Raw genomic sequence first — 82,415 nt, 5'->3', positions numbered from 1 at the left:
TTCCTCGCGGCTATAGCCCATCTGCGCCGTGCGCGAGCGGTGGCCGAACGAGCGCAGGTCATTCACTCCGTACCAGCGGTGGCTGCGCAATTCTTCGGGGGTCTTTCTCTTGGTGCTCACTTCGCATTACTCCGGAAAACCCAGTCGGTATGGCATTCGCAGCGGCGGGACATGTGCGACAAACTCTTGACCGACGGCATCCGCGTGACATACGCAGCAAATGCATCGCTGCCGGCTGCCGTGGGATGGGTATGTGGACGGCCCGCGGTCCGCATCGTCTTGATGTTGCCGTGCAGAAACGGCGCCAGCGCCTGGGTGTACTTGATATTGGAGAGCAGACTCGCGCATCGCGAACTGGAGGCGAAGCTGCTTTCCTGTGTGAAGCAGTGATTGCTCGGGACGTTGTTCGTATTGCGGAGCGCGGGCTGCGCCGCATCCGTATCGGCGGTCGCGTCGACGCCGGATGCAACTGATGCACCCGCAAATTTGACTGACAACCACTCCAAATCGAACATCCCGTCTCCTCACAATCTTGTTATTTGGACAATCCGCAAGACAAACGCCGCGTCAGATTCCCGCGTGAGGCGGCCCCGATGAGCGAACATACAGAACAGCCGATAATGATGTCAAGCAACTACAAAAGCTGATTTGATCGTAGTTGCTGAGTCACAACACCATAAACCACTGTTTTTATTGCGCTTATCGGCGTGGGTCAGGAAAACCCGAATGTATCACTGCTGCCGACGCTTAACGAACATGACACTAGTAAGACAAATGTGGCCCGTCGGCCGGCCCAGCGGTCGCTGCATGAAACGGGCGTGCCACACGGCGGACGCGCCCCAATCCAATTGGCTTACGCCTGCGCGTTAGCCGCAAGACTCCGTTCGAACACCAGCAGCGCCCGGGCCGCGGCATCCACCGCTGCGTGATGTTCCCGTGGCGTGCTGCTCAGCAGCGGCAGCATATGCCCCATGTCGGCAATGCCCGAGAATGTGACGGCATCGTGCAGCACGCGGATCAGCGAGATGTCGTCGCGTAAGGTTTCGAGCGGCATGAAGGCGTCATAGATACGCTGCGCCTCATCCATGTTGCCCGCCTTGGTGGCGTGCAGCATGGCCGTCACCGCATGCGACGCAATGCAACCCGAGCCGGTCGTCCACGCCGCCAGGCCAAACTCGCGCAGATGCACCAGCGCCGGCCGCTCGCCCATGCCCGACACCACCTTCGCGGCCGGCACGCTTTGCAGCAGGCGGCGCAGATAGGCGTCGTCCGCGGGATTCTCGCGCACGATCGCGTACTTGACCGCGATCAGCGTGCCGCGCTCCACCAGCCGCGCCAGCGTGTCCACGTCCACATAGTTTTCGCTCTTGATGTACAACGTGAGCGGCATGCCGGCCGCGTCGACGATGCGCGTGAGGCCTGCCTCGACGCCTTCGGAGGTCGTAAAGCCGGCCAGCGGCAGCACCATCGCCGTGCGGTACGAGGTCTGCGCGAGGATGCGGGCCTGATCGAGCATCTTGCCGTAGTCCGCACCGATGGCCGGGATCACGCGCGTGTCCGGACCGGCGCTTTCAGCAAGCAGATCGAGCAGCTCGCGGTATTCGCTCACGGCCACGTGGTAGAGGTTTGCGTTGCCGCCGTACAGCAGCGTGCGCAAGCCGCCTGCTTCGATGTGCCGGATCAGCTTCTGGTTTTCCGCCACGTCGAGCGACAGATCGGCGCGGCGCGCCAGCGGCGGCACGGCCATGACGGTCGAGGCAAACTCGCTCTCGTGAATGGGGGACACGTTCATGAGGGCTCTTGTCGGAATGGAGTGGATAACGGACAGGCCGAACGGTAGCACCGCCCTCGCCACGTTGTCAAACAACATAACAAATCGACAAAAACCCCATCTGTAGCGGGACTGAGCGACAGTCGATCCGACATACCCATCAAATGAGAATCATTTGCATTTAGACCAAGCTTGTCTCATCATAAGCGTCATCCCAACATTTCGATGCCGCCTCCGATGAACTCGCCTCTCGCTCTTGAACTGCTCGAACGCACGGCCGCTGTAGATCCGCAAGAGCGCGCGGATGCGGAAATCGCGCTGCAAGCACTGCTGTCGCGTCAGTCGCACTGGCCGCTGATGAGCCCTGGCCCCGACGACCAGGACCTCACCGCGATCTTCGACGCCGCGCTGCGGGCGCCGGATCATGGCCATCTGCGCCCGTGGCGCTTCGTGGTCGTGCGCGGCGCGGCGCGCGCCGCCCTGGGCGAGGTGCTGGTGGACATCGCCTGTGCCCGTTCGCCAGGCACCCCGCGTTCGGCGCATGCGCATCGCGCCCAGAAAGCCCAGGCGGCACCCGTGATCATCGCACTCGGTGCGGCGATCGATAGCGATTCGTCGGTGCCCGAAGTCGAGCAGTTGCTGGCGGTCGGCGCGGCGGCAATGAACATGCTCAACGCCATCCACGTGCTCGGTTATGGCGGCTTCTGGGCCACCGGCGCGGACAGCTACGATCCAGCGATGCAAACGGCGCTCGGATTCGAGCCATCGGAGCGGCTGCTCGGCTTCCTGTTCGTCGGCACGCCGCAACCGAATCAACGCCCCGCCACACGGCCCGCGCACACCGCGTTCGTACGCGAGTGGACCGGTCCGGCGTAGAAGCTGACGGCGGCCGTTTGAGCGCTTGCGCGGCGTCCCGGCTCGACAACCCGCACACTGAGCGACACCCTCCGCGGGCACTGCGCGCCACGACATCCGGCGGCATGCCCCATACGGGAGCAACATCTCTTCCAGTTCAGCTTGGAGGTCCTATGTATTTCCTCATTCCATCTGCACAGCCGTATACGCTGCTCGACGAATCGCTAGCGCAACATCCCGACGTTGCCGAGCAAACGGTGCTGACGGCGCTTCGAACCTGGATGCGCCCACGCTGCGATTCGGTGCGCAAAAACGAGAGCTGGCGTGCCGTGCTGTCCGACGCCGGTCTTTGCGCCGACAGCCTGCTCTGTTTCGATGTGCTGATGAATTCGCTCACCGACGAGTCGTGCCGGCCACTCGATACGCGCTGCCGCTGCGCGAGCGATCTCGCCAAGGATGAGGCCACCCTGCTGCAAACCCTAGCTCTGCTGCAACGCATGCGCAACGACGAGGCGATTGCCTTGCTCGACGACCGGTTGCCGCGACCGGCATCGGGCGTCGCGCTAAAAGTGGCTCGCTGGTTCGCGTTCTGGCTGCTCGATGCGGGACTCGAGATCCGCGTGCGCGAGCGGCGCGTCACCTATGTGCATTGAGGGCGTCTCCGGCATGAAGAGCGCCCGCCGCCGCACGCACAACACTTATTGCGCGCCGAGCTTCTTGATCAGCACGTCCAGTTGCGCCATTTCCTCGGGGGTGAGGTCGGTGAGCGGAGCGCGCACCGGGCCGGCATCGTGGCCCACCAGCTTCGCGCCGGCCTTGACGATGCTCACCGCGTAACCCTGGCGGCGATTGCGGATCGCCAGATACGGCAGGAAGAACTCGTCGAGCAGCTTGCCCACCGTGGCATGATCGTCGGCGGCAATCGCCCGGTAGAACGCCATCGCCGTCTTCGGAATGAAGTTGAACACCGCCGACGAGTACACCGGCACACCCAGCGCCTTATACGCCGCAGCATAAACTTCCGCCGTCGGCAGGCCGCCCAGGTAAGAGAAACGGTCGCCGAGGCGGCGGCGAATCGTCACCATCGCTTCGATCTCGCCCACGCCGTCCTTGAAGCCGATCAGATTCGGGCAGCTATCGGCCAGACGTTCGAGCATGTCCGCGTTGAGCTTCGAATTGGCGCGGTTATAGACGATCACGCCCATGTTCTTGACCGACTTGCAGACCTGCTCGACGTGCGCGGCGATGCCTTCCTGCGACGCTTCGGTCAGATAGTGCGGCATCAGCAGCACACCCTTCGCGCCGAGGCGCTCGGCTTCCTGCGCATATTCGATCGCCACGCGCGTCGGGCCGCCGGCGCCGGCCAGAATCGGCACCTTGCCCTTGCAGGTTTCCGTGGCAGTGCGAATCACATTCGTGTAGTCGCTCCTGGTCAGCGAGAAGAACTCACCGGTGCCGCCCGCCGCGAACAGCGCCGTCGCGCCATACGGTGCGAGCCATTCGAGACGTGCCGCGTAGGTGTCGGCGCGGAAGTCGCCGTTCGCATCGAAGTCGGTTACGGGGAAGGACAGCAGGCCTTCGGAAACAATCGCTTTGAGTTCTTGAGGGGTCGTCATGATCGGATCAGGTTCAAGTTTGGGTCAAGGTGAACAGCCGGTGAACGGCCGCGCGGGCCGTTGCCGGTTGCCGGGTCCAGGTTCGAATCAGCGCACGAGGCACGAACGCTTGTTGTCGAACTTCCAGTTCGGAATCAGGTACTGCATGGCGACGCCGTCATCGCGTGCGCCCAGGCCGTGCTGCTGATACAGCGCATGCGCCCGCTCCAGCGCGTCGGTGTCGAGCTCGATGCCAAGGCCCGGCGCTTGCGGCACCTTGACCTTGCCGCCGACGATCTGCAGCGGATTGCGCGTCAGGTGCTGGCCGTCCTGCCAGATCCAGTGCGTGTCGATGGCGGTAATCTTGCCGGGCGCTGCCGCTGCGACGTGCGTGAACATCGCAAGAGAAATGTCGAAGTGATTGTTCGAGTGCGAACCCCACGTCAGGCCCCAGTCGTTGCACATCTGCGCGACGCGCACCGACCCCTGCATGGTCCAGAAGTGCGGATCGGCAAGCGGAATATCTACGGACTGCAGTTGAATCGCGTGCCCCATCTGACGCCAGTCGGTCGCGATCATGTTGGTCGCGGTCGGCAAGCCGGTCGCGCGGCGAAATTCAGCCATCACCTCGCGTCCCGAGTAGCCGTTCTCCGCGCCGCACGGGTCTTCCGCATAGGCCAGCACGTCGTGCTGGTCGCGGCACAGACGCACGGCTTCCGCCAGAGACCACGCGCCGTTCGGGTCGAGCGTCACGCGTGCAGCCGGAAAGCGTTCCGCCAGGGCCGTCACCGCTTCGATCTCGGCGTCGCCAGCCAGCACGCCCCCTTTGAGCTTGAAGTCGTTAAAGCCGTAGCGCGCCTGCGCGGCCTCGGCGAGCCGCACCACCGCCTCCGGCGTCATCGCTTCTTCGGTGCGCAAGCGCTCCCAGGCGTCGCGCCCCTCGGCGCCGTTCGCATACGGCAGATCGGTCTTGTTGCGGTCGCCGATGTAAAACAGGTAGCCGAGCATCTCGACTTCGTCGCGCTGCTGGCCTTCGCCAAGCAAGGCGGCAACCGGTACGTCCAGATGCTGCCCAAGCAGATCGAGCAGGGCCGCTTCGAGCGCGGTCACGGCGTGAATCGTGGTGCGCAGGTCGAAGGTTTGCAAGCCGCGTCCACCCGCGTCGCGATCGGCGAACTGCGTGCGGGCCCGGTTCAGGACCGCTTGCAGGTTGCCGATCGACTGACCGACGACAAGCGGCCGCGCGTCGTCGATGGTCTTGCGGATGCTTTCGCCGCCAGGCACTTCACCTACCCCGGTGTGACCGGCGCTGTCGCGCAAAATCACGACGTTGCGGGTGAAGAACGGCCCGTGCGCACCGCTCAGGTTCAGCAGCATGCTGTCACGGCCGGCGACCGGCACGACGCGCAACTCGGTGACGACCGGCGTGGCGTTCGACTGGATGGGTTTCGTAGACATTAAGGTAGGACCTTTGAGGTAATAGAGCCGACTGGCAGAGTTCGTTGAATGGCGGTTCGCATGCTTAGTGGGCTTCGCGATGCAGCGGTCGCACCAACCCGTCGCGAGGCACGCGACGATTGCGGGTCAGGAACGCGGCCGCGGCGGCGATCAGCGACGCCACGCCAAGGCCATACAGGCCGCCGCTAATCGAGCCGGTATGCTGCTGCAGATAACCAAACGTGGCAGGCGCAAAGAAGCCGCCCAGATTGCCGACCGAGTTGATCAGCGCAATCACCGCAGCGGCCACCCGCGTGTCCAGATACCCTTGCGGGATCGGCCAGAACAGCGACGAAGCGGCCTTAAAGCCGATTGCCGAAAAACAGATTGCAACAAACGAGAACACCGGATTGCCGGAGGTCGAAGCGAACAGCCCACACGCCGCAATCACCAGTGCGCCGGCCAGCCATGCTTGCTGGAAGCGCCACCTGGCGGACAACACGGCGAAGCAGTACATGGCGACCATCGCGATGAGCCAAGGGATCGCGTTGTACAGGCCCACCTGGAAATCCGAGAGTCCGCCCATCTTGCGAATGATGGTCGGCAACCAGAAGGTGGCCGCGTAAATCGTCAATTGAATCGCGAAGTACAGAAAGCAGAACAGCAGGATTTGCGGATCTTTCAGCAACTTCATGGGCGGCAGATGCGCGCCGCCGAGCGCCTCGCGCTCGGCCTGCTCTTTGGCGATCGACGCGTGCAGAACCTGCTGCTCTTCGACGGTGAGCCAGGCGGCGTCGCGAATGCGCGATTTCAGCAGCACCCAGCTTACGCCGCACAGCACGATCGAAAAACCGCCTTCGATCAGGAACATCCATTGCCAGCCTTGCAGACCGAGTCCGCGCACGGACAGCAGGCTGCCGGTAATCGGACCGGACAGCACCGACGCAAACGCCGAACCGGAGAGAAACACCGCCACCGCTTTGCCGCGCTCTTTCTGCGGCAGCCATTGCGTGAAATAAAACACCACGCCTGGGAAAAAACCCGCCTCGGCCACGCCGAGCAGAAAACGCAGCACGTAGAACGAGGTGTCGTTCCACACGAACGCCATCGCCGCCGCCACCAGACCCCACGTCCCCATGATGCGCGTGAGCCATGCGCGCGCGCCGTACTTTTGCATCAGGACATTCGACGGTACTTCGAACAGCGCGTAGCCGACGAAGAACAGGCCGCTACCGAGACCGTAGGCAGCCGCACCGATCCCCAGGTCCGACTGCATATGCGAATTGACGAAACCGATATTCACGCGGTCGATGTAGTTCGCAATGAACATGATCAGGAAGAGCGGCAGCACATGCCGCTTCACCTTCGAGACCGCGGACTCGAGCGGATCGATCGCCGAGGTGGAAGCAGAGGCCAAGGTTGTCTCCTTGCAAGAAGGAGTATGCGGTCAAGCTCGCCTGCTCCCTCGATATACGTTGTCTGACGACAGTCTACTCTTTTTCATCTCGCGCTTCCAACCAAGTGTTTACCCTGAACTTCCCGCATGAACGATTGATGAAGAAAGGCTTTTCGAACGTAGTTCAAGCCATATAAGTCTTGTAGCCCGCCAGCCAGCCTCTATCAGGGCAGCTAAATTGCTCGTTCATCACGGCTCGTTATACGATGACCGATATCAAATCCGTCCTTATAGGAGACCTCGTGTAGATTTGCGGCGCAGACGGGATGGGCAGATCGTGCGCGGCTGAGGGTAGCGACGCACACCGCGGTAGCCTTTGGCGCACGCAGCATGAAAAAAGCGGCCTTGCGGCCGCTTTTTTCTGGCGTAACTCATAGCGCTTCAGACCGCGCGTTCCACACCCTGTTCCGCCGGAGCGCTCAAACGGCGCAGCCGTTCCCGGCTGCTCGAAAGATGCATGCGCATGGCCGCCCGCGCGCCTTCGGGATCGCGCCGCACGATGGCGTCGAGAATGCCTTCGTGTTCGATATTGACACGCGCCATATACGCGACGGGATCGCTCTGGGCGAGGCTCGGCGAGTCGACGCGATGGCGCGGAATCAGCGCCGTGCCCATCTGCGTGAGAATGTCCACGAAATAACGGTTGCCTGTGGCGCTCGCCACCGCGACGTGAAAACGCAAATCCGCGGCGGCGCTATCGCCACCGGCGCGGCTGGTCGCCTCGATGGCGTCCAGCGCCGCGCGAATATTGGCGATGTCGCGCTCGCTCGCGCGCTGCGCGGCGAGCCCTGCGCACTCGGTTTCCAAGCTGATGCGCAGTTCCATTACCGACAGCAGATCGGCCAGCGTGGTAGCCGGCACCATTTCGAGGCCGAGCGGTTCGCGGCGCGGCTCGAGCACGAAACTGCCGATGCCATGGCGCGTTTCGATCACGGCGTTCGCCTGCAGACGCGAGATGGCCTCGCGCACCACGGTGCGGCTGACACCGAGTAGCGACATCAACGTGGTCTCGGTGGGCAGCTTGTCGCCTGGCTTGAGCGCGTGCGAAGCAACCTGTTCGTTGATGTAGTTCACCACCCGGTCAGCAAGACTTCCGCGCGCGCGCTGCGGCGGCGTGGTGAGAGCGGGGGAAGCGGTCATCGAAGACCTCCTGGTTGTATGCTGACGCGTCCATTATACGTTGTCCTACAACGCAAAACGGCGCATTTGCGCACCAACCAAGGCGGTTCCCAAGTATCTAGCACCGTTGACGAACGGCGCGCCGGCGCCAAACACCGTGCGTTTTGCAAGCGCGCCGCAGACGATGTCAGATGACCCGTGAGGACATTCGAAGGCGCGTTGTCCGCGCCGCTTCTTGCCTGGACTTCAACCGCCCAAGCCTGAGGCCGCAGACCTCAAGCCTCGGGCCGATCGGCACGCGTGGCCCAGAAAGCCTTTTGCACGCGCATGATTTCATCCTCCACTTCCGCGACCGGCCCGATCAGCTCGACCGGTTTCTGGCAATGATCGAAGACATAGCGCGACGACACGCTCATGGTGGGATTTTCCGCGTGATTGCCGGTGGCCTGCAGCAACTGCTGCTCCGTCATGCCGAACACCACGCGGCCGATGTTCGCCCAGTACGCCGTGCCCGCGCACATGCAGCAAGGCTCCACCGAGGTGTAGAGCGTGCAGCTCCACAAGTACTGCGGCGTGAAGTTCAGCGCGGCGACGCGGGCCAGCACGGACTCGGCATGGTTGACCGTGTCGACATTGCCCTGCTCCATCAAGACGGTTTCCTGGTCGGGACCGACCAGGATCGCGCCGAACGGATGATGGCCGAGCAAGGTCGCACGTTCCGCAATCGCGCTCGAATGCCGGAGATGGCGCACGATCTGTTCTTGCGTCGGCGGCAAACCTTGCGGCGGGTAAACGGATGCGTCGCCGGCGGCAGCGGACCCGGGCACGATGGTGAGGCTCACTTGGGCACGGTGCCGTCGACGCCCTGCACGAACCAGTTCAGACGCGACAGGTCCACATCGCTCAGCGTCTGGCCCGCCGCCACCTTGACGGCCCCGCCCTGATCCTTGAGCGGGCCGGCGAACGGATCGAACTTGCCGTCGATGATCTCCTGGCGCTTCTGCGCCAGCGCCTTTTGCGCAGCCGGGGAAACGGCGTCGGTGTTGATGTCGGCAAGATCGATGGCTTTCTCCTTGAGCCCCCACCAGACCGGCGCGTTAGTCCAGTTGCCCGCTTGCACCTGCTGGATCAGATGGGTGTAGTAGACGCCCCAATAGCTCACGCATGCGCCCAGTTGAGCGTTCGGACCGAACTTCTTCATGTCCGAATCCCAGCCGAACGCATGCACTTTCTTCTGCTCGGCGGTCTGCATGGTGGCCGTGGAGTCGGTGTTCTGGATCAGCACATCCGCGCCTTCGCCGATGAGGGTCTCGGCCGCCTGCTTTTCGCGGCCCGGATCGAACCAGCTATTGATCCAGATGACCTTGACCTTCGCATTCGGATTGACCGAGCGCGCCCCGAGCGTGAATGCATTGATATTGCGCACCACCTCCGGCACCGGCACCGAGCCGACGAAGCCAAGCGTATTGGTCTTGGACGTATAGCCGCCGACGACGCCCGCAAGGTAAGCGCTCTGATACGTGCGCACATCGTAGGTGCCGAAATTTGCGGCCTTCTTGTAGCCGGTCGCATGCTCGAACACACTGTCGGGGAAGTCCTTCGCGACCTTCAGCTCGAAGTCCTGGTAGCCGAAGCTGCTGCCCACGACGATCTTGTTGCCCTTCGCCGCGAGGTCGCGGAAGACGCGTTCGGAATCGGCCGATTCGGGGACGTTCTCGACCCGGGTTACCTTGATCTTGTTGCCGAATTGCGCTTCGATCGCCTTGACGCCCTGCTCGTGCGCATAGGTCCAACCCGCATCGCCGGGGTTGCCAAGATAGACGAAGGCGACGCCGAGCGGCTGGGCCGTATCGGCGTAGGCGCTAAGCCCGAGGCCGAGGCTGGCTACCGCGAGGACGGTAGCCGTCATGCGGAATAGATGGCGAAGCGCGCGGGGCATCTCTGCTTTCATAAACGTTTCCATGGCGGGTTGGGCGGCGCCTCGAGCAGGCGCCGGTTTAGGGGAACATCAGCAGGGGCATATTCAAAGGCCAATTTGCCGATAAATATTTGCTGACGTTATCCCCGCCATAACGGAATCGATATTTGGCGTGCGATAGCCGCGTTGTCACTGTCAGTCGTGCGTACTCGCCTTTTCTTTCACGGGCACCCAGACTTCCACCGTGCCCGTGCCCTCGATGGGATTGAAGTCCTCGCTATAGCGCTCGAACTCGGGTGCTTCCGCGGCCCCCAGACCCGACGCCGGCAACCAGTGATTGAAGATGTTGTAGAAGGTCTGATGCAGGGTCGAGACATGGCCCTTGTGCTCGAACACGGCGTAACGCTGCGGATCGAGCTTGATCGATCGAAACGACGCTGGAATGCCCTGCGCCGTGCGCACTTCCACGCCGGCTATGTAATCAAAACTGCAGTCCGCACCGGGGTTGCAGCACACGCCATAGGTGGCGCCGCCCACCTGGCCGGGGACATGACCGATATGCGGACTGAAGGACTGCCACAGCACGGGGATGCCTTCATTGGTTTCGAACGTAAAGCGCCCGCCGAAGCCGGCGATCACGAACGCGCCGCGGGTCTCGAAACGCGGCGCAGGAAGATCGACATTTTTCAGCTCTTTCATACGTATAGGCTCCACAAGTCGAAGGTCGGTCAGCACGCGGCGGCTTCGCACTTCGTCCGGCGTGATGCCGAACAGATCGTGGAAGGCACGCGTGAACGCCTCGTGAGAACCATAGCCGTTGTCGAGCGCCACGCTGAGGATATCCGGCGCGCCCTGGACGAGCATCCGCGCCGCCCGGGTAAGGCGGCGCGCCCGCACATAGCGCATCACCGGCCAGCCCGTGCCGATGGCAAACATGCGCGAGAGCCCAAAGCGTGAGAGCTCGCAGGTGGCGGCAATCCGATCAAGCGTCAGTTCGTTGCACAACTCGATCTCGATGAACCAGAGCGCTTTCCCGATTGGATCCATGGTGTTCCTGAAGACGTCATGCCGCCAATATATGACATCGACGAGGCGGTCATTTGATCGTTCTTGCGCGGCTGCGCCGAAGGCTGCGAGGCGGTCGGAACCGGCGAGGCTGAGCGCCTCGCCTCATGGACATTCGCCCCGAGGACGCCTTTGCTCGCGCGCAGACGCCCTCGGGATTTGCGTCAGCCTCTCGTCAAACTTCGCGGTTCGCGTCGATCACCGTCAATGCCGCCATATTGATGATCCGGCGCACCGTGGAGCTCGACGTCAGAACGTGAACCGGTGCATTGGCGCCCAACAGGAACGGCCCCACCGCCACGTTGCTGCCCGCCGCGGTCTTCAGCAGATTGTAGGCAATGTTGCCCGAGTCGACATTCGGGCACACCAGCAGGTTCGCCGCCCCCTTTAGACGCGACATCGGCAGGATGCGCGAGCGCAGCGCCTCGTCGAGCGCGCAATCGCCGTGCATTTCGCCATCCACTTCCAGCGTGGGCGCCTGCTGCGTGACCAGCTCGAGCGCACGCCGCATCTTCGCGCCGGACGCCGAGCTGCCCGAGCCGAAGTTCGAACGCGACAACAGCGCCACCTTCGGCACCAGGTTCAAGCCCTTCATGCTGTGCGCCGCGGCAATCGTGAATTCGGCAATCTGCTCGGCAGTCGGATCGTCGTTCACGTGAGTGTCCACCAGCGCGATGGTGCGGTCGTCGAGCAGCAGGATGTTCATGGCCGCATACGTTTGTGCGCCAGCCTTCTTGCCGATCACCTGATCGACGAAGCGCAGGTGATCGTGATACGCACCCACGGTGCCGCACACCATGCCGTCGGCGTCGCCGAGCTTCACCATCATCGCGCCGATCAGCGTGAGGCGGCGGCGCATCTCGACGCGCGCCATCTCCTTCGTGATGCCGTCACGGCACATCAATTCCCAGTAAGTCGTCCAGTATTGATGGAATCGTTCGTCATACTCAGGATTCGTCACTTCGACATCTTGGCCGAGGCGCAAACGCAGGCCGTACTTTTCGATCCGCGCCATCAGCACTTCGGGACGGCCAACCAGAATCGGACGCGCGAGCTTTTCATCGACGATCACCTGGACCGCTCGCAGCACACGTTCTTCCTCGCCTTCGGTAAACACGATGCGCGACTTGCCGCCCTCGCGGACAATCTGCCGTGCCGCGGCGAACAGCGGCTTCATGAAAGCGCCGGAGCGGTAGACGAACTGCTGCAGTTGTTCGGTGTAGGCCTCAAGGTCCTGCAGCGGGCGCGTGGCGACGCCGCTTTCCATCGCGGCCTTGGCCACGGCCGGCGCGATGCGCACAATCAGACGCGGATCGAACGGCTTCGGGATGATGTAGTCGGGGCCGAAAGAGACGCCATATGCGCCGTATGCCGCGGCGACCACTTCGTTCTGCTCTTCCTCGGCCAGCGCGGCAATCGCGTAGACCGCCGCCTTTTCCATTGCGGGCGTAATGGTGGTTGCGCCCACATCCAGTGCGCCGCGGAAAATATACGGGAAGCACAGGACGTTGTTGACCTGGTTCGGATAGTCGGAGCGGCCCGTCGCAATCACGGCGTCGTCACGCACGGCCTGCACCTCGGCCGGCGAGATTTCCGGCGTGGGGTTGGCCAGCGCGAGGATCAATGGGCGCGCCGCCATGCGCTTCACCATCTCCGGCTTCAGCACGCCGCCCGCGGACAGGCCGAGGAACACGTCGGCATCCTCGATCACCTCGGCCAGCGTACGCGCCGACGTGTTCTTTGCGAAGCGCGCCTTTTGCGGATCCATCAGCGTGGTGCGGCCTTCGTACACCACGCCTTCGATGTCCGTCGCCCAGATATTCTCGATCGGCAAGCCGAGTTCCACCATCAGTTCGAGACAGGCCAGCGCCGCTGCGCCGGCTCCCGAAGTGACGACCTTGACCTCCTTGATGCTCTTGCCCACCACCTTCAGACCGTTGATGAAAGCGGCGCTCACGGTGATCGCCGTGCCGTGCTGGTCGTCGTGGAAGACCGGAATCTTCATCCGCTCGCGCAGCTTGCGCTCGACCGTGAAGCATTCCGGCGCCTTGATGTCTTCCAGGTTGATGCCGCCGAAGGTCGCTTCAAGACCCGCGATGATGTCGACCAGCTTGTCAGGATCGGTCTCGTTGATCTCGATGTCGAACACGTCGATGCCGGCGAACTTCTTGAACAGCACCGCCTTGCCTTCCATCACCGGCTTGGACGCCAGCGCGCCGATGTTGCCCAGTCCCAGCACCGCGGTGCCGTTCGTGATGACGCCCACCAGATTGCCGCGCCCGGTAAAGCGAAACGCGTTGATCGGATCAGCGGCAATTTCCTCGCAAGCCGCCGCGACGCCGGGGGTATAGGCGAGCGCGAGGTCTCGCTGCGTCACCAGCGGCTTGGTGGCGGTAACCGCCGTTTTTCCCGGAACAGGGAATTCGTGGTAGTCGAGTGCGGCCTGGCGATCCGTCGTATTCATGTTCTGAGCTCTATGGTTAGGCGCGTTGTCGGCGCGAATCAGGTGTCAGGCCATTCTATGCACGAGTCATAAGAACAATATTTGGAGTTAATATGCCCCCATCATGTTTTCCTAATGGCTCGGCACCTTCATGGCGGCTTTCGATCCCAACGCGGTGGTCCGCAAGCTGGCCTCGCGGCTGAAAATGCGGCACCTCACGTTGCTGCTGCAGATTCAGCAACATGGCTCGCTCACGCGTGCCGCCGAACATCTGGCGAGCAGTCAGCCCGCCGTCACCAATGCACTGGCGGAACTGGAGGACATGTTCGGAGCGCCGCTGTTCGACCGCTCGGCCCGCGGCATGGCGCCAACGGCGCTGGGCCAGGTGGTGCTGGCGAGAGCGCGGGCGATGACCGAAGATCTCGACCATCTGGTGCGGGAAATGGAGGCCGTGGCCTCCGGACACGCCGCGCACCTCCATATCGGCGTGATCCCGTTCATTCCCGGCCAGATGGTGTCGACGGCGATCCAGCGCACTCGCCCGGAAGGCGATCGCCGCTTGACCGTCACGATTCATGAGGGCACCAGCGAGCAGTTGCTCATGCAATTGCGCGACCATACGGTGGATATCGTGATCGGTCGCGCCTCATCGTCTCTGGATCTGCAGCAGGTCAGGGTCGAGGTGTTGTACCGCCAGCAACCCCGGCTGATCGCCAGCCGCCGCCTCGCGGCCCGCCTTGCACGCGGCCGGCTGGACTGGCAAAAGCTCGTGGAGCTCGACTGGATCCTCGGCGCACCGAACACGCCCATGCGCGAGCAGGTCGCCGATATTTTTCTCGGCGCCGGTTTGACGCCGCCGACGCCGATTGTCGAGAGCTATTCCTCCAAGCTGATCGGCGAGATGATCGTCGCGGGCGAGCAATCGGTGTCCATCGTTCCGGCGGATATCGCCGAGGAACTGGTACGCATCGCGGGCGTCGCGATCGTGCCTTACTCGTTCGAATGGACCTTGTCGCCGATCGCGCTATTCACACGCCTGAACGAAGCTCAGCGGATGTCCGGCCGATTGTTCGCTGCTTCGCTTCGTCAGGTATGCCAGGAGATTTATTCACGACCTGCGACGTCCTGAGCGCGAAGGCAAGACGCGAACACTGCTGTGTGAAACAATCCATACCCGATATCTGACCGGCGTTACCCGGAAGCGGAACGTGCGGGGTGCTTCGCTCAGTTCGCCTGCTTGCTGACGATCACCAACCCGCGCGAAAGACCACTGACGCTATCGACCGCTTGCGAGCCTGCATACAACTGCGCGATGGGCACCCACACCGCCGGGTACTTGTACCTTGCGACATCAAGTACAAGCGCGCTGTCGCTGGCCGCGTCGTAGGCCGCGAGCGGCGACCAGTGTCCTCCGCCTGTCTCGCCGATCTCCACACGTCTAAAGTTCAGCAACGCGAAGCGGTCGTCGTGCCCGGTCGTTTCGCGGATCAGATCGCGAAACTGTGCGAGCGTCAGGTCGCCGGAATGGAATTTCTTGACCGCGACCGGGAATTTGCTCAGGACCGCACTGAGCTGATCGAGCGTCATGCCCTCTCGCGAGACGCGGGCCGCATCGGCAATCTGCGGGTCAACGCCGCGGAAAAAGTCCTGTTGAGAAAAGTACGGGAAATCGGGGTATTGGGTCGACTCGGGACGTTTGATACCTAATGCATTTAATGCCATAACCGAGCTCGCCACCGAACAGTACGCCTCGTTTTTCTGCGTTTCGAAGTATTCGGACAGCGGCCAATATGATTGATTGTCGCGGCTGGAGATGAGGCGCTTCTGTCCTTCGGGTTGCATCAACGCTACGAGGTTCGGCGGGACAGGTAACGGGCCGTCTGCGGAACGGATCGCCGTTGACAAAGCCGCGTGACTCTCGGTGGCCGGCGGCGACGCGCAGCCGGACAATGCGACCAGCAATACAGCGGCAACCCAGACGAGCGGACGCTTGAAGCGGGCAGAGCGGAGCAATGAGTGGTGGGACATCTTGGCCTTCTCTCGCGGATGATTTCGAACGACTGCTTGCCTGGACGCTGCACCAACGCCCAACCGGTGCGCCTCGATTTTTAACACGAAACCGGTCCGCGCGTGAGGGACGCCCAAGCGCGCCGCGCAGGCGGCCGCGCACAACTGCACAGCGTTATCATCGCAGGATCACCTGATCCCGGCGCGGCCTGGCCGCGCAATTGACATAGCGACGAGTCCCTTAATGACAACGATCTGCGAGGCGCAATTCCCCCAACACCTCGAAGCCGTTCGCGCCATCTTCCGTGAGTACGCGGCAAGCCTGGGCATAGACCTGAGCTTCCAGGATTTCGAAGCCGAACTCGCGGACCTGCCCGGAAAATATGCGCCACCGCAAGGCCGTGTCCTGCTCGCCTGGCGCGATGCAACGGTGATCGGCAGCGTGGCGCTGCGTCCGCTGGACGAGGCGATTTGCGAAATGAAGCGTCTCTACGTCCGCCCCGCCGGACGAGGTGAACAGCTCGGCAAGCGATTGGCCGAACACCTCCTGCGCGTCGCAAAGGAGACCGGCTACAGGAAAATCCGCCTCGATACGCTCCCGGACATGCAGGCGGCGCAGCATCTCTATGCGTCGCTCGGGTTCGTCGATATACCGGCCTACGTTTTCAATCCCGTCGCAGGCACGCGGTTTCTCGAACTGGACCTGACAGTCACGCAAGAGGCCCGGCACCCGTAACGCCGAAGGCGAATTTCCCGCTTCGCATCGCGCGACGGCCGTTCGTATCGACAGCGCTGTCGTTTCACACCAGGTCGTAACCTCCGTCAAGGTCCAAATGGCTCCTCCATTGTGAAGGCAGTCCACGCGACCGTCCCAAACTTCATCTCGCGAGGAGGTAACGATGAACACCATATCGTCGTCTTATTTGAGTCCCACTACGCAAAGTACTCCGTCCACGTCTACGCAAGGCAGCGCGGACCAGGCGGTCGAGCAGTTGCTGCAGGACATCGAGACGCTGCTCGAGGACGCGAGCGGCAACGGTTCGGGCTCGAGCTCGGGCAGCGGCGGTTCGGGTCTCGGCGGCGGCTCGAGCGGCCTGCCGCAAAGCAGCAGCACTCTGCCCTCTACGGGTGGACTGCCCTCCACGGGCGGATTGCCGGGCGGTAGCGGCACCACGGGCGCACAAGGCGGCGCGGGCGCAACGGGCGCCGGTGCAGCGGGCCAGAACCTGCATGACGTGAAAATCAATTCCACGGCGGGCGGCGAAGCGTTGCATCTGCAGGAAGACAGCCAGGGCAATCTGTACAACGGCAGCGGCGACTCCGTGGGCCGTGTCAACTCGGACGGTTCGGTGTCGCTGAACTCGGGCGCGACGAAGGAAATCCAGCGCCTCGAAACTGGCGGCAACCCGTTCTCCGTGCTCAACGGTTCGGCGGCCAAGCCGGAGAAGGGCGATGGCGGCGACGCTGTGTTCTCGTCATCGGAAGTCACGGTGGAAGCAGGCGACCTGAATCAGACCAACGACTTCTGATAAAGCTGTATCCAGGACGCCGCTGGTCACGCACATCGGAGGACCGCGATGCCGGCAAACAACGTCGCGGCGTACCTGTCATGCCGTGACGATGTAATCGGACTGCTGTTGAAGATCTTCACGCTCGGTTTGAAGGATGCCCCGCGTGAGGATCTCGAAGACATGCTTCTGGCGTTGCGAGTCTTGCGCCGCGACGCGCTGCCGATCGATCTCGGCGAAGTTCGCCTCCATATCCGCGACGCGGACTGGATCGGCGCCGTGCGTCTGCTCAAGCGCCTCGAATGGGCCGAGCGCACCAATACAGCATCGATTGCCTTGCTGGCCGGCTGCCTGTTCAAGCTCAACGACAGCGAATGGCGTCGCTACGCCGCCAAAGTGCTCCGGGATGGCGGCAACCCTGCTGCTCTCGCGCTGGTCGGAAAATTCATGCAGATCGGCGAAACCTCGCGGCCCGTGCACGAGGTCGCGGGCGGCGACGAGTTGCGCACCCGCATTGCAGACGTATTGCATCGTGGCGGGCCGTCGGCGTTTTAGCTGGCTCGTCACTTTCAGCAGGCCCTTCATCCAGGTGGCTGGGACAACCGATCTGAGCCACCCATTCTGATAGCGTAGACTTGCCGGACAGCGGCACGGTCAGCGGATTGGCAATGCCGCTTGACCTGATCTGCCTCACGCGCTCAGCGATGCGCAACTCGAACCCTATGCAAAGGAAACGGCATGCTGACCGTCCACCACCTTGGGAAATCTCAGTCCGAGCGAATCGTATGGCTCTGCGAAGAGCTTGGCATTCCGTACGAACTCAAGCTTTACGCCCGCGACCCCGTCACCCGGCTCGGGCCGCCTGAATACAAGGCGTTGCATCCACTAGGCACGGCGCCGATCATCTCCGACGGCAATGTCGTGCTGGCCGAATCCACGGCAATCATGGAATACATCATGACGAAGTACGGCAACGGCGGCCTCGTTCCGGCCGCAACCGACCCCACCTTCGCCGACTATCTATACTGGTTCCACTTCGCGAACGGCTCGTTGCAGCCCAACCTCGGGCGCAGCATGATTCTCAGCCGGGTGGATCTGCCGGTGGACAACCCGACGCTGAAGTGGGTTACGAGCCGCCTCGATCTCGTGATGGGTCTCGTCGAAAAGCGCCTGGGTGAGAAAGACTATTTGGCGGGCGATGCGTTTACCGCAGCGGATATCGTCACGGTGTTTTCGCTTACGACGATGCGGCTGTTCCTGCCGATGGACCTATCGCTATACCCGAATATTCTCGCTTATTTGCAGCGCATCGGCGCCCGCGATGCGTATCGCCGCGCGATTAAAAAAGGGGACCCTGACCTGGTACCAATGCTGACCTGAGTGCGTCTAAGGCTGGAGAACGGGCAACGGTCTTTTAATCCGTTTGTCACAGGTTCGAGTCCCGTACGGCCTGCCAAGAAAATCAAAGGGTTACAGCCTTTCGCCTGTAACCCTTTGTCCGTTTACGGCTTCATGTAGGCATTGTGCGTAACGTGGCGCGCTTTTGGCACTGTTTTGGACGTGTTGTCACATCGCGACTGCGCCACCTTCGATCACGAAGTGTGCGGCGTCGACGCCCGGCGCAAAGAATCTCCAATCTTCATCTCCGGGCGCCCCATCCGGCGTAATAACGAGGCGCAGCCCTTTGGACAGTGAGATGTACGCTCCACCAGACTCGTTCGCAATCACGCTTTCAACAACCGCCGGACCGGACGTAACAAACAGATTATGGATTTTCTCGGTTGTTCGGTTTATTTCGTCATCCGATGCAACAAGATCAGCGTGCGTAGCAAATATGCTGCCCACTTGTTCAATTTTCCAACCGCACTGGATATGCAGTGCCCACAGTCCGCCTTCTAGCACGGTGCCTCTGCGGGTCGTGTATTGCTTAAGCGGGCCGAAGTGCAATGTAAGCATATCTGCCGCATGGCTAACTGCACTGGCGTTCAAGCCAACGAGAACCGATAGGCAGCTTTGAATTTCTTTCTTGGTGTCCGTCATTCGCCGCCTCCAAACATGTCTTGTGCGCGTTGCATGATTTCGTGATAGCCAAGCCCCTGTTTGCTGATCTCTTGATGCAGTTCTTGGATCTGACCTCGGTTTAGGCCCAACGCTTTAACAACATCCCTGAATTGCTTGTTTTGCGCCTGATTATTGCTCAATCAGCCTGATAAAGCTTGATCACCGCCGAAAAGTCCAGCCGACCCGCACCTTTGGTGCTCATCGCCTGATACAACTGCTGCGCGAGCGCACCGAGATAGACCGGCTGGCGGACCTGTTTCGCCGCGTCCGTAGCAAGACCAAGATCCTTCAGCATCAGATCCGTACCAAAGCCGCCCGTATAACCGCGCGACGACGGCGCCGTTTCGATCACGCCCGGGAACGGGTTGTAGGTATCCGAACTCCAACAGCGCCCCGTGGACGTGTTTATGATCCCGCCCAGCACCTTCGGATCGATACCGAGCGCCGCGCCCAGCGACATGGCTTCCGCGACACCAGCCATCGTGATGCCGAGCACGAGGTTGTTGCAAATCTTGGCCACCTGCCCCGTGCCAGTATCGCCGCAATGGACGATGTTCTTGCCCATTGCCGAGAGTACCGGCTTGACCTGCTCGTACACCGGCTGGCTGCCGCCCACCATGAACGTCAGCGTGCCGGCTGCCGCACCGCCCGTACCGCCCGACACCGGTGCATCGACGAACGCGTTGCCGTGCTGCGCCGCCAGTTCAGCGAACGCCTTGACGCTCGCCGGATCGATCGTGCTCGAATCGATGATCGTCACGCCTCTGGCGATGCCCGCCAGCACGCCGTCGTCCGCAGTAAGCACGCTGCGCACGTGCGCCGCTGCCGGCAGCATCGTGATGACGCATTCGACATCCGTCACCGCAGCCTTCGGTGAACTCGCCGCTTTGGCGCCCGCTGCGACCAGCGCCTGCACCGCCTGCTCGTTCAGGTCGAAGACGTTCACCGCATGGCCGGCTTTCAGCAGGTTGTGCGCCATCGGCGCGCCCATGTTGCCGAGTCCGATAAAACCGATCTTCATGATTGCGTCTCCGCTTCTTGTTCCAGGATGCTTCGCGCGCAGGGCCTAGCGCAGGCTGATGGTCGTATTGACGCCGTCGTTGACGGTGGCGTCGTCGAACCAGCGTGCGGTGACCGTCTTGGTCTGCGTGTAGAACTGCACGACCTGCTTGCCGTACGGACCGAGATCGCCGAGCTTCGAACCGCGCGAACCGGTGAAGCTGAAGAACGGCACCGGCACCGGAATCGGAATGTTGATGCCCACCTGGCCGACGTCGATATCGCTCTGGAACTTGCGCGCCGCGGCGCCGCTCTGCGTGAAGAGACCGACGCCGTTACCCATCGGATTGCGGTTGACGAGTGCAATCGCGTCATCGAGCGTCGGCACGCTCAGGACCACCAGCACCGGTCCGAAAATTTCGGTGCGGTAGATTTCCATTTCGGTCGTGACGTTCGTGAAGATCGTCGGGCCGATGAAGTTGCCGTCCTCATAGCCCGGCACCTTGATATTCCGGCCATCGAGCGCAAGCGTCGCGCCCTCCTTCACACCGGCATCGATCAGGCCGAGAATGCGCTGCTTCGCGGCGTGCGAGACCACCGGACCGATATCCGTGCCCGCTTCATTGCCTGCGTTGACCTTGAGCGTCTTCGCTTTCTCGATCAGGTCCGGTAGCCATTGCTGCGACGCACCCACCAGCACCACCACCGAAGTCGCCATGCAACGCTGGCCGGCTGCGCCGAACCCGGCGCCTGCGAGCGCATTCAGCGTCTGCTCGCGGTTGGCATCCGGCAGCACCACAGCATGGTTCTTCGCGCCCATCATCGACTGCACGCGCTTGCCGTGTTCACTGCCGAGGCGGTACACGTGCGTACCAACCGCGGTCGAGCCGACGAACGAGATCGCTTTCACCAGCTCGTGCGTGCACAGCGCATCCACCACGTCCTTGCCGCCATGCACCACGTTCAGCACGCCCTTCGGCACACCCGCTTCGAGCGCCAGTTCGACCAGTTGCATGGTCGACAGCGGGTCCTGCTCCGAGGGTTTCAGCACGAAGGTGTTGCCGCAAACGATCGCCATCGGGAACATCCACAGCGGGATCATGGCGGGGAAGTTGAACGGCGTAATGCCGGCGCATACGCCGATCGGCTGACGCAGCGTGTACGTATCGACGCTGCCCGCGACGTTCTCGGCGAACTCGCCCTGCTGCAGCGTGCCGATCGAGCACGCGTGCTCGACCACTTCGAGGCCGCGGAAAATATCGCCTTCGGCATCGGGAATCGTCTTGCCCTGCTCTGCCGAGAGCGTCTTCGCAATGCGTGGCATATGCTCACGGATCAGCGCCTGGTACTTCAGCATGATGCGCATGCGAGTACCGATCGGCGTGTTCTTCCACGTGGCAAACGCGGCGTGCGCGGCACGGATCGCCTCGTCCACTTCGGCGGCGGTTGCGAACGGCACGCGCGCCAGCACTTGCTGGGTCGCCGGGTTCACGATGTCGCGCCATTCGCGCGTGCCCGATTCGACGAACTCGCCGTTAATCAGCAGCTTGACTGTGACGACGTTCGCGTTGGACGCCTGGGTAACAGCATTCATGATCGATTCTCCTAGTTGGATTCGAATAGATAAGTAAGGTCAGTGGGCTATCGGCGAACTAGTCGTCTGCGCGGGGGCGCATCAGGAGCGTGCAGATCAACGCGACGACACCTAGCGCCACCATATAGGCGACCACGTAATGCGGACGGCCGGCGCCTGCGGCAAGCAGCGCGGTGGCGATCATCGGTGCGATGCCGCCGCCCAGCACACCGGCGATCTGCACTGACAACGAGATGCCGCTATAGCGAATCTCGGCAGGAAACTGCGACGCGAACAGTTGCGACTCGGGTGCATAAAGAATCGGGAACACGACACCCACGCCCAGCACCATCGCCCACCAGACGGTGAGCGGATCGCGGGTGCCGAGCATGGCAAAAAACGGCGCTGCAAACAGGCACATGATGACGAGGCCGATCAGGAACAGACGCCGCTGGCCGACGCGATCGCTCAGATAACCGCAAAACGGCATCGTGAACAGCGACAGCACGGCGCCCGCCGTGATCACATGCAGGATGCTCGCCTTGGGAATCTTCAACTGATTGGCGGCATACGCCAGCGCGAACGCGACGACCAGATAGAACCAGGTGTTCTCCGCTGCCCGTGCGCCGACGATGATGAGTAGCTCGCGCGGATGCCGGCGCATGGCGTCGAGAATCGGCGCCTTGACCGGCTTGCCGAGTGCTTTCACCCGCTCGAAGTCCGGCGATTCCGGCACGCGCACGCGAATCACCCAGCCGATCACGACCAGCGCGATGCTGGCAAGAAACGGAATGCGCCAGCCCCACGCCAGCAGATCCGCCTCCGGCAGTGCGGTAACAGCCGCCATGGCAAGAGACGACAAGATCAGCCCGAAGCCCACACCAGTTTGCGGCAGGCTGCCGAAAAAGCCCTTGCGTCCGGGCGGTGCATGCTCCACCGCCATCAGCACGGCGCCACCCCACTCGCCGCCGACGGCCATCCCTTGCAGGAAGCGCATCGCCACCAGCAATGCAGCGGCCCAGTAACCGATGCTCTGATAGGACGGAATCAGGCCGATCACCATGCTCGGAATACCCATTAGCAGCAGCGTGACCAGCAGCATCGACTTGCGGCCGACGCGGTCGCCGAAATGGCCGAACACGATGCCGCCCATCGGACGGCCGATGAAGCCCACGCCATAGGTTGCAAACGCGGCCAAGGTGCCGAGGATCGGATCGAGCGTGGGAAAGAAGATCTTGTTGAATACGAGCGCGGCGGCCGTGCCATACAGGAAGAAGTCATACCATTCGATCGTGGTGCCGGCCATGCTGGCCCACCCTGCGATCAGGTAATCCCTGGCGCGCCTGGGAAGCGGTGCGGCAACTGCCGCCCGGTCGGGGGTCGATTGCATCTGCATCCTGTTGTCTCCGATATTTTTTGCAGGCTTGCCGGTCACGCGGCTTGCGCGAGGCGCCTGTGCCGCGGTTGTCCCAGCGGCGTGCATCCGAGTATAGTTATTCGAATATCCACGGTATAGAGATGAAAAAGCCCATCCGATATGCAAAAAAGCACAATGCAAAGTGTGAACTGGGATGACTTGCGCTACTTTCTCGAGGTGGCGCGAACCCAACGGGCAAGCGGCGCGGCCAAACGTCTGGGCGTGGACCACACCACCGTGGCGCGCCGCGTGCGGGAACTGGAGGCGGCGCTCGGCACCGTGCTGTTCGACAAGTCGCGGGCCGACGGCTTCGTACTGACCGCCGATGGACAGCGCCTGCTGGCGTACGCCGACGCCGTGGAAACCACGGTCCAATCGGCTGCGGAGCAGTTCACGGGCGGCGCTCACTCGTTGTCGGGGCATGTGCGGATCGGCTCGACCGAGGGCTTCGGCTGTTTCTTTCTGTCGCCGCAACTGGCGCGCTTTACCGGCCAGCACCCGGACATTTCGATAGACCTGCTACCCGTTCCGCATTTCGTGAGCCTGTCCAAGCGCGAGGCGGATCTCGCCATCATGCTGGAGCGACCCGAGCGCGGCCAGTACGTCTACACCAAACTGTGCGACTACCGTCTCAAGCTGTACGGCACGCGCGACTATCTGGCACGCCACCCAGCCGTCAAGACGATTGCGGATCTGCGCGATCATGCCTTTATCAGCTACGTCGCCGATCTCGCCTTTAGCCGCGAACTGCTCTATCTGGACCGAACCATCCCGAACACCACCGCCAATCTGTGCAGCACCAGCGTGATCGCTCAATATCATGCGGCACTGCAAGGCAATGCGCTGGCCATATTGCCCTGCTTCATGGCCGAACCGAATCCGTTACTCGAGCCGATCTTGCCCGATGAAATCACGGTGACGCGGCATTTCTGGATCTGCTGCCGCGAGGATCTGCGCAAGCTACGACGCATCACGTCCTTGTGGGACTACCTGCGCACCGCTGCAGATGTAAACCGGGCACTGTTAATGGGAGAATCGCCGCATATGCAATACGTCGAGGCATAAATGCCCAAGCGGTTGGACATCGGCGCGGCAATCAGCGCTGACGATCCACGAATTCAATCTGACCATCACCTCAGCCACCCTGCCGATGACCAGCACTGTTGATGTCACTTCTCAAGTAGTCCGGGAGTTCTGGCGGCTTATGGCCGCCAACGATTTTCATGCCGCGACCTCCGTCATGGCCGACGGTTTCGTCCTCGAATGGCCGCAGTCCAACGAGCGGATCAGAGGCGCGAGGAATTTCGCGCTGCTCAATACGTCCTACCCGGCGCACGGCCTGTGGACGTTTGCGATCAACCGGCTGGTCTGCGGCGAGCAAGACGCGGTGTCGGACGTGTCGATCACCGACGGAGTACAGGTTGCGCGGGCGATCTCCTTCTTCACCGTGACGGACGGCAAGATCACGCGGATGGTCGAATTCTGGCCCGAACCTTACGAAGCGCCGTTCGAGCGCCGGCAATTCGTCGAACCGCTGGTCTAGGCGCACAGAGCGAGGCGTGCCCCACGAAGTGATGTCCATTGCGGGGCGGCAAGGCGTGGCAAAAAAATGGGGCTTAAGGTTTTGGCCGAGAGGCCGTTATTGCATCTGCCAACCTTTCACGACCCGCTCATGGCCAAGACAATTCCGTTTTCCGGCAACACCCAGGCCGCCCGCGCACGCGCTGCCAAGGCCATGCTGCTGCCGCTTCCGAGGGGTACCGCGGACGGGCTCGCCCTTCAGGTCCACCTCGCGCTCGATGCCTTGCGGCGCGGCAAAGGCGACGTCAGCGCCGCCCAGACGCTGACGCAGGCGATGCTGCTGGTCGCCTTTATCGCCGAAGCGGGTTACGGAACGCTGACCTCCGAGGCGCTGCGCACGGCGGACATGTGCAGCGCGGCGTGCTTCGAGCGTGGCCGCGTTTCGGGAGAATGGGTGTTAGATCGGACCGGCTACGAGGTATTCGCAGCGATTGTGACGGTCTACGACTATCAATTGCAGAAGGCTCCGCTGTGGGCCGTTACCGAAGCCAGCGACCGTCTGGACCGGTTCACTGCCGGCGAGCCGTATCACGCGATCAACCGCAAGCGGGCCTGACCGGGAACATTCCGCTGGCTAACGACCAGGCCGCACCCTTCTCATGCGATGCGCAGCGCCTGCAATATAGGCAGATGAACCTCAGCAAAGCGGTGGGCCTTCTCGGTCAGTTCGGCGAGCGAAGGCTCGGCCGTTGCTGAGATCCCGGCTGCTGTGGTTGTCGTCGAAGTTGTCTCGGGCACCCCACGCAGCGCGTTGGCCGCGAATTCGGCCCATTGTGCAGGTTGCTGCAGGCCATGCAGCCTCGCTAACAGAAACAGTTGAGCGAGACGCGGCATAAACACGCCCGAACCCGAAACCGGGCTCACCAGAAACTGCACATCGTCACGATGACGCGCCCGTTCGCAGATCGCCGCATTCAGCTTCGCTGCCGAAGGTTGAGCTGCAGCGGCTTGCGTATCCTGCTGGGCGTTGAGCAACGCGCCCATGCTGATTAGCAGCATCACACCCTCGACAATCTGCGCGAAGGTGATGTCGTGCCCGCGAACGCGGTTCTCGATCTCGGACAGAGTGGCAGGCAGATGGTCGGACAGCGCATCGAGAATCGGGCCGTACAGCGCGTCCGGCAACGCTGTCTCGCCGAGCGCACCGCGCACCTTGAGCACAACCGCCGCTCTCGGCAAGGCGAGTATCACCCGATGCGCGCGCAGCGCAGCCTCACGTTCATGGTCACTGAGGGCGCGTGGGTTCTTGATCCAGTAGTCGCGCCGCAACGAGCGGTTCACGCAGAAATCGCGCGTCGTCTCACGCAAACCGGTATCTGCAATGTCTGTCAGCAACGCGCGCTGTGCCGCAGTGAGGTTGATCTCGTCGACGTGCTCGCGATAGTCGGCGGAGCCTCCATAGGTCAGCCCCGCAGCCGTCAGCGATGACGCCGCCTGCAAGTAGGACATGGGATGCCAGTCACGATTGAAGTACTCGTGCGCGAGGTAGGTTGTGCTCTCGCGCGACAACGCCTCTACGCGTTCAGCCAGCAAGGGGTTGATCACCGCATAGCCGGGTTGCGTCGCGAATACGGCCTGAGCGAAACCGACGGCGGAGTTAATGCGTGCCTGTATGTGCTCTTCGGCCGGCACACCGTTCTGCGATTCGGAGCGCGCCGCGAGCTGGTAATGCTGGTGCATCAATTCGCGCACGGGGAGCATTGCCGTCCACCCTGGCTGGGTGTTGTAACTCAGATAAAGCACGCCGCCAGCTTTGAGCTTGCGCTGGATGAAGTCGGCGAGCAGCGCACGGTTTTCGCCGGAAACCCAGCTCCAGATGCCATGCATGCCGATGAAATCGAAATCCGGCAAATCGTCCCGCGCACAAAACTCCGAAAAGCGTTCACCGAACAATTGCGCCTGCGACGCGGCACTGTCCGCGAGTTGCTGCGCGAAGTGCGCATGAGGCACGTGAAAGTCCGTGCCATACCATCGCGTGGTCGAGCCCGCTGCGTGAATGTTGACGCTCACGCCATGGCCGAAGCCCAGTTCGCACGCAGCATGCACGGTCGGCGCGGCCAGTCCGGCATGCGCCAAGGGAAGATTCAGCCGTAAAGGATTGAGTTCGTCGCAATAGCCGAACGTGTACGCAATTTCATCGACATAACCTGTGTCCCACTCGTCCACGTCTTGGCTCTCATTCGTTGCGCGGTGCCAGTATTGGCTCCGCAGGCTCGTCGCGTCAAGCCGGTTGCTGGTTGCTGGTTGCTCACGCCGTTGGATACTGTCACTTTACCGAGCTTAGCGCCTGGGCGCAGTACGCCGGCGAATCCACTCGGCGAAAGCTTCATCTTCAATACGGTAGTCGCCGAGCGCAAGACGCGTCACCACATTTTCCGACTGCAGCCGTCGCAGCGCATGGCCAGCGGTGTTTCTCGTCACGGGTTTGCCGAGCATTACAGACAGCTTCGCCATGCCTTCCCTGGCGTGCAGGTCGGACTGCCCCCGGGAAAGCATTGTGATCACGGCCTGGTCGGCTGGATTCATTTCGGCCCACTGCTTCAGGAAGTGCTCGTCCGAAAACACCGAAGCTTTCGTGTGGGCCAGCGCCGCATCCTCGCCCTGCGGCTGGTAAAGCATGTACCGCTCGACAAACCGCTTGAAAAACTCAGGCGTGCGATGCAACTCATCGAATGCGCGCTTGCCTTGTGCCAGCGTGAGCCTGTTCTTGGCCATGCTGTTCATCAGTTTGATGGTGAAGGCGACGAACTCGTCGCCAAGCAACGGGAAAGCCTCGAGCGCTGCCCAGTTATAGAACGGCTCCGACGCGCGTGCAAACATCTCGCGCAGCGTGGTTTCGGAGCTGCCTGCAAAAATGACCTTGATGCTTTCCTTGCGAATATCGAGCGCGGCGCGCAGCGCATGCGCGAAATCGCTGTGTTGCGCACGAGCGAGCACCTGTGCCTCGTCGATAACCAGCAACAGAGGCTTTTTTTGCCGGTCGAGCTGCTTGAGAACTTCGCGTAAAGCCTCCGATTTGTCGACGCCCGGCTGAGCCAGTTCAGCCTCGAGCGCGCCCTCCACCCCACCGGGAATCTTCGCACTGGCCCTGAGTTTCTTCACCGGCTGGCCGAGCCTGGCAAGCACCGACTTCACGCCCTGGGGCTCCAGCGCATCGGTCAGGGCAGCCACCAGCGCAAAGTCGGGCGCGGAACGGTTGTCCCAAAGGTTCGTGTAGGCTATGAGATAGCCTGCCGAGACAGCCGCCGGCAGAAGGTCGCGGCGCAGGAATTCGGTCTTGCCCATGCGTCGGCGCGCGAACAGGCCGCGGGCCGACGAGAGCTTCAGATGGAAAGCCTTCAGATAGGTCTCTGCCAGCTCTGGCCGGGGAAAATGCCACGGGTCCGGCTCGATTGTTTCAGGCTTTCTCATAGGTTTTGAGAATTCTCAGAATTGATGAGAAAACATGATACAACTCGTCATACTCGAAGTAAACGGACTGCAGATGCAAGAAAAACCTCCAGCGGTCAGGCTGGAGGAGACCTTGCTCATCATTTCACTAACGCGAGAATCGCATGGCCACTTACGCTTTCCGCCTGATCAATGTGTTTGCCGAGTCTACCTTCGGTGGCAATGGGCTCTGCGTGTTCGAAGATGCACGCGGGATGGACGACTCAACCATGCAGGCACTCACCATTCAGTTCAACCTCTCGGAGACAACGTTTGTCTTGCCATCGGAATGCGCTCAGGCGCGGGTACGCATTTTCACGCCAGGCTACGAGATGCCCTTTGCCGGGCACCCCACGCTCGGCACCGCGCAGGTAGTACGCGACCTCTTCAAGACGGGAGACGACCTCACACTCGAGTTCAAGGCCGGGGTTGTGCCCGTACACGCAGACGACGACGTGTGGACATTCGCCGCACCGCACGCGGGCCAACCCAAGACCGCCGCCTGTGGATTGGGCGACGCTGAAACCGCAGCACTGCTCGGCCTGTGTGAAGACGACCTGCTCACCTCACCGGTATGGATCGACACCGGTGCGCATCACCTGCTCGTCGCACTCAACAGCATCGACGCCGTGCGCCGGGCGCGTCCAGATGGCACGCGCCTAGATAGCTGGCCGCAAAGCAATCTCGGCCGCAAGAGCGCCTACGTGTTTGCGTTCGACCCGGACCATCCGGACAAGGTGATATCCCGCTACTTCTTCGTGAAGCAAGGCGCAGTCCTTGAGGACCCAGGTACCGGGTCGGCCTGTGCGAACCTGGGCGGCTGGCTACTCGCCAACCGGCACGCGTTGCCAGCCGTTTTTCAGGTGGAGCAAGGAGAAGCAATCGGCCGGCCCTCGTTGCTGCGACTCTCGGTCAGCAGTAGCGGCGAAATACGGGTTGGTGGGCGTGTGATCGAGCTCGGGCGCGGCGTTGTCACGGTGTAGAGGCATACGCATCTACGCCAGCGTTTCCTGAAGAAACTCGATAAAGCTCGCGAGCCTGGGCGCATGTTTCTTCCCCACGCTCCAGTTCACATTTAAAGGCAATGCGGAAGGTCTGATCGACCGTGCCACCGCGCCGCTGGAGCCGGCGGTTGCGGATATCTGCTTTCGGCGCGGAAGCAATAGCGCGCTCCCCGCTTGACGCGACAGAAAGTGCGGACCGTCGACAGATAAGGCTCACACTTTCCAACCCCTCAAGCTGAGGCAAATTCGATGCTCGGCTCGCAGACAATCGGGAAATTAACGGAGTTCGCGATATAGCATTTCTCGTGTGCCGTATGGTGCAGACGCTCTGCCAGCTCGCGGTCATCCCCAGGTCGGATCGTAACATGCGGGTGCAGCACAATCCTCGTAAACTGTCCGTGTTGTGCGCCGTCGACCATTGTGCCTTCCGCGCGATCATGGTAATCAAGCACCGCGATGCCTGCATCCGAGCACAGATGCAGATACCAAAGCTTGTGACACGCCGATGCAGAGGCGACCAGCAGATCTTCGGGATTCCAGCGTGTGGCGTCGCCGAGAAAGGCGGGATCCGACGAACCCGGAATGTCTGGCTTGCTGCCGGCGCTAATCGTGTGGTCGCGCCCATAGTCGCGATAACCCGACGTGCCACTGCCACGGTTACCGGTCCATTGCACCGAGACCTGGTACTTATGCTCGCCATGCGCCATGCCAATCTCCTTGAGGTTACACACACCATGCCGTACGTCATGAATGAAGTGCACGGCAAAAGATCGAGCGCCTTCGCCGCGCTCTGCTAATACTCGTCCCACCGTGGACTATCGCCGAAAGCTTCGGCGAGGTACTCGATGAAGCGCCGCACTTTCGACGGCACATAGCGCGCGGTCGGATAAACCGCGTGCACCGTCAATTCGGTTGCCTTATAGCCAGGCAACAGTTCGACCAGTTCTTTAGCGCGCAGATGTGGTCCGAAAACGAAGGTTGGGCCATAGGAAATTCCGACACCAGCTAGCGTAGCCGAAAGTAACATCCGCATGTTGTTGGCTTGCATGCGATACGGTCCGTCGATCATGTGCTCGCTCCCCGCCTGATCCGTCAGTTTCCACCCAGGAATCGCGCTAAACGCAGCGCGGGGCATCTCAAGTCGGCCCGGCAGGCAACGCCGGGCGCATCAATACCGGTCCTCAGAACCGGTGCCGCATCCCCACTCCCACCACAACCTGCTGATCCGTCGAAGACATCGTCTGCCCGCTAACATCAGCCGTCAGCCCCGAACCATCGCTAACGATATGCTGATAGCTCGCCTGAACATACAGATCGGTGCGTTTGGACAGGAAGTAATCGGTTTGCACCGACACCTCATGCCACTTCGGATGATGCTCGCCACTTGCCGTGGAAAGCGCCGCGTCCGTGTACGTGTATTCGCCGCTCAGCCGGAGCGTCGGACTTAGCGCATAACTCGCGTTCACTTCATAGTTATTGAAACTGGCCCCCTGGCCGTTTTGCGTCAGACCAAGACTGTTCGCCCCGTTGATCGTATCGAGCCCGCCCAGTTGCGTGCGCGTCCAGACGAAGCCAAACCTGGCCGCGCCAAGCATGTAGCTCGCGCCTGCGCCATAGGTGCGCTGTTGCGCGGCGATGAACGTGCGATCGGTCAAGGTCAGCGCACCGTCCGTGTTGCTGCCGCCACCGTTGTTCGCCTGCAGGTAACCCGCCCCCAGGCTCAGCGGACCCGCGTCGTACGCGGCCCCAAAGCTGTACAGCCGATTGTCGTCGAAACCACCTGCTTCGTTCGAGAAGCCGTACAGCGCCCCGAAGCGCAGTCCTTCGTACGAGTTACTGGCGAACTTCACCGCGTTGTTGACCCGGAACGAGTTATTCAGGTTGTCATTGTCGAACGGATGCGCGGACAGATTGTTGCCGCCCGGATGAACACCAGTGAAGCTAAGCGGTGCAACATAGTCCACCACGGAGTCGTACTGGCGCCCTAGCGTCACCGTACCGAAGCGATTGTTCGACAGCCCCGCGTAAGCCTGATAGCCGAACTCGCGGCCGCCCTGGCGGGCCGTCCCGTTCATCACGCTAAAGCCGTTTTCGAGCTGGAAAATCGCCTTCGTGCCGCCGCCGAGATCCTCGTGTCCGACGAGGCCCCAGTGGCTGCCGGTCACATTGCCGCTGCCCGCCTGCCACGCAGCGTGGCCCTTCTGATTGCTGGTATATGAAAGACCAGCGTCGATCACGCCGTAGAGCGTGACACTCGACTGTGCCTGCGCCGCGCAGGCGTACCCCGCCGCACACACGGCAATAACAAGAGTCTTCTTCATTTGTGTCCTGAAGTTTGAATGGCGCCGCTCGTGCACGCGAGCACGCGACGCCCCCTCGCGAGGACACCGTGCGATGCATGTCAGAAGCTGCTTGAAAAAGGGCTGGCTGGGCCGTGTGGCGAATGCGACTGTATGGCTAACGGCTGGCGATGCCCGTCTGAACGGCGAGACCGTCGATCAGAACCTGATGGTGGCCGCGCGAGCATGGCTCGATACGCGCGGCGACACCGAATACCTTGCTGAGCGTCGCAGGCGTGACGACTTCGGTCGATGGCCCGAAGCGCACGATGCGCCCCTCGTGCAGCAACATCGCGCGTTCACACTCTCGCATTGCTGCGTTGATGTCATGCAGCACCACCACTGTGACGATGCGGCTTTCGCGCGTGACCTCGCGCAACACCTGCATCACATGGAACTGGTGATTCAGATCGAGCGCCGAGAGCGGTTCGTCGAGCAGCAACACTTGCGGATCGCGCACCAACGCCTGGGCAATACCGACGAGTTGCCGCTGTCCACCCGACAACTCGTCGAGCGAGCGTGAAGCAAGACTCTCGATGCCGAGCCGGCGCAGAATCGCGTGGGCGTGCGCGAGATCGTCCGCGTGTGCAAAGCGCGAGAGCGACCCGCCATACCCACGCGTCGCGCGGCACGCCACCAGCACCGACTCCAGCACTTGCAGGCGCACACCGGCAGGCAGCGCCTGCGGCAGGTACACGACGCTATGCGAACGGGCGCTTGCCGCCGACAATGCGAGCGTTTCGCCGTCGAGCGACAGTGATCCGGCGTGAACCCGCGTGAGACCTGCCAACGCTCGCAGCAAGGTGGACTTGCCGCTGCCGTTCGGCCCGAGCAACGCGGTGATCTGACCACGCGGCAGCGGACCGGCTTCGAGCGAAGTGAGCACCTGGCGTTTGTCGTAGCGCACGCTCAAGTCATGAATGCAAAGGCCGCTCATCCCAGTTGCCCCTGCGAACGAACCACAATGCCGAGAAATAGCGGAATGCCCACCAGTGCGGTAACGATGCCGACTGGGATCAGCACACCCGGAATGATCAGCTTCGACGCGATGGATGCGAGCGACAGCGTCAGCGCGCCGATCAACATGCTGCCGGGCAGATAGAAACGATGGTCCTCGCCGAATACGGTGCGCGCGATATGCGGTGCGATCAGCCCGACGAAACCGATCGTGCCCACGAACGACACCGCAAGCGCGGACAGCACGGACACCCGTAGCAGCGTCGCAAGCCGCAGGCGCCGCACGTCGATGCCGAAACTGGCCGCACGGTCTTCGCCGAGGCGCAGCGCGGTCAGCGTCCAGGCGTTGCGCATCGACAGCGGCAAGGCCAATGCCAGCGCAACCGCCAGCATCGCAATTTTGGGCCAGTCGGCACGAGCAAGCGAGCCGAGTGTCCAGAACACCAGACCCTGAAGCGCGTCGGCTGATGCGATGAACTGCATCAACGAAACGAGCGCATGAAAGGCGAACACCAGAGCGATGCCGAGCAGCACGACGCCTGCCGTATTCATGCCGCGCCAGCGTGCAACCGAATCGAGCAGCAACGCGGAAAGCAGCGCGAAAACGAACGCATTCGCGGAGACGATCCAGGTCTGCGACACGCCGGGAATCGCTATGTCCAACACGATGGCGAGCGAGGCACCGAACGCAGCCGCGGCGGATACCCCGAGCGTATAAGGACTCGCCAGCGGATTGTTGAGAATGGTCTGCATCTCCGCACCGGACAACCCCAGCGATGCCCCGACCAGCAACGCCATCACCGCGTACGGCAAACGAATCTGCCAGACGATCACGCTGGTTGCTGGATCAGCCGAGGCGCGGTCGAACACCGTATGCAGCAGTGCCATCAACGGCAAGCCGGACGGCCCGGTGCGCAGATCGAACAGCAGCGAACCAACGATCAGCGCCATAACGGCGCAGAGCCACAAAACGCGTTGCTGGGTGAGACGCCGGTAGCGCCGTACGCTCGAATCGAGCGGTGCGGCCTGATGCTGAAGAGTCGACATGAACCGCCCGTTCAGTGCGACGCCAGCGGCGTGGCCCGACCCGGCCCATCCACCCAATACGCTCCATCGGGCGGTACGGCAAGGAAACGGCGATACAGTTCGTCCTGCGTATCATTGACATCTAGATTCTTGAACTGCTGCGGATAGAACCACTTCGCGAACGCCTCGATCGCCACGATGTTGTACGGCGAGTCGTAGTAGTTGTGCGAGATGCCGTGCACGCGGCCGTCATGAATCGCCTTGATGGTATCGAAGCCTGGCCGCGAGACCAGCGTTGCGAGACTGGCTTGCGCGTCCTGCTCGCTGGTCAAGGCGCCGACGCGCAGCGACGCGAGGCCCGGCTTGCTCCGGCTGCCGGTGGCGATATACACGTCGGGCTGTGCCGCGATGATCTGCTCCATGCTGATGTCGCCAAGTACGCCGGGCACGAGGCCAGCGGCAATGTTGCGCCCGCCTGCGGCCTGAATGAACTCGCCGAAATTGCCGTTGCCCGCGGTGTGGCAACAACCCGCGTCCCATACACCGGCCAGCAGGTCGATAAAGACCTTGGGCCGCTGCTGGAGCGGAATCTGGCCGACCACCGCCTGGACGCGCGCCAGATGCTGTTGATAGAACTGCGCGTACGCATTAGCCTCTTGCTCGCGGTGCATCACCTTGCCGAGCAGTTCGATACTGGGCAGCGTGTTTTGCATCGGGTGCAGCCGGAAGTCGACGAATACGACGGTCGTGCCGGTGGCCTCGAGCTGTTTGACGAGCGCGTTATAGCGGCTCGGACCATGACCCGCGAGGCTGAAAATGGCAAGGTCGGGCTTGAGGCTCAGCGCCTTCTCGTCGCTGATGCTGTCTTCCGTGGCCTTGCCGATCAACGGAATCTGTTTGATGCCCGGGAATTTTTCCGCGTACGCGTCGAAGGTCTGCGGATCCATGGTCGGCAGATCGCCTTGCCAGCCGACGATGCGCGCGAGCGGTTGTTTGCCCTCCAGCAACGCCACCGCCATCAGCAAGCGGCTTTCGCCGAGCAGGATGCGATGCGGCTCCGCTGGAATGCGGATCGTGCGGCCGGCCAGATCCGTGACGGTCTGTGCGGGCGCGGTGGCCACATCAGGCGTTGTCGCGGCAAATGCCGCCTCACTCGCGCCGAGCGTCAGCGAACTGAGGACAGCGCAGGCGGCCAAGGCACGCATCGCCGCACCGAACGGGCGAACGAACGGCTGAAACCGGAAAATCGACATGGTATAGTTCGTAAATGAGAATGATTGCCATTTGCGGGCTCCACTTTAGCGGCGCAATGTAATGGCGATGTGTTGAAACAAGGCCGTTTTGTAATGGAATGTGTTGGCGCGGACGCGATCGCAAGAATCGCGCTGCGCATGGCAGGCGAGCCGCAAACAAGAACCCCACGATGGACCACATACTCGTTGTCGACGACGACCCGAACATCCGCCAGCTACTGCAGGACTACCTGCGCAGCATGGGTTACGGGGCCACCGCCGTCGAAAGCGGCCTGCGGATGAAGCAGGTCATCAACACGTCGCCAGTCGATCTCGTCGTGCTCGATCTGATGCTCGAGGGCGAGGACGGTCTGGATATCACACGCGAGCTGCGGCGCGAACGCGACGTGCCGATCATTATCCTGAGCGCACGAGGCGGCCTGCTCGACCGCATCCTCGGCCTGGAAATGGGTGCCGACGATTATTTGCCCAAGCCCTTCGATCCGCGCGAACTGGTCGCCAAGATCAAGGTGGTGCTGCGTCGTACCCGTAGCGTGCCAGGCGAGCGACTCGCGGATTCGTCCGCGTTCGTGAGCTTCGCCGGCTGGAAACTCGACACGCGCATGAAGCAGATGCTTTCGCCCGATGGTGTGATCGTGTCGCTCGGTGGCTCCGACTATCGCGCGCTGCGCACGCTGCTCGATCATCCGAACCGGCCGCTTTCGCGCGAATTCTTGCTGGACCGCGTGTTCGGCAAGGAACGCACCCCGCTCGACCGCTCGATCGACGTATGCATCAGCCGTCTGCGCCAGCATCTCAGGGACTCGGTGCGTCGCACCGGGTTGATACGCACCGTGCGCAACGAAGGCTACATGCTGGTGGCCGATGTCACGCACGAAGCGTAAGCACTCCAGACGATTCATTCATATCCACACCGATGAAACTGCGCCTTTGGCCCGGCACCCTGTATGGGCGGCTCGTATTGATTCTTGTCGTCGGCATGTTCGCGGGGCAGCTTTTCACCAGCACGATCTGGTTCGAAACGCACGACAACCGCACGCTCGAAATCCCCGCAAGGCTCTTCGCCAGCCGCCTCGCCGATACGGTCCGGCTGTTGCAGCATGCGCCCGATGACACCACGCGCGGCGCGATCGCCGGGCAACTCGCTGACACGCGCTACCGCTTGCAATGGATCGACGCACCCGCTGCCGCAACCGAGGGTTCGCTCGCGCAGCGCGCAGTCGCCGACCTGATAGCGGGTGTGATCCGCCGGCGTCTCGGCGAGCCAATCGAAGTGCGCCTGCTCGAAGTGCAGTTGCGCGACGACATGGGACATCATCACGGCATCCTTAGCCTGTTCAACTCGCGCATGCCATCGGGCGATTTTCATTTGCAACTGAGGCTCCCACAAGGTGAGTGGCTCGACGTGCAGGCAAACGAAGGACAAGCCGGCATGCAGACCGAGCCGGGATCGCTCGTGCTCGACTATCTCTTGCGGATCTATCTGGTACGCCTGAGCGCGGTATTGCTGCTCGCGCTAGTGGCCGTGCGCTTTGCGGTAAAGCCGTTAAAGGATCTGGCAAAGGCCGCGGAGGCACTGGGACGCAATATCTACCAGCCGCCGCTGCCGGTGACCGGACCGCTGGAAGTGCGCAGCGCCGCGCAGTCGTTCAATTCAATGCAGGAGCAACTGACTCGCAGTCTCGCAGAACGCACCCGTTTTCTGACCGCGGTGTCGCACGATCTGCGCTCGCCGCTCACCCGGTTGCGGCTGCGCATGGAGATGCTCCCCGACACCGAAGCGCGCGAGCGGTTGCGCGGCGATCTCGACGAGATGGAGGCGATGGTCCGCGCCACGCTTGACGCCGTGCAGGGCGTGGAAATTACCGAGGCACGTCATGCGATCGAGATCAATTCGATGCTGAACGGGCTCGCCGAAGATGCCCGCGAAGCGGGACATGAGGTCAGCGTCGAAGGACACGCGATGCGTGCCTTGTCAGGGTATCCGCGCAATCTGAAGCGCTGCCTTCAGAACCTGCTCGACAACGCGATCCGTTATGGCGAGGAGGCGAAAATCAGCGTGTTCGACGACGACTCGATGCTGCTCATCGTCGTAAGCGACAACGGCCCAGGCATCGCCGACGAGGCTTTGCTCGAGCGTGTCTTCGAGCCTTACTTCCGCGTGTCGGGTTCGCGTAACAGCGCGAGCGGCGGCACCGGCCTCGGGCTGACGATTGCGCGCAGCGTCGCGGCCGCCCACGGCGGCACCCTCACGCTGCGCAACGGTGCGATCAAAGGCCTGGAAGCCATGCTCGTGTTGCCACGAAACGGCCGCTGAAGCTACAGATCGTACCCAGGATTGCGTCGCGCGAGCCGGCGCAACAGCCCCGGCCACACCAGATTCGCGCCCTGTCCCTTGCTGACCTCGCGGGCCTGCTCGCCCATCGTGTCGATAATCGACTGCGGCACTTCGGTCAGCTTGCCGCCACCCTGCGCGAAGACCTGAATCCGGCAAGCCGCTTCGAACAGATACATTGCCTGAAACGCTTCGGGCACCGAACGTCCGCACGTCAGCAAGCCGTGGTTGCGCAGCATCATGTAGTTGGCGCTGCCGAGATCCGCCACGAGCCGCGCCTTTTCGGCCTCGCGCAGCGCCACGCCTTCATACGCGTGATACGCGAGACTGGTCAGCACGAAGCTCGCTTGCTGCGAGAGCGACAACAAGCCCTCCTGCTGCGCCGCCACCGCCACGCCATGAGGTGTATGGGTGTGCAACACGCAATTCACCTCGTGCCGCGCTTCATGCACGGCGCTATGAATCACGAAACCCGCGGGATTGACGTCGAACGGCGTCGGCATCACGGGCTGGCCGTGGTGATCGACCTTGACGAGACTGGAAGCGGTGATTTCCTCGAAGAAAAAGCCGTAGGGATTTATCAGAAACTGGTCGTCGTGCCCCGGCACCCGCGCAGAAATATGCGTGAACACCAGGTCGTCCCAACCGAACAGGGCCACCAGCCGGTATGCCGCGGCCAGATCGAGGCGCACCTGCCATTCTTCCGGTGAAACCAGGTGACGAACGTCAGGAATGTCGAGCGCGGGATTCATCATAAGTGTCCTCGGATAAACAGCCCTACTTCAACGATGCAGGCGAACGTTCCAGCCACCGGCGCGCCGACCTGCATCACGCCCGGTTGCCACCGGCCGCCGCCATTCGCGCGGCGTCTTCTTCCTGTAGTTTGCGCCACAATATTTTGCCGCTGCCGGACTTGGGCAGCGACGTCACGAACTCGACGAGCCGCGGCGCCTTGTACGGAGCCATATGCTCATGCGCCCAGGCGATGATCTCATTTTCGCTCAGCGTACCCGCGTACCCCGCAGTGGGCACGACCAGCGCCTTCACGGTCTCGCCCCGGCGTTCGTCCTGTACGCCGATCACGCATACCTCGTGAATGCCCGGGTGCCGGTACATCAGCGCCTCCACCTCCGCCGGCCACACCTTGTAGCCCGACGCGTTGATCATCCGTTTGAGCCGGTCGGTCATGAAGAAATAACCGTCTTCGTCGATTTGGCCCAGATCGCCGGTGCGCAAAAAACGCTTGCCGTCGAGCTCGATGAACGCGTCAGCGGTCCCCTTGGGATTGCGCCAATAGCCTTGCATGATCTGCGGACCGTTCACGACGATTTCGCCCGTTTCACCCTGCGCGAGTTCCTGCAGCGTGGCCGGATCGATCACTCGCGCATCGAGATCGAATACCGGAATGCCGAGGCACTGCGGCTTCGGGCGCTGCGGCGGGTTGATGTGCGTAGCCGCGATCGTCTCGGACATGCCGTAGCCTTCCACGTAGTCGAGGCCGGTCAATGCCTTGAGCTTGCGGGCTATCGCCTCGGGCATCGCCGCGCCGCCTCCACGCGTCCCGCTCAGGCTGGAGAGATCGTATTCGGCAAGTTTAGGGTTCGACAGAAAATCGACCATCATCGTCGAGATGGACTGCCACGACGTCACGCGATAACGCTGCATGCAGTGTGCCGCGGCATCGCGATCCCAGCGCGGCAAGATGACGATCGTTGCGCCCACATACAACGGCGCATTCATGCCGCCCTGCATGCCGGTGACATGAAACATCGGCAAAACCGACAGGTGCGTGCTGTCCTGCGATCCCCCGAACCAGACGCTGCAACCCACCAGCGTGCTCATCACGCTGCGATGCGTGTGCATGCATCCCTTCGGCTTACCGGTCGTACCCGACGTGTATGGCATGACGCACAGGTCGTCCGGCCCGGCAATCAGCGGTCCCGGCGCGAGGCGCCGTTCGAGCACCGTGCTCCACGCAGTCACGCCGGGATGCTCGATCGTTATCCTCGGCGCGCCAATAAACTCCGGCGGTGTGATCGACGGCGGCTGTTTCAGGTAATCGCTATAGGTTGCGACAATCGCATGCTTGAGTCCCTGCTCGGGACCGTCGCCCAGCAACGGCTCGATCTGTGCATACAGGCACTGCGGCACGATGGCGGTTGTCGCACCGCTGTCCTGCACGTAGTGGCGCACCTCGTCGGTCAGATTCATTGGATTGACCGGCACCACCACCGCGTTGGCCCGCAAGATACCGTAATAGGCCAGCACCCACTGCGGACTGTTCTGCATGTACAGCAGCACCCGGTCGCCCGCCTTGACGGCGCACTCCTGCTGCAGGAAACCTGCGATCCGCTCGGCTTCATCCTTGAACTGGGCGAAGCTCACCGGCGTGTCGTAGAAGATGATGAACGGCTTGTCCGGAAAGCGTGCTGCCGAGACCTCTGCGTTGTAAAACAGGTTGGTCTGCGGCAAGCTCAAATGGCGCGGCACACTAGCCGGCCAATGTGCGTGATGAAGCGTGTTCATGGGCATGAGTGTCTCCTGTGGACCAGAGTTGGCGCTTTTGCGTGCTTTCGCGCGCCGTCACACGATGCTTGAGCCGCCGTCCACAGCGAGATGCTGCCCGGTAATATGGCGCGACGCCTCGCTGGCGAGAAACACCACCGAGCCCTTCAGGTCTTCTTCGCCGCCGAGCCGGCGCAGCGGCGAATGCGCGATGATCGATTGTTCCATCGTCGCGAGCAGCCCCGCCGACATCTTCGAGGGAAAGAACCCCGGGCAAATCGCATTCACGTTGATATTGTGGCGGCCCCATTCCGATGCCAGCGCCCGCGTGAAGTTGATCGCAGCGGCCTTCGAAGTGTTGTAGGCAATCGTGTTCATCCCCGCTGGCGCGCCCTTTAGGCCCGCAATGGAGGCGATGTTGATGATCTTTCCCGCCCGGCGCGGGATCATGCTGCGCTTGCCCACTTCGCGCGCCAGAAAGAACGGTGCATTGATATTCAGGTTCATGACCTTGTGCCAGGCCTCGTCGGGATAGTCCTCCGCCGGGGCGCCCCATGTCGCGCCGGCGTTGTTGACGAGAATGTCGATGTGGCCGTACGCCTCCAGCACCTCACTGACAAGATCGGGAATCCTCTCGAATCTGGCGAGATCGTTGACCACTGTTCGGACTTCGATGCCTTGCCCTTGCAGATGCGCTTGTGCCTGCACCAGCTCGTCGGCCTTGCGCGCGGTAATCGCGACGCGACAGCCCATTTCGCCCAGCGCCTCGGCCATCTGCAAACCGAGCCCGCGCGAGCCGCCGGTAATCAGCGCCACCTTGCCTTCCAGTTGAAACAGGTCTTTCACATGCATCCGGCGTCTCCTTGATGAGCTTTCTGCGAGGCAGATTGGAATGATGTTCGACCCATGATACGTGCGAGGATTGGCCGTGTAAATAAAAGCATGATCGTGCCATTTCGCGGTAAACCGCCTTGAATCGCTTGTCATCGGGACTTACCCGACTATCGAACGGATTCCGCCGCGTGGCGTGAGGTAAGCACGAGTTACGCCGCATCGTTGCGGCTTGCCAGTAAAATCGCCCCCAACGGAATCAACCTCGCGGCGCGCTCGCCTCACCATAGTGACCACCACCCTCGATCAACTGCGTGCCGGACAACTGACCGGTACGCAGCGCCTTAAGCTAGCCTGCGGACTCAGCGAGTTTCCGCGTGAAATTTTCGCTCTGGCGGATACGCTGGAAATTCTCGATCTGTCGGGCAATGCGCTTTCCACGCTGCCCGACGACTTGCCGCGCCTGCATAAGCTGCGCATTATCTTTTGCTCCGACAACGCGTTCACCGAGCTGCCTGAGGTACTCGGGCAATGCGAGCACCTCAGCATGGTGGGCTTCAAGGCCAACCGCATTCGTAACGTCCCGGGCCGGGCATTGCCGCCTGCGCTGCGCTGGCTGATTCTCACCGACAACCAGATCGAGGCGCTGCCGCCGGAGATCGGCAAGTGCACGCAGCTTCAGAAACTCATGCTCGCGGGTAACCGTCTGCAGACACTACCGCCGCAACTGGCCGCCTGCTCCCGTCTCGAACTGATCCGCCTCGCCGCGAACCGGCTGACCGCGCTGCCCGAGTGGCTGCTCGCGCTGCCGCGGCTCTCATGGCTTGCCTATGCGGGCAATCCGTTCACCGAGGCACTGGAAGCCGCCGCACTGACGGACACGCCCATCGCGGAGATGCCTTGGGACGCATTGGACCTGCACGATCCACTTGGCGAAGGCGCCTCGGGGGTGATCTATCGTGCGGCGCACAGCCGCCCTGGCGCTGAATCTCGCGAGGTTGCGCTCAAGCTGTTCAAAGGCTCGGTGACGAGCGATGGTTTGCCTCACTGCGAGATGGCCGCCTGCATCAACGCGGGCACCCATGCCAACCTGATTCCGGTGCTCGGCAAAGTGAAGGACCACCCCAAGGACAATCATGGCCTCGTGATGGAGTTGATCGATCCGCAATTCAGGAATCTGGCTGGGCCGCCCAGTCTCGCGTCGTGCACGCGGGACATCTATCCCGACGAGACCCGCTTCACGCTGAGCGCAGCGTTACGCATCGCAGGTGGCATCGCTGCGGCGGCCAGCCACTTGCATCAGCAAGGCATCATGCATGGCGATCTGTATGCCCACAATATTCTGCACTGCGGCGAGGGGCGCGCCCTGCTCGGCGATTTCGGCGCCGCATCGTTCTATGCACGAACAGATCTGACCCTCGCACCTCTGCTGCAGCGCATCGAAGTGCGGGCATTCGCCTGCTTGCTGGAAGAATTGATCGACCGATGTAACCCGCATAACACCTCGGCGACTACCGTCGATGCGCTGCGGGAATTGAAAGACGAGTGCTTAAACGAAGACGTTTTCGCCAGGCCCTCGTTCGAGCAGATTGAACGCAGACTGCGTGCGCTGGCCGGGCCGGATGGGAATACTGCAGGTATGCCAAACGCCTGACGCGTCATGCATCAGGCGCTTAATACAGTCGGCAATGTGTGGATACTAGTCGCGCGCGACCAGATCATCGTTGACGCGTGCCTCGCCCGTCACGAGGCAGCTCGACAGGAAGTTTTGACCCTGTCCGCTGGAGGCCGTTTCCGAAAAACCCTTGTCCATGGCCCCCAATCTCACCAGCTCGGCGCCCTTTTCGCATGAAATAGAGCCTTCTCCGCCGGCTTGCGCATGAGTGAGCGCGCGGCCCACGGTCAGATACGCAAGAAGCATCAGTACAGCAATATTAAATACGCGTCTCATGGTTTGCCTCCTCTGCGAGCAAGACTAACGCGAACCATGACTACGGGATGTTAGGGGTTTCCCGATTAGGGCACTGCCTGTGATCCAGGTCAATCAGGAGGCCACAATTACCGTTTGCGGGTTTCCCCTTTGTCAAAGTGACATGCTGCGCTGCGGCGAAATAGCCATCATGCAGCGCAGCAAAAACACCTTTAGGAAAGCAGATCACTCGTCTCAACAGTATCGAGACATGCATCGCCAAGCGTGGCTGGAAGTTCCTCGCGCAGGAACTCGACGCAAGATCGAATCTTCGCATCGAGATACAGGCGCGACGGATAAACCGCGTAAACGTTCAGGTGCTGCGATGTATAGTCCGGAAGAATCCGCACCAGGTCGCCGCTGCGCAGACCGCCGGTGGCCGAATAGAGCGGCAACAGGCCAATGCCCATACCCTCTGTGATGGCTACCGCCAATGCATCGGCGATATTGACCCTGAATGTCGTTGCGCCAAGCACGAACGTCTCACGGCCGTGCGGCCCTTGAAAGGTCCATTCGTCAGCAGGAAAAGCCGGCGTCACGGCTTGCAGGCAGGTATGCGCGCTGAGATCGGCGAGTACTTGTGGCGCGCCGTGGCGCTCCAGGTACGCCGGCGACGCACAGGCAACGCTGAAAGTGCCGCCGAGGCGCTGCGAGACCAGCCCGGAGTCCGGCAAATCGTCGGCCAATACGAGAGCAATGTCGTAGCCTTCGTCCAGCAGGTCCGGCACGCGCTGCGCGAGCGTCAGCTCGACCTTCACATCCGGATAGCGCTGCCGATAACGGCCCACCAGCGGCACCACGCAATGCTGGCCTATGCCGGTCATGGCGTGCACCTTCAGCTTGCCCGACGGATGCGCAATCGCATCGCTCGCTTCGGCCTCGGCTTCATCGACACACGCAAGAATCTGTTCGCACCGATGCAGGTAGCGCTCACCCGCTTCGGTGAGCGCGAGGCGGCGCGTCGTGCGATTCAGGAGCCGCGTGCGCAGATGCGCCTCGAGGTCGGAGACCGCGCGCGACGCATATGCCGTCGTGGTATTCAGATGCTGTGCAGCCGCCGTGAAACTACCCGACTCGACGACACGAACCAGCACGCGCATTTTTTGTAGCGTATCCATACGATCCTTCAAAAACCGGTCTGAATTGTGGCATGAATCACGCCCGCGATTCTCTCGAATCCCGTAAAGATGCGTTGCACTCCTTGAGTTTTTAGGCGGTCCCATCGAGCGATTTTTCCCTGGCCGTTGAACGATGCGCAGCGTACGATCGAAGCCGCAGGGGGTCCCCGCCATCGGCAGTCTGTGGCCCCACTGGATTGGGCGTGCGGCGGTCTCACTCACATCGGCCAAGGAGGGAAGCAATGCTTCCGGCAGCGCAGACGTACGCAACATTGACGGAAAAATTCGCGTGGCAGATTCCGCCGCGATACAACATCGGCGTGGACGTATGCGACAAATGGGCCGACGGCTCGGGCCGCCTCGCGCTGATCTACGAACATCGCGACGGCAGCGCGACACGCTATAGCTTCGACGATCTCAAGGCCCGCTCCAATCAATTCGCCAACGCGCTGCGCCGCAGCGGCGTCGTGCAGGGCGACCGCGTGGCGATCTTCTTGCCGCAATCGCCCGAAACCGCCATCGCACATCTGGCCGCTTACAAGGCCGGCTGCATAGCCGTACCGCTGTTCGCGCTGTTCGGCGTCGACGCGATCCAGTACCGCCTCGCCGATAGCGCTTCGGCGGCGCTCATCACCGACACGGCAGGCCTGCAGAAACTCGCCGAAATCCGCCAGACGCTGCCCGAACTGAAGGCGGTGTATTGCATCGACGCGGAGCAGGCCGCCACGGCTCATGAGGCATCCTCATTCTGGAGCGCGCTCGATGCCGAGTCCGCCACCTTCACGCCGGCCGACACCGCCGCGGACGATCCCGCCGTGATCATCTACACCTCGGGCACCACCGGCAAACCGAAGGGTGCGCTGCATGCGCAGCGCGTGCTGCTCGGCCACCTGCCGGGCGTCGAACTGTCGCAGGCCTGTTTTCCCGCCGAGGCGAAGCTGATCTGGACGCCCGCCGACTGGGCGTGGATAGGCGGCCTGTTCGACGTGCTGCTGCCCGCGTGGCATCACGGCGTGACTGTGCTCGCGCGCCGCTTTGAGAAGTTCGACGGCGAGGCCGCGTTCGATCTGATGGCGCGCCACGCGGTCACCCACACATTCCTGCCGCCGACTGCGCTCAAGATGATGCGCACGGTCGCGCATCCCGAACGCTGGAAGCTGTCACTGCATGCGGTGGCGAGCGGCGGCGAATCGCTCGGCGAAGAGTTGATCGCGTGGGGACGTGCTGCGCTCGGCGTGACCATCAACGAGTTCTATGGGCAAACGGAGTGCAACGTCGTGGTGTCGTCGTGTGCGTCGCTCTTCGAGCCGCGTATCGGAGCCATCGGTAAGGCGGTGCCGGGGCATGAGGTCGCGATCGTCGACGATAACGGCCGCCCCCTGCCTAACGACACGATCGGCAACATCGCGATTGCCGGCCCGGATCCGGTCATGTTCCTCGGCTACTGGCGCAACGATGCCGCCACGCGCGACAAATTCCGTGGCCGCTATCTGCTGAGCGGCGATCTCGGCCAATGCGACAGCGACGGCTTCATCCGCTTTGTCGGTCGCAACGACGACGTGATTACGAGTGCCGGCTACCGGATCGGGCCAGCCTCGATCGAAGACTGCCTGTTGCAACATCCGGCGGTCTGCATGGCGGCTGTGGTGGGTGCACCGGACGCGCAGCGCACGGAGATCGTGCTGGCATTCGTGGTGCTGAACGCGGGCTTTGTGCCTGGTGAGGAACTGGTGCGCGAGATTCAGCAGCACGTCAAGACGCGGCTTGCCGCGCATGAGTATCCGCTCGAGATACGCTTCGTCGACAGCCTGCCGTTGACGGCCACCGGCAAGGTGATTCGCAAGGAACTGCGTGCGAGCCTGACGAAACCGGCCGCGCCGGACTGAACCGTGCATGCCGAACCGGGTGCCTTCGCGTTAACCGGTTCGGCGCGGCCGATGGGCCACCTTACTGCGACGTTCGCTGCAAACGGGCATAATTCCGCTGCCGCGCGTGCATCGCGCCTCGCAACGTGCATGGCGTCCCGGTACGCCCCGGCACATTCCATGGAACGATTCAATTGGAACTACGTGCAGACGACGCGCTCACCCATCCTGGATCCCTGCTTGCTCCCGACGGCCGCATTGTTGCGCCATACGATCTCGAGCAATGCGACACCGAGATCGGCGAGCATCTCGCGCTCGCGAGCCAGCCCGGCATCCTCAACGCAGCGGCGCAACCCTTCGAACTCGACTACTCGCAAGTCGCAACAGTCCATGTGATCAACGGCATGGGCGTCACGCTCGGCGACTCGATCATCGGCTTGACTGCGCTCGATGCGATCCGGCAAGCCCATCCGCAGATGCGCTTCATCGTATACCGGCCCGAACTGGCGCCGTCCTACGTCGAACAGCTCTACGCGCTTGCCGAGGGCAGCGTCGCGGCCACTCGTACATTGCCGTGGCCGCTCGACGCGATCCCGCGTGACGAAGTCCGTATAGACATCGGTAATCATCTTTTCTGGCCCGGCTTCATGTCGTTGCCGATGATCGACTTTTTCCTTGCCGCGCTCGGCGTGCAGCCGGCAAGCGTGCCGTCCACTCACAAGGCTAATCGCTGGCTGCAAACCTTGCCGTTGCCGCCCTTGCCTGACGCGTGGCAAGACCGGCCCTACGTGCTGTTTTGTCCCACCGCGAGCACGCCGATCCGCAGCATCGCGCAGCCGGTACGCAGCGACCTGGTCGGCCGTTTGTTCGAGCACTTCGGCCTGCCAGTACTCGGGTTTGGCGCGGTGGATCACCCGCATTACGTGGATGTCAGTGCCCTCTCGCCAGACACGGCTCACTTCCTTGCGTGGGTCCGGCACGCTCGCTACATGCTGACCTCCGACACCGCGGCGGTTCATATCGCGGCTGGCTTCGACGTGCCGACTACGGCGTTCTTCACTACTATCGCGCCTGAACTGCGCGTGCGCGACTATCCGCTGTGCCGGCCCGTGACGCTCGAACTACCTGAGCTGCGCAACGTGCAGGCCAGCGAGCGCGAACAGGACATGGCGCGCCTGAACGCGGCTTATCAGCTCGCGATGCGCAGCGAGCTACCGTTTGCGCCGCTACCAACTGCCTCGTCCGGCGGCATGGCGGCCGAGGTCAAAAAGCCGTAAGCAGGCGTCGCACGTCAATGCGGCACAGCCATAAGCGGCTGCGCGTACCGTACGTTCGCCGCGGGTATCACGCCGTAGTTGGTCGGCGGCGGCACGACAATGGTCGTGCAAGAAAGCAGCGGTTCCGGCGCGGGTGGCGGTGCACCGACCACGGCCGCGGGCCCATACGAGACGACCACGCGCGAGAAAACGCTCGCCGAATAGACAAAGCCAAAGGCCGCAGCCGCGGACACACAGACAAATCGAATTTTCACGAGAACTCCTGATGCGGTGAAGGATGGCACGCGTCTTCACTCATGAAGACGGAATCCAGATGGTTCGTATTGCTGACATCCTTTGCCGAACCGATTGGAGCGCTCGTTGCGCCGACCGGCGAAAGATACGCAAACTGCACGGCGAACGGCAACCGTAATTTGTTTCATTCCGTGTCGCACGCGCCGCGACATATCCCGACATGATTTTCAAATTGCCATCCCCGGCGGAGTCGAGAAGAATTCGGTCTGTCATTGAACGGTTCGCGGCACAAGGCTGGCGACGTTCAGCGAAAGACTCCACGGAGAACGAGATGAACAAGCTGTTGACGACTCTGGCGCTGTGCCTCGCTTGCACCGGCGCCTTCGCGCAAACCACGACACAGCCGCTGGGCGGCAACCCGCAGCGCATGGCGCAGATGGCCCAGCAGTTGCAAAGCCGCTTTGCCAGCGCAAATACCACCCAGGACGGCAAGCTGACCCGGCAACAAGCCGCAGCCGGCATGCCGATGGTGGCCAGGCACTTCGATGAGATCGATACGGCGCATGCCGGCTACGTGACCTTGCCGCAAATCGAAGCATTCATGCAGCAACGCGCGGCAGCGCACTGAGCCGGGTAATCATCAGATGGATCGTAGACGTGGCGAGTGCGAGCGGTTTCCGATCGCACTGTCCCCAGAAAACGCTATTCTGTTAGACGGATTCGCGCTTAAGCTTTGCATGGGACTCGAGTAGCGCGCTAAAGCGCGAACTTTGACCGACAGGAGCCACGGATGGACAAACCTGCGAGGATTATCGTCCTCGACGATGAAGCCGAATTGCGCAATATGCTGCAGCGCTTTCTGACCGGTCACGGTTTCGAAGTACGCGTGGTCGAGGACAGCAAGCGGCTCGACCGCTACTTGCAGCGCGAGCCCTACGATCTGCTGGTGCTCGATCTGATGATCGGCGAGGAGAACGGCCTGGAAATCTGCGGCCGGCTGCGCGCCGAAGGGCAAACACTGCCCATCCTGATGCTGACCGCCAAGGGCGATCCGATCGACAAAGTGGTAGGCCTCGAAACGGGCGCGGACGACTATCTCGCCAAGCCGTTCCTGCCGCGCGAACTGGTGGCGCGAATTCGCGCCCTGCTGCGGCGTCAAAAGATCGCCTCAGGCGAGCCGACCGTAACGTCGCAAACGGTGCGCTTCGGCGACTACAGTCTTGACCTCGGCAAGCAGTTGCTCATGCGCGCAGGCGAACCGCTCGAGATTCACTCGGCGCAGATGTTGTTGCTGGTCGCGCTCGCGTCATCGCCGAACCGGCCGGTGAGCCGCGACAACCTGATTGCGCGAGCCCGTGGCCGCGATCACGGAGCGCTCGATCGCAGCATCGACGTGCAGGTGCTGCGCCTGCGCCAAATCGTGGAAGACGACCCCTCCAAACCGCGCTTCATCAAAACGGTTTGGGGCGTCGGCTACATGCTGATCGCCGACGTCGAGTCATGAGGCGCGTCATGCCGCGCCTCGCGTTGCCCAAAACCCTGCTCGCGCGCAACATCGCCCTGCTGATCGTGCTTGTCATGCTGTCGCAGATCAGTTCCCTCGCCGTGCTGCTGCATTACGTGCAAAGGCCGCGGGTCGAACGCACGGCCATCGTGTTCGCCCACTACGTCACCACGCTCGACTCGCTGTTCCAGGCCGCCCCAGATCATGCGCGTGACACGCTGATTGCACGCCTGAACGATGGCGCGCAGCCGCCGGGCCCCAACGATACCGAGCCGCCGCAAAGCCTGCTGCATCTCTACCTCACCTATCAGCGCAACGTGTTTCTCGACACGCTGCGCCGGCATCTCCCCACTGACATGCAGGTGCGCTGGCAGACCGAAGGCGGCCAGCGTTTATGGATCAGGGTTCACACACCGGGCGGCCTCACCTGGATCGCGCTGCCGATTCCCGAGGATGCCCGCGGCGCCGGTCTCGATGCAGCCATCGCGCTCTCCCTCTGCCTCGCCATGCTCGCCGCGCTCACCGGTTATCTGATCCAGTTGCATCTGAACCGGCCGTTGCGCAACCTCGCCCATGCAGCGCGGCGCGTCAGTTCGGGCGACACGCCACCGCCGCTGCCCACCGACGGTCCCACCGAAATCGCCGAAGTGAGCAGCGCCTTCAACCAGATGATGCAGACACTGCAACAAGCCGAGGCGACCCGCGCCGTGATGCTGGCCGGTATTTCACACGACATCCGCACGCCCCTCACCAAGCTGCGCCTCGCGATGGCCATGGCGATCACCGACCACGGCGACGACAATTTCGTGGTGGCCGCAGAGGCCTACCTCGACCAGATCGACACCATCCTGCAGCAGTTCATGGACTACGCCGGCAGCGGCGAACGCGAGACCGCGCAGCCGGGCGATCTCAATGCGCTGATCAGCCGGCTTGCAGCGGATTTCGCGGGACTGGGCCACGAATTCGCGCTCTCGTTAGGGCCGGTTCCCGAATTCGCATTTCGTCCGATCACGATGATGCGGCTCCTGATGAACCTGATGCAGAACGCCGTCGTCTACGGCCGGATGGGATTCGCGGTGCGCACCTGGGTGCAGAACGGCAGCGCATGTGTAGCGGTTTGCGATCGCGGCGAAGGACTCGCGCCGCAGGAACTCGAAGCCCTGAAGGCGCCGTTTCAGCGCGGCCGCAACGCACGCTCGCAATCCGGCGGCACAGGCCTGGGTCTCGCCATCGTCGAGCGAATCGCACGTTTGCACGGCGGCTCGCTGCAGTTTCATGCGCGCGAGGGTGGAGGTCTGGAGGTATGGGTCGTGTTGCCGCTCAATGCCTAGCGTCAGCCAAAAAAATTTTAGCGACTGACAACCTGCACCCGTCAGGCTCTTAAACAGGTCCAGGTCGTAAGCTGTCGTGCGATTGCCGCATGTGTCTTGATTGTGATTTTCAGCCTCGTACAATGTGATCCGGCAGGCCGTGTCACGTCAGGCGGATGCAGCGCTCAACGCGGCACGGCACTCGAAAGACGACCTTGTTCGAGGAGCACATTCATGGCAAGCAGCGAGTATTTGTTGTCGCATCAGGAGCTGGTCAAGGCCGTCATCATTCATCAGAACATACATGACGGCTTCTGGCGCCTGAATATCAACTTCAACGTGGCCGCCACGCACGGCAAGCAGGTGCCGGACCCGTGCCTGGCCGTGACGATTCAGGGCATTGGCATCATGCAGGCGGACCCGAGCGACGAGATGGCCGTGGATGCGGCGCTGACCAACCCCGAAAAAGTCGCGCCCATCAACGACGCAAGCCACGATGCTCCTACCGGCATGCAGTTCTGCCGCGACGTATATCGCAACATCGCGGTTCATCTCGACGATGCCGCAAAACCGGTTAGCGCGGCGCACGCGGTCGACCTGCGCGCCCAGCTCCAGCAGCATCACAAGTAGGCAACCGGCGTGCGCTGCTTGCGCCGCACGCCAAGGCCTGTTCATGCTAATAACGGGCTTGCGCCGGCCCTAGGTTCGCCGCGCCGCCCGCATCATCCCCACGTACAGCAGCGCGCCTGCCACGGCGCCGATCAGCCAGCCGAAGTTGTTGTCCGGCAAGACATGCAGCAACTGCGTACAGAGTTCCCAGCCTACCGAGACGATGCCGGAAATCGCCAGCGCGGCAACGCCCACCTTGTTCCATCCACCGTCGTAATAGAAGCGCCCTTGCGGCGACATGCTGTAGAGCTCGGCCGTTTCGACCTGCTGTTTCTTGATCAGGTAAAAGTCCGCCATCATCACGCCGTACAGCGGCGCGAGCACCGAGCCGAACACGCTGACGAAAATCGTGATCGCCTTCGGGCTGTCGACAAAAATCCACGGGCACACCAGCACCGCCAGAATGGACGCCACGAGGCCGCCCCTCTTGAAGTCGATATGGCGCGGAAACAGGTTCGCAATGTCGTAGGCCGGCGAGACGAAGTTAGCCACGATGTTGATGCCCATGGTCGCCACGATGAAGGTCAGGCTTCCGATCACCACGGCCGCCTTGTTCTGGATGTGTGCAACGATCGCCACCGGGTCCATGATCATCGAACCGAATACGCTGGCGCTTCCCGAGGTGACGATCACCGTGATGATCGCAAAGACGACGAAGTTGACCGGCAACCCGAGGAAGTTGCCCACCTTCATCTGCCGCTCGCTCCTGGCAAAGCGCGAGAAGTCGCCGAAGTTGAGCAGCAGCGCGGCGAAGTAGCTCACCACCAGCAGCGTAGCGTTGCCCATGCTCGCTAGCTGCTCGCCGCCGGACAGCACCTTGCCGCCAAGCGTCAGGCTGAGGCTGCCCAGGCCCGCCTGCGAGAGAATCCAGGCCATCAGCACGAACATCACCACATACACGGCCGGCCCGCAAAAGTCGATGAATTTGCGGATCGTCTCCATGCCGCGCTGGAAGATGATCAACTGAAACACCCACATGAAGAGGAAGCTGACCCAGCCCAGGCCGTCGAGCCGCAAGAAACTGAAACCTTGTAAAGCGGTGGCCGCGGGAAAGAACAGAAGGACGAGCGTCGCCACCGCTTTCGAGGCGAAATAGGTTTGTACGCCGTACCAGACAATGCCGACCACGCCGCGAATCACCGCGGCCAGGTTTGCGCCCATTACACCCATGCTGACACGCGCCATCACGGGAAACGGGATGCCGTGCACGTAGCTGGGTTTGCCGACGAGGTTCATGAGCACATAGACGATCAGAATGCCCACGGTCAGCGCGCTCAACACCTGCCAGCCGGAGATGCCGAGCAGAAACAGGCTGGCGGCGAACGTATAGCCGCCGACGCTGTGCACGTCGGACATCCACATCGCGAAGATGCAATAGCCGCTCCATGTGCGGCGGTTGAGCGGAACGGGCGCCAGGTCGTGGTTATACAGGCGCTTGTCGCTCTGTGTCGCAAGGCCGGCCGCATCGTGCGGAGCGCCATCATCGATAAGCGGTGAGGTCGACATCTCTCCCCCTTTGCTGCTGTGCCTGACGACTGATCCCGGCGCACACGCGCCACCGGGCTGCGGATGAACTGGATTGCGGCCAGCCGCTTGCCATTGCGACAATATAGATTAGATGTTTCCACGAAAAAAAAAGACCGCGCCAAAATAAGCGACGCTCAGGTTTCGCGGAACAGCACACAATGTGGGAAATCAGGGCAAACGCAGCCTACTGCAATGCTTAGGCATGCTGGTAGTGAGCAACGCGTCGATTACTGCAGATGTTGTCCGCCATTGATGGCGATGTTGGCGCCGGTGACGTACGCCGCTTCCCGCGAGCACAGATAGAGCACGAGCGCCGCCACTTCCTCGGGCTGGCCGAGCCTGCCGACCGGGATCTGCGGAATGATCCTGGTGTCGAGCACTTCTTGCGGCACCGCCATCACCATTTTGGTGGCGATAAAGCCGGGCGATATGGTATTGACCGTTACGCCCTTTTTCGCGACCTCGAGCGCCAGCGACTTCGTAAAGCCATGCATGCCCGCCTTCGCGGCGGCATAGTTGGTCTGACCGAAGCCGCCTTTGGAGCCGATGATGGACGAGATATTGATGATGCGTCCCCAACCGCGCTCCACCATGCCGTCGCACAGCGGCTTGGTCATGTTGAAGAGCGAATCGAGGTTGGTTCGCAGAACCGCGTCCCAGTTGATCTTGTCGAGCTTCTTGAAGCTGGCATCACGCGTGATGCCGGCGTTGTTGATGAGAATGTCGACTTTACCCACATCGGCCTCTACCTTCTGAGCCGTTTGCTGGCACGAGTCATAGTCCGCAACGTCGACCTCGCAGGCGTGAAAGCGCCGCCCCGCCGCTTCCATCCGTTCGAGCCAGGCGGACGCGCCGACATTGCCTGGCGAATAAGTAACCACAGTCGTATAGCCGGCATCATGCAATTTGACGGCAATGGCTTCGCCAATGCCGCCCATTCCACCTGTCACCAATGCGATCTGGTTTGTCACAGCGGCTGCCTCGCGTGAGTGGGTTGTGACCCGGCTTGCGCGCAGCCACCTGCCCGGCTGCTCTCACCCGGTCGTTACGTCCGATGCCTTCGCGGTCCGCGAAAGCGCGGCTTCGAAACCGCCTTCGGCCATGCTGACGGCCTGACGAACCGACTTGTTGACGCTCTCGTGCAGCACGCGGCTCGACTCCATCAACTGCTTCAGCGCGACAACCGCTGCTTCTGAACCTGCCGGCGCCTGCCTGGACATCGTCTCGAAGAGCGCTTGCACCCGGCGATTGTGCGCCTCGTACTGCTCCCCTGCAATCGTCATGAGGCCCGTATGCACGCCGGATACGATCTCATACAGGCCGCGTTGATAAGCTTGGGCGCGCGCCGCAAGCTCGCCGTTGGGGCCAGTCTGTTGCGTAAAAAACGCCTGTGGATCAGTGGCGGACAGAAGCTTTTGCGAGTCGGCCAAAGCCGACTTCGCCGCTTGCATATTCAACGCAGTCAGCTTTTGCAAGCCTTCCACGGCCAGATTGGCGAGGCCATAGAACGCTTCTAGGCTCGCCTTTTGAGCGGCGGCAAACTCCTCGGGATACAACTCGTTCATTGTGAATCTCCTGAAATCGATTCGGCAATGCGCTCGCCAGACCGGCGAGCGCATCCTGGAATAATCGAATGGCCAAGGTGGGAAGACGAGCCAGCTAAAACGTGCCAGCGTGACGTGATCTCGTTCATCCCCGGTATGTTTCTTGTTTTAAATAAGCATAACAAACTAATTTACTGCGCTCTCAGGTTTTGCAACTGCACGGCCGTTCACTTTGTTGGTTGTCTTGAGCCCTTGGTCGGGTTGCGCTGACAGCAACGCTCTTGTGGCGCGTCTGCCCGCTCAGTGAATCCGGCCGGCTGCTTTCAGGAACGAATGGCCCTGGCGGGTTAGGCGCGGTAGCGCTTGCCCCGAAGATGCGTGTTCAAGACTGACTAATTGACGCGCCAGCAGAACATCGAGATCGGCCCGGTCTACTTCCAGTTGATCCGTGGCGTCCTTGACCAGCATGAGCGTTGCGAATTCGTGAGGGCTCAGCATCTTCGTCTCCCAATTTTCTAGGTGTTGCGTTGACAGGACGCTGACGCTCAGCCGTCGCGTCCCGAACCTGACACATTGAACGGATACCGCAAATGTGACTCTTCGCCGACTCGATACGCATCGCGCATCGAGGGAAGTCATCTTAATTCGAGTCTGCGTAAATTATCAATATGTGGGAAAAACTTTTTGAGATAGATCATCCTGGGGCCGGACCAACAGCCTGCTGAAACGTTTTCAGCCCGATTCAGATTCAACTGAGCTTTGCCGATGTCGTGATCCTCGAGGCGACACTCGACCGTCACGAAGACGACGCCCTCGCCCGCTTCGGCGCGGAACTGGCAACGCTGCCCGAAGTGCTCGAAGCCTATCTCGTCCCGGGTGAATATGACTATCTGGTGAAAGTAGCAGTAGACGGCACCGTTGGATATGGACGCTTCCTGCGCGAGAAAAGCTCTACCGGATCTCTGGCATCCGCCGTAGCCGCTCCATGTTTGCGCTGCGCTGTATGAAGAGTATTCCCTCGGTCGAAATCTAAACGCGTGTTTCGAACACGCCGCGCAATATATCGGACTCCATATCATAGACACGCGGCGTTTTGTCTGAGCTATACGCGTGGCGGATCGTGTAACGGCCAGGTTACGTGGCATGTCGCGGGAACACGTAACATCTCCGGCACGACATGCAGCGTGCTGCAAGTGCGCGCTCGCATATGCGTCGCGGTCAGGAACGCGATCCGGCAAGGCTCCTACGTGCCCCCATCCCCAACGGTGTAAATACCTGCACGGCGAAGTACCGCGTGATTCTGCGCACACGTCTTGGCGCGGAACTTGCGCGTGACGACTGCCCGAGCAAGCCACATCCAATCATGGCGCCACAGCGCCCGACTCCAACAACAGGCAGCGCGCACACACGCGGTATCGGGCCCGGAGCAAACATTTCTGCAAGACCGTTTTCTGCAAGACCGATCAGCGGTTTTCCGGGGGCACTGATTACACCTTTGACCAATCAGGACGCGATTCCATCGCGAAAGGACTAATCATGGCTCCCTTCAAACACACTCTTGTTGCATCGGCGAGCGCAATCCTATGGTGGTCGCTTGCTACTTCATGTCAGGCCGGCGATGTCACGGGCACGCCGCCCCCCTTGACCACGCAAAGCGGATGGACCGGCACCGGACAACCGGGATCGGGCTACATGGGCACGGGCGGACAAGGCGGTTCGTCCGGAATGGGTTATGGCAGTGGCAGTGTAGGCGGCGTCAGCTCCGGCTCCGGTTTCAGCGTCGGTTCGGGTCCCGGTTACGGTTCGAGTAGCGGTTGGGCCTGGGTCTCGCCGGGAGGAAGTGGCGACGGATATAGCGGCGACTCTGGAGATGGAGACGGCGGTCAGGGAGGTTGGGGAACCGGGACTGGTGGCTCTGGTGGCTCTGGTGGCTCTGGTGGCTCTGGTGGCTCTGGTGGCTCTGGCGGCGGCGGTGGCGGCGACGGCGGCTATGGCGGCGGTGGGTCAAGCGGTGGAAGTGGTGGCTCCGGCACAGGTGGGCAAGGAGGCTGGGGCGGCGGTTCGGGCGGTTCCGGCGGTTCCGGCGGTTCCGGCGGTTCTGGCGGTTCTGGATACGGCGGTGGTTCGAGCGGCTCGGGTGGCTCAGGCGGTTCTGGCGGTTCTGGATACGGCGGTGGTTCGAGCGGCTCGGGTGGCTCAGGCGGTTCTGGTTCCAGCGGCGGTTCTGGCGGCTCCAGTTCCTCAGGCGGCTCCGGCAACGGCAATCAGATCACCAGCGGCCTGCTCAATCCCATCCTGGACCTGGTGGTCAACGTCGGCGCCATCAGCGTTCCGATCGTCCCGATTACGCTCGGCAACAACAGTGGCAGCGGGAACGGCAACGGAGTAAGCACCGGCACACCAGGCGGCCATTCAGGCAACTCAGTCGGAACGGGCAGCAACGGTGCAGGCAACCTGCTGGCACCCGTCACCGCATTGCTCGGCGGCCTGAAACTTGCGCCAGTCACGGGCGGCTCACAAGGCAGCAGCAGTAGCCCGGTTGCACCACTCACCACCTTGCTAGGCGGATTGACTGGCGCGCTAGGCGGCAACTCGCTGCTCGCAGGCGGCTCTCAAGGCAGCAGCTCGGCCGCCCCGCTCACCACCTTGCTAGGCGGACTGACTGGCACACTGGGCGGCAGTTCGCACAGCAGGTCGTCGACTAGCCTGGTGACCCCGTCCACGTCCAGTCCTGTTGCGCCGCTAACCACCCTGGTCAGCTCGCTGACCGGCACGCTTGGCGGCACCAGCGGCGCATCGTCGTTGCTCTCGCCACTGACGAGCCTGCTCGGAGGACTGACAGGCTCAACGAGCGGCAGCAACGGTTCGCTCTCCACACCACTCGCTCCGAAACACTAGCGGGCATCACGTGTACAACCCCGGGCGAGGCAAACACCCAGCCCGGAACGCGATAAAAGCGCCCCACCGGTCCTACCGGGCCGGCGGAAGCGAGCTTCACCGCCCGCCGACCGGCTTCTGACACGCCGCAAGCACCGCTCCGGCGATCAGCAGCAAGGCCGAGTAAACCAACCCGCGCGCCAACCCCGCACCATCCGAGATCCAGCCAATCGCCAACGGGCCGACAATCTGCCCGAACGCGAACACGATCGTGAACGCGCTAATCCCTTTGGCCCAATGTGTGGCAGGCAGGTTGTGCCGCACAAAGGCGGTCGTCGAGGCGACCGCGGATAGAAACGTCGCGCCGAACAACGCACCCGAAACGAACGCGGCAAATGGATGGGTGGCCAGCGCCGGCAGGAGGGTCGCGAGGCCGAGCAGCCCATTGAACACTGCAAGCGCCTGGCCGCCGCGCATCCGGTCCAGCAGCCCCGACCACAGGCGCGCCGAGACAATGGTCGCCACGCCGAGCAGGATGTAGAAGCCGGTGACGATCGCGGCGCTCATCCCGGCATTGCGCAGCAGCGCGACGATAAACGTCATGTAGCCGATATACCCGACACCGAACAGTCCATACCCCGCTAACGCAAGACTGAAGCGCGGCCAGTGCAATGCCTCGCCATCAGCGGATGGTGCAACCGTGCCCTTCGTAACCGCCGTATGGCCCCGTTCGATCCGGCGTGCAGCGCCGCTGGCCACCACCGCGAAAGCGAGGCAGGCAGCCGCGAGCGCAAACCACGCCAGTTGCCAGCCGTGGAGCGCGCGGGCGATCGTGAGCGGCACGAGGATCGCGGAAGCGACGATGCCCCAACCGGTGCCGCCGTAGTACAAGCCGAGCACCAGCCCGGCATCGCGCGGCCGTGCCGACGCGAGCCGCGCCGCCAGCACGCCGCCGCTGATGAAAATCAACGCGCTGCTCGCACCTGTGATGACGCGCAAGGTCAGCAAGGCGTGAGTGTCGATCAGCACGCCGCTTATCGCCATCAGCAACGCTGTCGCGACACAGCCGGCCACGAACAATGCCGCTGACGACGCGCGCCGTGACAGGCGGGGAAAAGCCAATGCGCCCAGCAGATAGCCCAGGGCATTGGCCGTATTCATCGCGCCCGCCTGCGCGAAGCTCCAGCCCAGATCGAGCTTCATCGCGGGCAATAACAACGCGTAAGCGAAGCGTGCGAGCCCCAGGGCAATCGCGCTGCCCAAGGAGAGCGCCACTGCCAGCAGCAGCGTCTCCATGCGGTTCGGCGTGTCGGTGTGCGTCTCGTGCAGCGCGTCGGCACGCGGACGTTTCCAGCGAATCAGTTCTGCGAACATGGGTGAGCGTGGCACGGGCTTCAATCAAGCGAGGACGCAGCGGGCGTGCTGCAAACCTTGCCATCATAGCCGCGCGGCGCGCGTGCCGCGATTGAATTTCCAACGGCCAGAATCCATGCGCCGCTATACCCGATGTCATGCCCTGGATGCCGTAGCACCGGCGCGCGCATGCTGCATGGCTTCGAGCAAGGTCGCGTGATCGCCGATATGGTTCGCCAGCAACAGGATCAATTGCGCATTGGCCGACTGGCTTTGCGCATCGTCGAAATCGCGATGCATGTCGATCAACGCCTCGTAGAAATCGTCGGGACGGGCGAGATTGGGTTGGGTGTTAAGAGCCATGTTTGTCTCCTGCCGTTGTTGCACTCATGCCGTGCCGGCCACGCATAACGCACGCTTCAGGGCCTGCTCGACCTTACCCGCATCGAGCGTGTGCCAGCGGGCACAGACGTGCTGGTCCGGGCGAACCAGATAGAAGGTGCCGGGCGTCGCATCGTAGCGAGCGCGAGCGAGGCCTTCGCTGTCGTGCATAACCTTGACATCCGGTTGCGAATTTTCCATCGCCGTGCGATTCGCTTCGGCATCCTCAGTGGTAATCAGCACCAGCGTCAAAGGAATCGATCCGCGCTGTAAAACCCGGAGCGCTTCGCGCGTCGCCGCGTCGATGCCGTCCGCGCCGCAGAACAGCACACCCGTGAAGCGCTGCCCCAGATGCGGCAACAACCATGCCGGTTGCCCCGCGACGCGAACCGGCGCGTCGCAGCACGCTGCGCCCGGCACCATCTGTCCGGCAAAGCTGTCGCTGTCCGCGGTGTTCAGCGGCGAGTCGCACAACACCGCCGGCACCGACAGGCGCCCGCTATTCACCAGTTGCCGCGCGAAGGCATGATTGCGCGCGAGTTTCAGCACGGCATCGCGAAACACCCGGCTGACAGCGCTTTTAGGCGTGATGAAATCGGTGGAGCGGGTTGAATTGCGGATGTTTTCGTCGGCCGCGTACTCGCGCTCGCTCGCATAGGTGTCGAGCAACGCGTCCGACGCACGGCCCGCCAGCACCATCGCGAGCTTCCACGCGAGATTCTCGGCATCCTGCACGCCGCTATTCGCGCCGCGCGCGCCGAACGGTGAGACACCGTGCGCCGAATCGCCGGCGAACAGCACGTTGCCGTGGCGAAAGCGATCCATCCGCAAGCACGAGAACGTATAGACGCTCACCCACTCCAGCTCGAATTTCGCATCCGGTCCGAGCAAGGCCCGCACGCGTGGAATCACCCGCTCCGGGGTCTTCTCGATGACCGGGTCGGCGTCCCAACCGAGCTGGAAGTCGATGCGCCAGACATTGTCCGGCTGACGATGCAGCAGCACCGACTGATTCGGATGAAACGGTGGATCGAACCAGAACCAGCGCTCGGTCGGGAAATCCGCTTCCATCTTGACGTCGGCGATCAGGAAACGATCCTTGAAGGTGCGCCCGTGGCTGTCTAGTCCCATCAGGTGCCGCATCGGACTGCGCGAGCCGTCGGCGGCCACCACATAGCGGCCGCGCAACGCATACTGCCCGTCAGGCGTTTCGACCGTAAGCGTGACGCTCGCGCCATCGGTACCGGCCGCCCCTTCCTGCTGAACCCCCACCACCTTGCTCTTCCAGCGAATCTCGAGGTTAGGCAGTTCGCGAGCCCGCTCAAGCAGATAACCTTCCACGTAGTACTGCTGGAGATTGATGAACGCAGGACGATGATGACCGGACTCGGGCAGCAGATTGAAGGTGTACACCAGCTCGTCTTTCAGGAACACCTTGCCGACGTTCCAGCTAATGCCCTTGTCCACCATCCGCTGGCCGCAGCCGAGCCGGTCGAAGATATCGAGCGAGCGCTTCGAAAAGCAGATGGCCCGCGAGCCGGTCGACAGCGAGCAATCGTCGTCGACCAGCACAACCGGCACACCCTGCTGCGCGATATCGATTGCCGTCGCGAGGCCGACCGGCCCCGCCCCGACCACGATGACCGGATACGCTGCCGTCTGCGCGCCGCCCTGCTGCTCACGGCACGGCTGATACTCGAACGACAGCGTCTGGTAGTTGATGCTCATCTTGTGTCTCCACCCGTCTCTGCGCGGTGCGTTTCTTATCAGGCTTGCAGCGCGTCCCACATTTCCTTGTCGCGCTGCGCCGTCCAGATGCGCGGATGGGTAATGCCGCTCGCTTCGTCGAAAGCGCGCGAGACGTCGAACGGCAGACAATGCTCGTAGATGAACACATGGCCGAACTTCGGATCCATCGCCTTGCGCGTATGCGCCATCGCGGCTTTCAGGTCGAGCTTCTGCGCGACGGCTTCGCGGCCTTGCTGCAGCAGCGTGGTGACGAAGTCTTTGGTGTAATCGAGGCCTTTGTTGACCTCTTCCGGCGTGGTGAGCGCGGGGCCGCGGCCCGGCACCAGCTTTTCCGCGTTAAGCGCGCGCAGCGCTTCGAGCGTAGCCGGCCACTGGGTGAGCTGAGCATCGCCGCAATAGCAAGCGGCGTCGTATTCGACGAGGTCGCCGGAGAACAGCACCTTCTGCGACGGCAGCCAGACAATCGTATCGCCCTTCGTGTGTCCTGCGCCCAGATGGGCGATGCGCACTTCGAGCTTGCCGAGGAACAGGGTCATTTCACGCTCGAATACGAGCGTGGGCCAGGTCAGCCCGGGCACGGTCTCGACGCCTGCGAACAGACGCGGAAAGCGTTCGATCTCCGACTTCATGTCCTGCTCGCCGCGCTCGACGATCATCTCGTAAGTGCCACGGCTCGCGATCACCTCCTGCGCGCCCTCGGCGAAATACGCCGACGCGCCGAGCACGCGCACGGCGTGGTAATGCGACAGCACGACGTATTTGATGGGCTTATCGGTCACGCTGCGAATCTTCGCGATCAGATCTTTGGCCATGGCAGGCGTGGCCGTGGTGTCGACGATCAGCACGCCGTCGTCGCCAACGATCACGCCGGAATTCGGATCGCCTTCGGTCGTATACGCATAGGCGTTCTCGGACAACTGCGTCCACGTGACTTTCTTTTCTTCCAGATCGGCTTGGGATGCGAATGCTTTGGCCATGCTGTGTCTCCCTCAAAAGGTGGATGTGAGGCGAGACGGCCGGCAGCAGCGCCGTTCGGAACGAGGCGCGCAGCAGGCGGCATTGGAGGAGGTGTCTCGCCCCGTTTTCGACTCTGTGACTGCGCTGGTGTGCCGGGGTAAGTGCATCTTATGGCTGGCGATGTTTATTTGTCAATAACGAATCATGTTGCTATATGCAAATCCTCTGTGCACACTGATACAAGAGCCGAGGAAGGTCGGGGCGGACCTGGCTTCGTTTAACATGGACCCTTTTTCGGAACGAGTACGGGTGTGACGAAACCAGCCAAACCGGCCGCCAGGCGCGGTGACGGAAATCGCGGCAAGCACAGCGCGGATACAGGGAGCGGCAGCGAAGCTGTGAGCGAACTGCGCTCCGGCGCGGCCGCGTCCGAAGGCGGCAAGCCACAGCGCGGCATCCAGAGCGTCGAGGTGGGCGGGAGGTTGCTGCACGCGCTGGCGCAGGCCCGCAGCCCACTTGCGCTGTCGGATCTTGCCGCGGGCGCAGCGCTGACGCCTGGCCAGGCGCACACCTACCTCGTGAGTCTGACGCGGCTCGGCCTCATCAAGCGCGACGAACTGACGGGCCGTTATGAGCCAGGGCCACTGTCGCTGCGGCTCGGCCTGCTGCACCTCGAGCACCAGCCGGCGTTCCGCGCCGCGGTGCCGCGCGTCGCCGCGCTCGCCGAAGCGATTGGATTCAGCGTGGCAATCTGTATTGCCGGGCCGCAAGGGCCGACCATCGTCCGCTATGAACATGGCGGCTTTCCGTTGCACGTCAATCTGCACGTGGGCACGGTGATGTCGCTGCCGGCCACGTCGACAGGACGCGTGTTCTGCGCTTATCTGCCCGAGGACACGTTGCGGGCCATGTGGACGAATCAGTCGGGCCGGCACGAACAAAGCATGATCGAGCCGGCCGGGCGCGAGGCGTTCGAAGCGGCCTTGGAGACGATTCGCGAACGCGGCCTGGAACGCGGCGTCGATACGCCAAGCCCGGGAATCAGCAGCTTGAGCGCGCCGGTGCTCGACGCGTCGGGCGTGTTCCGCCTCGCGCTCACCGTCATAGGCTCGACGGGCTCGATCGACGTGAAATGGAACGGGCCGACCGCGCGTGCTCTCCAGGCCACCGCGCGGGACATCCATGCAGAATTCGCAGCCGCCTCATTCAGCCTCGCTTCCTGACAGATAGCCGTGAACCATACGCTCCCCTCCTCATCCTCGTACGCCGGGGCAGAAGCCAAGCAGCAGCGCGGCATCCAGTCGCTCGACAGCACGGGCGAACTGCTTGCTGCGCTGGTCGCGGCTGGGCAGCCGCTCAGCTTGCGCGATCTCGCCGCCGCGGCGGGCATGCCGCCGGCGAAGGCGTTTGCGCATCTGGTCAGTCTGCTGAAAATCGGCCTGCTGAGCCGCGATGCCGCGGGTTGTTTCGCGGCGGGGCCGTTGGCGCTCGAGCTGGGCTTGATCGGCCTGCAACGTTTATCGCCGACGCGCGAAGCGGAACCGGAGATCGTCGAGCTGGCGGCGTCGACCGGCATGAGCGTCGCGATGGCGGTGCTTGGGCCGCTTGGACCTACCGTCGTGCGTCTGGAGGAATCCGCACGGCCGCTGCATGTGAGCTTGCGGGTGGGGACGGTGATGTCGCTTGTCAATACAGCCATCGGGCGCGTGTTTTCCGCGTATGTGGCTGATGACGTGCGTTACGGTCTGCTGACGCAGGATCATTTGCGCCTGGCGGGCACGGATGAGTCAGCGCTCGTTGGGACAGCGAGCGTGCCAGACACCATCCCGCCTTTGAACTCTCACTACGCGCAACGGCTCGCGCAGATCCGCGCTGACGGCATCGACACGGCGTTGAGCCGGCCCGTACCGGGCATCGACACCCTGGCCGCACCGGTACTGGACCATAGCGGCAGCATCTGCCTCGTGCTCGCGTTGATGGGGCCGAGCGGCAGCTTCGACAATGCCGTGACAGGTGGGCCGGCGCGGATCTTGGGCGCGGCAACCCAGAGGTTGTCGCGCCGCTTTGGATGGATCGCCGGGAAGCGCGACTGATAACTCAAGTTCGTCTTGCGATAGCACCACGGACGATTCACGAGCCACCGCACGGCACTCACGCTGACAAGCGTTGGCCGCGAGCCCAGCCAGGCTTGCTACTATGCGGGAAGAATTTTTCCCGACTAGCCGGCCCGAGTCCTGCGAACCAAGGGCAGCAAATAGAACATCTGGAGATACTCCCACATGAGCGATCAGCCGTTCGGACGTTCCCGCCGCGATTTCATGCGCATTGCCGTCACGGCCGGCAGCACAGCCGCCTTGCCGTGGCTGAAGGACGCCCAGGCGCAGACGCCGGCAGGCACCAATGCGCCGACCACGGCTGCGAATACCGGCAACGCCGCCACCGGCCAGGCCGCCAGTCAGCTCACAGCGGCCCACCCGCCGGCCCAAGGCACCCAGTTGATCCTGCTCGGCACCAAAGGCGGACCCACCCCATCCGACCTGCGTGCGGCGCCGTCGAATGTGCTGGTGGTCGACGGCCAGCCCTATGTGGTGGATTGCGGCAACGGCGTCGCGCTGCAACTCACCAAAGCGGGCATCAAGCTGCCCCGCCTGCGCGACATCTTCCTCACGCATCATCATTCGGATCACAACGCCGACCTCGGCAACCTCGTCTTCCTCGCCTGGGCCACCGGGCTGCACACACCGGTCAACTTATATGGACCGCCGCGCATCACGCGGATGATCGACGACTTCGTCGACATGAACGATATCGACCTCGAAGTCCGCATGCGCGAGGAAGGCCGGCCGCCGTTCCGGCCGTTGATCAACATTCACGAGTTCGACGGCCCGCGTCTCGTGATGGAAGACGAGCGCGTCAAGGTCACCTCGATGCTCGTCGATCACTACACGATCAAGCCCGCCTTCGCTTACCGCTTCGAGACCCGCGACCGCACCGTTGTGTTCTCCGGCGACACCACTTACTACCCGCCGCTTGCGGAGTTCGCCAAAGGCGCCGACTTACTGGTGCACGAAGTGATGTATCTGCCCGCGCTGCAAAAGCTGATGAAAACAGTCGACAACGCGCCGACCCTGCTCGACCACCTCGTCAAAAGCCACACCAGCACCGAGCAGGTCGGCAAGATTGCCGCAGCGGCGGGCGTGAAAACGCTCGTATTGAGCCACTTCGTGCCGGGCGGCGACCCCGCGATCACGGATGAAATGTGGACCGCCGACGCCCGTCAGCATTTCGCCGGCGACATCATCGTCGGCAAGGACCTGCAGGTTATCTAAGTGCGGACCAACCCGCGCGACGCTGACGACCGCCATGACTGCCACGACTAGCGCCATGCAACCCGCAGCGATTCCGCTCACGCTCCTGACCGGCTTCCTCGGTTCGGGCAAGACCACGCTGCTCAACCGTTTGCTGCCGCAACCGGCGCTCGGACAATGCGCGGTGATCATCAACGAACTGGGGGCGATCGGTCTCGACCATCTGTTCGTCAGGACCTCGCGTGACGAGACCATCGCGCTGCTGGAAAACGGCTGCCTGTGCTGCGGCGTGCGCGACGAGCTGACGGCAACCGTCGCCGACCTGTTCGAGCGTCGCGCGCGCGGCGAGATTCCAGCATTCGAACGGCTGCTGATCGAAACGACCGGACTCGCACGACCCGGCCCGGTGATTTCGCTCCTGCTCGGCGACGCGGCACTGGAAAGACGGGTGCGCCTCGACGGCATCGTCACGACTGTGGATGCGAAACATGGCGCGGCCCAACTGGTCCGCCATGAAGAATCACGCCAGCAGGCGGCCGTCGCAGACCGAATCTTGCTGACGAAGGCCGAGTTGGTCGATGCATCGACCCTAGCCGAACTCGAAGCGACGCTGCAAGCGCTGAACCCAGGCGCGCCACGGATGGCGGTACGCAACGGCGAAATCGATGCCGCGCATCTGCTCGACATCCTGACGCCGCGCGAGCTTCGTCCGTGGCTGCGCGCCGAACCGGCGACACCGCGCAAGCTGATGACCCCGATGCGCGGCGCAGCAGCGAGCCGCGCCACTCATCCCGACATCGACAGCTTTTGCCTGAGCTACGCGCAACCTCTGCCGATGCACGCGCTAGAAACCGCGCTGACGGTGCTGCTCGGCTACCACGGCGAACGCATCCTGCGGGTGAAGGGGATTGGGCACTTCATCGGCGAATCGCGGCCGGTGGTGTTCCATGGCGTACAGCAGTTGCTGCACGAACCGCTCAAGCTCGAGCAATGGCCCGATGACGATCACTCGACGCGGCTGGTATTTATCGTGCAGGGATTGGCGCGCTCGGTGATCGAAGAGACGCTCGCGCATTTCCTGCGCGAAGCGGGCTACACGCACGGCTAGGAAGACGACTCCCCCGCCGCCGGTTCCGGCTCATGCGACAAGCGCGACTTCGCATGCCGCATTTTCTCCAGCGTCTTCGGCCCGAGCTTGAGCGCCACGCCGATCGCCAGCGCATCCACGATGCACAGATGCACGAGCCGCGATACACCCGGCGTATTCGGATCGATCGGACTCGGTACGCGCAACAGCAGCGGAATATCCGCGAGCCATGCGAGCCGCGACCCGGCGTTGGTCAGCGCAATGGTGGTGGCGCCCCGCTCCTTGGCAATCTGAATGCTTTCGTTCACCTCGACACTGCGTCCCGAGTGGGAAATGGCGAACGCCACATCGCCGGGTTCCAGCAAGCCGGCGTAAAGCCGCTGCAAGTGACCATCGGTGAACGCGCTGGCGGCGATATCGAGGCGCAGAAAGCGTAGCGCCGCATCTTGCGCCACCAGGCCCGAGCCGGACCCGACACCGAACACATAGACGCGGCGCGCGCCGGCCAACGCGGCAATCGCCGTTTCCACCACCGCCGGGTCGAGCGCTCCACGTGCATGCGTAATGCCCTCGACAACCGCTTCGCCGACCTTGTCGAGCAAGGTCTGCACGTCGTCGTCGCGTGCAACCGCAGTCGATGCATACGGCAAGCCCCCTGCCACGCTCTGCGCCAACTGCATCTTGAAGTCGCGCAAACCGTTCGCTCCCACAGCGCGACAAAAGCGCGTCACGGAAGGCTCGGACACCTCCGCGCGCTGCGCCAGCTCGGTGATGCTTGCGCGCATCGCAAAGTCGACGTCGCTCAGCACCATCTCGCCAACCTTGCGCTCGGCCGGGCGCAGTTCGGTCAATGCACCGCGTATGTGGGGAATCAGGTTCGGAGCGGACACCCGTGTGTTCCTTATGGGTTCAAGGTCTGGAATCCGCGTCTGTCTAAACAGGTGCGACAACGGCTACCACACGCGGTATCAAGCGAGCCTGCGTCCACTCTCCGTATCGAACAGATGAATATGCTCGGCCGGCAGGCACAATGCCACGCGCTGGCCGGGTTCGATCGACGAGCGCTGGCGGGTCGTCACGCACCACGTGCTACCGCCTATTTTCCCGTACAAGTGGGTCTCGGCGCCAGTCGGCTCGACCACTTCGACTTCCATCGAGACGTCCGCTAACGCCGCCGGCGTTTCGATGTGCTCGGGCCGCACACCGAGCGTCACCTTGGCGCCGGCCCGCGCGGACGCCGGTGCCAAGGTCGGCGGCAAGGCCACCTCGCTGCCGTCGGCGAGCTTCAGCGCAAGACCGGCCGCGCCGCTCGCCAGCACGCCTTCGGCGAAATTCATGGAAGGCGAACCAAGAAAGCTCGCGACGAACAGATTGGCTGGGCGATCGTAGAGGTCCAATGGCCGGCCGATCTGTTCGATGCGGCCTGCGTTCATCACGACGATCCGGTCCGCCATCGTCATCGCTTCGATCTGATCGTGCGTGACGTAGATCACCGTATTCTTCAGACGCTGATGCAGCGCCTTGATCTCGGTGCGCATCTGCACGCGCAGCTTCGCATCGAGATTCGACAAGGGCTCGTCGAACAGGAACAGCGACGGCTCGCGCACCACGGCGCGGCCCATCGCCACGCGCTGGCGCTGGCCGCCGGACAACGCGCGCGGCAAACGGTCCAGGTAACTGCTAAGGTTCAGCATCTTCGCCGCAGCCTCGATACGCGGCTTGAAACTCGCGGACGATTCCTTGCGAATCCGCGGCCCGAACGCGATGTTCTCGTACACGCTCAAGTGCGGATACAGCGCGTAACTCTGAAACACCATCGAGATGTTGCGCTGCTGCGGCGCGAGCGCATTAGCGCGCGTACCGCCGATCATCAGGTCGCCGCCGCTGATCTCTTCGAGACCCGCCACCATGCGCATCAACGTGCTCTTGCCGCAGCCCGACGGCCCCACCAGCACGACGAATTCACCGTCGTCGATATGCAGGTCGATGCCATGCACCACCTGGGTGTCGCCATAGCGCTTGAAAATGCCGCTCAGTTGCACTGCTGCCATGCTGTCCTCATCGTCGTCCGGCGCAACCGTCAGGCGGTCGTACCGCGTTCACTGAATCAAAACGTCTCGAGCGTCAGTTCTTCGGCCATCAGCCGGTTGCCGGCCATCAGGCCGCCGTCGACCGGCAGCGCCACGCCGGTGATCACGCGCGCCATCGGCGAGGCGAGAAACTGCACGGCGTCGGCAATGTCGTCCGGCGTGGCGAAGTCGCGCAGCGGATACCATTTCTTGAGGTCCTCGAACACCTGCGGGTTTTTGTCGACCCGCGCCTGCCAGGCTTGAGTCTTGACGGTGCCCGGACACACGATGTTCGCGCGGATGCCATAGCGCCCCAGCTCCAGCGCCAGTGCTTTCGTATAGCTGATGAGACCGGCCTTCGCCGCGCTATAGGCCGGGTGGCCCAGCGCGGCCATGCCGTTGACCGAACCGATCAGCACCAGCACGCCCTGTTGCCGCTCGATCATCGACGCGCGCACCGCTTCCACCGTGTGATACGTGCCGTTCAGGTTGAGGTGGACGTCGCGCTGCCAGCTTGCGGCGTCGGTCGTGGCCAGCGTCAAACCCCTGGCCGCGCCTGCATTGGCGACCAGCACGTCGACCGGCCCGCGCAGCTTGACCGCCTCCGCCACGGCCTGCTGCACCGCCGCCGCGTCCGCCAGATCGGCGACGACCGGCGTGAGGTGCTCCGCGCCCAGCGCGGCAGTCAGCTCGTCGAGCGCCGCCACGTCGATGTCGAGCGCCAGCACGGCCTCGCCCTGTTCGACGAACCGCCGGCACAGCGCGCTACCGATCCCGCCGCACGCGCCCGTGACCAAAACCACTCGCTTCATCTCTGTCCTCACGCTTTGCTTGCCGGCGCCGGGACGCCCGATCACGCCCAGCCACGCCCTCTCAGGCCATTCCGCACGGGCTTCACACCCTGTAAATTTCCTACACAGCTCATTTGACCGGCATATCCCGAGCGCCTCAGCGACCGTTGCACCCACCGCTGCACTGCACGAAATACGCCTTCTTTACAGCATCTTAGGCAAAAATCGCCGCGATAAAAAATATCGTAGTCCCTACGTGACAAGCTTTTTTTCGTCATGTAGGATTTTTTCAAACAATTTAACAACCCGGCGGCCGGCGACGGCAGCGGACCACCCCCAGGAGAGAGAAATGTCGTTGCAAGCCCGTGCTTCCTTCGCGCTCGGCAAAATTGCCGTGGCGCTTGCATTTGCAGGTATGGCCGTCGCGGCGCACGCCGACACGGTCCGCGTTACCGTCGCCCATTACAGCGACGCGACCGCACCGTACTTCGAAAAGATGGCCCAGGAATTCGAAAAGGCCAACCCCGGCACGACCATCAAGATCGAGGATGTGAGCTGGGACACGCTGCAACAGAAGCTGCAAACCGACATTACGGGCGGCGCCAACGCCGACCTGGCGATTGTCGGCACGCGCTGGCTGCTCGATTTCGTCAAGGACGACGTTGCGGAACCGCTCGACGGCTACATGGACGCCAGCTTCAAGAACCGCTTTATCGGCCCGTTCCTCGCACCGGGCGAGATCAACGGCAAGGTCTACGGCCTGCCGATTGCCGCGTCCGCCCGCGCGCTGTACTACAACAAGGATCTGCTGGCGAAGGTCGGCTACCCGAACGGCCCGAAGACCTGGAATGACGTGATCGACGCGTCGAAGAAGCTGAAGGCACAAGGCATTGCCGGCTTCGGCCTGCAAGGCAAGGAAATCGAAACGGACGTCTACTTTTACTACGCGCTGTGGAGCTACGGCGGCGACGTGGTGGGCAAGGACGGCAAGGCCGCGTTCAATTCGCCGGCCGGCGTGAAGGCCGCGACGCTGTACAAGACGCTGATCGACGAAGGCCTGACGGAACCGGGCGTGACCGGCTACAGCCGCGAAGACGTGCAAAACCTGTTCAAGCAGGGCCGCGTGGCGATGGTGATCTCGGCGCCGTTCCTCTCCAAGCAGATCAAGAAGGAAGCGCCGAACCTGAAGTACGGCATCGATCCGATCCCGATGGGCACAAAAAACGCCACCTATGCGGTGACCGACTCGATCGTGATGTTCAAGAACTCCAAGGTGAAGAAGAGCGCCTGGAAGTTCCTCGACTATCTGTTCACGAAGGAACCGCGCGTGCAGTTCACCAGCACGGAAGGCTTCTTGCCGACCACCAAGGCCGAAGCAACCGATCCGGCGTTCAACGATCCTGATACGAAGGCGTTCATCGCTCTCTTGCCGAGCGCGCACTTCGCGCCGACCGTCACGGGTTGGGAAGACACCGCGAAAGCCGTGTCGGACGCCATGCAGTCGATCTACCTCGGCAAGGCTCAACCGGCGGCAGCGCTCAGCGCGGCAGCCGACAAGGCGAACGAATCGCTCGGCAAATAACGCTCAGTCAATGCTGAGCTGAGGTCGTAGCGTATTAATGTAAACCGGTGCGCGCCGCTGCTGTCAGGCGGCGCGCACCGTGTTGTATCCGGCCCATTCCGTCGCGCCGGCCTCGAGGCCTGATTGAAGCCGAATCGAGGCGCACGCGCGACTTACGATCGAGCACGCATGAGCCGTCCTGCTTCCCCGCGCCTGTCGGCGCCCTGGTTGCTGATTACGCCGAGTTTGATTTTGGCGCTGTTTATCATCAGCTATCCGATTTTCAACATCGTGTATCAGTCGCTGCACGATGTTTCGCGCTTCGGCGCGATTCGCGACTTTACGGGCCTGAAGAATTTCTACACCGTCTTTGCGGACCCCGAATTTCTCGGCGCGCTAAGGCGCACGATCTACTGGACGTTTTTTGTGGTGGGCGGCACTGTGCTGATCTCGGTGCCGGTTGCGCTCGTGCTCAATCAGGATTTCCATGGACGCGGCGTGGCGCGCACGATCGTGATGCTGCCGTGGTCCGTGTCCCTGACGATGACCGCCGTGGTGTGGCGCTGGGCCTTCAATGACGACTACGGCATGGTCAACGTCACGCTGCACCGGCTCGGCATCATCAACGGGCCGATTCATTGGCTGGCGACACCGGAACTCGCGTTTCCAGTGGAAATCGCCGTGGGGATTCTGGTGTCGATTCCGTTTACGGTGACCATTCTGCTAGGCGGCCTGTCGTCCGTGCCGGGCGACATCTACGAAGCGGCGCGCATCGACGGCGCGAGCGCATGGCAGCAGTTCCGCAAGCTGACGCTGCCGCTGCTCAAGCCCTTCGTCAACATGGCGATCCTGCTGAACGTGATCTACGTGTTCAACTCGTTTCCGATCATCTGGGTCATGACGCAAGGCGGCCCGGATGAAAGCACGCACATTCTCGTCACCTATCTGTATGAAGTCGGCTTCCGGCTTGGCCGTCCAGGCCAGGCGGCGGCGGTGTCGCTGATCATGCTCGTGATGTTGTTCGTGTTTTCGATGCTGTATCTGCGCATGCAGCCGGCGAAAGAAGGGGAAAACGCATGAGCCCGCTTTGGTCACCCAAGATGAAACGCACGCTGTGGTGCTGGCTCGCGCTGTCTCCGCTGATAGTGCTGGTCCTGTTCCCGTTTGCAATCATGCTGTTCACCGCGCTCAAACCGGCGGACGAGGTGTTCGTGTATCCGGCGCGCTGGCTGCCGGTGCACTGGCAATGGAGCAACTTCGCCGATATGTGGGAGGCAGCCAACTTCGGCGTGGCGTTGCGCAACAGCGTGGTGATCAGCCTGCTTTCCATGGCGCTCGCGCTGGCGGTCAGCCTGCCTGCCGCCTATGCGCTCGCGCGCTTTCCGTTCAAGGGGCGCGGCGTGTACCGGCAATTCCTGCTCGTCACGCAGATGCTGTCGCCAATCCTGCTGGTAGTGGGGCTGTTCCGTCTCGCCGCGATGATTCCCTACGGCGACGGCAACCTGGTGGACTCCAAGCTCGCGGTGATCGTCTCGTATGCGGCGTTCAACATCGCGTTCGCCGTGTGGATGCTCTCGTCTTACTTTCAGACCGTGCCGCGCGATCTCGAAGAGTCCGCCTGGCTCGAAGGATGTGGCCGCGCCAAGGCGGTATTCAAGGTATTTCTGCCGCTGGCCGTCCCCGCTATTGTCGTCACTGCAATCTTTACGTTTATCAACGCGTGGAATGAGTTTGCGGTGGTTTATACGCTGATCCGTTCGCCGGAAAACAAGACCCTCACCGTGCAGGTCACCGATATGGTGGCGGGGAAATATGTGGTCGAATGGCATCTGGTGATGGCGGCAACGTTGTGCGCCACCTTGCCGGTTTCCGTGGTGTTCGCGTGGTTGCAGCGCTATCTCGTCAAGGGTCTCGCTTTGGGGGCGGTGAAGTAAGCGACGACTCAACCCATCCCGTACGCCGTTGCGCTAGACTGCGGTCGTCCCGGAGGGCTTAGTCGTGTCCAAACTGACCGTGTCCAAACTGAAATTCAAACTCATTCGCTTGAACGCCGCCTGCGCCCTGATCTGCATTCAGGTGCTGGCGCACGCGGCCTCTTTGCAACAGGCGTCCGCCGCCAGCGCCGCGAGCCAGGCAGAAAGCTCGCCGTCCGCGCAACTGCTGGCAGCGCGGCCGGTAGTCGGCGACGACCCCAGCGCCGTCAGAGATACCTTGGCGACGGGACGCATCCACACCAGTTCGCCGACCTTGACCGAGCGTCTGCGCGACCTGATTCCCGCTCGCCAGGTACCGCGCAATCTCGACCTGGCAAAGGTCGGCCTCGAGCGCGAACTGCTGTTCGTGGTGCCCATCTCCTATGGCGTACTGTACAGTTCGAAAAACCATTCGCTGACAATCGACGCAGATCTGGCGGACGAACAGGCGCCGGGCGTAATCCTGCTTAAGAAGACCATTGCCGGACCAAGTGGCCGAGGCCTGGTCGTGGCCGCGGAAGCGAAGGCAAAGGGATACGTTCAGCAAATCGATCTGGTCGAACTCAAGGCCGGCACATCCAGCAAGACCAAGGTTCGTGCCCACCTCTCGCTTTCGCCGGCGGCCTTCGCCAAAGTAGACGGCAACTTCGCGATTGCGCTGATGTGCGATCTGACGCCGCCTTACCTGAGCGAGCGACGCGAACACAGCGATCCCACCGACGACGAGCCGACCGACATCACGACCCGAGGCTCGGTTCTATACACCGATGTTCGCGCCGTCTGGCTGATCAGCCCGCAGACGGGTACGGTGCTGTCGAAGAACCTGCATTTGTCGAATTAAAACTGCTTGGGCAGGTTAGGTAACGAGCCGGCGCTGCGATGTGTCGCGCAGGCCCGCTCGCCGCCCGGTTTCGTCACACACCTTCGACGAGTACTGCGCGATAGGTCGCGCCCTTGAAGCGATGCTTTGCGACCTCCTGATACTCGGGGCCGTCGTACCAGCCGCGCGCGGCCTCCGTGGACGGAAACTCGACCACCACCACGCCCTCGGGCGCATCGCCTTCGAGCACCTGCTGCGGTCCGTAGGCAACGAGTACCTTGACTGGATGACCCTTGAGGGTCGCGGCAACCTTGCTTTGGTAAGTATCGAGTTCGGCCTGATCCTGCGTGCTTTCTCGTGTGAAGACAATATAAGTCGGCATGACATACGCTCCAGTAGTGGCGTGAAAGTGCAGCAGATCATGCCACGAAACCGCGTAAGCGTTTGGCGAGCTGCCAGGCCCCGGCGGCAACGCGTTATGGCGGCTCAGGCGAGGTTCGTTCCTCGCGTCTGAAACGGACGCTCACCCGAAGTATCCATCACGAGACGGCCGAACTCGCGCACGGCCAAGGTCTTCTCCCCTTTGCCCCAAAGCAGTCTGAACTCCGCCTCCGGCAACGGCGGCAAACCGTATCGCCCATCGATCACCGCGATACCTGGCTCCAGATCGTCGTGCGTCAACGGCGTAATGGCGAGCCCGCTCATGACCGCCGCCCGAATCCCCGACTGGCTCGACGCCGTAAACGCAACGTGCCAGTCGATCGGCAACCCTTCGAGCGCCTCGATGGCCACCCGCCGGTTGACGCAAGGTGCGGGAAAGAACGCCAATGGCAGCGACGCACCTTCACGCACCTCGAACGATTCCGCCGCGGCCCACACAAACCGCGTCCGCCGCAACACGACACCGTCCTCGTCTTGATCCGCTTCCGGGCGCGCGCCGAGCACCACGGCCAGGTCAAGTTCATGCGCTTCGACCATCACCTGCGAGTCGAGGCTCATACCCACGCTCACATCGAGCCGCACGTTCGGGTAGGCACGCGAAAATTGCGTCAGCAGCAGAGGCAATCGCTCACCCATGAAAATATCCGGCGCCCCAAAACGCACACTTCCGACGACAGGCGAGGAGCGAAAGCGCCGCGTCACCGCTTCCATCGCATCCAGAATCTGCCGTGCATAGCGCAGGAAATCCTCACCATCCTCGGTCAAGGTCAGACTCCGCGTCGTCCGGTAGAGAAGCGGCCGCCCCACCTCCTCTTCGAGCCGGCGGATCTGGTGGCTTATTGCCGATTGCGTCAGGTTTAAGCGTCGCGCGGCCTTGGTGAAGCCACCGGCATCCGTGACGGCGACAAACGCGTGCAGAAGGGCAGGATCGAGGTTCATGGGCGCGGATGATGATGTGATTTAATCAATCATAGTAAATTAAATCATTTCCATCATGGAAGCGAGTCACTGAGAATAAAGCACGTGACCTCTTCCGGTAATCGCGATGGACAACCTGCCCCGCGCTTCGCAGCAATTCGCTTTCACGCTGTTGCTGAGCGCCGTCATCGGCGCCACCTACGGATTCGGCGTTTATCTGTTTCCTGTCGTCCTGCCCGAGATGAAGCACGCAATCGGCTTTGACTACACCCAGGCCGGCTTCATCACCGCCGCGAGGCAACTGGCCAATGTCGCCGTGGCGCTTCTGTCGGGATTCGCCGCAGCCCGCTTTGGGGCTGCGCGAGTCGTGCTTATCGCGACGCTGCTTTCGAGCGCCGGTCTCGGATGCCTGGCGTTCGTCAATCGGGCCTGGGTGATGGGCGATGTCCTCATTGCGCTCAACGCGTGCGCAGCGGCGACATGGGTGCCGATGATGGTGCTGATCGCACCGCTGATCGACACACGCCACCAGGCAAAGGCAATCGGGGTGATTTCCGGCGGCACCAACTACGGCATCCTGCTGAACGGTTTGATCGTACCGCCATTGCTGGCCGCGTGGGGCTGGCGCTCGGTGTGGCTCGTCAGTGCGCTCCTGACGGCGGCTTTGAGTGTAACGCTCATTAGCGTGTTCAAAAGGCTGGACCTGCTGAAAACACGGCGCACGCCGCACCGTCATGCGGGACACCCTCAGGGCGCTGCAACCAGCCGCCAGATTCTCGCGCGACGGTATCTGCTCGTATATGCGATCGCTTTGTTATGCGGTTTTGCCGGGGTTCCTTTCATCACGTATTTCTCGGCCTATTCGCACGATGATCTGCATCTTGGGCTCGATATCACCGCCCATGCATGGGCGCTGCTGGGTCTCGTCGGTGCGGTGAGCGGCCTGGTGCTGGGCGTGATCGGCGATATGAGCAATGAGCATGACCAGCTCGTCCATCCACGGCGCGATGGTATGCGAGCCGCGCTGGCTAGCGCAGGCGCGCTGTTATTCTGCGCATCGCTAATCGCAGCCTCGCGCCCCAACGGTTATGCACTAGCCGTCGCGGCGATTGCATTCGGGTTTTCGTTCTTTCCAATGTTCGGCTTGTTGCACGCGTATGTTGGTAAAACCAGCACGCCCGCGCTGGCTGCGATCGTCTGTGGAATCTGCGAGGCGGCGTTTGGAATTGGCGGCGCGTCGGGAAACATCCTTGGCGGGCTTTGCAAAACCGCATCTGGCTCGTTTTTGCCCGTCTACTGGTTCGCCACGGCGGCCTCGATCATGCTCGTGGGATTGACTTTCCTGGTGCCGGGCGTACGGGCCAATCCAGTCCCTGCGCACAATGCAGCAAGCCCGTGTTCAATGCGAGCAGGCGTTGCCATGGAAGGGCCGAACACCCAGCCTTTGGGCGCTTCGATCGACACGTAAGCATGAGCGGCGACGCAGGCGTCGACATGCAGCCGAACGTTACAAGGCCTACTCCGAAGCGATCGCCTGCCGGATCTTGCTGCCCGTGGCACGCAGTATGTCGGCAATATCCTCGCCGGAAACCGCCGGGCTATACAGAAAGCCTTGTCCCTCGATACACCCATGTTCGATCAGAAAGTGCCGATGGCTATCGAACTCGACGCCTTCCGCAATCACGTCGAACTTCAGCGCGTTGGCGATCGCAATGACTGCGAGCGTCAGCGCCTCGTACCCGTCGTCGCGGCCAATCTGCTGAACGAACGCGCGGTCGATCTTGATACGGTCGATACTGAAACGCTGCAGATAACTGAGGCTCGAATATCCGGTGCCGAAGTCGTCGATGGCGATTTTGACGCCTAGCCCACGCAGATCGTGCAGCACGCGCGCGGCATCATCCGCGTTGCGCATGAGGGCGCCTTCCGTCACTTCGAGTTCGAGCATCTCGGCTGGCCAATCGGCCTCGGCCAGTGCGGAGCGCACCACTTTCACCAGATCGGAGTGCTCCAGTTGCAGCGGCGAGACGTTGACCGACACGCGAATCGGCGGCAGCCCCGCATCTCGCCACGCTCTCGCCTGCCGGCACGCGGTGCGCAAGACCCATTCGCCGATCCCCTTGATCAGGCCGGTTTCCTCGGCGATCGGAATGAAGGCCGCGGGCGACACGGCGCCAAGCTCGGGATCGTGCCAACGCAACAGCGCCTCCGCGCCAACCACGTGCCCGGTCTGCATGTCGATTTGCGGTTGATACGCAACGGCCAGCGCCTGTGCCTTGACGGCTCGCTTGAGTTTGGTCGATAGCTGCAATTTCTGCGCGGCCGCGCGGTTCAGTTCAGGCCGGTAGAACTGGTAGCCGTTGCGTCCGCGCGACTTCGCCAGGTACATGGCGGCGTCGGCATTGCGGATCAGGGTATCGGCATCGCGGCCGTCCTGCGGATAGGTGCTGATGCCGATGCTGGCCTCGACGTAGAGTTCCTGTCCGCTGACATGGAACGGCTCGCGCATCGCCACGATCAGCCGGTCGAGCATCGGGATGAGCTGTGCGCCGTCGGTGCGCTCGGCGACGATGATGAATTCGTCCCCGCCATAGCGGGCCACCAGATCGGTCGCCCGCACGAGGCGCTGCAGGCGCTTGGCCACACGGGTCAGCAATGCGTCGCCAACGCGATGACCGAGCGAATCGTTGACCTCCTTGAAACGGTCGAGATCGAGGAACAGCACCGCGACCTGGCCACCGGTTTGCGCGGCGCGTCCGATGGATTCCGCCAGACGCTCGTCGAGCAGGTTGCGATTCGGCAACTCGGTCAGCGCGTCGTAGCGAGCCTGATGTTGCAGCCGGGTCTGGTATTCCACCAGCGCAGTGACGTCGCTCATCACGCCGACATGATGAGTGACCTGGCCATTGTCGTCGCGCACCGGCGCAACCAGCACATTGTTCCAGAAGCGCTCGCCGTTCTTGCGGGTGCACTGCAAAGTGACGTTCGCTTCCGTGTTGCTGCGCATCGCGTGACGCACGGCCGCCCATTCGGACGCTTCACCGGCCAGTGCAAACAGGTCTTCGCAATCCACACCGATCACATCGTGCGACGCATAACCCGTGATCCGTTCGAACGCCGCATTGGCAAACATGATGATGTTCTGGTTCTGCTTGACCTCGGCAATCACGAGGCCGTTGATGCTTGCATCGATCGCCCGGCTCTGCAGGCGCAGCGCCAGTTCCGCATTGCGGCGGGCCGTGATGTTTTCGTAGGCGGTCAGTACGCCGATGATGGCGCGATTCTGGTCCTCCAGCGGCAGCTTGGTTTCGGAGATCCAGACTGGCGAGCCGTCCACGGCAAACGCCTTGCGCTCGAAGTGCCGCTTGCTCAGCTCACCGGCCATGACGCGGATGTCTTCCTCCTGCACGACGCGCGCGTCGTCGCCCCACCGCAGGTCCCAGTCGGTCTTGCCGATCAGATCGAAGCGCGATGACAGTCCCGCATCGCGGGCATAGATCTCGTTACCGCCCACGTATCGATGCTGGGCGTCCTTCCACGCAATGCCCTGCGGAATATGGTCGAGAATGTATTCGAGAGTCTGCTTCGACTTGAACAGCTCAGCCTGGGCAACCACTTCGACCGTGACGTCCACCATCACCGACATGGTGGCGGGCCGGCCATCGAATTCGACGCCCAGGTGGTGGACGTCCATTGAACGAAGCTCGCCCGACTTGGTGCTATGCACCCAGATACCCACTGACTGCGTTTCGGCGACAACCGTCTTGCGCTTCGTGTCGACCGCCTCGTAGAGACGCCCCAGACCGTCGGGCGGACGCACATCGCGCAACGACATGCCGAGCAATTCCTCTTCGGAGTATCCATATGTCCGTTGAGCCGCGCCGTTGACGGCGACGATATCGAGCGAAGCGTCGTCGAAGATCCAGATCGGCAGCGGGTGTTCGTCAAAGAAGCGCCGGTATTTCTCGCGTGCCGTCTCCGCGAGTCGCAGCGCGACGCGCAGCCTACACGCAATGCGACCATTCCAGACAATCAGCCCCAGCAGCAAAACCGCCGCGGTCAAACCGCAGTCCATCAGCGCATTCGACACCCACTTCGAATCGGTCGAAGACTGGCTGACGACCGAGTCCACCGTGGCGTCGGCCCCCATCCGCACATCCACGACGCGTTCGAGCACACTATAGAAGTAAGCATCGATTTCGCTAAGCGCCGGGTCGCCGACGCTAATGCTGCCTGGATGCCGGGCGACGCGCGCGGCCAGCGCGTTGCTTCGCTCGGCCAGCTTATGGATCATCTCGTCGAGGTCAGCGAGATGGGAGAGGCAGTTTGCGTTCTGACGACAGCCGTCGCGCGCGTCGCTGGTCAGTTCGAGCAGCGCGCCTAGCGGAAAGGTAAACGCCTCACGTTTGTAGAAGGCCCGCGTCTCGATCTGTGTATAGAGTTCGCCGTGCTCGTCGAGCATCATCTGCTGGACCTGGTCCAGGTCCCGCTTCAGACGGCCCGACGCATGCAGCGTGCGCAATGCCTCATCCTGCTCGCGGGTCTGGCGCAGCGCAAGGAACGTGCTAAGGGCAATCGCCGACAAAATGAATGCGACCGCAACGACCGTGATCGCTTTTCGAGCCGCTTCTCTGGCAACGAAGCGCCGTTCGGCTTTCACGCTGGTGCTTCGGCGATCCTTCCAACGCCATACGCGAATGGGTTTCAGCTTCACCATACACCGCTCGAGAATGTAGGACCTCTGTGATAACGGCGCACGCGGCACAGTTCTTGAGCGCAGCGTCGGTTACGCAGCACGATTTTTCCGTGCCGGGCTTTTGGAGTATGGGTTCCGGGTTATCTGTGCGCACCCGGCAAAGGAACGGCCGGATATCGAAACCGGCCGCCGGACGAAACGGCGCCGGTCGGAGTATGCGGCGATCAAGCGAAAGGAATGTGACGGTCGTTCACTTCTTGATGCTCCGCCCGCACCCGCCTTGCTTAAGCGAAAGCTTCGTTCCCAGAATGTGAAGAGGGCGTTTGCAACATCGCAAACGCCCTCTTTCTCCTCAGGAGCCGGAGATTGCATCCGTCAGGTTTGATGTTTCTTCGCAGTCTGCAGCGTCAACCCGGCACCAGGAGGTGACGCGGCGAGTCGGCCGGGTCAACAGTCAGGCAGGCTGCATCTGAAATTCGCCACTTGGGCTGGCGAGCGCCTGGCGGATCGCCTGCGCCAGTTCACCGGCCGCAAACTTGGCGATATAACCGTTTGCGCCGGCGTTCTTCACGTGCGCTTCGTTAGCCGCGCCCGTGAGCGACGAATGAATCACCACCGGGATGTCGCGGGTCCGCGCGTCGCCCTTGATGTGCCGCGTCAGCGTAAAGCCATCCATTTCGGGCATCTCGAGGTCGGTGAGCACGAGGGCGATCTTGTCGCGCGCACGCACTTTCTCAGTCTGTGCGTCCTGGGCGATCTGCTGCAGCATGTTCCATGCTTCCTCGCCGGTTTTCGCCATGATGTACTCGGCGCCGATCGCCTCCAGGGCCTGCTCGATCAGCTTGCGCGCAAAGCCGGAATCATCTGCCGCGAGGATCTTCGCACCGACCGGCATACTAAGGTGCGCGCCGACGGAGTTGGGATCGACAGCCGGGTGTTGAGACGGGAAAACGTCACGCAATACCTGTTCGACGTCGATGACCTGCGCAAGGCGCGAGTCGCCCGTGTTGCCGTCGATCCGCGCAATACTCGTGATCGACTTGCCGGCAGCCGCACCTTCGGCGGTCAGCACCTGGTTCCATTCGAGCCGCACGATGTCGTCCACTTCCTCCACCGCAAACGCCTGCGTGGAGCGTGCGAACTCGGTCACCAGCAGAATGTTCCGGCCGCGGGTCGGCTCGCAACCCATCAGTCGCGGCAGGTCGATCACCGGAATAATCTGCCCGCGAATGTCGACCGCGCCCATCACGAACTCCGAGGCGCCGGCAATCGGCGTAATGGACGGCATGGTCGAGATTTCGCGTACCTTGAACACGTTGATCCCATATAGCTCGTGGGCATCGCTATCGGGAACCGATCCAAGGCGAAACAACAGCAACTCGAATTTGTTCGAGCTGGTCAGGCTCGTACGTTCATCCATTACGCGCAGATCTGCTGCCATCAACTTGTTCTCCGGGTTCGATTTCCGGGCACAGCGCGCTGATGTCGGTCATGACACCGATCGAACGCTCCCGCCTCTTGACTGGTTATCGGCTCGCAACGTGCAAAGTTCAGTACCGCGCAGCATTTTGCGCGGCTTTTTTGCAGGTATTCAGGGTTTGTGGGTATCGCGCAAACGATTGCGCACGTCCGCGATTCGTTAGACGAAAGCAGCCGGACGCACGCGTCGCGCATCTCAGCTCGAATGTACTCCTGAGCAACTTCGCGCCACGACTCCTGCTTGGGTCGTGGCGTATGGTCGTACCTGACGAAGTTGTAAGCATGGCATACTCATCTGATCGTCTTTCCATTGAAGCGGGCCAGGCAGGAGTCGATTCCATGCAGCAAGCCATTCGTCATTTACATGTCAGGGCGCCCGCGCGCGGGCTCGTGGAGTTCACGGCAGAGGTGCGCGAGTTCGTCGAAGAACAGTCGGTCCAGACTGGAATCCTGACGCTGTTTTGCCGCCATACTTCCGCGTCGCTACTGATTCAGGAGAATGCAGATCCCTCGGTACGGCGCGATCTGGAGACTTACTTCGGTGTGCTGGCGCCCGAGGACCTCAGCCGCTACGAGCACGACACGGAGGGACCGGACGACATGCCGGCACACTTGCGCACCGCGCTTACGCAAGTGCAGCTATCCGTGCCCGTCGAACATGGGCGCTTGACCCTGGGCACGTGGCAAGGCATTTACCTGTTTGAGCATCGGCGTCATCCTCAGATGCGCGGCATCGTCGCGCATCTGATCGGGGAATAACGGACGCTCGAACCACGCTGTAGAGGGATGCTTTTCGTCTTTACTCTCCAGCGCCGCCGGAACGCTCAGGAAGCCATGCGTTGCGCCGCCCGGCCGAACAAGGTTCGATCGGCTAGCCAGACGACCAGCATGGTTGCGCCCATCAACGGGAACAGCATGCCAAGCACGACGAGGCCGGTTCTCCACCCACGCATGGGCGGGGCGGCGCGTTCCCGGCCCGGCGCACCCAGCGAACGCGCCGGCCGGCGTAGCCACCACATCGCGCAGCCCGTCACGGCCATGGCCGCGAGACCTAGCGAAATGAAGGCGCACAGGATCTGGTTAGCGACGCCGAAATAGCGGCCCATATGCAATGAAGTACCGTAGGAAACGGCCTTCGACACCGCGCCATAATCGTCGTAGCGAATGTCCTTAAGCACGGCACCGCTATATTGGTCGATATAGAGCGTGCGTTCCTGCTTCGGGTCAGGCGGAAAATAGGAGACCGTATAGACCCCCGTTGCGGAGGCGGGCAACACGATTTCGTATTCGCTCGCGATGCCAAGCGCCCCCACCAGCGCGATCACGCGTCCAAGCGCAAAACGCCCCTCACTCTCGTCGCTGCGCGAGTCAGGCACAGGAACGTTACCGACCGCCCATGGCGTGGTCGGCAACGGCAGGTCGTCCATCGTCATGCCGGGCATCGACTGCATGTCCGGGGCGTGATGAACGGCGTTCGCAGGAAGCCGTTTCGCCTCGCTACCCGGCAACGTCGATTGCAACGGCAAGCCACCCCACGAGCCGGCCGGCGCACCAAGATTGGCGCTGGTCGCCAGTGCCTTGAACTGCTTTCCCCACGAACCCGACCACGGCAGCCCGGTCAGCACGAAGGCCAGTGCGCCGAGCGCAAGCCAGATACCCATCGCCGCATGCACGCTCTTCCAGAGCGCCCGGCCCTTGAGCGTAAAGCGCGGCCACAATGCAGCGCGCAGGGCGCCTCTTTCGCGCGGCCACCACAGCGCGATGCCGGTGCCGATCATCACAAGCGTCCAGCAGGCTGCCAGTTCCATCAGCAGTTCGCCCGGTTTGCCGAGCAGCAGCTTGCGATGAAGCATCCGGTCCACCTGCATGAAGCGGTGTTCGACGCTCAAGGTGCCGAGCACGTCGCCTGTATAGGGGTTCAGATAGACGCTTTGCTTTTCGCCGCCCGGCAGGCTAAACACGAATTCGGCGCTGCGCGCCGGGTCCCGGTTGATCCTGGCGGTCGTCGCCCGCGCGCCCTCCGGCATCGCCTTGCGTGCGCGAATGAGCAGCGCATCTTCGGTCAGCTTCGGCGTGGTCTGCGGCTCGACCACGAGGCGCTCCCGGTACAGCAACGGTTCGATTTGCGGCTGAAAGCAATAGAGCGTGCCGGTGATCGCCAGAATCAGCAGAAACGGCATCACGAAGAGGCCGGCGTAGAAGTGCCATCGCCATAAGGTGCGATAGCCGGAGCCGGCCATAGTGCGCGCCGGCGACACGGAGTTTGTCGTGGTCATGGACATTCAATTCTCCTGATAGACATCACGTAGGCCGCTCATATCCGCAACTTGCCTTCGATGTAAAACGTGCGGCCTGGGTAGGGGTGATAGACGAAGTACCGCTCATCGAACAGGTTGTTGATGCCCACACCGATCTCGCTCAGTCTGGAAGGCTTGAACGTGTATTTCAGATCCG

Annotated in this window: 78 protein-coding genes and 1 pseudogene (1 of these 79 running past the window's edge); 32 read left to right on the top strand and 47 right to left on the bottom strand. The window is 62.3% G+C overall.

The annotated features are described in order from the left end of the window. Nucleotides 1-116 precede the first annotated feature (116 nt). Both AC1ECK_RS16830 and AC1ECK_RS16825 read right to left on the bottom strand, forming a co-directional pair. A complete protein-coding gene (locus tag AC1ECK_RS16830) occupies nt 117-515 on the bottom strand; it encodes a hypothetical protein (protein WP_480321063.1) in 399 nt (132 codons plus the stop codon). 338 nt (nt 516-853) lie between these two features. Then, nucleotides 854-1,792: a dihydrodipicolinate synthase family protein gene (locus AC1ECK_RS16825; protein ID WP_480321061.1), complete on the bottom strand. Its 939-nt coding sequence runs from the start codon at nt 1,790-1,792 to the stop codon at nt 854-856. A gap of 216 nt (nt 1,793-2,008) precedes the next feature. On the opposite strand from AC1ECK_RS16825, the gene AC1ECK_RS16820 reads away from it, so the two are divergent. Together AC1ECK_RS16820 and AC1ECK_RS16815 are read left to right on the top strand one after the other, a co-directional pair. Further along, nucleotides 2,009-2,647 (top strand): nitroreductase family protein, encoded by a 639-nt coding sequence (locus AC1ECK_RS16820; RefSeq protein ID WP_480321059.1) that lies wholly within the window; start codon nt 2,009-2,011, stop codon nt 2,645-2,647. 152 nt (nt 2,648-2,799) lie between these two features. Continuing rightward, nucleotides 2,800-3,279 carry a hypothetical protein gene (locus tag AC1ECK_RS16815; RefSeq protein ID WP_480321057.1) on the top strand — a complete coding sequence of 160 codons (480 nt, stop codon included), beginning with the start codon at nt 2,800-2,802 and terminating at the stop codon, nt 3,277-3,279. Between the two features lie 45 nt (nt 3,280-3,324). Here AC1ECK_RS16815 and kdgD read toward each other — a convergent pair whose 3' ends face one another. The 8 genes from kdgD to AC1ECK_RS16775 all read right to left on the bottom strand — a co-directional run bounded on the left by kdgD (nt 3,325) and on the right by AC1ECK_RS16775 (nt 13,680). After that, nucleotides 3,325-4,242 (bottom strand): 5-dehydro-4-deoxyglucarate dehydratase, encoded by a 918-nt coding sequence (kdgD, locus tag AC1ECK_RS16810; RefSeq protein WP_480321055.1) that lies wholly within the window; start codon nt 4,240-4,242, stop codon nt 3,325-3,327. An 87-nt stretch (nt 4,243-4,329) separates the two neighbouring features. After that, on the bottom strand, nt 4,330-5,679 hold the full coding sequence (gudD, locus tag AC1ECK_RS16805; protein WP_480321053.1) for a glucarate dehydratase: 1,350 nt from the start codon (nt 5,677-5,679) through the stop codon (nt 4,330-4,332). Nucleotides 5,680-5,743: 64 nt separating this feature from the next. Then, complete coding sequence (locus AC1ECK_RS16800; RefSeq protein WP_480321051.1) at nt 5,744-7,075, bottom strand: MFS transporter; 1,332 nt, start codon at nt 7,073-7,075, stop codon at nt 5,744-5,746. Between the two features lie 420 nt (nt 7,076-7,495). Continuing rightward, entirely contained in the window at nt 7,496-8,254 is a 759-nt protein-coding gene (locus AC1ECK_RS16795) for a FadR/GntR family transcriptional regulator (RefSeq protein WP_480321049.1), read from the bottom strand. A 254-nt stretch (nt 8,255-8,508) separates the two neighbouring features. Next, nucleotides 8,509-9,075: a nucleoside deaminase gene (locus AC1ECK_RS16790; protein WP_480321047.1), complete on the bottom strand. Its 567-nt coding sequence runs from the start codon at nt 9,073-9,075 to the stop codon at nt 8,509-8,511. Next, on the bottom strand, nt 9,072-10,142 hold the full coding sequence (locus tag AC1ECK_RS16785; RefSeq protein ID WP_480321085.1) for a BMP family ABC transporter substrate-binding protein: 1,071 nt from the start codon (nt 10,140-10,142) through the stop codon (nt 9,072-9,074). Before AC1ECK_RS16785 ends, AC1ECK_RS16790 begins: the two co-directional genes overlap by 4 nt. Before the next feature lie 204 nt (nt 10,143-10,346). After that, a complete protein-coding gene (locus AC1ECK_RS16780; protein ID WP_480321045.1) occupies nt 10,347-11,198 on the bottom strand; it encodes an AraC family transcriptional regulator in 852 nt (283 codons plus the stop codon). A gap of 193 nt (nt 11,199-11,391) precedes the next feature. Continuing rightward, on the bottom strand, nt 11,392-13,680 hold the full coding sequence (locus AC1ECK_RS16775; RefSeq protein ID WP_480321043.1) for an NADP-dependent malic enzyme: 2,289 nt from the start codon (nt 13,678-13,680) through the stop codon (nt 11,392-11,394). A 130-nt stretch (nt 13,681-13,810) separates the two neighbouring features. On the opposite strand from AC1ECK_RS16775, the gene AC1ECK_RS16770 reads away from it, so the two are divergent. Then, nucleotides 13,811-14,788, top strand: coding sequence for a LysR family transcriptional regulator (locus AC1ECK_RS16770; protein WP_480321041.1), 978 nt, complete (start codon nt 13,811-13,813; stop codon nt 14,786-14,788). Nucleotides 14,789-14,883: 95 nt separating this feature from the next. On the opposite strand, the gene AC1ECK_RS16765 is transcribed toward AC1ECK_RS16770, so the two are convergent. Continuing rightward, nucleotides 14,884-15,687, bottom strand: a complete 804-nt coding sequence (locus AC1ECK_RS16765) for a phytochelatin synthase family protein (protein ID WP_480321039.1) — start codon at nt 15,685-15,687, stop codon at nt 14,884-14,886. 223 nt (nt 15,688-15,910) lie between these two features. Here AC1ECK_RS16765 and AC1ECK_RS16760 point away from each other — a divergent pair, with 223 nt between their 5' ends. From AC1ECK_RS16760 to AC1ECK_RS16745, 4 genes are all read left to right on the top strand, one after another. Further along, nucleotides 15,911-16,402 (top strand): GNAT family N-acetyltransferase, encoded by a 492-nt coding sequence (locus AC1ECK_RS16760; protein WP_480321037.1) that lies wholly within the window; start codon nt 15,911-15,913, stop codon nt 16,400-16,402. 163 nt (nt 16,403-16,565) lie between these two features. Then, a complete protein-coding gene (locus AC1ECK_RS16755) occupies nt 16,566-17,195 on the top strand; it encodes a hypothetical protein (RefSeq protein WP_480321035.1) in 630 nt (209 codons plus the stop codon). A 48-nt stretch (nt 17,196-17,243) separates the two neighbouring features. Then, nucleotides 17,244-17,729, top strand: coding sequence for an HrpB1 family type III secretion system apparatus protein (locus AC1ECK_RS16750; protein WP_480321033.1), 486 nt, complete (start codon nt 17,244-17,246; stop codon nt 17,727-17,729). A 183-nt stretch (nt 17,730-17,912) separates the two neighbouring features. Next, complete coding sequence (locus AC1ECK_RS16745; RefSeq protein ID WP_480321031.1) at nt 17,913-18,554, top strand: glutathione S-transferase family protein; 642 nt, start codon at nt 17,913-17,915, stop codon at nt 18,552-18,554. A 186-nt stretch (nt 18,555-18,740) separates the two neighbouring features. On the opposite strand, the gene AC1ECK_RS16740 is transcribed toward AC1ECK_RS16745, so the two are convergent. Genes AC1ECK_RS16740 through AC1ECK_RS16720 form a run of 5 tightly spaced genes read right to left on the bottom strand, consistent with a single transcriptional unit; the run spans nt 18,741 to nt 23,203 of the window. Beyond that, nucleotides 18,741-19,214: a hypothetical protein gene (locus AC1ECK_RS16740; RefSeq protein WP_480321029.1), complete on the bottom strand. Its 474-nt coding sequence runs from the start codon at nt 19,212-19,214 to the stop codon at nt 18,741-18,743. Then, the gene (locus tag AC1ECK_RS16735) at nt 19,211-19,375 is read right to left on the bottom strand and encodes a hypothetical protein (protein WP_480321027.1); all 165 of its coding nucleotides are present in this window, start codon (nt 19,373-19,375) and stop codon (nt 19,211-19,213) included. Before AC1ECK_RS16735 ends, AC1ECK_RS16740 begins: the two co-directional genes overlap by 4 nt. After that, nucleotides 19,372-20,256 carry a 3-hydroxyisobutyrate dehydrogenase gene (gene mmsB / locus AC1ECK_RS16730; protein WP_480321025.1) on the bottom strand — a complete coding sequence of 295 codons (885 nt, stop codon included), beginning with the start codon at nt 20,254-20,256 and terminating at the stop codon, nt 19,372-19,374. The genes AC1ECK_RS16735 and mmsB overlap by 4 nt, the downstream gene beginning before the upstream one ends. Before the next feature lie 45 nt (nt 20,257-20,301). Further along, nucleotides 20,302-21,828, bottom strand: a complete 1,527-nt coding sequence (locus tag AC1ECK_RS16725) for a CoA-acylating methylmalonate-semialdehyde dehydrogenase (protein ID WP_480321023.1) — start codon at nt 21,826-21,828, stop codon at nt 20,302-20,304. Between the two features lie 58 nt (nt 21,829-21,886). Continuing rightward, the gene (locus AC1ECK_RS16720; protein ID WP_480321021.1) at nt 21,887-23,203 is read right to left on the bottom strand and encodes an MFS transporter; all 1,317 of its coding nucleotides are present in this window, start codon (nt 23,201-23,203) and stop codon (nt 21,887-21,889) included. A 141-nt stretch (nt 23,204-23,344) separates the two neighbouring features. On the opposite strand from AC1ECK_RS16720, the gene AC1ECK_RS16715 reads away from it, so the two are divergent. The 3 genes from AC1ECK_RS16715 to AC1ECK_RS16705 all read left to right on the top strand — a co-directional run bounded on the left by AC1ECK_RS16715 (nt 23,345) and on the right by AC1ECK_RS16705 (nt 25,361). Continuing rightward, entirely contained in the window at nt 23,345-24,289 is a 945-nt protein-coding gene (locus tag AC1ECK_RS16715) for a LysR family transcriptional regulator (RefSeq protein WP_480321019.1), read from the top strand. A gap of 85 nt (nt 24,290-24,374) precedes the next feature. Beyond that, nucleotides 24,375-24,767, top strand: coding sequence for a nuclear transport factor 2 family protein (locus AC1ECK_RS16710; protein WP_480321017.1), 393 nt, complete (start codon nt 24,375-24,377; stop codon nt 24,765-24,767). 129 nt (nt 24,768-24,896) lie between these two features. Further along, nucleotides 24,897-25,361 (top strand): hypothetical protein, encoded by a 465-nt coding sequence (locus AC1ECK_RS16705; RefSeq protein ID WP_480321015.1) that lies wholly within the window; start codon nt 24,897-24,899, stop codon nt 25,359-25,361. A 41-nt stretch (nt 25,362-25,402) separates the two neighbouring features. Here AC1ECK_RS16705 and AC1ECK_RS16700 read toward each other — a convergent pair whose 3' ends face one another. Continuing rightward, nucleotides 25,403-26,971: a methyltransferase regulatory domain-containing protein gene (locus AC1ECK_RS16700; protein ID WP_480321013.1), complete on the bottom strand. Its 1,569-nt coding sequence runs from the start codon at nt 26,969-26,971 to the stop codon at nt 25,403-25,405. A gap of 114 nt (nt 26,972-27,085) precedes the next feature. Then, nucleotides 27,086-28,090 carry an ATP-binding protein gene (locus tag AC1ECK_RS16695; RefSeq protein ID WP_480321011.1) on the bottom strand — a complete coding sequence of 335 codons (1,005 nt, stop codon included), beginning with the start codon at nt 28,088-28,090 and terminating at the stop codon, nt 27,086-27,088. A 269-nt stretch (nt 28,091-28,359) separates the two neighbouring features. On the opposite strand from AC1ECK_RS16695, the gene AC1ECK_RS16690 reads away from it, so the two are divergent. Continuing rightward, a complete protein-coding gene (locus AC1ECK_RS16690) occupies nt 28,360-29,217 on the top strand; it encodes a PhzF family phenazine biosynthesis protein (RefSeq protein ID WP_480321009.1) in 858 nt (285 codons plus the stop codon). Nucleotides 29,218-29,468: 251 nt separating this feature from the next. Here AC1ECK_RS16690 and AC1ECK_RS16685 read toward each other — a convergent pair whose 3' ends face one another. The 6 genes from AC1ECK_RS16685 to AC1ECK_RS16660 form a co-directional block, all read right to left on the bottom strand. Then, nucleotides 29,469-29,945, bottom strand: coding sequence for an OsmC family protein (locus tag AC1ECK_RS16685; protein WP_480321007.1), 477 nt, complete (start codon nt 29,943-29,945; stop codon nt 29,469-29,471). Nucleotides 29,946-30,031: 86 nt separating this feature from the next. After that, complete coding sequence (locus tag AC1ECK_RS16680; RefSeq protein WP_480321005.1) at nt 30,032-30,373, bottom strand: LysR substrate-binding domain-containing protein; 342 nt, start codon at nt 30,371-30,373, stop codon at nt 30,032-30,034. A gap of 46 nt (nt 30,374-30,419) precedes the next feature. Further along, nucleotides 30,420-31,559, bottom strand: coding sequence for a porin (locus AC1ECK_RS16675; RefSeq protein WP_480321003.1), 1,140 nt, complete (start codon nt 31,557-31,559; stop codon nt 30,420-30,422). Between the two features lie 136 nt (nt 31,560-31,695). Then, entirely contained in the window at nt 31,696-32,514 is an 819-nt protein-coding gene (locus AC1ECK_RS16670) for an ABC transporter ATP-binding protein (protein WP_480321001.1), read from the bottom strand. After that, a complete protein-coding gene (locus AC1ECK_RS16665; protein WP_480320999.1) occupies nt 32,511-33,581 on the bottom strand; it encodes a FecCD family ABC transporter permease in 1,071 nt (356 codons plus the stop codon). The genes AC1ECK_RS16670 and AC1ECK_RS16665 overlap by 4 nt, the downstream gene beginning before the upstream one ends. Before the next feature lie 11 nt (nt 33,582-33,592). Further along, nucleotides 33,593-34,765: an ABC transporter substrate-binding protein gene (locus AC1ECK_RS16660; protein WP_480321083.1), complete on the bottom strand. Its 1,173-nt coding sequence runs from the start codon at nt 34,763-34,765 to the stop codon at nt 33,593-33,595. A 218-nt stretch (nt 34,766-34,983) separates the two neighbouring features. Here AC1ECK_RS16660 and AC1ECK_RS16655 point away from each other — a divergent pair, with 218 nt between their 5' ends. Further along, nucleotides 34,984-35,697 (top strand): response regulator, encoded by a 714-nt coding sequence (locus AC1ECK_RS16655; protein WP_480320997.1) that lies wholly within the window; start codon nt 34,984-34,986, stop codon nt 35,695-35,697. Nucleotides 35,698-35,729: 32 nt separating this feature from the next. Further along, nucleotides 35,730-37,130 (top strand): ATP-binding protein, encoded by a 1,401-nt coding sequence (locus AC1ECK_RS16650; RefSeq protein WP_480320995.1) that lies wholly within the window; start codon nt 35,730-35,732, stop codon nt 37,128-37,130. A gap of 2 nt (nt 37,131-37,132) precedes the next feature. Here the strand turns inward: AC1ECK_RS16650 and AC1ECK_RS16645 are convergent, their stop codons facing one another. The 3 genes from AC1ECK_RS16645 to AC1ECK_RS16635 all read right to left on the bottom strand — a co-directional run bounded on the left by AC1ECK_RS16645 (nt 37,133) and on the right by AC1ECK_RS16635 (nt 40,505). Beyond that, the gene (locus tag AC1ECK_RS16645) at nt 37,133-37,900 is read right to left on the bottom strand and encodes a class II aldolase/adducin family protein (protein ID WP_480321081.1); all 768 of its coding nucleotides are present in this window, start codon (nt 37,898-37,900) and stop codon (nt 37,133-37,135) included. Between the two features lie 76 nt (nt 37,901-37,976). Next, entirely contained in the window at nt 37,977-39,674 is a 1,698-nt protein-coding gene (locus AC1ECK_RS16640; protein ID WP_480321079.1) for a long-chain fatty acid--CoA ligase, read from the bottom strand. A 57-nt stretch (nt 39,675-39,731) separates the two neighbouring features. Beyond that, on the bottom strand, nt 39,732-40,505 hold the full coding sequence (locus AC1ECK_RS16635) for an SDR family oxidoreductase (RefSeq protein ID WP_480320993.1): 774 nt from the start codon (nt 40,503-40,505) through the stop codon (nt 39,732-39,734). Between the two features lie 268 nt (nt 40,506-40,773). Between AC1ECK_RS16635 and AC1ECK_RS16630 the strand changes: the two genes are divergently transcribed. Next, nucleotides 40,774-42,138, top strand: a complete 1,365-nt coding sequence (locus AC1ECK_RS16630; RefSeq protein WP_480320991.1) for a leucine-rich repeat-containing protein kinase family protein — start codon at nt 40,774-40,776, stop codon at nt 42,136-42,138. Nucleotides 42,139-42,183: 45 nt separating this feature from the next. Here AC1ECK_RS16630 and AC1ECK_RS16625 read toward each other — a convergent pair whose 3' ends face one another. Together AC1ECK_RS16625 and AC1ECK_RS16620 are read right to left on the bottom strand one after the other, a co-directional pair. After that, complete coding sequence (locus AC1ECK_RS16625) at nt 42,184-42,435, bottom strand: hypothetical protein (protein ID WP_480320989.1); 252 nt, start codon at nt 42,433-42,435, stop codon at nt 42,184-42,186. A gap of 191 nt (nt 42,436-42,626) precedes the next feature. Further along, nucleotides 42,627-43,571: a LysR family transcriptional regulator gene (locus AC1ECK_RS16620; protein ID WP_480320987.1), complete on the bottom strand. Its 945-nt coding sequence runs from the start codon at nt 43,569-43,571 to the stop codon at nt 42,627-42,629. Between the two features lie 242 nt (nt 43,572-43,813). Here AC1ECK_RS16620 and AC1ECK_RS16615 point away from each other — a divergent pair, with 242 nt between their 5' ends. Continuing rightward, nucleotides 43,814-45,457 carry an acyl-CoA synthetase gene (locus tag AC1ECK_RS16615; protein ID WP_480320985.1) on the top strand — a complete coding sequence of 548 codons (1,644 nt, stop codon included), beginning with the start codon at nt 43,814-43,816 and terminating at the stop codon, nt 45,455-45,457. Nucleotides 45,458-45,630: 173 nt separating this feature from the next. Beyond that, nucleotides 45,631-46,713: a glycosyltransferase family protein gene (locus AC1ECK_RS16610; protein ID WP_480320983.1), complete on the top strand. Its 1,083-nt coding sequence runs from the start codon at nt 45,631-45,633 to the stop codon at nt 46,711-46,713. A 14-nt stretch (nt 46,714-46,727) separates the two neighbouring features. Here AC1ECK_RS16610 and AC1ECK_RS16605 read toward each other — a convergent pair whose 3' ends face one another. Further along, nucleotides 46,728-46,967, bottom strand: coding sequence for a hypothetical protein (locus AC1ECK_RS16605; protein WP_480320981.1), 240 nt, complete (start codon nt 46,965-46,967; stop codon nt 46,728-46,730). 311 nt (nt 46,968-47,278) lie between these two features. On the opposite strand from AC1ECK_RS16605, the gene AC1ECK_RS16600 reads away from it, so the two are divergent. The 4 genes from AC1ECK_RS16600 to AC1ECK_RS16585 all read left to right on the top strand — a co-directional run bounded on the left by AC1ECK_RS16600 (nt 47,279) and on the right by AC1ECK_RS16585 (nt 50,391). After that, a complete protein-coding gene (locus AC1ECK_RS16600; RefSeq protein ID WP_480320979.1) occupies nt 47,279-47,575 on the top strand; it encodes an EF-hand domain-containing protein in 297 nt (98 codons plus the stop codon). A 162-nt stretch (nt 47,576-47,737) separates the two neighbouring features. Further along, nucleotides 47,738-48,451, top strand: coding sequence for a response regulator (locus AC1ECK_RS16595; protein WP_480320977.1), 714 nt, complete (start codon nt 47,738-47,740; stop codon nt 48,449-48,451). Beyond that, nucleotides 48,448-49,782 (top strand): ATP-binding protein, encoded by a 1,335-nt coding sequence (locus tag AC1ECK_RS16590; protein WP_480320975.1) that lies wholly within the window; start codon nt 48,448-48,450, stop codon nt 49,780-49,782. Before AC1ECK_RS16595 ends, AC1ECK_RS16590 begins: the two co-directional genes overlap by 4 nt. A gap of 213 nt (nt 49,783-49,995) precedes the next feature. Then, nucleotides 49,996-50,391: a hypothetical protein gene (locus AC1ECK_RS16585; protein ID WP_480320973.1), complete on the top strand. Its 396-nt coding sequence runs from the start codon at nt 49,996-49,998 to the stop codon at nt 50,389-50,391. A 69-nt stretch (nt 50,392-50,460) separates the two neighbouring features. Here AC1ECK_RS16585 and AC1ECK_RS16580 read toward each other — a convergent pair whose 3' ends face one another. The 4 genes from AC1ECK_RS16580 to AC1ECK_RS16565 form a co-directional block, all read right to left on the bottom strand. Next, entirely contained in the window at nt 50,461-51,936 is a 1,476-nt protein-coding gene (locus AC1ECK_RS16580) for an NCS1 family nucleobase:cation symporter-1 (protein WP_480320971.1), read from the bottom strand. Nucleotides 51,937-52,184: 248 nt separating this feature from the next. After that, on the bottom strand, nt 52,185-52,928 hold the full coding sequence (gene phbB / locus AC1ECK_RS16575; RefSeq protein ID WP_480320969.1) for an acetoacetyl-CoA reductase: 744 nt from the start codon (nt 52,926-52,928) through the stop codon (nt 52,185-52,187). Between the two features lie 63 nt (nt 52,929-52,991). After that, a complete protein-coding gene (phaP, locus tag AC1ECK_RS16570) occupies nt 52,992-53,522 on the bottom strand; it encodes a TIGR01841 family phasin (RefSeq protein ID WP_480320968.1) in 531 nt (176 codons plus the stop codon). Between the two features lie 279 nt (nt 53,523-53,801). After that, nucleotides 53,802-53,999 (bottom strand): hypothetical protein, encoded by a 198-nt coding sequence (locus AC1ECK_RS16565; protein ID WP_480320967.1) that lies wholly within the window; start codon nt 53,997-53,999, stop codon nt 53,802-53,804. Between the two features lie 245 nt (nt 54,000-54,244). Between AC1ECK_RS16565 and AC1ECK_RS16560 the strand changes: the two are divergent. Together AC1ECK_RS16560 and AC1ECK_RS16555 are read left to right on the top strand one after the other, a co-directional pair. Continuing rightward, nucleotides 54,245-54,534 (top strand): annotated as a pseudogene (locus AC1ECK_RS16560) (Lrp/AsnC ligand binding domain-containing protein); the annotation flags it as partial. A gap of 503 nt (nt 54,535-55,037) precedes the next feature. Next, the gene (locus AC1ECK_RS16555; RefSeq protein ID WP_480320965.1) at nt 55,038-56,399 is read left to right on the top strand and encodes a hypothetical protein; all 1,362 of its coding nucleotides are present in this window, start codon (nt 55,038-55,040) and stop codon (nt 56,397-56,399) included. A gap of 96 nt (nt 56,400-56,495) precedes the next feature. On the opposite strand, the gene AC1ECK_RS16550 is transcribed toward AC1ECK_RS16555, so the two are convergent. The 4 genes from AC1ECK_RS16550 to AC1ECK_RS16535 form a co-directional block, all read right to left on the bottom strand. Next, nucleotides 56,496-57,674, bottom strand: a complete 1,179-nt coding sequence (locus tag AC1ECK_RS16550; RefSeq protein WP_480321077.1) for a YbfB/YjiJ family MFS transporter — start codon at nt 57,672-57,674, stop codon at nt 56,496-56,498. A gap of 213 nt (nt 57,675-57,887) precedes the next feature. Continuing rightward, nucleotides 57,888-58,094 carry a DUF2783 domain-containing protein gene (locus AC1ECK_RS16545; RefSeq protein WP_480320962.1) on the bottom strand — a complete coding sequence of 69 codons (207 nt, stop codon included), beginning with the start codon at nt 58,092-58,094 and terminating at the stop codon, nt 57,888-57,890. 24 nt (nt 58,095-58,118) lie between these two features. Then, entirely contained in the window at nt 58,119-59,840 is a 1,722-nt protein-coding gene (locus tag AC1ECK_RS16540; RefSeq protein ID WP_480320960.1) for an FAD-dependent oxidoreductase, read from the bottom strand. A gap of 38 nt (nt 59,841-59,878) precedes the next feature. Continuing rightward, nucleotides 59,879-60,838: an MBL fold metallo-hydrolase gene (locus AC1ECK_RS16535; RefSeq protein WP_480320958.1), complete on the bottom strand. Its 960-nt coding sequence runs from the start codon at nt 60,836-60,838 to the stop codon at nt 59,879-59,881. Nucleotides 60,839-61,216: 378 nt separating this feature from the next. On the opposite strand from AC1ECK_RS16535, the gene AC1ECK_RS16530 reads away from it, so the two are divergent. From AC1ECK_RS16530 to AC1ECK_RS16515, 4 genes are all read left to right on the top strand, one after another. Continuing rightward, complete coding sequence (locus tag AC1ECK_RS16530; RefSeq protein ID WP_480321075.1) at nt 61,217-62,041, top strand: IclR family transcriptional regulator; 825 nt, start codon at nt 61,217-61,219, stop codon at nt 62,039-62,041. Nucleotides 62,042-62,050: 9 nt separating this feature from the next. Beyond that, nucleotides 62,051-62,911: an IclR family transcriptional regulator gene (locus AC1ECK_RS16525; protein ID WP_480320956.1), complete on the top strand. Its 861-nt coding sequence runs from the start codon at nt 62,051-62,053 to the stop codon at nt 62,909-62,911. Between the two features lie 186 nt (nt 62,912-63,097). Next, entirely contained in the window at nt 63,098-64,147 is a 1,050-nt protein-coding gene (locus AC1ECK_RS16520; RefSeq protein ID WP_480320954.1) for an MBL fold metallo-hydrolase, read from the top strand. 34 nt (nt 64,148-64,181) lie between these two features. Continuing rightward, nucleotides 64,182-65,234: a CobW family GTP-binding protein gene (locus tag AC1ECK_RS16515; RefSeq protein ID WP_480320952.1), complete on the top strand. Its 1,053-nt coding sequence runs from the start codon at nt 64,182-64,184 to the stop codon at nt 65,232-65,234. Here the strand turns inward: AC1ECK_RS16515 and AC1ECK_RS16510 are convergent. The 3 genes from AC1ECK_RS16510 to AC1ECK_RS16500 form a co-directional block, all read right to left on the bottom strand. Continuing rightward, nucleotides 65,231-66,103 carry a MurR/RpiR family transcriptional regulator gene (locus tag AC1ECK_RS16510; RefSeq protein ID WP_480320950.1) on the bottom strand — a complete coding sequence of 291 codons (873 nt, stop codon included), beginning with the start codon at nt 66,101-66,103 and terminating at the stop codon, nt 65,231-65,233. The genes AC1ECK_RS16515 and AC1ECK_RS16510 overlap by 4 nt on opposite strands. A gap of 78 nt (nt 66,104-66,181) precedes the next feature. Then, the gene (locus tag AC1ECK_RS16505; protein WP_480320948.1) at nt 66,182-67,264 is read right to left on the bottom strand and encodes an ABC transporter ATP-binding protein; all 1,083 of its coding nucleotides are present in this window, start codon (nt 67,262-67,264) and stop codon (nt 66,182-66,184) included. Nucleotides 67,265-67,320: 56 nt separating this feature from the next. Next, a complete protein-coding gene (locus AC1ECK_RS16500) occupies nt 67,321-68,094 on the bottom strand; it encodes an SDR family oxidoreductase (RefSeq protein ID WP_480320947.1) in 774 nt (257 codons plus the stop codon). Nucleotides 68,095-68,422: 328 nt separating this feature from the next. Between AC1ECK_RS16500 and AC1ECK_RS16495 the strand changes: the two genes are divergently transcribed. The 4 genes from AC1ECK_RS16495 to AC1ECK_RS16480 all read left to right on the top strand — a co-directional run bounded on the left by AC1ECK_RS16495 (nt 68,423) and on the right by AC1ECK_RS16480 (nt 72,448). Further along, on the top strand, nt 68,423-69,655 hold the full coding sequence (locus tag AC1ECK_RS16495) for an ABC transporter substrate-binding protein (protein WP_480320945.1): 1,233 nt from the start codon (nt 68,423-68,425) through the stop codon (nt 69,653-69,655). 168 nt (nt 69,656-69,823) lie between these two features. Beyond that, complete coding sequence (locus AC1ECK_RS16490; protein WP_480320942.1) at nt 69,824-70,714, top strand: carbohydrate ABC transporter permease; 891 nt, start codon at nt 69,824-69,826, stop codon at nt 70,712-70,714. Continuing rightward, nucleotides 70,711-71,568 carry a carbohydrate ABC transporter permease gene (locus AC1ECK_RS16485; RefSeq protein ID WP_480320940.1) on the top strand — a complete coding sequence of 286 codons (858 nt, stop codon included), beginning with the start codon at nt 70,711-70,713 and terminating at the stop codon, nt 71,566-71,568. Before AC1ECK_RS16490 ends, AC1ECK_RS16485 begins: the two co-directional genes overlap by 4 nt. A 64-nt stretch (nt 71,569-71,632) precedes the next feature. Continuing rightward, on the top strand, nt 71,633-72,448 hold the full coding sequence (locus tag AC1ECK_RS16480; protein WP_480320939.1) for a hypothetical protein: 816 nt from the start codon (nt 71,633-71,635) through the stop codon (nt 72,446-72,448). 73 nt (nt 72,449-72,521) lie between these two features. Here the strand turns inward: AC1ECK_RS16480 and AC1ECK_RS16475 are convergent, their stop codons facing one another. Then, complete coding sequence (locus tag AC1ECK_RS16475; RefSeq protein WP_480320937.1) at nt 72,522-72,809, bottom strand: DUF1330 domain-containing protein; 288 nt, start codon at nt 72,807-72,809, stop codon at nt 72,522-72,524. Between the two features lie 104 nt (nt 72,810-72,913). Next, nucleotides 72,914-73,807, bottom strand: coding sequence for a LysR substrate-binding domain-containing protein (locus AC1ECK_RS16470; RefSeq protein ID WP_480320935.1), 894 nt, complete (start codon nt 73,805-73,807; stop codon nt 72,914-72,916). Nucleotides 73,808-73,913: 106 nt separating this feature from the next. Between AC1ECK_RS16470 and AC1ECK_RS16465 the strand changes: the two genes are divergently transcribed. Continuing rightward, nucleotides 73,914-75,254: an MFS transporter gene (locus tag AC1ECK_RS16465; protein ID WP_480320933.1), complete on the top strand. Its 1,341-nt coding sequence runs from the start codon at nt 73,914-73,916 to the stop codon at nt 75,252-75,254. A gap of 48 nt (nt 75,255-75,302) precedes the next feature. Here AC1ECK_RS16465 and AC1ECK_RS16460 read toward each other — a convergent pair whose 3' ends face one another. Continuing rightward, nucleotides 75,303-78,503, bottom strand: coding sequence for a sensor domain-containing protein (locus AC1ECK_RS16460; protein ID WP_480320931.1), 3,201 nt, complete (start codon nt 78,501-78,503; stop codon nt 75,303-75,305). A gap of 433 nt (nt 78,504-78,936) precedes the next feature. Continuing rightward, nucleotides 78,937-79,923: a chemotaxis protein CheW gene (locus AC1ECK_RS16455; protein ID WP_480320929.1), complete on the bottom strand. Its 987-nt coding sequence runs from the start codon at nt 79,921-79,923 to the stop codon at nt 78,937-78,939. Nucleotides 79,924-80,300: 377 nt separating this feature from the next. Here AC1ECK_RS16455 and AC1ECK_RS16450 point away from each other — a divergent pair, with 377 nt between their 5' ends. Next, entirely contained in the window at nt 80,301-80,720 is a 420-nt protein-coding gene (locus AC1ECK_RS16450; RefSeq protein WP_480320927.1) for a secondary thiamine-phosphate synthase enzyme YjbQ, read from the top strand. Nucleotides 80,721-80,785: 65 nt separating this feature from the next. On the opposite strand, the gene AC1ECK_RS16445 is transcribed toward AC1ECK_RS16450, so the two are convergent. Together AC1ECK_RS16445 and AC1ECK_RS16440 are read right to left on the bottom strand one after the other, a co-directional pair. Next, the gene (locus AC1ECK_RS16445) at nt 80,786-82,243 is read right to left on the bottom strand and encodes a PepSY-associated TM helix domain-containing protein (RefSeq protein WP_480320925.1); all 1,458 of its coding nucleotides are present in this window, start codon (nt 82,241-82,243) and stop codon (nt 80,786-80,788) included. 32 nt (nt 82,244-82,275) lie between these two features. Beyond that, on the bottom strand, nt 82,276-82,415 hold the 3' end of the coding sequence (locus AC1ECK_RS16440) for a TonB-dependent receptor (RefSeq protein WP_480320923.1). The gene runs 2,200 nt beyond the window's last position; 140 of the gene's 2,340 nt are visible here — the last part of the coding sequence; the start codon falls outside the window, past its right edge; it ends in the stop codon at nt 82,276-82,278.

The organism is Paraburkholderia sp. SSBN10T (genome assembly GCF_056619545.1).
This window is presented reverse-complemented; position numbering and strand designations above follow the sequence as displayed.

Coding starts and splice junctions, on each gene's coding strand:
- AC1ECK_RS16830 (WP_480321063.1), bottom strand. CDS start 515: ATGTTCGATTTGGAGTGGTTGTCAGTCAAATTTGCGGGTGCATCAGTT.
- AC1ECK_RS16825 (WP_480321061.1), bottom strand. CDS start 1,792: ATGAACGTGTCCCCCATTCACGAGAGCGAGTTTGCCTCGACCGTCATG.
- AC1ECK_RS16820 (WP_480321059.1), top strand. CDS start 2,009: ATGAACTCGCCTCTCGCTCTTGAACTGCTCGAACGCACGGCCGCTGTA.
- AC1ECK_RS16815 (WP_480321057.1), top strand. CDS start 2,800: ATGTATTTCCTCATTCCATCTGCACAGCCGTATACGCTGCTCGACGAA.
- kdgD (WP_480321055.1), bottom strand. CDS start 4,242: ATGACGACCCCTCAAGAACTCAAAGCGATTGTTTCCGAAGGCCTGCTG.
- gudD (WP_480321053.1), bottom strand. CDS start 5,679: ATGTCTACGAAACCCATCCAGTCGAACGCCACGCCGGTCGTCACCGAG.
- AC1ECK_RS16795 (WP_480321049.1), bottom strand. CDS start 8,254: ATGACCGCTTCCCCCGCTCTCACCACGCCGCCGCAGCGCGCGCGCGGA.
- AC1ECK_RS16785 (WP_480321085.1), bottom strand. CDS start 10,142: ATGACGGCTACCGTCCTCGCGGTAGCCAGCCTCGGCCTCGGGCTTAGC.
- AC1ECK_RS16780 (WP_480321045.1), bottom strand. CDS start 11,198: ATGGATCCAATCGGGAAAGCGCTCTGGTTCATCGAGATCGAGTTGTGC.
- AC1ECK_RS16775 (WP_480321043.1), bottom strand. CDS start 13,680: ATGAATACGACGGATCGCCAGGCCGCACTCGACTACCACGAATTCCCT.
- AC1ECK_RS16770 (WP_480321041.1), top strand. CDS start 13,811: ATGGCGGCTTTCGATCCCAACGCGGTGGTCCGCAAGCTGGCCTCGCGG.
- AC1ECK_RS16765 (WP_480321039.1), bottom strand. CDS start 15,687: ATGTCCCACCACTCATTGCTCCGCTCTGCCCGCTTCAAGCGTCCGCTC.
- AC1ECK_RS16760 (WP_480321037.1), top strand. CDS start 15,911: ATGACAACGATCTGCGAGGCGCAATTCCCCCAACACCTCGAAGCCGTT.
- AC1ECK_RS16755 (WP_480321035.1), top strand. CDS start 16,566: ATGAACACCATATCGTCGTCTTATTTGAGTCCCACTACGCAAAGTACT.
- AC1ECK_RS16750 (WP_480321033.1), top strand. CDS start 17,244: ATGCCGGCAAACAACGTCGCGGCGTACCTGTCATGCCGTGACGATGTA.
- AC1ECK_RS16745 (WP_480321031.1), top strand. CDS start 17,913: ATGCTGACCGTCCACCACCTTGGGAAATCTCAGTCCGAGCGAATCGTA.
- AC1ECK_RS16740 (WP_480321029.1), bottom strand. CDS start 19,214: ATGACGGACACCAAGAAAGAAATTCAAAGCTGCCTATCGGTTCTCGTT.
- mmsB (WP_480321025.1), bottom strand. CDS start 20,256: ATGAAGATCGGTTTTATCGGACTCGGCAACATGGGCGCGCCGATGGCG.
- AC1ECK_RS16725 (WP_480321023.1), bottom strand. CDS start 21,828: ATGAATGCTGTTACCCAGGCGTCCAACGCGAACGTCGTCACAGTCAAG.
- AC1ECK_RS16720 (WP_480321021.1), bottom strand. CDS start 23,203: ATGCAGATGCAATCGACCCCCGACCGGGCGGCAGTTGCCGCACCGCTT.
- AC1ECK_RS16715 (WP_480321019.1), top strand. CDS start 23,345: ATGCAAAAAAGCACAATGCAAAGTGTGAACTGGGATGACTTGCGCTAC.
- AC1ECK_RS16710 (WP_480321017.1), top strand. CDS start 24,375: ATGACCAGCACTGTTGATGTCACTTCTCAAGTAGTCCGGGAGTTCTGG.
- AC1ECK_RS16705 (WP_480321015.1), top strand. CDS start 24,897: ATGGCCAAGACAATTCCGTTTTCCGGCAACACCCAGGCCGCCCGCGCA.
- AC1ECK_RS16695 (WP_480321011.1), bottom strand. CDS start 28,090: ATGGGCAAGACCGAATTCCTGCGCCGCGACCTTCTGCCGGCGGCTGTC.
- AC1ECK_RS16690 (WP_480321009.1), top strand. CDS start 28,360: ATGGCCACTTACGCTTTCCGCCTGATCAATGTGTTTGCCGAGTCTACC.
- AC1ECK_RS16685 (WP_480321007.1), bottom strand. CDS start 29,945: ATGGCGCATGGCGAGCATAAGTACCAGGTCTCGGTGCAATGGACCGGT.
- AC1ECK_RS16680 (WP_480321005.1), bottom strand. CDS start 30,373: ATGCCCCGCGCTGCGTTTAGCGCGATTCCTGGGTGGAAACTGACGGAT.
- AC1ECK_RS16675 (WP_480321003.1), bottom strand. CDS start 31,559: ATGAAGAAGACTCTTGTTATTGCCGTGTGTGCGGCGGGGTACGCCTGC.
- AC1ECK_RS16670 (WP_480321001.1), bottom strand. CDS start 32,514: ATGAGCGGCCTTTGCATTCATGACTTGAGCGTGCGCTACGACAAACGC.
- AC1ECK_RS16665 (WP_480320999.1), bottom strand. CDS start 33,581: ATGTCGACTCTTCAGCATCAGGCCGCACCGCTCGATTCGAGCGTACGG.
- AC1ECK_RS16660 (WP_480321083.1), bottom strand. CDS start 34,765: ATGCGTGCCTTGGCCGCCTGCGCTGTCCTCAGTTCGCTGACGCTCGGC.
- AC1ECK_RS16655 (WP_480320997.1), top strand. CDS start 34,984: ATGGACCACATACTCGTTGTCGACGACGACCCGAACATCCGCCAGCTA.
- AC1ECK_RS16650 (WP_480320995.1), top strand. CDS start 35,730: ATGAAACTGCGCCTTTGGCCCGGCACCCTGTATGGGCGGCTCGTATTG.
- AC1ECK_RS16645 (WP_480321081.1), bottom strand. CDS start 37,900: ATGAATCCCGCGCTCGACATTCCTGACGTTCGTCACCTGGTTTCACCG.
- AC1ECK_RS16640 (WP_480321079.1), bottom strand. CDS start 39,674: ATGAACACGCTTCATCACGCACATTGGCCGGCTAGTGTGCCGCGCCAT.
- AC1ECK_RS16635 (WP_480320993.1), bottom strand. CDS start 40,505: ATGCATGTGAAAGACCTGTTTCAACTGGAAGGCAAGGTGGCGCTGATT.
- AC1ECK_RS16625 (WP_480320989.1), bottom strand. CDS start 42,435: ATGAGACGCGTATTTAATATTGCTGTACTGATGCTTCTTGCGTATCTG.
- AC1ECK_RS16620 (WP_480320987.1), bottom strand. CDS start 43,571: ATGGATACGCTACAAAAAATGCGCGTGCTGGTTCGTGTCGTCGAGTCG.
- AC1ECK_RS16615 (WP_480320985.1), top strand. CDS start 43,814: ATGCTTCCGGCAGCGCAGACGTACGCAACATTGACGGAAAAATTCGCG.
- AC1ECK_RS16600 (WP_480320979.1), top strand. CDS start 47,279: ATGAACAAGCTGTTGACGACTCTGGCGCTGTGCCTCGCTTGCACCGGC.
- AC1ECK_RS16595 (WP_480320977.1), top strand. CDS start 47,738: ATGGACAAACCTGCGAGGATTATCGTCCTCGACGATGAAGCCGAATTG.
- AC1ECK_RS16590 (WP_480320975.1), top strand. CDS start 48,448: ATGAGGCGCGTCATGCCGCGCCTCGCGTTGCCCAAAACCCTGCTCGCG.
- AC1ECK_RS16585 (WP_480320973.1), top strand. CDS start 49,996: ATGGCAAGCAGCGAGTATTTGTTGTCGCATCAGGAGCTGGTCAAGGCC.
- AC1ECK_RS16580 (WP_480320971.1), bottom strand. CDS start 51,936: ATGTCGACCTCACCGCTTATCGATGATGGCGCTCCGCACGATGCGGCC.
- phaP (WP_480320968.1), bottom strand. CDS start 53,522: ATGAACGAGTTGTATCCCGAGGAGTTTGCCGCCGCTCAAAAGGCGAGC.
- AC1ECK_RS16565 (WP_480320967.1), bottom strand. CDS start 53,999: ATGCTGAGCCCTCACGAATTCGCAACGCTCATGCTGGTCAAGGACGCC.
- AC1ECK_RS16555 (WP_480320965.1), top strand. CDS start 55,038: ATGGCTCCCTTCAAACACACTCTTGTTGCATCGGCGAGCGCAATCCTA.
- AC1ECK_RS16550 (WP_480321077.1), bottom strand. CDS start 57,674: ATGGAGACGCTGCTGCTGGCAGTGGCGCTCTCCTTGGGCAGCGCGATT.
- AC1ECK_RS16545 (WP_480320962.1), bottom strand. CDS start 58,094: ATGGCTCTTAACACCCAACCCAATCTCGCCCGTCCCGACGATTTCTAC.
- AC1ECK_RS16540 (WP_480320960.1), bottom strand. CDS start 59,840: ATGAGCATCAACTACCAGACGCTGTCGTTCGAGTATCAGCCGTGCCGT.
- AC1ECK_RS16535 (WP_480320958.1), bottom strand. CDS start 60,838: ATGGCCAAAGCATTCGCATCCCAAGCCGATCTGGAAGAAAAGAAAGTC.
- AC1ECK_RS16520 (WP_480320954.1), top strand. CDS start 63,098: ATGAGCGATCAGCCGTTCGGACGTTCCCGCCGCGATTTCATGCGCATT.
- AC1ECK_RS16515 (WP_480320952.1), top strand. CDS start 64,182: ATGACTGCCACGACTAGCGCCATGCAACCCGCAGCGATTCCGCTCACG.
- AC1ECK_RS16505 (WP_480320948.1), bottom strand. CDS start 67,264: ATGGCAGCAGTGCAACTGAGCGGCATTTTCAAGCGCTATGGCGACACC.
- AC1ECK_RS16500 (WP_480320947.1), bottom strand. CDS start 68,094: ATGAAGCGAGTGGTTTTGGTCACGGGCGCGTGCGGCGGGATCGGTAGC.
- AC1ECK_RS16495 (WP_480320945.1), top strand. CDS start 68,423: ATGTCGTTGCAAGCCCGTGCTTCCTTCGCGCTCGGCAAAATTGCCGTG.
- AC1ECK_RS16490 (WP_480320942.1), top strand. CDS start 69,824: ATGAGCCGTCCTGCTTCCCCGCGCCTGTCGGCGCCCTGGTTGCTGATT.
- AC1ECK_RS16485 (WP_480320940.1), top strand. CDS start 70,711: ATGAGCCCGCTTTGGTCACCCAAGATGAAACGCACGCTGTGGTGCTGG.
- AC1ECK_RS16475 (WP_480320937.1), bottom strand. CDS start 72,809: ATGCCGACTTATATTGTCTTCACACGAGAAAGCACGCAGGATCAGGCC.
- AC1ECK_RS16470 (WP_480320935.1), bottom strand. CDS start 73,807: ATGAACCTCGATCCTGCCCTTCTGCACGCGTTTGTCGCCGTCACGGAT.
- AC1ECK_RS16465 (WP_480320933.1), top strand. CDS start 73,914: ATGGACAACCTGCCCCGCGCTTCGCAGCAATTCGCTTTCACGCTGTTG.
- AC1ECK_RS16460 (WP_480320931.1), bottom strand. CDS start 78,503: ATGGTGAAGCTGAAACCCATTCGCGTATGGCGTTGGAAGGATCGCCGA.
- AC1ECK_RS16455 (WP_480320929.1), bottom strand. CDS start 79,923: ATGGCAGCAGATCTGCGCGTAATGGATGAACGTACGAGCCTGACCAGC.
- AC1ECK_RS16450 (WP_480320927.1), top strand. CDS start 80,301: ATGCAGCAAGCCATTCGTCATTTACATGTCAGGGCGCCCGCGCGCGGG.
- AC1ECK_RS16445 (WP_480320925.1), bottom strand. CDS start 82,243: ATGTCCATGACCACGACAAACTCCGTGTCGCCGGCGCGCACTATGGCC.